92 protein-coding genes and 1 tRNA gene (1 of these 93 running past the window's edge) are annotated in these 115,343 nt (G+C 67.6%); 35 read left to right on the top strand and 58 right to left on the bottom strand.

Annotation, left to right across the window (positions count from 1 at the left end; translation table 11 throughout):
- Window positions 1-304 precede the first annotated feature (304 nt).
- The 9 genes from VFW04_15965 to VFW04_16005 form a co-directional block, all read right to left on the bottom strand.
- A complete protein-coding gene (locus VFW04_15965) occupies window positions 305-1,123 on the bottom strand; it encodes a hypothetical protein (GenBank protein ID HEX5180827.1) in 819 nt (272 codons plus the stop codon).
- A 311-nt stretch (window positions 1,124-1,434) separates the two neighbouring features.
- Complete coding sequence (locus tag VFW04_15970; GenBank protein HEX5180828.1) at window positions 1,435-1,839, bottom strand: biopolymer transporter ExbD; 405 nt, start codon at window positions 1,837-1,839, stop codon at window positions 1,435-1,437.
- 17 nt (window positions 1,840-1,856) lie between these two features.
- Window positions 1,857-2,330 carry a biopolymer transporter ExbD gene (locus VFW04_15975; GenBank protein HEX5180829.1) on the bottom strand — a complete coding sequence of 158 codons (474 nt, stop codon included), beginning with the start codon at window positions 2,328-2,330 and terminating at the stop codon, window positions 1,857-1,859.
- A gap of 29 nt (window positions 2,331-2,359) precedes the next feature.
- Window positions 2,360-3,106, bottom strand: coding sequence for a MotA/TolQ/ExbB proton channel family protein (locus VFW04_15980; protein HEX5180830.1), 747 nt, complete (start codon window positions 3,104-3,106; stop codon window positions 2,360-2,362).
- Between the two features lie 50 nt (window positions 3,107-3,156).
- Window positions 3,157-3,870: an energy transducer TonB gene (locus VFW04_15985; protein ID HEX5180831.1), complete on the bottom strand. Its 714-nt coding sequence runs from the start codon at window positions 3,868-3,870 to the stop codon at window positions 3,157-3,159.
- A 167-nt stretch (window positions 3,871-4,037) separates the two neighbouring features.
- Window positions 4,038-5,522: a HAMP domain-containing sensor histidine kinase gene (locus VFW04_15990; GenBank protein HEX5180832.1), complete on the bottom strand. Its 1,485-nt coding sequence runs from the start codon at window positions 5,520-5,522 to the stop codon at window positions 4,038-4,040.
- Between the two features lie 16 nt (window positions 5,523-5,538).
- A complete protein-coding gene (locus VFW04_15995) occupies window positions 5,539-6,207 on the bottom strand; it encodes a response regulator transcription factor (GenBank protein ID HEX5180833.1) in 669 nt (222 codons plus the stop codon).
- A gap of 16 nt (window positions 6,208-6,223) precedes the next feature.
- Window positions 6,224-7,579 carry a sigma-54 dependent transcriptional regulator gene (locus VFW04_16000; protein ID HEX5180834.1) on the bottom strand — a complete coding sequence of 452 codons (1,356 nt, stop codon included), beginning with the start codon at window positions 7,577-7,579 and terminating at the stop codon, window positions 6,224-6,226.
- A complete protein-coding gene (locus tag VFW04_16005) occupies window positions 7,576-9,063 on the bottom strand; it encodes an ATP-binding protein (protein ID HEX5180835.1) in 1,488 nt (495 codons plus the stop codon). Before VFW04_16005 ends, VFW04_16000 begins: the two co-directional genes overlap by 4 nt.
- Before the next feature lie 357 nt (window positions 9,064-9,420).
- Here VFW04_16005 and VFW04_16010 point away from each other — a divergent pair, with 357 nt between their 5' ends.
- Window positions 9,421-9,999: an Hsp20/alpha crystallin family protein gene (locus tag VFW04_16010; GenBank protein HEX5180836.1), complete on the top strand. Its 579-nt coding sequence runs from the start codon at window positions 9,421-9,423 to the stop codon at window positions 9,997-9,999.
- A gap of 37 nt (window positions 10,000-10,036) precedes the next feature.
- On the opposite strand, the gene VFW04_16015 is transcribed toward VFW04_16010, so the two are convergent.
- Entirely contained in the window at window positions 10,037-10,525 is a 489-nt protein-coding gene (locus VFW04_16015) for a redoxin domain-containing protein (GenBank protein HEX5180837.1), read from the bottom strand.
- A 75-nt stretch (window positions 10,526-10,600) separates the two neighbouring features.
- Complete coding sequence (locus VFW04_16020) at window positions 10,601-11,269, bottom strand: response regulator (protein ID HEX5180838.1); 669 nt, start codon at window positions 11,267-11,269, stop codon at window positions 10,601-10,603.
- A 102-nt stretch (window positions 11,270-11,371) separates the two neighbouring features.
- Here VFW04_16020 and VFW04_16025 point away from each other — a divergent pair, with 102 nt between their 5' ends.
- Complete coding sequence (locus VFW04_16025) at window positions 11,372-12,433, top strand: sensor histidine kinase (protein HEX5180839.1); 1,062 nt, start codon at window positions 11,372-11,374, stop codon at window positions 12,431-12,433.
- Here the strand turns inward: VFW04_16025 and VFW04_16030 are convergent.
- Window positions 12,352-13,872: a CopD family protein gene (locus VFW04_16030; protein ID HEX5180840.1), complete on the bottom strand. Its 1,521-nt coding sequence runs from the start codon at window positions 13,870-13,872 to the stop codon at window positions 12,352-12,354. The genes VFW04_16025 and VFW04_16030 overlap by 82 nt on opposite strands.
- 98 nt (window positions 13,873-13,970) lie before the next feature.
- A tRNA-Ala gene (locus VFW04_16035) sits at window positions 13,971-14,043 on the bottom strand.
- 108 nt (window positions 14,044-14,151) lie between these two features.
- Between VFW04_16035 and trxA the strand changes: the two genes are divergently transcribed.
- On the top strand, window positions 14,152-14,607 hold the full coding sequence (trxA, locus tag VFW04_16040) for a thioredoxin (protein HEX5180841.1): 456 nt from the start codon (window positions 14,152-14,154) through the stop codon (window positions 14,605-14,607).
- A 455-nt stretch (window positions 14,608-15,062) separates the two neighbouring features.
- On the opposite strand, the gene VFW04_16045 is transcribed toward trxA, so the two are convergent.
- The 12 genes from VFW04_16045 to VFW04_16100 are packed head-to-tail and all read right to left on the bottom strand — an operon-like array spanning window position 15,063 to window position 30,837.
- Window positions 15,063-16,397: a hypothetical protein gene (locus VFW04_16045; protein HEX5180842.1), complete on the bottom strand. Its 1,335-nt coding sequence runs from the start codon at window positions 16,395-16,397 to the stop codon at window positions 15,063-15,065.
- A complete protein-coding gene (locus VFW04_16050) occupies window positions 16,394-17,170 on the bottom strand; it encodes a cytochrome c (protein ID HEX5180843.1) in 777 nt (258 codons plus the stop codon). Before VFW04_16050 ends, VFW04_16045 begins: the two co-directional genes overlap by 4 nt.
- Window positions 17,160-17,660: a DUF3341 domain-containing protein gene (locus VFW04_16055; protein HEX5180844.1), complete on the bottom strand. Its 501-nt coding sequence runs from the start codon at window positions 17,658-17,660 to the stop codon at window positions 17,160-17,162. Before VFW04_16055 ends, VFW04_16050 begins: the two co-directional genes overlap by 11 nt.
- A complete protein-coding gene (gene nrfD / locus VFW04_16060; protein HEX5180845.1) occupies window positions 17,660-19,111 on the bottom strand; it encodes an NrfD/PsrC family molybdoenzyme membrane anchor subunit in 1,452 nt (483 codons plus the stop codon). The genes VFW04_16055 and nrfD overlap by 1 nt, the downstream gene beginning before the upstream one ends.
- Window positions 19,112-19,114: 3 nt before the next feature.
- Window positions 19,115-22,147, bottom strand: a complete 3,033-nt coding sequence (locus tag VFW04_16065; protein HEX5180846.1) for a 4Fe-4S dicluster domain-containing protein — start codon at window positions 22,145-22,147, stop codon at window positions 19,115-19,117.
- Window positions 22,148-22,156: 9 nt separating this feature from the next.
- Window positions 22,157-22,834: a cytochrome c3 family protein gene (locus VFW04_16070; GenBank protein ID HEX5180847.1), complete on the bottom strand. Its 678-nt coding sequence runs from the start codon at window positions 22,832-22,834 to the stop codon at window positions 22,157-22,159.
- A gap of 3 nt (window positions 22,835-22,837) precedes the next feature.
- Window positions 22,838-23,614, bottom strand: a complete 777-nt coding sequence (locus tag VFW04_16075; GenBank protein ID HEX5180848.1) for an amidohydrolase family protein — start codon at window positions 23,612-23,614, stop codon at window positions 22,838-22,840.
- Window positions 23,611-24,507, bottom strand: coding sequence for an amidohydrolase family protein (locus VFW04_16080; protein HEX5180849.1), 897 nt, complete (start codon window positions 24,505-24,507; stop codon window positions 23,611-23,613). The genes VFW04_16075 and VFW04_16080 overlap by 4 nt, the downstream gene beginning before the upstream one ends.
- Entirely contained in the window at window positions 24,500-25,729 is a 1,230-nt protein-coding gene (locus VFW04_16085) for an aminotransferase class III-fold pyridoxal phosphate-dependent enzyme (GenBank protein ID HEX5180850.1), read from the bottom strand. Before VFW04_16085 ends, VFW04_16080 begins: the two co-directional genes overlap by 8 nt.
- A gap of 32 nt (window positions 25,730-25,761) precedes the next feature.
- Window positions 25,762-26,511 (bottom strand): TrmJ/YjtD family RNA methyltransferase, encoded by a 750-nt coding sequence (locus tag VFW04_16090; protein HEX5180851.1) that lies wholly within the window; start codon window positions 26,509-26,511, stop codon window positions 25,762-25,764.
- Window positions 26,504-29,236 (bottom strand): heparinase II/III family protein, encoded by a 2,733-nt coding sequence (locus tag VFW04_16095; protein ID HEX5180852.1) that lies wholly within the window; start codon window positions 29,234-29,236, stop codon window positions 26,504-26,506. Before VFW04_16095 ends, VFW04_16090 begins: the two co-directional genes overlap by 8 nt.
- Window positions 29,233-30,837 (bottom strand): peptide ABC transporter substrate-binding protein, encoded by a 1,605-nt coding sequence (locus VFW04_16100; GenBank protein ID HEX5180853.1) that lies wholly within the window; start codon window positions 30,835-30,837, stop codon window positions 29,233-29,235. The genes VFW04_16095 and VFW04_16100 overlap by 4 nt, the downstream gene beginning before the upstream one ends.
- Before the next feature lie 6 nt (window positions 30,838-30,843).
- Here VFW04_16100 and VFW04_16105 point away from each other — a divergent pair, with 6 nt between their 5' ends.
- Window positions 30,844-31,824 carry an ABC transporter permease gene (locus VFW04_16105; protein HEX5180854.1) on the top strand — a complete coding sequence of 327 codons (981 nt, stop codon included), beginning with the start codon at window positions 30,844-30,846 and terminating at the stop codon, window positions 31,822-31,824.
- Window positions 31,821-32,654: an ABC transporter permease gene (locus tag VFW04_16110; GenBank protein ID HEX5180855.1), complete on the top strand. Its 834-nt coding sequence runs from the start codon at window positions 31,821-31,823 to the stop codon at window positions 32,652-32,654. Before VFW04_16105 ends, VFW04_16110 begins: the two co-directional genes overlap by 4 nt.
- A gap of 44 nt (window positions 32,655-32,698) precedes the next feature.
- Here the strand turns inward: VFW04_16110 and VFW04_16115 are convergent, their stop codons facing one another.
- Both VFW04_16115 and VFW04_16120 read right to left on the bottom strand, forming a co-directional pair.
- A complete protein-coding gene (locus VFW04_16115) occupies window positions 32,699-35,365 on the bottom strand; it encodes a glycosyl hydrolase-related protein (GenBank protein HEX5180856.1) in 2,667 nt (888 codons plus the stop codon).
- Window positions 35,366-35,445: 80 nt separating this feature from the next.
- Window positions 35,446-36,042 (bottom strand): DUF488 domain-containing protein, encoded by a 597-nt coding sequence (locus tag VFW04_16120; GenBank protein ID HEX5180857.1) that lies wholly within the window; start codon window positions 36,040-36,042, stop codon window positions 35,446-35,448.
- 8 nt (window positions 36,043-36,050) lie between these two features.
- On the opposite strand from VFW04_16120, the gene VFW04_16125 reads away from it, so the two are divergent.
- Both VFW04_16125 and VFW04_16130 read left to right on the top strand, forming a co-directional pair.
- A complete protein-coding gene (locus VFW04_16125; GenBank protein ID HEX5180858.1) occupies window positions 36,051-36,698 on the top strand; it encodes a VTT domain-containing protein in 648 nt (215 codons plus the stop codon).
- A 27-nt stretch (window positions 36,699-36,725) separates the two neighbouring features.
- The gene (locus VFW04_16130; GenBank protein HEX5180859.1) at window positions 36,726-37,343 is read left to right on the top strand and encodes a superoxide dismutase; all 618 of its coding nucleotides are present in this window, start codon (window positions 36,726-36,728) and stop codon (window positions 37,341-37,343) included.
- A gap of 33 nt (window positions 37,344-37,376) precedes the next feature.
- On the opposite strand, the gene speA is transcribed toward VFW04_16130, so the two are convergent.
- From speA to VFW04_16160, 6 genes are all read right to left on the bottom strand, one after another.
- Window positions 37,377-39,314, bottom strand: coding sequence for a biosynthetic arginine decarboxylase (gene speA, locus VFW04_16135; GenBank protein HEX5180860.1), 1,938 nt, complete (start codon window positions 39,312-39,314; stop codon window positions 37,377-37,379).
- A gap of 53 nt (window positions 39,315-39,367) precedes the next feature.
- The gene (gene pdxH, locus VFW04_16140) at window positions 39,368-39,988 is read right to left on the bottom strand and encodes a pyridoxamine 5'-phosphate oxidase (GenBank protein ID HEX5180861.1); all 621 of its coding nucleotides are present in this window, start codon (window positions 39,986-39,988) and stop codon (window positions 39,368-39,370) included.
- Window positions 39,985-41,943 carry a hypothetical protein gene (locus tag VFW04_16145; GenBank protein ID HEX5180862.1) on the bottom strand — a complete coding sequence of 653 codons (1,959 nt, stop codon included), beginning with the start codon at window positions 41,941-41,943 and terminating at the stop codon, window positions 39,985-39,987. The genes pdxH and VFW04_16145 overlap by 4 nt, the downstream gene beginning before the upstream one ends.
- Window positions 41,944-42,104: 161 nt before the next feature.
- Window positions 42,105-43,907 carry a tetratricopeptide repeat protein gene (locus VFW04_16150; protein ID HEX5180863.1) on the bottom strand — a complete coding sequence of 601 codons (1,803 nt, stop codon included), beginning with the start codon at window positions 43,905-43,907 and terminating at the stop codon, window positions 42,105-42,107.
- Between the two features lie 189 nt (window positions 43,908-44,096).
- Window positions 44,097-44,336: a hypothetical protein gene (locus tag VFW04_16155; protein HEX5180864.1), complete on the bottom strand. Its 240-nt coding sequence runs from the start codon at window positions 44,334-44,336 to the stop codon at window positions 44,097-44,099.
- A 72-nt stretch (window positions 44,337-44,408) separates the two neighbouring features.
- The gene (locus VFW04_16160) at window positions 44,409-47,303 is read right to left on the bottom strand and encodes a hypothetical protein (protein ID HEX5180865.1); all 2,895 of its coding nucleotides are present in this window, start codon (window positions 47,301-47,303) and stop codon (window positions 44,409-44,411) included.
- Window positions 47,304-47,405: 102 nt separating this feature from the next.
- On the opposite strand from VFW04_16160, the gene VFW04_16165 reads away from it, so the two are divergent.
- The gene (locus tag VFW04_16165; GenBank protein ID HEX5180866.1) at window positions 47,406-47,882 is read left to right on the top strand and encodes a protein tyrosine phosphatase family protein; all 477 of its coding nucleotides are present in this window, start codon (window positions 47,406-47,408) and stop codon (window positions 47,880-47,882) included.
- A 10-nt stretch (window positions 47,883-47,892) separates the two neighbouring features.
- Window positions 47,893-49,320 (top strand): rhodanese-like domain-containing protein, encoded by a 1,428-nt coding sequence (locus VFW04_16170; protein HEX5180867.1) that lies wholly within the window; start codon window positions 47,893-47,895, stop codon window positions 49,318-49,320.
- Here the strand turns inward: VFW04_16170 and VFW04_16175 are convergent.
- The 3 genes from VFW04_16175 to VFW04_16185 form a co-directional block, all read right to left on the bottom strand.
- Window positions 49,317-50,117, bottom strand: a complete 801-nt coding sequence (locus tag VFW04_16175) for a hypothetical protein (protein ID HEX5180868.1) — start codon at window positions 50,115-50,117, stop codon at window positions 49,317-49,319. The genes VFW04_16170 and VFW04_16175 overlap by 4 nt on opposite strands.
- Complete coding sequence (locus tag VFW04_16180) at window positions 50,117-51,097, bottom strand: ATP-binding cassette domain-containing protein (protein ID HEX5180869.1); 981 nt, start codon at window positions 51,095-51,097, stop codon at window positions 50,117-50,119. The genes VFW04_16175 and VFW04_16180 overlap by 1 nt, the downstream gene beginning before the upstream one ends.
- Before the next feature lie 108 nt (window positions 51,098-51,205).
- Window positions 51,206-51,994 carry an energy transducer TonB gene (locus tag VFW04_16185; GenBank protein ID HEX5180870.1) on the bottom strand — a complete coding sequence of 263 codons (789 nt, stop codon included), beginning with the start codon at window positions 51,992-51,994 and terminating at the stop codon, window positions 51,206-51,208.
- A 143-nt stretch (window positions 51,995-52,137) separates the two neighbouring features.
- Between VFW04_16185 and VFW04_16190 the strand changes: the two genes are divergently transcribed.
- Window positions 52,138-53,415, top strand: a complete 1,278-nt coding sequence (locus VFW04_16190) for a serine hydrolase (GenBank protein ID HEX5180871.1) — start codon at window positions 52,138-52,140, stop codon at window positions 53,413-53,415.
- Window positions 53,416-53,422: 7 nt separating this feature from the next.
- Here VFW04_16190 and VFW04_16195 read toward each other — a convergent pair whose 3' ends face one another.
- Window positions 53,423-53,878, bottom strand: coding sequence for a hypothetical protein (locus VFW04_16195; GenBank protein ID HEX5180872.1), 456 nt, complete (start codon window positions 53,876-53,878; stop codon window positions 53,423-53,425).
- Window positions 53,879-53,915: 37 nt separating this feature from the next.
- Window positions 53,916-55,487: a S41 family peptidase gene (locus tag VFW04_16200; protein ID HEX5180873.1), complete on the bottom strand. Its 1,572-nt coding sequence runs from the start codon at window positions 55,485-55,487 to the stop codon at window positions 53,916-53,918.
- A 195-nt stretch (window positions 55,488-55,682) separates the two neighbouring features.
- On the opposite strand from VFW04_16200, the gene thrC reads away from it, so the two are divergent.
- The 3 genes from thrC (at window position 55,683) to VFW04_16215 (ending at window position 59,598) form a co-directional block, all read left to right on the top strand.
- A complete protein-coding gene (gene thrC / locus VFW04_16205; GenBank protein HEX5180874.1) occupies window positions 55,683-56,921 on the top strand; it encodes a threonine synthase in 1,239 nt (412 codons plus the stop codon).
- A 257-nt stretch (window positions 56,922-57,178) separates the two neighbouring features.
- The gene (locus VFW04_16210; protein HEX5180875.1) at window positions 57,179-58,516 is read left to right on the top strand and encodes an aspartate aminotransferase family protein; all 1,338 of its coding nucleotides are present in this window, start codon (window positions 57,179-57,181) and stop codon (window positions 58,514-58,516) included.
- Window positions 58,513-59,598: a Gfo/Idh/MocA family oxidoreductase gene (locus VFW04_16215; protein HEX5180876.1), complete on the top strand. Its 1,086-nt coding sequence runs from the start codon at window positions 58,513-58,515 to the stop codon at window positions 59,596-59,598. Before VFW04_16210 ends, VFW04_16215 begins: the two co-directional genes overlap by 4 nt.
- A gap of 10 nt (window positions 59,599-59,608) precedes the next feature.
- On the opposite strand, the gene VFW04_16220 is transcribed toward VFW04_16215, so the two are convergent.
- The 6 genes from VFW04_16220 to VFW04_16245 form a co-directional block, all read right to left on the bottom strand.
- On the bottom strand, window positions 59,609-60,373 hold the full coding sequence (locus tag VFW04_16220) for a CPBP family intramembrane glutamic endopeptidase (GenBank protein ID HEX5180877.1): 765 nt from the start codon (window positions 60,371-60,373) through the stop codon (window positions 59,609-59,611).
- A gap of 68 nt (window positions 60,374-60,441) precedes the next feature.
- Window positions 60,442-60,663 (bottom strand): hypothetical protein, encoded by a 222-nt coding sequence (locus VFW04_16225; GenBank protein ID HEX5180878.1) that lies wholly within the window; start codon window positions 60,661-60,663, stop codon window positions 60,442-60,444.
- A 116-nt stretch (window positions 60,664-60,779) separates the two neighbouring features.
- The gene (locus VFW04_16230; protein HEX5180879.1) at window positions 60,780-61,421 is read right to left on the bottom strand and encodes a response regulator transcription factor; all 642 of its coding nucleotides are present in this window, start codon (window positions 61,419-61,421) and stop codon (window positions 60,780-60,782) included.
- Window positions 61,418-62,218: a sensor histidine kinase gene (locus VFW04_16235; GenBank protein HEX5180880.1), complete on the bottom strand. Its 801-nt coding sequence runs from the start codon at window positions 62,216-62,218 to the stop codon at window positions 61,418-61,420. Before VFW04_16235 ends, VFW04_16230 begins: the two co-directional genes overlap by 4 nt.
- Window positions 62,140-62,805: a hypothetical protein gene (locus VFW04_16240; GenBank protein HEX5180881.1), complete on the bottom strand. Its 666-nt coding sequence runs from the start codon at window positions 62,803-62,805 to the stop codon at window positions 62,140-62,142. The genes VFW04_16235 and VFW04_16240 overlap by 79 nt, the downstream gene beginning before the upstream one ends.
- Window positions 62,806-62,815: 10 nt before the next feature.
- Window positions 62,816-63,124 carry a hypothetical protein gene (locus VFW04_16245; GenBank protein HEX5180882.1) on the bottom strand — a complete coding sequence of 103 codons (309 nt, stop codon included), beginning with the start codon at window positions 63,122-63,124 and terminating at the stop codon, window positions 62,816-62,818.
- Window positions 63,125-63,349: 225 nt separating this feature from the next.
- Here VFW04_16245 and VFW04_16250 point away from each other — a divergent pair, with 225 nt between their 5' ends.
- On the top strand, window positions 63,350-63,922 hold the full coding sequence (locus tag VFW04_16250) for a hypothetical protein (protein HEX5180883.1): 573 nt from the start codon (window positions 63,350-63,352) through the stop codon (window positions 63,920-63,922).
- A gap of 133 nt (window positions 63,923-64,055) precedes the next feature.
- Here VFW04_16250 and VFW04_16255 read toward each other — a convergent pair whose 3' ends face one another.
- Window positions 64,056-65,396, bottom strand: coding sequence for a S8 family serine peptidase (locus VFW04_16255; GenBank protein HEX5180884.1), 1,341 nt, complete (start codon window positions 65,394-65,396; stop codon window positions 64,056-64,058).
- Between the two features lie 518 nt (window positions 65,397-65,914).
- On the opposite strand from VFW04_16255, the gene VFW04_16260 reads away from it, so the two are divergent.
- From VFW04_16260 to VFW04_16290, 7 genes are all read left to right on the top strand, one after another.
- A complete protein-coding gene (locus tag VFW04_16260) occupies window positions 65,915-66,550 on the top strand; it encodes an aquaporin (GenBank protein HEX5180885.1) in 636 nt (211 codons plus the stop codon).
- Window positions 66,551-66,622: 72 nt separating this feature from the next.
- Complete coding sequence (locus VFW04_16265) at window positions 66,623-67,558, top strand: universal stress protein (protein HEX5180886.1); 936 nt, start codon at window positions 66,623-66,625, stop codon at window positions 67,556-67,558.
- Entirely contained in the window at window positions 67,555-69,039 is a 1,485-nt protein-coding gene (locus VFW04_16270; protein HEX5180887.1) for an RNB domain-containing ribonuclease, read from the top strand. Before VFW04_16265 ends, VFW04_16270 begins: the two co-directional genes overlap by 4 nt.
- Window positions 69,040-69,281: 242 nt before the next feature.
- Window positions 69,282-71,378 carry a DUF6600 domain-containing protein gene (locus tag VFW04_16275; protein ID HEX5180888.1) on the top strand — a complete coding sequence of 699 codons (2,097 nt, stop codon included), beginning with the start codon at window positions 69,282-69,284 and terminating at the stop codon, window positions 71,376-71,378.
- 123 nt (window positions 71,379-71,501) lie between these two features.
- Entirely contained in the window at window positions 71,502-72,644 is a 1,143-nt protein-coding gene (locus VFW04_16280) for a glycosyltransferase family 4 protein (protein HEX5180889.1), read from the top strand.
- The gene (locus tag VFW04_16285; protein ID HEX5180890.1) at window positions 72,641-73,777 is read left to right on the top strand and encodes a glycosyltransferase family 4 protein; all 1,137 of its coding nucleotides are present in this window, start codon (window positions 72,641-72,643) and stop codon (window positions 73,775-73,777) included. The genes VFW04_16280 and VFW04_16285 overlap by 4 nt, the downstream gene beginning before the upstream one ends.
- A 199-nt stretch (window positions 73,778-73,976) precedes the next feature.
- Window positions 73,977-75,161, top strand: a complete 1,185-nt coding sequence (locus tag VFW04_16290; GenBank protein HEX5180891.1) for a hypothetical protein — start codon at window positions 73,977-73,979, stop codon at window positions 75,159-75,161.
- Window positions 75,162-75,164: 3 nt separating this feature from the next.
- On the opposite strand, the gene VFW04_16295 is transcribed toward VFW04_16290, so the two are convergent.
- Window positions 75,165-77,189 carry a M1 family metallopeptidase gene (locus VFW04_16295; GenBank protein HEX5180892.1) on the bottom strand — a complete coding sequence of 675 codons (2,025 nt, stop codon included), beginning with the start codon at window positions 77,187-77,189 and terminating at the stop codon, window positions 75,165-75,167.
- Window positions 77,190-77,384: 195 nt separating this feature from the next.
- Between VFW04_16295 and VFW04_16300 the strand changes: the two genes are divergently transcribed.
- Window positions 77,385-78,233 (top strand): DUF2231 domain-containing protein, encoded by an 849-nt coding sequence (locus tag VFW04_16300; GenBank protein ID HEX5180893.1) that lies wholly within the window; start codon window positions 77,385-77,387, stop codon window positions 78,231-78,233.
- A 52-nt stretch (window positions 78,234-78,285) separates the two neighbouring features.
- Here the strand turns inward: VFW04_16300 and VFW04_16305 are convergent, their stop codons facing one another.
- The gene (locus tag VFW04_16305) at window positions 78,286-79,149 is read right to left on the bottom strand and encodes a DoxX family protein (GenBank protein ID HEX5180894.1); all 864 of its coding nucleotides are present in this window, start codon (window positions 79,147-79,149) and stop codon (window positions 78,286-78,288) included.
- A 223-nt stretch (window positions 79,150-79,372) separates the two neighbouring features.
- On the opposite strand from VFW04_16305, the gene sthA reads away from it, so the two are divergent.
- Window positions 79,373-80,770 carry a Si-specific NAD(P)(+) transhydrogenase gene (gene sthA / locus VFW04_16310; GenBank protein ID HEX5180895.1) on the top strand — a complete coding sequence of 466 codons (1,398 nt, stop codon included), beginning with the start codon at window positions 79,373-79,375 and terminating at the stop codon, window positions 80,768-80,770.
- A 12-nt stretch (window positions 80,771-80,782) separates the two neighbouring features.
- Here the strand turns inward: sthA and VFW04_16315 are convergent, their stop codons facing one another.
- Genes VFW04_16315 through VFW04_16325 form a run of 3 tightly spaced genes read right to left on the bottom strand, consistent with a single transcriptional unit; the run spans window position 80,783 to window position 85,039 of the window.
- Window positions 80,783-81,988, bottom strand: coding sequence for a hypothetical protein (locus VFW04_16315; GenBank protein HEX5180896.1), 1,206 nt, complete (start codon window positions 81,986-81,988; stop codon window positions 80,783-80,785).
- Window positions 81,970-82,341 (bottom strand): hypothetical protein, encoded by a 372-nt coding sequence (locus VFW04_16320; GenBank protein HEX5180897.1) that lies wholly within the window; start codon window positions 82,339-82,341, stop codon window positions 81,970-81,972. Before VFW04_16320 ends, VFW04_16315 begins: the two co-directional genes overlap by 19 nt.
- 55 nt (window positions 82,342-82,396) lie before the next feature.
- Window positions 82,397-85,039, bottom strand: a complete 2,643-nt coding sequence (locus tag VFW04_16325) for a S8 family serine peptidase (protein HEX5180898.1) — start codon at window positions 85,037-85,039, stop codon at window positions 82,397-82,399.
- A gap of 101 nt (window positions 85,040-85,140) precedes the next feature.
- Here VFW04_16325 and VFW04_16330 point away from each other — a divergent pair, with 101 nt between their 5' ends.
- The 3 genes from VFW04_16330 (at window position 85,141) to VFW04_16340 (ending at window position 89,715) form a co-directional block, all read left to right on the top strand.
- Window positions 85,141-86,580: a phospholipase D-like domain-containing protein gene (locus tag VFW04_16330; protein HEX5180899.1), complete on the top strand. Its 1,440-nt coding sequence runs from the start codon at window positions 85,141-85,143 to the stop codon at window positions 86,578-86,580.
- 156 nt (window positions 86,581-86,736) lie between these two features.
- Window positions 86,737-87,228 carry a hypothetical protein gene (locus VFW04_16335; GenBank protein ID HEX5180900.1) on the top strand — a complete coding sequence of 164 codons (492 nt, stop codon included), beginning with the start codon at window positions 86,737-86,739 and terminating at the stop codon, window positions 87,226-87,228.
- 213 nt (window positions 87,229-87,441) lie between these two features.
- Window positions 87,442-89,715: a S9 family peptidase gene (locus VFW04_16340; GenBank protein HEX5180901.1), complete on the top strand. Its 2,274-nt coding sequence runs from the start codon at window positions 87,442-87,444 to the stop codon at window positions 89,713-89,715.
- A 20-nt stretch (window positions 89,716-89,735) separates the two neighbouring features.
- Here the strand turns inward: VFW04_16340 and VFW04_16345 are convergent, their stop codons facing one another.
- A complete protein-coding gene (locus tag VFW04_16345; GenBank protein ID HEX5180902.1) occupies window positions 89,736-90,485 on the bottom strand; it encodes a lipid-binding SYLF domain-containing protein in 750 nt (249 codons plus the stop codon).
- Between the two features lie 94 nt (window positions 90,486-90,579).
- On the bottom strand, window positions 90,580-91,800 hold the full coding sequence (locus VFW04_16350) for a glycosyltransferase family 87 protein (GenBank protein HEX5180903.1): 1,221 nt from the start codon (window positions 91,798-91,800) through the stop codon (window positions 90,580-90,582).
- 131 nt (window positions 91,801-91,931) lie between these two features.
- On the opposite strand from VFW04_16350, the gene VFW04_16355 reads away from it, so the two are divergent.
- Complete coding sequence (locus VFW04_16355; GenBank protein ID HEX5180904.1) at window positions 91,932-94,277, top strand: EAL domain-containing protein; 2,346 nt, start codon at window positions 91,932-91,934, stop codon at window positions 94,275-94,277.
- 69 nt (window positions 94,278-94,346) lie between these two features.
- Here the strand turns inward: VFW04_16355 and VFW04_16360 are convergent, their stop codons facing one another.
- Entirely contained in the window at window positions 94,347-96,668 is a 2,322-nt protein-coding gene (locus VFW04_16360) for a TonB-dependent receptor (protein ID HEX5180905.1), read from the bottom strand.
- A 347-nt stretch (window positions 96,669-97,015) separates the two neighbouring features.
- Here VFW04_16360 and VFW04_16365 point away from each other — a divergent pair, with 347 nt between their 5' ends.
- Window positions 97,016-97,471: a nuclear transport factor 2 family protein gene (locus VFW04_16365; GenBank protein ID HEX5180906.1), complete on the top strand. Its 456-nt coding sequence runs from the start codon at window positions 97,016-97,018 to the stop codon at window positions 97,469-97,471.
- Window positions 97,472-97,569: 98 nt separating this feature from the next.
- Here VFW04_16365 and VFW04_16370 read toward each other — a convergent pair whose 3' ends face one another.
- The gene (locus tag VFW04_16370) at window positions 97,570-98,175 is read right to left on the bottom strand and encodes a porin family protein (protein ID HEX5180907.1); all 606 of its coding nucleotides are present in this window, start codon (window positions 98,173-98,175) and stop codon (window positions 97,570-97,572) included.
- Between the two features lie 388 nt (window positions 98,176-98,563).
- Here VFW04_16370 and VFW04_16375 point away from each other — a divergent pair, with 388 nt between their 5' ends.
- The 6 genes from VFW04_16375 to VFW04_16400 all read left to right on the top strand — a co-directional run bounded on the left by VFW04_16375 (window position 98,564) and on the right by VFW04_16400 (window position 107,792).
- Entirely contained in the window at window positions 98,564-99,523 is a 960-nt protein-coding gene (locus VFW04_16375; GenBank protein ID HEX5180908.1) for a hypothetical protein, read from the top strand.
- Between the two features lie 42 nt (window positions 99,524-99,565).
- Window positions 99,566-100,615, top strand: a complete 1,050-nt coding sequence (locus VFW04_16380; protein HEX5180909.1) for a hypothetical protein — start codon at window positions 99,566-99,568, stop codon at window positions 100,613-100,615.
- Window positions 100,612-101,631, top strand: coding sequence for a hypothetical protein (locus VFW04_16385; protein ID HEX5180910.1), 1,020 nt, complete (start codon window positions 100,612-100,614; stop codon window positions 101,629-101,631). Before VFW04_16380 ends, VFW04_16385 begins: the two co-directional genes overlap by 4 nt.
- Window positions 101,632-101,719: 88 nt before the next feature.
- On the top strand, window positions 101,720-102,289 hold the full coding sequence (locus VFW04_16390) for a hypothetical protein (protein ID HEX5180911.1): 570 nt from the start codon (window positions 101,720-101,722) through the stop codon (window positions 102,287-102,289).
- A gap of 142 nt (window positions 102,290-102,431) precedes the next feature.
- Window positions 102,432-104,387, top strand: a complete 1,956-nt coding sequence (locus VFW04_16395; protein HEX5180912.1) for an Ig-like domain-containing protein — start codon at window positions 102,432-102,434, stop codon at window positions 104,385-104,387.
- A gap of 108 nt (window positions 104,388-104,495) precedes the next feature.
- Window positions 104,496-107,792 carry a S41 family peptidase gene (locus VFW04_16400; protein ID HEX5180913.1) on the top strand — a complete coding sequence of 1,099 codons (3,297 nt, stop codon included), beginning with the start codon at window positions 104,496-104,498 and terminating at the stop codon, window positions 107,790-107,792.
- Between the two features lie 79 nt (window positions 107,793-107,871).
- Here the strand turns inward: VFW04_16400 and VFW04_16405 are convergent, their stop codons facing one another.
- Both VFW04_16405 and queC read right to left on the bottom strand, forming a co-directional pair.
- Window positions 107,872-110,826, bottom strand: coding sequence for a glycosyl hydrolase (locus VFW04_16405; GenBank protein HEX5180914.1), 2,955 nt, complete (start codon window positions 110,824-110,826; stop codon window positions 107,872-107,874).
- Between the two features lie 117 nt (window positions 110,827-110,943).
- Window positions 110,944-111,654 (bottom strand): 7-cyano-7-deazaguanine synthase QueC, encoded by a 711-nt coding sequence (gene queC, locus VFW04_16410; protein ID HEX5180915.1) that lies wholly within the window; start codon window positions 111,652-111,654, stop codon window positions 110,944-110,946.
- A gap of 82 nt (window positions 111,655-111,736) precedes the next feature.
- Between queC and VFW04_16415 the strand changes: the two genes are divergently transcribed.
- Window positions 111,737-112,690 (top strand): DUF5996 family protein, encoded by a 954-nt coding sequence (locus tag VFW04_16415; protein HEX5180916.1) that lies wholly within the window; start codon window positions 111,737-111,739, stop codon window positions 112,688-112,690.
- A gap of 15 nt (window positions 112,691-112,705) precedes the next feature.
- On the opposite strand, the gene queE is transcribed toward VFW04_16415, so the two are convergent.
- Window positions 112,706-113,410: a 7-carboxy-7-deazaguanine synthase gene (gene queE / locus VFW04_16420; GenBank protein HEX5180917.1), complete on the bottom strand. Its 705-nt coding sequence runs from the start codon at window positions 113,408-113,410 to the stop codon at window positions 112,706-112,708.
- Window positions 113,411-113,579: 169 nt separating this feature from the next.
- Window positions 113,580-115,343: the 3' portion of an FUSC family protein gene (locus tag VFW04_16425; GenBank protein HEX5180918.1), read on the bottom strand. Its footprint extends 174 nt past the window's final position; 1,764 of the gene's 1,938 nt are visible here — the last part of the coding sequence; the start codon falls outside the window, past its right edge — the gene reads right to left on this strand; the stop codon is at window positions 113,580-113,582.

A 115,343-nucleotide genomic window follows, 5' to 3' on the forward strand; every position in this document is an offset into this window, starting at 1 on the left:
GGAGCCGGAAGGCGGACAACACGGACAAAGCCGGAAAGCGAACAACGCGGACGGAGCCGGAAGGCGGACAACACGGACAAAGCCGGAAAGCGAACAACGCGGACGGAGCCGGAAGGCGGACAACACGGACAAAGCCGGAAAGCGAACAACGCGGACGGAGCCGGAAGGCGGACAACACGGACAGAGCCGGAGCGGGACGGACCGATGAGGCGGACAACGCGGACCGAGCCGGAAGCCGGACAACTCCCTTCTCCGGCCGTGTCCGGATCGTCCGGCCTTGTCCGCCTTACCGGCCTTGTCCGCCTTAAAGGATGAACTCCGTAACGAACACCGAAGCCACGGGCGTTCCGTCAGTCTTGTGCGCAGGCCTGAAGTGGTATTCTGACAGCCTCGACTTGAGCTCGTGGTCGTAGCCGGAGTCACCGGTCGGATCGAACTCGAATTTCACCACACGCCCAGTTTGATCGATCGTGAATCGCAGCTGCACCGTCTTCCCGTGCAATCCTTTGGGAACAGGCAATGGCGGGATCACCGCGAAGTCGGGCGTCGCGGGATACACCGTGCCTTCACCGCCTCCGGTGCCCGGTCCGTTCCCCGAGCCGCGGCCAGGACCGTTGCCGGCGCCCACACCCCCTCCGGTGCCCGGACCGGCGCCATCAGAACCGTCAGTCCCGGCGCCGGCCGCAGGTGCGACCGCGACAACGGTCGGCGCCGTCGCCGTCGGAGTCGGCGCTTGTTCAGCCGGCGTGACGGTCGGCTGGACGACCGGCTTCTTCACGACGGGCTTGGGCTGCTTCTTGACCACCGGCGGCGTGATCGGCTGCGGCTTGGGCACCGCCGGCTTGGGCGTCGCGAGTCGCATGTACTTGACCCGCTGCTGGATCACGCGCTGGCCACCCAGGCCGAGTCGGCCACCGCCGCCACCGCCGGCGGGCCCTGATCCGCCTGCGCCGCGCGCGATCTCCGCCTTCTCGACCGTAACGATGCCGCCGATCAGCAGCAGGATGATTATCGCGTGGATCACGAGCGAGGCGAGCAACCCCCAGCGCCCCGGCCGCTCGGTTGGAACGCCGATCGGCGGCCGGTACGGCGGCATGGGCCGCGGCTCAGGTGCGCTCGTCACAGCGCGGTTCGAGTTGGCGATGGGCCACCTCCATGCACGATCCTATTCGAGCACGACCTCGAGGTTCCCTCAACATAACGGAAAAGGAGCAATCGGCGGCTTTATGATCTTCCACATAAGGCCGGCCTTTGCGTTCGAGGTGTCCTGCGACGCCGACGAGACGACCGGTGGCGTGAGCCAGTGCGGATCCTGCGACGACACGGCTTCAAAAGAAGTCGTCCGAGATCGGCGCTGCACGGCCGGCCACGCGAAACGGGCTCGCCCGGCAAACGCCGCGGCGAGCCCGTTCTCGGTTCTTCGAGCGATCCGAGTTACTTGGGCGGAATACCGATGATCTTGACTCCCGCGCCGCGCGCCACGTCCATGGCGTGAATCACATCCTGAAACGTCACGGCCGTATCGCCCTTCACGAAGATGATCTTGTCCGGGCGCCCGTCGTACACGTCGTGCAGTCTCTTGGCCAGGGCCGCCTTCGGCACATCCTCGCTGTTGAGCTTGTACGCGCCGTTCGGCAGCACCTGCAGTACGATCTGGTCCGGATTGGGCTGCGGTGTCGTCGGTGGCGGATTCGGATCGGGCAGCTGCGTATCGATCGCCTTCCGCGCCAGCGGGACGGCCACCATGAAGATCACCAGCAGCACCAGCAGCACGTCGATCATCGGCGTGACGTTGATGTCGTTGGTGAGGCCGCGCTCGTTCGCGCCTGACATAGCCATGGTCGCGGTCTCCTGTCCTACTGTTTGTTAGGCGTCGGCGACAAGATGTCGCCCGGCACCGTGGAGCGGGTTCCCGGCGTCTGGTCGGTGATGGCTGCCAGCACGCGCACCCCGTTGTGCTCGATGATGTCGATCGCGTCGAGCACCTTGGCGTACTTGATGTTCCGGTCTGCCTTGAGGTACATGATGAACTCCTGCCGGCCCGGCGCATTGAAGATGTCCCGCGTGCGCGCGGCCAGCGTCGAGTTCTCGATCTTCTTCTTGTTCAGATAGTACTGTCCGTACGCATCGATCCCGAGCACGACGTCATCGTTCTCTTCGGGATGCGCCTTGATGTTGATGCCATCGGGCGGCTGCGCCTGGAAGCCGGAATTGATGAGCGGCGTCACGATCATGAAAATGATCAACAACACGAGCATGACGTCGATCAACGGCGTGACGTTGGGCTCCGCTTTGACCGCGCCGCTCGACCCTGTGGACGACATCGCCATGACTCGACTCCTCGATCAGTGAGTGGCGACTACTGGGAAATCGGGCCGCCCTGAGAGCTCGACGCCGAGGTGGCGTTGAACTCGCGGGTGAACCGCGACCGGCCGAACTCGCCGGCCACACCCTTGATCAGGTAGTCGATCATTTCCTTCGACGTGTACGTCATCTCGACGGACAGGTTGTCGATCTTGGTCGAGAAGTAGTTGAAGAACCACACCGCCGGAATGGCGACGATGAGGCCGAAGGCCGTCGTGATGAGTGCCTCGGAAATACCGGCCGACACCGAGCCTAACCCGCCGGCGCCCGACACCGCCATGCCCTGGAAGGCGTTCACGATGCCCATGACCGTTCCGAGCAGTCCGACGAACGGCGCCGTGGCGCCGACCGTCGCCAGCACGGCCAGACCGCGCTTGAGCTCGGACACGATGATCAACATGTTGCGCTCCACCGCGCGCTCGGCCGAGTTGATGTCGGCCACGGTCACCGATCCGTCCTGGAGCAGCGGCTTCACTTCGCCTAACGCACCGCCCAACACCCGGGCCACGTGCGATTTCTTGTAGCTCTCGGCGAGCTTGATGGCCTCGTTGAGGTTGTCCTCCTCGAGGAACTGCGAAAACTCCGGCGCGAACTTGCGGGTCTCCGACTGCGCCTTCCGCAGACGGATCCACTTCCCGATCGCGATGGTGAGCGAGAAGATCGACATGATCGCGAGCACGAACACGATGCCCTTGGCGAACCACCCCATCGTGCCCCACATGGATACCAGCGACAGACTCATGGATCAGGTCCTCCGACGGTGTGCGATTGGTGAACCTACGACACCCAGCTTCACGGCTTGGGCTTCGCGAACGAAAACGGGAACTGCACGAGCTCTTTCACTTTCCGGCCGCCGGTTTCGGCAGCATAGAACCGCATGCGCGGCAGCACGTTCTTCACGGAATTCGTGAACAGGTCGTTGGAGGACTTGAGCACCTTGAACGTGCTCATGTCCGCCTTGCCCGTCGTGTCGATCACGAACTGCACGAGCACTTCGCCTTCGACGCCCGCGCTCTCCAGCATGCTCGGGTACTGCGGCTTCGGATTGTCTTCCTTGGCCAACGCCGGCTTCTCGACCTGGAACTCGAAATACGTCTGATCCGGGTTCACCGGACCCTTGCCGCCGACGACGCCTTTCGAGGTGCCGCCTTCGACGCCCTTGCCGGAGAAATCGGCTTCGTTAGTCACCGCCTTCGACAGGTCGACATCCGGAATCTTGGTCGGGATGTTGATCGGCGGCGTCAGCACCTGGAAGCCTTTGGGAGGCGGCGGCTGCACCGTCGTCTGCGGCGGCGGCGGCTTCGGCGGCTCCGGCTTCGGTGGAGGCGGTTTGGTTTGGACGAACTTGACGTCCTCTTCCCGGTGCTCTTTCTCGCTGCGCAGGCCCGCGTTCAACGTGACCGCGACGGCAAGTCCGATCAGTGCCGCGTGCACGATGACGCTTGCGATGGCACCGCCCGGATTCTTGTCCCGTTTGGGCTTGGATTCGAGCAGCGTGGTGAACATGCTCGATCACGCTCCGCTGTGAAGGGTTCCACACCAGTCCGTAACGCTTCGAGAACTTTACCGGCGGCAAATGAGCCGGTAATGCCGGCCACATTAAGAAACCGTGAAGCCGATGTTATTTTTCCCGAACGACCAACCGTGACCGCGCTGTGCGCGCCGAGCATTGCTCAGGCTGCGGCTGGGCCCTCGGCGCGGTCACGCAAGACGTGGTCCGGTTCTTCGTCAGGCACCGGGAGAGTCACGGTGAACGTGCTGCCGCGCCCGTATCGCGACCTGACGGAGATGGTGCCGCCGTGGGCTTCGGCAATCCACTGGCTGATGGCGAGTCCCAAACCGAACCCTGATCGTTCCGTGCCGCGCGAGCGCGCGCGATCCGCGCGATAGAAGCGCTCGAAAATGTGCGGCAGATCGGAGGCAGAGATCCCGATGCCGGTGTCGCGCACCGAGAACGCGGCGGTGTGCTCGTACGATGTGAGCGAGATTTCCACGCTGCCGCCGCGCGGCGTGTACTTGATCGCATTCGTGGTGAGGTTCAGGAAGAGTTGGCGCAGCCGCGCCCGGTCGCCGAGCACCGACACGCGCGCCGGCTCGGCCATGGTCACCGTTAGGCCTGCGGGCTCGGCCAGAATCGTCGCGGTCTCGTAGACTTCGCGCGCCAGCGGCTCGAGTGCCACGCGCTCGCGGTGCAGATCGAAGCGCCCTTCATCCGCCCGCGCCAGCGTGAGCAGGCTCTCCACCAGATCCGCCATCCGCGTCGTCTCGTGCAGCGCTTCCTCGAGCGCCACCATCCGTTCGGCGCGGGTCGACGCGCCGCTCATGGAGCGCTCGACGTCGGCGCGCAGCACGGCCAACGGCGTCTTGAGCTCGTGGCTCGCATCCGCGGTGAATCTGCGCAACGCCGCGAACGACTTCTCGAGGCGTTCCATCATCTCGTTGAGCGTGATGCCGAGGCGGGCCATCTCTTCGTTGGCATCGTCGATCGGCAGACGCCGGTGCAGGCTGCGCCCGTCGGTGATGGCCTGCACTTCGTTGATCATCTGCCCAACGGGACGGAACGCACGCCCGGCGATGATGTACGCCAGCCCGACCGACGCCATGAGCAGGAGCGGCGCGACCGCGAAGCTGGTGCCGATGAGCTCGCGAATCGCGATGTCGGTGGAGGTGACCGACTCCGCGGCCACGACGCGCTGAACGTTAGGCACGTCCATGTCTTCGTTCACCGCCACCAGCAGCAGGCGGTCTTTGTCGAGATCGAGCAGGACGCCCTGGCCGCCCGGCTTCACCGAGATCGCCTCGCGCTGCAGTGTCGCGCGGTCGTCTTCGGACAGGCGCAGGTAGGCGAACGAGCCGTACAGCAGCCGCCCGCTCGGGTCGAGGACGAGCACGTACCCTTCCATGCCCTCGAACAGCGTCCGCAGCGTCGGCGAGAGAATCGGTCCCGACAGCGTGTCCTTCGTCACCGTGACGGGCCCCGACTTGCTCGCCTGCTCGATGATGTTGGACGCGAGATTCGCCTGCGCCAGCACATGCTTGGACAGCTCTTCGTAGGAGCTCGCACGGCGCGCCGTCCACAGCGCCGCGGTGAAGGCCACCATCGTGCCGACCATTGCGCCCGCGTAGGCAATCGTGAGGCGGGCCCGAATGCTTCTCACCGCGATCCTCCGCGCATCACTCGCGTATCACGTAGCCCACACCGCGGACGGTGTGGATCAGTTTCACGGGCGCGTTCGCGTCGACCTTCTTGCGGAGGTGGTTGATCACCACGTCCACGATGTTCGTCCCTGGATCGAAGTGATAGCCCCACGCGTACTCGGTGATGAGCGTCCGGCTCATCACGCGCCCCGTGTGACGCATCAGGTACTCCAGCACCGTGTATTCCTTGGGCGTGAGCTCGAGGTCGCGTCCCGCGCGCCTAACGGTGCGCGTGTTCTTGTCCAGCTCGAGATCCTTCACCCGCAGCTGCGGCTCGGCGATGGCCAGCGGCCGGCGGCTCAGCGCTTCGACGCGCGCCAGAAACTCCTCGAACGCGAACGGCTTGGTGACGTAGTCGTCGGCGCCGGCGCGCAGCGCCTGCACCTTCGCGTCGACGGCGTCCTGCGCGGTGAGCACCAGCACCGGGCGCTGAAAGCCGCGCGCGCGCAGGTTGTGCAGCACTTCCATGCCCGATCGGCCGGGCAGCCGCATGTCCAGCACGATGAGATCGTACGCGTCCGAATGGGCCCGCCGTTCGCCCTCTTCGCCGTCGGGCACGAGATCGACGCCCCAGCGCTGCTCTTCGAGCCCGCGCTTGACGTACTGCCCAACGGTCGGATCATCCTCGATTACCAGAATCTTCATTGCCAGCGTCGCTCAGTCATCCGGGCGTCGGTCGGTGGAACCCGTATTCGCGAATCTTGCGATACAACGTCTTGGGCGAAATACCGAGGACCTCGGCGGCCTTGCCTTGGTGCCAGTTCACGTGCGTCAACACCGACTCGATGTGGCGCCGTTCGACGTCGTCGAGCGGGACCATCGGCTCGGCAGCCCGGCCGCCGGAGGCCGGCCCGCCTAACGGAAGGTCCGCCGCGTGGACGACCCCGTTCGTCGCCAGCAAGACCGCGCGCTCCATCACGTTGCGCAGCTCGCGCACGTTGCCCGGCCACGCGTAGTGCTGCATCGCCTCGAGCGCATCCGGCGCCAGCGTCGGCGCCGTGGGCCCGCCGAACTGCGCCAGAAAATGGGCCGCCAGCAGCGGCACGTCCACCGTCCGCTCGCGCAACGGCGGCAGCGTGATGCTGATCGTATTGATGCGATAGTAAAGATCACTGCGGAACGTTCCATCGGCTACGCGCTGCGCCAGATCCTGATTGCTCGCCGCAACCACGCGCAGATCGGTATGCACTTTCTGCGTGCCGCCCACCCGATAGAAGCTCCCCAGCTCGAGCGCGCGCAGCAGCTTGCCCTGGAGCCGTTGATCGAGGGCGCCGATTTCGTCCATGAAGATGGTGCCGCCCGACGCCAGCTCGAAGAGCCCGAGCTTCCGCGCCACCGCGCCCGGGAACGCGCCGCGCTCGTGGCCGAACAACTCGCTCTCCAGCGAGTCGTCGGGAATCGCCGCGCAGTTCAAGTCGACTAACGGACCGGCCGCGCGATGCGACAAGCGGTGGAGCGAGTGCGCGATGAGCTCCTTGCCGGTGCCGCTCTCGCCCGACACCAGCACCGCCGAATCGCTCTTCGCCACGCGCTCCACCAGGGCGAGCACCGCTTGCATCGGCGCGTACTGCGTCACCACTTCCGGCACCGCGTCGGCCCGCGCCAACCGCGACTGCAAGAGCGTGTTTTCGAGCGAGAGCTGGCGCTTTTCCCATGCGCGGCGCACGAGCACTTCGATCTCCGCCATGCGATACGGCTTGCTCAGGTAATCGTAGGCGCCGAGCTTCATCGCGCTGATGGCCGTTTCGATCGTGCCGTTGCCGGTGATGATGATCACCTCCGGCGGCGACACGTCCTCACGAACCTGCCGGAGCACTTCCAACCCATCGAGCTCCGGCATCACGATGTCGAGCAGTGCCACGTCGAACGCCTCGGCGCGCAGCGCGTCTAACGCTGCCCGCCCGTCGGTGAACGTGCGCACCTCGTGACCGCGGCCGGCGAGAAATTTCTCCAGCAGCGCGCCGAGATTCGGCTCGTCTTCCGCGATCAGAACCTTGATTCGTGCGTCGCCTCTCATGTCGTTTTCTCCTTGCCCTGGCCGTCCGTCGTCGGCTTGGCCTGCGCCGCCGGCAAGTGCACGCGAAACGTGCTGCCCACACCGAGCTGGCTCTCCACTTCGATGCGCCCTCCATGATCGGCCACGATGCCGTAGCAGATGGACAATCCGAGACCGGTGCCCCGGCCCGGCGACTTGGTCGTATAGAACGGCTCGAACAACCTGCCTAAATCGCTGCCGGCGATGCCCCGCCCCTGGTCTTCCACTTCGATCACCACGCCGGACTCCGGCGCATCGTTCCGGCTCCGGATCGCGACGCGGCCCGCGCCATCCATGGCGTCGCTCGCGTTGAGCAAGAGCGCCATGAGCACCTGCGCCAATTGCTCGCGGCTGCCGAGCACCGGCGGCTCCGCATCCGCTTCGAGCGACGCTTCGACGCGAACATGCCTGAAGCGCGGATGGTGCTTGAGCAGGAACAGCGTGTGCTCCACCACGTCGTTCGGATCCACCACCTCGCGCGTGTCGCCGCGCGGCCGGCTGAAGTCGAGCAGGCCATCGACGATGCGCTTGCTGCGATGCACTTCGTGATCGATGATGTGCGTGTACTCGGCGATCGCATCGTGCAACGGCGCCGGCACGCCGCTCTCGTTCAGCTGCAAGGCGAGGCTCTCGGCGCAGGCGGCGATCGTGGCGAGCGGATTGTTGATTTCGTGCATCACGCCGGCCGACAGCTGGCCTAACGCAGCCAGCCGCTGGGCCTCGGCCACGCGCTCGTGCGCGCGCTTCCATTCCGTGATGTCCTCGCCGATGGTGATCACGTGCGTCACCGCCGCGTCGTTGATGCGCATGGGAATCTTCGACACGCGGTACGTGCGCAGCTCTCCCGCCGCCGTCGACGTCATCTCGAACTGCGTCATCGCGCCGGTCCGAAAGACGTCATCGAATTCCTGGCGCAGCATGTCGGCGGGTTGGCGGCGCAAGATCTCGAAGATCGTGCGGCCTAACGCTTCCTCGCGCAGCACGCCCTGCAGGCCGGTCTCCCGCTTCCGGTTCCACGCGTGCACGCGGTACTCGCGATCCACCACGTACAGACCCACCGGCAGCGAATCCACGATGCGCTCGATGAACCGGCGCTGCTCGTCGATCTGCCGCGTCCGCTCGACCACCGCTTCCGCGGCGCGCCGCGCACTCTCATCCGACGCGAGCGCCGACCCGACCAGAAATCCTGCCGTGGTCAGCACCGTGCGTTCGAGCGGCGACAGCGCAGCACCCCGGATCGTCGCCAACGTGCCGCCGCTGCCATCGCGATGCGACCCGCCAAGCGGCGTCAGAACGATCACATCGGCTGCCCGCCCCGCGCGTGTCCCGTACGGCGCCGGCAGCTGATCGACGGTGAGCTCGATGGTTCCACCCGGCGCACGCGCCAACCGCTCGGCGCCCTCTTCGGTCGAGTCGGACGACACACGCCACAGCGAGCACTCATCCAGATCGAGACCGGATCGCAAGGTCTCGAGCAAATCATCCAGCGGGTCGGAAAGCGCTGAAGCCGCCGCTCCATTCGCGAGTCGCTGTGCGAGCGAAGCGATCAGAAGCAGGAGTTCACTGCACGAGCTATCGACTTGAGCATCCGACGGCGCCACACGTGATTGACGAGGCACGGATCCTCGAATTGGCAGGACTCATTAACCTAAGGCACAGACCCACCGACGGACAAGATGACCGAAGAACTCGGCGCCGCCCATCTTCCTGCGAATTCGACAGTTGCCTGTCAGCCAGGCAGCGAATCGGGCAAAATCGGCAACAAATTCCGGTACGCCGGTTGCTTTGCGGGTCGGCGCAACCCTGATCACAGGAGATTATCTATGGCGTACCGTGGAAGCTCACTCGTTCCGTTCTTCGGCAGCGAAACGCGGCCGTTGTTCGGGCTCCGCCGTGAGATCGACCGGCTGTTCGACGATATGACTGGAGGCAGCGAGCGGTCTCGTTGGACGCCCGCGGTGGACGTCCGTGAGACCGAGAAGTCGTTGGCCATCGACGTGGAGCTGCCGGGCATCAAGCCGGAAAACGTCGAAGTGAACGTCGAGAACGGTGTGCTCTCGATTACTGGAGAGAAGCGCTCCGAGCGCGCACACGACGAGAAGGACCGCTACCACATGGTCGAACGGAGCTACGGCTCGTTCTTCCGGTCGTTCCAGTTACCGGCCGGCGTCGATGAGTCGCAGATCAAAGCGTCGTTTCACGACGGTCTGTTGACGGTCGACATTCCGAAGGCTGCACTGCCGCAGCCGCGGAAGATCGAGATCGCCAAGCATGGCGAGAAGGAAGTCGCATCGCAGCCGGCGCGCGAGACGGCATCGCGCGGATCCAGCCCATCGGCATCGACCGGCGAGCGCATGGCGGCGAGCGGATCCGAGCCTGCGCCTAACGAAGCGCGCCGGTAGGCTTCCGCCCGCGCCGCCACGGGATCGCCGCCCCGGTTCACGCCGTGGCGGCGATTTGCGTCAGGATCTCGTCGTTGGTCCGCTTGTGCCCCGGCGAATCCTCGATGTGCCGCCACGCGATGCGGCCGTCGGTGCCGACGAGGAAATACGCGCGATTGGCGAAGAACCGCTCGGGGATCAACACCCCGTAGGCGCGCGACACGTCGCGCTTGAAATCACTGAGCAGGTCGACCCGCATGTTGTGCTTGGCCTTGAACTCGCGCAACGTGGGCACCGAATCGACACTGATCGGCAGAATGACGACGTCCTTGTCGAGGAACTGGTCGAAGTCGTCGCTCATGTCGCACAGCTCGGCCGTGCACGTGCTCGTGAAGGCGAGCGGGAAGAACGCGATGAGCACGCGCTTCTTTCCACGGAACGAGGAGAGCGTGACCGGCGACCCGGCGGTCGAATCAGCGGTGAAGTCGGGAGCGACGTCGCCGACGGCCGGGCTCGAGCCCGCGGTCGTTGGAGCTGGTGCGGACATCCGGGCTTATCCTCCGTTGGTCGGGTGCGCGGAAGCTAGAGCGATGCTCCGTCGCCGGCAACGATGGCCGTTGCGTCAGGGGCTTTCGCGGCGCGGTGATTCGCGGGTCGCCTCTCGCCGCGGCTCGACGCGCGGTGCGCTCGATGCAGCGCTCGACGGCGCGCGAATGAGTTCTTCGGCCGCGAGCAGGCTGCGCGACAGCTCGGCCATCGTCATGTTGCGGCTCTGACTCGTGCGCTGCAGCACCTTGTACGCCGCGCTCTCGCTGATCGAGTCGCGCTCCATGAGAATTCCCTTAGCACGCTCGATGATTTTCCGATCTTCGAGCCGCTTGCGCAGGTCGTCGGTCTCGTGGCGCTGCTTCATCCACTCTTCGTGCCGCGCTTCGGCGATGGCGATGGCGGCGCTCAGTTGGGCGGCCGTCACCGGCTTTACCAGGTAGTGAAACACCGGCAGCATTGCCGCTTGGCCCAACGTCTCGGCGTCGCTGTACGCCGTGACGATGATGATCGGGACGGGCCGGTCGATGTGGATCCGTTCCGCCGCTTCCAGGCCCGAGAGATGGGGCATGCGGACGTCGAGCAGCACGAGATCGGGGCTCAGGGTGCGCGCCATGGAGACGGCGGTCACGCCGTCGGCAGCAATGCCGATCACGCTGTGGCCGAGTGAGCGCAGATCTTGCTCGAGGCCCAGCGCGGTGACGCTCTCATCCTCGGCGATCAAGATTCGTAGCGGCGATGGCAATGGTGGCTCCGGCGTGGCATCTTGAATTGACGTACAGCCTGCAAGACACGGACCCTCGACTCCATTGAGTCCGTTCTAGCCGGTCGACCAGCGAGTTCGTACATGTCCGAAGCACGCATCGTGATCGTGGCTCCCTCGAAAGCGAATGTGCGCGCCGCGGCGACGACGCGTGCGTTGGCCCGTGCGCTCGAGCGGATGGACTTTCGCGTCGCGCACGCAACGCCCGCCGATGCCGTGGACTCGGTGGACGAGCGGGTGGAAGCCGTGATCGTCGCCGCGACTCGTCCTATTGTGCTGCCGATCGCGCGCCGCCTCAAGGCCCGCTTTCAGATGCCGCTGCTGCCGATCGTGGCGCTCACGGCGGCCCCGCGGCAGCGGCCTAACGGTGCGGCGCCAGACGTGTGGCTGCGCGCATCCACGCCGTGCGCCGAAGTGGCCGACCGCGTCGAAGAGCTGGTGCGCATCCGGCACGCCGAGCGTGAGATGGTCCGCTTGAGCACCACGCTGGCGGAGCTCGCAGCGGAGAATGGGCGGTTGTACGAGCGCGCGCGGCGCGACGCCGAGGCCACCGCGCTGCTGTTGCGCGAGCTGCAGCATCGCGTGCGAAACAATCTTGCGGCGATCCAGGCGCTGCTGGTGCTCGAGCGCCATCGCGCGCCGCCGCGCGCGCTGCCCGAAGCGCTCGACGTCGCGATCGCCCGATTGCGCAGCATGGCGGCGCTGCAGGATTCGCTCTTGCCGCACGCCAGCGAAGTGGAGCTTGCGTCGCTCGCGCGCGCGGTGGCGAACGGCGCGCTCGATGTGTTTGGCGCCGGCGATCGCGTGCGCTGCGACGTGACTGGCGGCGCCACGTTGCCGGCGCGCAGCGCGAGCGCGGTGGCCATCGTGCTCAACGAGCTGATCACCAACGCACTCAAACACGCCGATGCGCAGACGGTCGACGTCACGATCCGGCAGAATGGTCGCGCCGTCGAATTGGATGTCGCAGACGATGGACGCGGCATGCCGGCGACGAGCGCGAGCGGCAGCGGCTTGGTGATCGTGCGGGCGGTGGTGCAGAACGAGTTGGGCGGCTCGTTGTCCTACGTGCCATCGGCGTGCGGGACGCGGGCACGAATTGCGATTCCAGCCGCGGCCGGCGACGGCGCGGCAGGCGCCGACTGAGCGGCGCTCATCTGCATGTCGGCGGGCGGGCTCGAGGCGACCAGCACGGCGGTCGCCGCGAGCACGGCCGCCCCGGCCAGGAGCTCCAGGGCCGCGGAGCGGCGCAGCCGCCGCGCCGCGGCCTCGCTGCCTAACGACGGCCGCATGAGGCGCCAGTTGATGGCGCCCAGCGCCAACACGGTCGCGACCAGCGCGAGCTTGATGAGCAGCGTGCGCCCGTAGTCGCTGTCGACGAAGGCGTGCCAGCTGCCCAGGTGCAGCCAGGCGGCGATGACGCCCGTGGCCACCACTACGCCGGCCGACACCAGCGCCACCGGCGAGAACGCGTTGACGAAGTCCGCGGCCGCCGGTCCCCGCGCGCCGGGGTCCTGCCCGAGGCAGGCGGGCATGGCGACGAGCGCCACGCCTAACAACGTGCCTAACCACGCCCCGGCGGCCAGGATGTGCAGCGCGTCCGCACAGACGGCCAGTTCCCGCAACGATCCGGCGTCGGCCGCGTGTCCGCTCATCGAAAACGACAGCGCGAGGAGCACGGCGCACACCTCGGCGAACCGCCAGTGCGCGGTCCCCGCGCGCCGCGATGGGACGCCTGCGGCAAGCGCGATGATCGCTGCCGCGACCTGCAGCAGCCACGCCCAGCCCCACACCGTCGTGGTCACGACGCCGCCCACGTCCACCGGCATCGGCGGATTGCCGCGCAGGGCGGCGATTTGCGCCGCGAGACGCAGCGCGGCGTCGATGACCAGAAGCGCAGCCGCAAGACGGAGCACACCGGCGGCGCGACTGTCCACGCGCCCGGCCAGCTCGGCGCGGCCGGCGCTCGCGCGCGGCGTCACCCACCGCGCGAGCACGATGGATCCGACTAACGCAAGCATCGCGACGAAGCCGAGCCAACGCACGGCGACATACCAGAACGACTCGACGTCGAAGCCGCCGGCCGAGCTCGTGTCCATTGCGGCCATCGATGGAGGAGCGGGCGACGGCGTCATCGTGTCGGGCGGCGGCGACGCAGGGGGCGCAGCGGACGCCTGCGGCGCGACGGCCGCCGCATGAGCCGAGATCGTAAACGCGAACGAGCCGTGCACCGGGTGTCCGTCGTCGGACGTGGTCCGCCAACGAACGGTGTACCTGCCCGGCGGCAACGCGTGTATGAGCCCGACCGTCAGTGTGTGTTTCGGAACCTGCACGAGGCGCGGCGGACCGGAGTCGACGCGCGCGCCGGCAGCATTCAGCACTTCGATGTGCGTTGGCGCGAGCTGCGGATCTTCGCTGAAGGACAGGCCGACCGCGGCGGGCGCTGCGTCGAGCGTCGAGCCGGCGGGCGGCGCGCTCGACACGAGGATGAGATGCGCAAACGCCGCGCGCGGAATCGCGAGGCCGGCCAGAAGCACGGCGACGAACGACGCAATGCGCGCGCGACGCAGGCGCCGGGCGGCCAATGAATTCAGCGGCGCTCCTCCGCGTTGCGAGTGGGCGGAGACTGACTACGCAAAAGGCCCGGCGGCACTGCATCCGCCAGGCCTGGGATGATTGGCGATGGAGCGTGCGAGGTTCGAACTCGCGACCTTTCGGTTGCAAACCGAATGCTCTCCCAACTGAGCTAACGCCCCGATGCAAGACGAAAGATAAAATCGCCCGCGTCGCGCGCGCCAGAGCATGCTTCCACCGTTCGTGCGACGGGTCTACGTTTCGCGAAGTCCCTTCGGCAGGAGCAGGCGATGAGCACCCAGCCAGATACCGCGGCGTCGACGCAGCATCTCACCGTGCGCTGTCCATTTTGCCGCACGTGGAACCGTGTCGCCGCGGCGCGGGTGAGCGACCGGCCCAAGTGCGGGAACTGCGCGCGTCCCCTGCTCCTGGATCGGCCGCTGGCGGTCGACGACGAGTCGTTTCAGCGCACGATTACCGAGACGGACGTGCCCGTCCTGGTCGACTTCTACGCGGACTGGTGCGGACCCTGCAAGATGATGGCGCCGCTGCTCGATGAAGTTGCGGCGACCCATCAGGGCGCTCTGTTAGTCACGAAGCTCGACACGGATCGCGCGCCGCTGACATCGCAGCAATACAACGTGCGCGGCATTCCAACCACCATTCTCTTCCGCGACGGGCGCGAGGTCGCGCGCGAAGTGGGCGCCGTTCCGAAGGCGCGCCTCGAGGCGTTGGCGTCGAAGTAGCCTCGCTCGACCGTCTTCGCCCTCGCGATCGAACCGGAGGCCGGACGGGCAGAGTGCTACGCTCATGAAGACGCGGACACAGCACGGTCACAGCGGACACGACACGAGGCGTACTGAGCCCTGAGGCGCGAAGGCAGTGACCGCGTGGCGAGGCTCCGCCCAAACGCCACATGGAGGGATCTACGACAAAAGCTCAAAAGGATAAGAACAAGGATGCAAGAGATGGGGTCGGCGCACCTCCACGCTTAACGACGCGTCGTTGAGGTTGCATATGCACCGACCCCATCTCTTGTATCCTTGTGGTTATCCTTCACACCAGAGCGAAGAAGCTCTCCACACAGGCCTCCAGTTAGCCCTCACGTCGCTCTTCCAGCGGCCATAGTGCGCCGACGTGTACCGACCTGCTTCCCCAAAAAAAGGGCCGCCTAACGGCGGCCCTGTGACGATGGGCGCGGCTACTCGTGCGCCGGAAGCGGCTCCATCGTGTCCGGATTCACCGGCACCTGCACCTCGTCGCGATAGGGCGACGTCATGAGCGTCACCCGGACGCGCGGGAACGCATCCATGAACGCGCGGTAGCTGAGTCCCCACAGACCGAGGAAGCCGAGCGTCATGCCGATCTCCCAGATCCCGAAGAGGAAATGCGGCGCGCCCGCGTGCAGCGACGGATACACCTCGATGTAGCGCAGCAGCCAGATGCCCACCACGCTGCTCAGGGCGAAGATGAAAAACGTCGGCAGATACACCTTCGCCGCGCGCGACAACAGGCCAAAGAACGGAATCACGAACGCCAGGAAGACGATCGCGAGCGTCGCCCACTCCCAGGGCGCTTCCAGACGGCCGTGGAACCAGTGCGTCTCCTCCGGCATGTTGCCGTACCAGATCACCAGGTATTGCGCGAACGTGAGGTAGCCCCAGAACGCCGTGAACGCGAACCCCAGTTTGCCCAGGTCGTGGAAGTGGTGCTCGGTGATCAGCTCTTCGGCTGCCAGGTGTCTGCGCCACCACATCACGAGCAGCGACCACGACATGATCGCGGCCAGCCACGCCCCCATGTAGAACCACCAGCCGTACATCGTGCTCTGGAAGTACATGTCGAGCGACATCGACAGATCCCAGGAGTGCATCAGATAGAAGAAGTTGAACAGCAGGCACATGACCACGGCCAGCCAGCCCTGCATTGAGTGCGTCGAGTGGATCTCGCGGCGCTCCTCGCCGAACCCGCGTCGCATGCGGTCGCGAATGCCCCTGGCCCAGGCGGCGCCGAAGTCGTTAGGCAACACGCCCACGTCCAGCCGCACACACTTGTAGATGTACCACAGGCTGAGCACGGTGAGGATGAGGAACATCCCGATCTCGCGCGCGGCGAAGAAGCCCGGGCTCAGCCAGAACCGCTTCTCGGGAATCGGCGCTTCGCCGGAAAACCAGGGGAAGATGTGCTTGCCGCCGAGGATGATCACGATGAGCAGCAGCAACGCCACCGGCATGAACGCTACGTAGCCTTCGATCATCCGCACGATGGTGCGCGACCAACGCGCGGTCGTGATGCGCTGCACCGCGACCACGATCACGCCCGCCTGCGACACGCTGGCGAAGAACAGCCAGTTGAAGTGCATTGCCTGCCACATGCGATCCTGTCCGGTGAACGCGCCGATCAGGAATACGATGAGTCCGATGATGGCGAAGATGGCACTCCACGTCGTGACCCACGGCGGCATCGGTTTGGACGTCAGCCGGACGAGTTCCTCGCGGCTGGGCATGTCTCGATCGGTCGTCGCGTGCGAGCTCACGGGCGGCCTCCCTTGGATGCGGCGGACGGCTTGGTGGTGCTAACGCTGTCGGTCGGTGTCGCCGCCTGCGGCGGCAGCGCGGCCGTATCCTCGAGCTCCGACATCCACGCCGCGACATCCTGCGGACGGTACGGGGCCGGTCGCGTTGGGCCGGTGCGCGTGTAGCCCGGCACCTGGCGTCCGTTCTCTCCGGGGAACCCGGGGGGCGAGGTGTCGGCGGTGACACCGGGGAGTTTGCCTTGCAGCGCGCGCACGTAATTCACCACGTCCCAGCGATCCATGTCTTCGATGCGGTCGTACGTGGGCATCAACCCGCGGCCGTTGCGGATCATGCCATAGATGTAGCCGTCGGTACGGTTCTTCGTGACATCGGTGAGCAAGCTCGGCGCGGGCACGCCGTACTGCACCGCTCTGCCGTTGCCCGCGCCGGATGCACCGTGACAGACCGCGCAGTTGATCTGGAAATACTTGCGGCCGTTGTCCAACGACGCGCGGGTCGGCGCATGCGGATTCTGCAAGTTGGACATCGAGTCGATCGTGCCCGGCAGTTGCTGGTACGACACCACGTAGGCCGGTTCGGGATTTCCGGTGAGCGGCACCGAGTAGATGGGCGTGCCGCGCATCGGGGTCACCGTGTCGCCGGCATACTGCCATTGCCACGGCTTGATTTTGGGCTGCTGCTTGAAATCCGTGAACCACTCGCAGCCGGTAGCCGCGACGGTCGCGGCGAGCAGCAGCGCGACGCGCATCGTGCCTAACGCTTTACCGCTCACCGCGCACCTCCACCGCCCCGTGCTTCTTGAGCGTATCTGAAACGTCGGTCTGCCGGTCCGGCGGGCATTCCACCCACACGCCGAAATTCGCGTTGCTGAACCGCTCATCGTAGCCCACCGTCATCGTGATGCGCGGAATGCGCGATACGACGAACAAGCCGAGCACCGTCGCGAGCGAGCCGATGAGCACCATGACCTCGAAGCTGATGATCGTGTACGGCACCCACGACGGCACCACCTTGCCGCCGACGACTAACGGCCAGTAGTCCGAGATCCAGATCGGAATCCAGTAGCCGAACGTCGCGCCGAGCAGTCCGCCGATGAGCGTGTAGCGGCGGACGACGCTCGGACCCGTGTTCAGCAAGTGCTCCAGCTCGTGGCGCGGCGCGGGCGAATACACCCGGATGTCTCCGGCCTTGAGCTTCTTGACCGCTGCGACCGCATCGACCGTCGCGTCGAGCTCGCGGAATACTCCGACGATGCCTTCCATCAGTCGCGCTCCCCCGGCGTCTCCGGCTCGTACTCCAGGTGCATGCCCGCGACGTCGATGCCTTCCACCGCGTGCGCCACTCTGAGGGGCGGAGGGATGATCTCCTTGATCTCGGCGATCGCGACGACGGGGAAGTTCTTGATGAAGAGCAGGAACCACATCGCGAACCACCCGAAGCTGCCTAACAGAATCGCCCAGTCGATGTACGTGGGGGCATACCGCGTCCACTGCCACGGCTCGAATTCGTGGGACAGCGACGGATCGAAGATCACGAAGCGCTCGAACCACATGCCGAGGTTGATGAACAAGGACAGCGTGAACAGCCACGTCGTATTGCGACGCAGTTTTTGCCAGAATAGCGTGAGCGGCAGAATGGTGTTGCAGGTGAGCATGATCCACGCCGCCCACCACCATTGGCCGAACACCCGGTTGTACCAGAACGAGTGCTCGATCTCGTTGCCGCCGTACCAGCCGATGAAGAATTCGGTGATGTACGCCGTCGCCACCACGAGTGCCGTGAATAGACACAGCTTCGCCGCGGCGTCGAGGTGGTTGAGCGTGACGTAATGCTTGAGGTTGAACCAGCGCCGGATCGGGATGATGATGGTGAACACCATGCCGATGCCGGAGAAGATCGCGCCGGCCACGAAGTACGGTGCGAACAACGTCGCGTGCCAGCCCGGCGTGTTGGCCATGGCGAAGTCGAACGACACCGTGGAGTGCACCGACAGCACCAGCGGCGTCGAGAACGCGGCCAGGAACAGATACGCGCGCGCGAAGTGCCGCCACTCGAGGTCCGAGTTGCGCCATCCGAACGACAGCACCCCGTAGATCCGTTTGCGCAGGGGATCGCGCTCGCGGTCCCGGATGGCGGCGAAGTCGGGCAGGAGTCCCAGGTACAGGAACGTCGCCGAAACGGTCAGGTACGTGAGGATCGCGAACACGTCCCAGACTAACGGAGACTTGAACTGCGGCCAGATGAGCCGCCAGTTCGGGTACGGGATCAGCCAGAAGAATTTCCACGGGCGCCCGAGGTGAAGAATCGGGAACAAGCCCGCGGTCATGATCGCGAACACGGTCATCGCTTCCGCGCACCGGTAAATCGTGGTGCGGAATCCCGCGCGGAAGAGATACAAGATCGCGGAGATCAGCGTGCCCGCGTGTCCGATACCGACCCAGAACACGAACGTGACGATGTACACGCCCCACATGACGGGCGGCGAATATCCTGCCACGCCCAGGCCCATGTACACCTGCCACATCCAGGCGCCAAGCCCGATCAGCAGGCAGACGACCGCCAGCAACAAGCCGGCGAGCCACGCCTTGGTCGGATTGAGAGTGCGGCGGATCTCCTCGGTGACCTGGTCGTACGTCTCGACCGACGGAAGCTGAATGTTCGCTTCCGGTATGTTAGGCCCGGTTTGGACTCGCGGTCGTGCGACAGTGGCCATGTGCTATGCTCCAGCCGGCGCGGATCCGGGCGCCGGGTGATTGACCTTCTTCAGATACACGACGGCCGGGAACGTATTGAGCTGCTCCTGGAACACGTGATAGCCGCGCCGGTCCTGTGCGAGCTGGGCAACCGTCCACTGGTTGTCGGCGGCGTCGCCGAAGGTGATCGCCTTGGACGGACACGCCTGGGCGCACGACGACGTGAATTCGTCCGGCCTAACTTCACGGTTCTCGGCTTTCGCGCGGTGCTCCGCTTCGCGGATGCGCTGCACGCAGAACGTGCACTTCTCCATCACGCCCTTGCCGCGCACCGTCACGTCGGGATTGAGCTGCCAGTTCATCCGCTCCGGCCACGCGTATTGCGGCCGGTGCGGCTCGCCGTAGCCGAACCAGTTGAAGTAGCGAACCTTGTACGGGCAGTTATTCGAGCAGTAGCGCGTTCCGACGCAGCGGTTGTAGACCTGCACGTTCAGCCCGTCGGGCGAGTGATACGTCGCGTACACCGGACAGACCGGCTCGCACGGCGCGTTGCCGCAGTGTTGACACAACATCGGGACGAAGCGCGCCTCGAAATCGCCGCCGTCTTCTCCGCCCTCCCAGTAGCGCTCGAGACGAATCCAGTTCATCTCGCGGCCCTTGAGCACGTTGCCGCCCGGCACGCCGTGCAAGAACGCTGTGTGTACCTGCTGATACGGCGCGCCGACGATTGGAATGTTGTTCTCGGCGTAGCAGGCGGTGACGCATGCTTGGCATCCCGTGCAGCGCGCCAGGTCAATCGTCATCGCCCAACGGCGCTTCGCCATCTGGCTCCAATTCTTGGGGTCGTACATCCCCATTTCTTTGGTCTTGATCGATGACTGGATGGCGCCCTGCGCATCCGCGGCCACGGGCGACCGGAGTCCCGGGAGGTACTCGTGCGACGCGTCGCCCGGCATCTTGTCGGGCGCTTCAGGCTTTGGCGGCGCCTCGAGCTCATCCACCGTCATCGCGAGGGCGATGCCGCGGTTGTATTGCCGCGATGAGCCCTCGACCGTGACGACCTGCGTGAACTTGCCGGTCTGGGTGACTTTGACTTTGGTCGATGCCCAACGGAAGCCGCCCGAGGCGGGATCGAAGCTCGCCGGGAGCAGATCGCCGGCGTTCGAGCCGACGTTGGCCGCATAGCGGCCATAGGCGGTGTGTCCCTGGCCGAACGCGATCGCCACCGTCTCGGGCTGAATGCCCATGTAGACGTAGGCCGGCAGTTCCAGCGCTCCGTCAGGCGACTCGATGCGCAGGATGTCGCCGGAGTCGATGCCCAGCCGCTGCGCCGTCTGCTCGTTCACCTCGACCCACGTCTGCCAGAAGATCTTGGTGACCGGATCGGGGAATTCCTGGAGCCACGGCTTGTTGGCGCCGCTGCCGTCGCCTAACGACGCCGACGGGTAGACGACGAGGAAAAAGTCGCCGCTGCCCGCGGCCGCCGGCGCCGCCGCTGCGGGCGCCGCCGCACGCGCGGGCGCCGGGCGGGGCGGCAGCGCTCCCGAGCCGACGCCCTTCTGCAGCGCCGCCGTGAACGCCGCGGTGCCGCCCGGAAAATGGTCGATCAACCAGCGCATGTAGTTAGGCGCCGCGAACTGCGCCGCCGCCTTCGGATTCGACTTGCCCACCTGCAACAGCACGTCCGCGGTCTGGCGCGTGTCGTACACCGGGTCCATCCCCGGCTGCTGCAGCGTGATCACGTCCGGCACGGGCTGCGCATCGCCCCACGATTCGATCGGATGGTGATCGGGCAGCACGAGATCGCAGAGCTCGCTCGTCTCGTCCGGATAGCTCGAGAAGCTCACCTTGAACGGCACTTTAGCGAGCGCCTCGGCCACCTTCGCCGACTTGGGGCTCGTGAACACCGGATTCACGCCGCGCACCATCAGGATCGGCACGTCGCCGCTGCGCATGCGCTCGACCGCCGCCGCGACGTCCGCATCCGAGGAGATTCCCTCGACACTCGCCACCGGCTTGGCCGGCAGCACCGTCACGCCGACGTTGCCTAACGACTTGTTCCACTCGTTCACCGCGCTCACGAGCGCGCTGCCGCCGCCGTTCATCCCGCTCGCGACCAGCAGGCTGGGCTTGGCGCGCTGAATCTCCTGCTGCAGCGACTGCAGCACCGCCTGCGACGCGCCGCTCGCCTGCGCCGCATCGGCAAGTGAACCCTGGCCGCGAAGCGCGTTGACGATCGCGAGCTCCGTGCCCGGACGGCATCCGATCCACGTGTCGGCGTTGCATCCCGTGAGCGAGCGCCGCGGACCGACGTACACGAAGCGCGGCGCATTGGTGAGCTTCGCGCGCGCGTCGGCAAACTCGAGCTGCTGCGGAACGGTCACGCCCCACGTATCGAGGAAGTCCGCGCCGAACGACACGATCAACGTCGCCGCGCCGAAGGCGAGTGAGGGCCACGCCACCCCATACGACTTCTGATTCGCGTCGATCGCGCCGTTATCGGCTAACGCATCGTGACTCAGATGCGGCGGCATGCCGAACGCGGCCAACCACTGATCGAGGAACGCCGGGAAGCTGCCCGACTCGTGCCGATTGATGAAGACCGCCTTCGATGCCGAGCCCGCGCTCTGCGCCTCGGTGAGCTTGTCCGTTAGGAGCTTGATCGCATCGTCCCACTTCGCCGGCACGAGCGCGTTGCCTTTGCGAATGCGCGGCCCGCGATAGCGATCCGGATTGTACAGTCCCTGCACCGCTGCCTGTCCGCGCGCGCACAGCGCGCCGCGATTCAGCGGATGATCGGGATTGCCCTCGAGCTTGAACGTCCGGCCGTCACGCGTTTCCATCAGCACGCCGCACGACGCGGAGCATTCGCGGCACGTCGACGCGTAGTAGTTCGAGACCATCGGGACGGTCTCGTCCGGATTGTTCAGATACGGAATCAGCTTGTCCACGCGATCGGTGCTGCAGCCGATCGCCGCGGTTGCGGCGCCTGTGGCGCCGAGGATCTTCAGAAACTCGCGCCGGTGAACGCCGGCCGGCGTAGACGTCTCGGTCATCAGGCAGTCTCAGTAGTGACAGACGCTGCAGTCGTAACGCGCCTTCCAGGCAGGATTCACGTTTCCGACGTGACAATTGATGCACCAGCCCATGTTGAGCGGCGCGTATTGATAGACACGCGACATCTTCTGCACTTGTCCGTGGCAAGTCTGGCACGTGACGCCCGCGTTGATGTGCGGCATGTGCGCGAAATTCACGTAGTCGGGCACGTAGTGGATGCGCACCCACGGAATCGCCTGCTTCTTGTTCCAGTAGTCCTGGAGCTTTTGGATTTCCGCGCTCTTGCGTGCCGGCCGGCCATTCTCGGCGGGACGATTGGGACCCACAACTAAATGGCATCCCATACAAGTGCTCATCGCCGGGAAGCCGGGGTCGGGCGACTTGTTCGCGGAGAAGTGACAATAGAGACAGTTCATGCCGAGCGTTTGCACGTGCGTCGGGTGCGGAAACGCGATCGGCTGAACAGGAGCGCGACCTTGCGGCGAGGAACCCGCGCTGTAGCCCCATGGGCCGCGATCGGTGATGACAGTGTCGGGTGCACTTGCGGCGCCCGTGTAGGCGGATAACAGCACGGCGATCGTGCCCAGAGCAACGAGCCCCGGGATGACCGCCCACTTCCTCCTTGAAGTCATCGCGACCTGAAGATGTGGAGGGCGGATAGTCACCCAATTTGTGAAGATTTTCACAAATCAAGCGGAACGCGCGGGAATCTGCGCCGCGTCACCAAGTGGCGCAAGAGGCGATCGCAATTCATCCGGCAACAAGTCGAGATTTGCGCGCGGTGTTTGTGAAAGCCTGAGCGGCCAGCCTGTGCCGAAGACGAAACGCCGCGATCCGATCGTGCGCAGCAGATGTGCGAGCTCGTCTTCGGGCGGGCCCCAGATCCACGAGATGTCCCACCACACTCGCGCTCGCTCCTCGGGCGTGAGGCCCCAATGCACTTCTTCGATGAGTGCACGACCCGCGGCGGTGACGAGCAGTCGCACGCGCGCGCCGGCGCGTGCTAACGCACGAACCGTTGCCGCCGGCAAATCGCCAGCCGTGTCCATCGGGTGGCGTTGACGCAGATCTTCGAATCGCGTCGTGAGCACCAGCGGCACACCGGACTCGCCGCACGCGAGCGCGAGCTCGGCGAGCGCTGGGTGGTGCGTGCCGAATCCCCATTGCTGCGGGTACGCACGCACCGCGACCGCACCGCGCTCGATCACCGACGCGAGCGCCTGCTCCCAGCGCGGCCAGTCGGGACGGATTGCCGGCACCGGAGCGAGACGTCCCTCGTACGGCGACAGCGCATCGAACAAGGCCTCGTTGCCCGCGCCCGGATCTCGATAAAACGCCGACGGCAGATGCCCAACCCAAGCCCTGTCGATGTGCTCGCGCTCGATCACGCGGACGAGCACATCGGGATCCGGATGTGGAACGTAGCGAAATGGGTACGGACCGATGAACGTGTTGGCGTCGATCATCGTGCGTGTTCGGCGAACGCCGGTTGGGCGTCGGGCGCCGGCACACCCGGCAGCGTGCCCGCGGGGAAAATGCGCGCGGCGTTGCGCCAGCGCACATCGCTCATGCCTGCCGCATCGAGACGCGGCTCGACGAATTCGAGCGCGCGCAATTTCGCGAGACCGGTTTCCATCGTGATGTCGCTGCCCCAGAGCAATCGTCGCGCGCCGACGGCGCGCACGGCGCCATCGAGCATGCCGCGATCGACGCCGCTGCCAGAGAGATCGAGGTACACGTTCGGGATGTGCGCGACGGCGGCAAACGTGTGCCGATAGTCGCCTCCGCCGCCGATATGGGCGAGGATGAACGCGACACGCGGATGCCGGAGGGCGAGGCGGCCGAGGTCCGCGCCATCGGAGATTTCCTGGCCGGGCCACTCGCGCGTGCGATGCTGCCAGATGTGATGCAGAATCGGAAAGTGCCGGCGCTCGGCCGCGGCGGCGATCGGATCGAGCAGCGGGTCGTCGGCGCGGCGGCTCGCGGCAAGCTTCACGCCCACCGCGCCGCGTTCGGCGCACCGCGCGATTTCCTCGAGCGCGTGGGCGGTATCGTTCGGGTTCACGGTGACGTACGCGCGGACGCGCTGCGCATCCCGGTCCTGGAGGGCGAGCATCTCGTCGTTGCCTAACGTGACGTCGCGCGGCGATGGAAAGTAGACCGGCGACGTGTGGCCCCAGGTGCCGAGAATGGACGCGACGTGGACGGTGATGCCGATTCGCTCGCCGGCGCGCATCCGGGCTCGGTTAGGCAACTCCCAATCGCGGCGTCCGGCGCGCGCGTGCAGAAAGTGCGCGTGCACGTCCACGAGCGGCTCCGATCCGGCGAGCGGCGCCGTGCGCGGCGCCGGCTCAACCACGCGCTCCCTCCTCGGCCAGCGACGCAACGGCGTGTCGCGCGGCAGCCTCGATCTGCTCGATGGCGGCGTCGTCGTGTGCGACCGATGCGAAGTTGTACGCGCCCCGCTTGAACAACACGCCGTGCTCGAGCGCCAGCGCGACGAACCGCGACAGCCGGCGCTCGTCCCCGGCGTCGACCAGCCACATGGGTGGAATGCCGCGCATCCGCACGTTCGATGCGCCCGACGCGCTCATCGCGCGCCCCACCGCCCGCTGGATGGACTCACCCCGTTCCCAGAGCGCGGCGCACACATCGGTGCGCGAATGTGCGTCGAGCACCGCCCGCGCCGCGGCGAGCGCGGCCGCTTCGCCCGCCAGCGTCGACGAGATCCACGTGGTGCGCGCCGCGCGCATCACGCGCTCGCGCCCAACCACGGCCGAGAGCGGGAACCCGTTCGCCAGCGCCTTGCCGAACACGGCGATGTCGACCTCCACGCCCGCCATCTCCTGAAAGCCGCCGGTGCGCAGCCGGAACCCCGTCTTCATCTCGTCGAACACGAGCACCGCGCCTAACGCATCGCACGCGCGGCGCGCTTCGGCCAGCCACTCGCCCGACGGGAGCCGCTCGATCACCGGCTCGATGATGATCGCCGCCAGACGGTCGCCGGCGGCGCGCGCCGCGTCGGCAAGCGCATCGACGTCGTCGAACGGCACCGGGCGAAAGTCTTCGTGGGCGCCCGCGGGAACGCCGGCCGCACTGCTCCACCAGTCGAGCCACCCGAAGTAGCCGGCGCCGATCACGACCGGCCGGCCCGTGCACGCGCGCGCGATGCGAATCGCCGCGGCGACGCCTTCGGCGCCGCTCTTGAGGAATCGCACCTGCTCCGCGCATGGAATCACTTCGCACAGTCGCTCGGCAACCTCCACCTCGAGCACGTGCGAGAGCCCCGCCACGTTGCCCTGCCTCACGACGTCCGTCACGGCCTGCGTCACGCCTTCGTGTGCGTAGCCCAACGCAACCGCGCCGAGGGCCATCGTGCAATCCACGAGCTCGGTGCCGCGCGTCGTGGTGAGGCGGCATCCCGATGCGCGTACGAAGTGTGTGAGCGAGCCATCCCAGTCGGGACCGACGAGTGCGTCCGGCCGTTTGCTTCCCGTCGACGCCCCGCCCGGGATCACCGCGGCAGCGCGTGCGCGCCAGTCGGCATCCACGACGGTTGTTGACGGAGACGGCAGAGCCATGTGATGGAAAAAGTCCGGACCGCGCTCGTGCGTCAAGGGTCGGTGCGGGAGCGGTCGAGCGCTCGCAACGTTTCGAGCGCGATAGCGCGCAGCAGCTCGATCTCGCGCGCATCGGGCGCGGCGCGATACGACAGCGACCGCACGGTGCGCAGGATGAGCTCGGCGTTGCGGGTGCGAAAGAAGTCGAGGCTTGCGAGTGCGCGCTCGACGTCGGCGAAGAGGCGCTCGAATTGCGCCGATGTCGCGGGCGGTGCGTCCTTGCGCGGCGGCGCGACGCGGCGCGACGCGATCGCGGCGGTCAGGTGCAGCTCGTACAGCGCGACCAACACGGCCTGCGCGAGATTGAGGGACGCGTGCTCCGTGGTCGGGATGGTGACCACGACATGCGCCCGATCCAGCGCCTCGTTGGACAGTCCCTTGTCCTCGCGACCGAAGAGCAGCGCGACGGGATGTTCGGCGGCGTGCGTCAAGGCGTCGGCCGCCGCTTCGCGCGGCGCGGCCACCCGCCACTTGGCGCTGCGCCGGCGCGCCGTGAAGCCGGCCACGAACACGCAGTCGCCTAACGCATCGTCCAGTGTGTCGTAATGTTCGATCCGCTCGGCCACGTCCCTGGTGTCGTGTGCCACGCGTTCGATGCGCGATCGATCGTATTCGACCGGGCGCACGAGGCGCAGGATGGTCACGCCCATGTTCTTCATCGCGCGCACGGTGGCCGCGATGTTCACCGGATCCTGCGGCTCGTCCAGCACGAGCCGGACGCGCGCGAGTGCCGACTCAGCCATCGATCTCGAACCGCAACGCGCGCGATGGCGATTCGCGGTCGCCGCGAAGGTAGACGCGGTCGCCGGCGCCGCCGCTCAGCACGAGCTGGCCGCGGCGTCGTTCGCGTTCCGGACCCATGTCGTTGACCACGACTTGAATCGCGACGGTGCGATCCGGCGCATCGAGCGCGCCCAACGGAACGTCAAGGCGCATGGCGTATCCGTCGGCGGTGCGGTTCCAGGTCGCGACGAGCGGGACGTCGTCGCGCGCGCCGTCGGCGACGTGGAGGCGCACGTCGTGCGGCTCGATCTGCGGCACGGCGAGCCACGCCATCGGTCTCGACTCGGCGTCGGTCCAGATGTGCAGCTGCACGCCGTCGCTGTTGATGTCCGGGTACTCGTTGTCCAATCGCGGATCCACGGCCTCGGGCGGGCGAAAGATCACGGGCGATTTCCGCACCCGCACCGTGACGACCAACGCGGCATGCTCGATGCCCAACGAGACCTGCGCGGCGGGTGAGCCGGCATCGCGCCACGCGTCCTCCGACGCGCGGTAGGCCTGCTCGCCCAGCGTGAACGCCACGGGCGGCGCCGGCGCCGCCGGCAGCCGGGTCGGCGGCGCGGCGGGCGCCGGTGGTCGCGGCTCGGCGCGTGCCGGCGCCGAGACGCGCCCGCCTAACGCAATGCTGCTCCGGGCGCCGCGCGTTTCAAAGGCGATGGTCCACTCGTCGTGCCCGAGACGGTGCGTGTGGGTGGACCCATCGGCGAGGGTGGCAACGAGCGCGTCGCCGTCGATGCGTGCGGCGGTTACCGCGCCATCCCAGTTCCAGAGCGTCGTCACGGCGCCGGCCGCGCCGCGGCTGCGGACCAGATAAAACGCGCGTTCATCCTGTCCGGGCGCGCCGGGGCCCGTCGCGCGCCAGAGCTCGGCGGGCGCGGCCGGAATGACGAACGCTGCCGCCATACTGCGCCGATCGATGACGATGGCCGCTCCGCCTAACGCATGCGCCACTTCGGCGCCGCGAACGAACACGAATCCATCCGTGGTCGACGGCCCGCCGTCGAGCGGGTGCGGCTCGAACGTGGCGCCGCGCGCCGTGCCCTCGAGGTGCAGCGGCAGATCGATCTGCACCGGATGGCCGCAGTCCCACGACAGCCGGTCCACCGCATAGTCGGGCATGGCGACGAGCGAGCGCCGGAGCCGCGTCGCGTCCGCGCCTTCGCCTAACACGACGCCGGCATCCACCCACCCCGCGCCGCCGCGCTCGTCGTACGCGCGCAGCGTCCCATCCGCTTCCGCTTGCGAGCGACCGTCCACGAGCGGCGCGTTGTGCGCCAGCGTGCTCCGGTACCAGTGGAGCGACGGATCGACGTACGAACCGGTGCCCATGTCGTCCAGCCAGCGGTCCGCGCCGCGCGAGAGCAGCAGATTCAGGCGATCCGGATGTCCGTGGCCACCGCCGGAATGGCCGTAGTCGAGCGCGAGGTACGTCCGGCCGGCATCGCGCCGCAGCACGGCCAACCCCTGGCCGGCGAGCAACGCCGAGCGCGCGGGCACGGGAGCGAGCCGGGGCAGCGTTTCCCGCGCCAGGAGCAACGATCGCCAGCCGAGGTCGGCTCTGCCTAACGCTGTCGCCGCCTCGTTCCGCTCCGAGTCGGCCGTCGAGCGCCAGCGGCCGCTGTCGCCGCGCGGCAGGTCGCATCCCTCGTACAGCATCCAGAGCGCACCCAGCAGCCGCGGGTCGTCGCGCCGGGCCACGCCCAGTTCGCACGACTCGGCAAACCGCCACTGCCGCAGCGACACCGCGTACTGCGAATCGCGCCGCGACGGAAACGTGAAGTCGGGCAGCGCCGACGCCAGCGGCGTGGCAAATCCCTCGGCGAATCTGTCGCCTAACGACGGCGGCACGGGCACGCCGACCCGCTCCATCATCGTCACCCCGTACCAGAGTCCGCGGTGCGCGAACAGGTGATAATTCTCGCCCTCGTACCAGGTGCCGTCGGTTAGGAGCCCGCTCTCGAGCTGCGCGAGCACGCCGGTTGGACTCGCAATCGCCCGCTGCGCCAGACGCGACTCGCCCAGCAGCGTCCCGCCAGCCAGCAACGCGGCATCGTTCCACACCTGGCGATTGGAGCCGCCCTCGTCGTACGACGCGATCAGCGCCATGCTCGGCTCGATGAGGCGATCGCGGACCCGCGCGCCAAGCGAGCCGGCCGCGCCGATCGCTTCGAGCAGATCGAGGGCGATCGCGAGCTGCAGCACCCAGATCGACTCGAGGTAGGTGGAGAAAAACGGACGCGATGGCCCGAGCACGTTGTCGCGGTTCGGATACGCGAGGTAGCGCTCGCTGTATTCCTCGAGCACCTGCCGCGCGAACGACGCGAGCGACGCATCGACGCCGAGCGCGGCCAGCGTCGCCGCGTGTACGGCGCGTTCGGCCAGCCAGAGCTGGTACCACGTGATCCACCACCGGTCGTGGCGCTCGCCGCGCCAGACGGCGCCATCAACCGGGCAGCGGTGCGCGTGCGCGTCGAACGGATCGAAGGCAAGCGGAGCGCCGTGTTCCGGACAGCGGCCGCCATCGCTGGAAAGGAGCGCTTTCTCGGCAGGAATGGCCAGCGGACGCCGGGCGGCCGCGTGCGCGTCGGCGCGGAGCGATTCGCCTAACGCTGCCAGCGGCGCACCGGGAACGGCCAGGGCCGCCGCACGCGCGGCGAGCGCGTCTGCGCCGATGAGGAGGCTCACGGCCGGGCGGCCGTCCGTTCGCCCAACGACCAGTCGTGCACCGTCACGAGCTCGCCGCGCAGGTCCATCCGCACGCCCGCCAGCCGCCGCGACAGCCCCTGCACGCCCTGCGCATCGTACACCCACGCCGCCGGCGCATCGCGTTCGAGCTCGGCCTGCACCGCCAGCCACGACGCGCGCGCGCGTTGGGCACCGGTCGCCGCGCGGGCGGCCGCCAAGAGCGAGTCGAGCCGCGGCGTATGATAGCCGCCATAGTCGAGCGCGCTGCCCGCCTGGTGCGCGTCGTACATGGCCGAGAGATACGCGAGCGAGAGGTCGCCGGGGATGCCGGTGAACAACGCATCGAATGTCGCCGGCCGCGCGCGCGCCTCGACGAGAAACGACGCCAGGTCGCGCTGGCGGATGCGCATCGCGATCCCGATCGCCGCCATGTCGGACTGCAGCAGCTGCTCGACCGCATTGTCGCCGCTGCCCACCGTGAGCAGCGCGAAGCCTAACGCTACGCCGCGGCGCGCGCGCATGCCGGTTGTGCCGCGGCGCCAGCCGGCGGCATCGAGCAGCGAGTCTGCGGCCGCCGTATCGTGGACCGCCGTGTCCGGCGACGCATCGGGATGCGCCGCCGGCACCGGCCCGGCCGCCGGCGTCCCGAATCCATAGAGCGCCGCGTTCACGATGCGGGGCCGGTCGATGGCGACGCTGATCGCCCGCCGCACGCGCGCATCGTCGAACGGGGCGCGCGTCGTGTTGAAGATGAGCCCGTACGTCACGAGCGTCGGGTAGCGGAGCACGCGCAGCGACGGGTCGCGCGATGCCAGACCGGCCATCGCCGGCGAAATGCCGGCCACATCCAGCTCGCCGCTCACCAGTCCCGCGAACTTGGTCGACGGTTCGTTCACGATGGCGACCACCACCCGCCTAACGCGCGGCGGTCCGCCCAACGCTGCCGGAAACGCATCGTTCCGGGCGAACACCCAGCGCTCGCCCGGCCGCCGCTCGACGAACCGGAACGGCCCGTTGCCCACCGGCAGCGTGTCGAACGGCGCGCGCCGCATGTCGGCACGAGGAACGGCTGCCAGGAGATGCGCCGGGACGATCGGCAGCTCGCACAGCACCAGCGGGAAATCGGCCTGCGCCCGCGCGAAGTGCACGGTGATCGTGGTGTCGTTAGGCGTGTCGAGGCGCGTGATGCCGGCGAGGTCGGCGTATCGCGGATATCCGGTACGCGGGTCGCGCGCGGCGGTCAGCGTGAACGCCACGTCCCGCGACGTCGTCCTCTGCCCGTCCTGCCACGAAAGTCCCGAGACCAACGTGAACGTGAGCGCCGTGCGATCGGCCGACCAGCTCCATCGCTTCGCATAATACGAAACAGGTCGAAGCGCGCTGTCGTACCGCGCCAACGTCACGAACAACATGTAGCGCTGGATCTGCTGGGCGAGCGGATGGATGGTCACGAGCGGATTGCCCGACTCGAGGTCCGCACCCGAGGCGTAGACGACCGTATCGACCGGTGTCGCCGACGCGGCGCAACCGGCGAGCGCACCGACGGCGAGCGCAAGAAGACACGTCCCCACGGTTGACGCGCGCGTGCGGCGACGCATCATCACTCGATGCGTCTCCTCGTTCGCCGGCTGCTCGATGCCGTCGTGCTGCTCTGGCTGGTTCTCACGCTCACGTTCCTCCTCCTCCGCGCGGCGCCGGGTGATCCAACGGCGCTGCTCGTGTCTCCCGCCGCCAGCGCGGCCGATGCGGCCCGCGCCCGAGCGCGTCTCGGACTCGACCGTCCGCTGTGGGTACAATATGCGCGCTGGACAGGGGGCATTCTCAAGGGCGATCTCGGCGAGAGCTTCGCACAGCATCGTCCGGTGTCGCAGTTGCTCGCGCGCGCGCTGCCCGTCTCGCTCGGACTCGGCCTTTCGTCGCTGGCGCTGACGTTTCTGTTCGGCATTGCGCTCGGCGCCGCGCACGCCGCGCGACGCGGAACGGCGAGCGACACCGTGCTCACGATATTCACGACGTCGGTGTACGCCGCGCCAAGTTACTGGCTGGCGCTCGCGTTGGTGGCGTGTTTCACGTACGGCGCCGCGCGATGGGGATTTCCTCGAGCGCTCCGCCTGCCCGCATTCGGCGTGCGCGATCCGGCATCGACATCGAGCGGCCTTGCCGCGACGGCAGACGTGTTGCGACACGCGATCCTGCCCGTGTTCACCCTCACGGCGATCGGCGCGGCCGGCATCGCGCGGTACACGCGCACGATTGCCGCCGACTTGCTGCGCGCCGACTTCGTGCGGACGGCGCGTGCGAAGGGCGTGCGACCGGTGGTGGTCTACGCGCGCCACGTGATGACCAACGCAATGCCGCCGCTCATCGTGTTGTTCGCGCTGGCGCTCCCCGGCGTGCTGGCTGGCTCGGTGTTCGTCGAGGTCGTCTTCGCGTGGCCGGGCATGGGCCGCTTGATGGTGGATTCGATTTTCGCGCGCGACTATCCGGTGGTGATGGGCGCCGCGGCGCTCTACGCCGCGTTAGTCATCCTGGCCAACCTCGCCGGCGACCTCGCCCTGCCGCTGGTCGATCCGAGGCGCCGCTCGTGACCCGTGGCGGCCGGCGCCTCGACCGCCCCGCGCGCGCGGCGCTCGTCGTGCTCGGTGCGCTCGTCCTGGCTGCCATCATCGTGCCGCCGCTTGTGCCGACGGACCCGCGCGCGATCGGCAACGTGTTGGCCCTCCGGTTCCTGCCGCCGCTCGCCACCGATCCGTTAGGCCACTGGCATCTCCTGGGCACGGATGCCTTTGGCCGCGACCTGTTCACGCGGATGATGCTGGCCTCGCGCGTCTCGCTGCTCGTCGGGTTCGCCGGCTCATTGCTGGCCGGCGTCGCCGGAATTGCCGTCGGCGCGGTGGCCGCGTGGGCCGGCGGCGCGGTGGACCGCGTGACCATGGCCGTGAGCGACACGCTGCTGGCGATCCCCCGTCTCGTGCTGCTCCTCGTCGCCGCGGCCTTGTGGCCGCCGGGCGCAGTGATGGTGGTGCTGATACTCACCGCCACCGGATGGATGGGCGTCGCGCGCCTGGTGCGCGCCGAAGTGCTGGGCGTGCGCACGCACGCGTACGTCGAAGCGGCGCACGCACTCGGCGCCCGCTCGCGCCGGGTGCTCTGGCGTCACGTGCTGCCTAACGCACTGGGGCCGGCGATCGTGGCCATCACGCTCGGCGTCGGCAGCGCGATCCTGCTCGAGAGCGGCCTCTCGTTCCTCGGACTCGGCATCCAGCCGCCGAATCCGAGCTGGGGCAACATGATCGCCGATGGTCGAGAGGCCATCGTGATGGCGCCGTGGGCTGCGCTGGCGCCGGGCCTCGCCCTCATTGCCACGGTGACGTGCTGCACGCTGTTGGGCGACTCGCTCTCCGACGCCGGCGCCTAACGTCACATTCCCGGGCGCCGACGCGGCGCGCCGAGCCGAGCGCGTCAGCGCACGAGCACGGTGACGATCTCGCGTGGCCCCGCCACGAAGGCCAGCCGGCCGCCTGCTGTCTCGATCGAGACGGGCGACGTTTCGTCCAGGCGCGCGCGCACCGCGCGCGCGATCGGGAAGCCGCACCGCCACGCCCCGGCAACCGGCTGCTCGGTGAGATTCACGCACCGCAGTACCGTCCACTCGCCGTCCTCGCTCGCCTTGCACGCAAGGAATGCGAGGCCGGCGCCCTCGAGCTCGACGCCTGTCGTCTCGCGCAACTCGCCGATGGCCGCCCGCAGCGTTAGGCCCGCGAGCAGCAGGAGCACATCATCGGCCGTGTGCTCGATCACGTCGATCGTATCGGCGTTGCGCTCGCCGTGGGGGAAGATCGCGAACTCTGCCGTGAACGCGCCAAGACACTGCGCACCGGGTGTCGGCGTCGGCCAGCCGGCGTGTCCCGGCCGCTCCGGCAGATCGCTGCGCGACAGTTCGCCGACCGACCGCACGAGCGTGATCGCCACGCCACCGTCTTCCATACTCTCGTACTCGGCGAGTCCATCAGAGTAGATCGTCACCCCGCGGTCGCCGGCGTCGCGTGTCACGTAGCGCGCGAGCGGCGCCGTGGCCGGCGGCGTCTCGTCCGTATCGGGAGGCGCGGTGATCGCGCGGCGCTCGACAGGACCGAACGCCGCGTCTGCGATCGTGGCCGCGCCTGCGAGTCCCGTGCGCAAGACGAGCCGCAGGCGGTGGTCACGGCACGTGTTGTCGCCCGTCACCCGCAGCCGCAGAAATCGTTCGGACGCATCCAACGTCAGCGCCACGTCGATACCCATCCGATGTGTTTCCGCGAGGCGCGAGCGGCGGTCCGCGGCCAGCGCTACGGGCACCTGCAACTCGAGACGCCCCATCAGCTCGGCTCGCAGGGGACCGGCTTGCGTTAGGCGCACATCATCGAGCCGATCGGCGCACAGCGTCGGCGGTCGGGCGGAATGTGTGTACAGATCGCCGCCGTCGCCCACGTCTTCGACGGCAAGCAGCGCCTCGATCGCGATGCCCGTCGACCGCGACGTCACGCGCACTGCCCCGCTCGCATCGACCTCGACGCGCAGCCACTCGTTCTCCACCCAGCGGTCACCCGCCCGAACGGACGACGGCGCGCACGCCACACTCTCCTCGGTATGGATCGTCAGCGCGGAGGTCCCGTATCCACCCACCACCGGCATCCACGCGAGCACCGTTGCCGATTCGACGAGCGCATCATCCGGATAGTCGAGCGGCGACTCGATGCGATCGTGCCGCACCGTCCGATCGATCACTTGCATGGCGACCGGCTCCCCGCGATGCCGCAACGAAAATTCCGCCGGCAACGGCGCAGGCTCCGACTCCGGGCCGCTGCCCGGCCCAACGCGCACGTGCGCCATCGTACGCACGACGTCCAGGCACGCGAGACCGCCGCGCGGCCGGGCGGCGCGGTTGCGCACGACCACGCGCGGAGACCACTCGCTGCGCCGGCCGCGCGTCGCGGCAGCATCATGCCCAACGAGATCGGCAAGCGCATCGTCGCGCACACCGAGCGCCTGCGCCATCGCATCCTCCAGGCGCACGTCCATGGCTCTGGCGACCTGGTCGATCGAGCATCCGCACAGCGTGTCGTGCGGGTGACAGCGCAGCAGTGTCGTCCACGCCGAGGCCAGGAGATCGCGCCGGTCGCGCCCGCCAAGATGCAACGCGAGCGCCGCCCACGGTTCCGCGTCTCGCAGCAACGCGCGTTCGATGATCGCGTTCGCCCGCTTCTGGTACGCCCGCGTGCCGAACGTTCCCTGCAGCGTCCATGTGTAGCCGTATGAATTGCGCAGCTCGCCACTCACCACGCCCAACGGCGCGCCGGCGGCGCGCCGCTCGAGCTCGCGCGCGAACCCGGTGAGGGATCCGGCCTCGACGCGCGCCGGCGCAGCGGCGGCCGCGAGCGCCGCCAGCGCCCGCGGCCGCTGGCGCTGCCGCGCATGATGGTCGGCTCCGTTAGGCAGCATCACCAGGGCGAGGGATGCGCGACGGCCTAACGCAGCGCCGAGGCGCCGCCACCGCTCGCGCGCCGCCGCGTCCTCCGGCGGCAGCGACGACCCGGCCTCGTAGCCGTCCGGAGGCAGATGATACAACAATGATTCCTGCCCGTCGGGCGCGCGCCAGCGAACCGTGTCGCCAGGCGGCCACGCCGAACCGCCGTACCCGCGCCAGAGAATGATCAGGCCGCAGCCGAACCCCCGCGCCACCGACGGCATCGCCGCCGGATGCCCAAACGCGTCAGGTGAGTACAACACCGGCGGCGCGGTTGCGCCCAGCGCCGCCAGCACTCTCCGCCCCGCGAACAGATTGCGCACGAGCGATTCGCCCGATGGTATGAGCTCATCCGCGAGCACGTACCACGGGCCCGCCTCGATCGCCCCGTCGCGCAGTCGCGCCTCGAGCTCCCGCCGCCGATCGGGACGCACGGCCAGGTAGTCTTCGAGCACCACGGCCTGCCCGTCCAACAGAAAGCTGTCGCCCGCTTCGGGCGGGTCGTCGAGCACCTCGTCGATCAATGCCACCAGACGCTGCCGGAACCGGCCGAGCGGTTGGTACCACTCCCGGTCCCAGTGCGTGTGCGACACCACGTACACGATCAGCTCTGTCCCTGGCATGAGCGTTCGGAGCGGGATTTCCGGGCAAACGGCAACCTGAGGAACGATTCTCGCGGCGACGAAACGGCCCGCCGGGCCGGCTACAACTCGGTCTGTTCAGGAGGATAGTAGAGCACGCCATCCCTGACGACGGCGAACGGTGTCAGGTGATGTGGTTCGGTTCGCGCATCGAGAATGTGCTGCACGTTCACGCCGCGCGCGACCAGCGCATCCGAGATCAGCGACCGATGGCATCGCCACGGCACGGCCTCGGCGCACATGATCGCGGTGCGTTGCCGGGCGGCGAGGTCGAGCAATGCATCGAGAGCCGTCGCGAACGCCGGAGTCAGCATGTAATCGGCGTATCCGCGGAAACTGTCGTTGCGCCACGCCCCGTTGGGCGAGTCGGGACGTGTGCGCCGGCGGCCGCCCAACTCTGGATGATGCGAGTAACCAATGCCGTGCTCGGTCAATGATGCGGCTAACGCCTCGCGACCGTATTGCGGATTGCGACGCGAGCCGGGGAAGCTGCGAACATCGGCGATGTGTTGAATGTGCTCGCGCTCAAGCAGCGCGATGAACCGATCGATGTCCCGAGTCGAGTGACCGATGGTGAACACGACCGGCAATGCCGGCGGTTGACCGGGCCCCGGAACGGGTGGAACTTGCGTGACCGTCTTGTTCCGAACCATCACCATGGAACCTCATGCACCGTCTGCTCGAACTCTGGCACCAACTGTACAATCTCGAGGCGCTGATCCGATGGGGCGGCTACTTCGTGCTCACCACCGTGGTGTTCACGGAGACGGGATTGCTGGTTGGCTTTTTTCTGCCGGGCGATTCGTTGATGGTGACGGCGGGGTTGTTGGCATCGCAGGGGTTTCTCAACGTCTATCTCATGGGCGTGATCCTGTCGATCGCGGCCATTGCCGGCGACAGCGTCGGCTATGCGATCGGTAAGGCAACCGGGCCGCGCATCTTCACGCGCGAAAATTCGCTGCTGTTCAATAAGAAACATCTGCACCGTGCTCACGCGTTCTACGAGAAATATGGCGGCAAAACGATCGTGCTCGCGCGTTTCATGCCGATCATTCGAACGTTCGCGCCCGTTGTGGCTGGCGTCGGCGAAATGCGCTACCGCACGTTCGTCATGTACAATTCGCTTGGCGGCATTGGATGGGTGTGGTCAATGCTGTTCATTGGATACTTCCTGGGTCGTACGGTCCCCGGTGTGGGCAAGCACATCGATGTGATCATCCTGGCAGTGATCTTCTTGTCTATCTTGCCGGGCTTCATCAGCTGGCTGCGCGAGCGCGGCGCATCCCGGGTGCAGCCCGACAGCACCGCGCCGTAAGGCGCATGGCACTCTCGGAGGCACGACATGGCATTCGCACTTCCCCCGTTGCCCTATGACTACGCCGCTCTGGAGCCGCACATCGATGCGCGCACCATGGAAATCCATCATACCAAGCATCATCAGGCGTACGTGAACAACCTGAATGCGGCGTTGGAGAAGGCGCCCGAGTTCCAGCAGAAGAGTCTCGATGACATCGTCGCCAATCTGTCCAAGGTACCCGAGGCCGTGCGCACGGCGGTGCGCAACAACGCGGGCGGACACTGGAATCACTCGATGTTCTGGCTGATCATGAGCCCGAAAGGCGGCGGAGATCCCAGCGGCAACCTGGGCGACGCCATCGCGGAGTCGTTCGGGGACGTGTCCAAGCTCAAAGAGCAATTCAACGCCGCCGCGGCGTCGCGCTTCGGCTCGGGCTGGGCGTGGGTGGTGGCGAATGGCTCAGGCGCGCTCAAGATCGAGAGCACGCCTAACCAGGACAATCCGGCAATGGACGGACGGTACCCGATCCTCGGTCTGGATGTCTGGGAGCACGCGTATTACTTGAAGTATCAGAACCGCCGCGCCGACTACATCAACGCGTGGTGGAACGTCGTGAACTGGCCGGAGGTGGCCAAGCGGTACGAAGCGCGGCCCAAGAAGTAACTGCGATGCGATGGACGGGGCCTCCCGCCCCGTCTATTCGCCGTCGCCCTCGAGGTACGTGTAGCCTTCCAGCCCGGCCACGTACTCGGCGATGAACATGTTCGCTTCCTGGCGTGTCAGCGATTTCGCCGCGCCGACTTTGCGCCGGAAGGTGGCCAGCAGGTCCGAGGCACGGAACTGCACGTACGCCAGGACTTCCGTTACCGTGTCGCCGTGCACGAGGTCCGACACCTCATACCCGCCGTTGGACAACCGCACGTGCACCGCGTTCGTGTCGCCGAACAGGTTGTGCAGGTCGCCCAGAATCTCCTGGTAGGCGCCCGTTAGGAAAATGCCAAGCACGTAGCGCTCGCCCTCGCGGTACGGGTGCAGCTCGAGGCGCGCCTGGCCGTGCCGGCCGCCCGCGAAGCGATCGATCTTGCCGTCCGAGTCGCACGTCACGTCCTGCAGCGTGCCGCGGCGCGCGGGCTCCTCGTCAAGCCGGTGCACCGGCATGATGGGGAAGAGCTGATCGATGGCCCAACTGTCGGGCAGCGACTGGAAAATGCTGAAGTTGCAAAAGTACCGATCGACGAGCTGCGCCTCGAGGTCGTCGATGATGTCCGAGTATTCCTCACGGTCGCGTTGCGCGATGCGCGCCACGGCATTGAGCGTGGCCGTGTACAACTGCTCCGCCAGCGCCCGGCCCCGCAGCGTTAGGACGCCGGAGTTGAACAACGCCTGCGCGCGCTCCTTGGCGAAGGTCGCGTCGTGATAGACCTCGCGCACCGAGCGGTTGGATACCGTCTCGTATCCTTCCTTGAGCTCGTGCAAAATGCCGTGATCGTCGTCGCCCAACTCCGGCACCTGCACCTCCTGCTGCGACTCGACGTCGATGACATCCAACAGCAGCAGCGCGTGGTGCGCCGTGAGCGCCCGGCCCGATTCGGAGATGACGTGCGGCATCGGCAGGTTCGCTTCCCGGCACGCCTCGGCGAGCGTGTAGATCACATCGTTCGCATATTCCTGCACCGAGTAGTTCACGCTTGCCGCGACCGTGGAGCCCGATCCGTCGTAGTCCACGCCTAACCCGCCGCCGACGTCGACGTGCGTGATGTCCACACCGGCCGCGTGGAGCTCGGCGTAGAAGCGCGCCACTTCCTGCAACCCCGCCTTGATGTACCGGATGTCGGTGATCTGGGAGCCGAGGTGGAAGTGGATGAGCTTGAGCACATCGAGGCGTCCCATCGCCTGCAGCTTGTCGATCATCTTGACGAGCTCGCTCGCGTTGAGACCGAACTTCGACTTTTCGCCGCCGCTCTCCGCCCACCGGCCGAATCCTTCCGACGCCAGCTTGATGCGCACGCCGGCGGTCGGCACCACGTTCATCTGGTCGGCCACGCGGAGCAGCGTATCGAGCTCGGCCATCTGCTCGAGCACGATGAAGACCTGATGGCCTAACTTCTGGCCCATGAGGGCGAGTCGCATGAACTCCTCGTCCTTGTAGCCGTTGCACACGATCATGTGGTTGGTCGACTCGGTGAGCGCGAGCACCGCCTGCAGCTCCGGCTTGCTTCCGCACTCGAGGCCGACGCCGTGCGACGCGCCGAACTGCACGATCTCTTCGACCACGTGGCGCTGCTGGTTCACTTTGATCGGATAGACCAGCGTGTACGCGCCTTCGTACCCGAATTCACGGATCGCAGTTTGAAACCGTCCGCTCAACGTCTCGACGCGCGACCGGAGAATGTCGGAAAACCTGAGCAGGAGCGGCAGCGTCACGCCTTGCTCGGCGAGGTCCGTTGCCAGCTCGTAGAGATCCAGCTCGCGATCGGGCCGCGCCTTGTCCGGACGCACCACGACGTGGCCGCGCTCGTTGATGTCGAAGAATCCGATGCCCCAGCCTTCGACGTTGTAGAGCGTGCGCGAGTCTTCGATCGTCCACGGCGCGGCCGGCTGCGCGCCGATCGGTTCCACAACTCGGGTTGCCATGCGGGCGAAGTTTAGATGGTGCAGACGCTGCTGAATAGGTCCAGCGGGTCGCTCTAGGGAAAGAGACGACGCACGCGCCAGCCCGTGTCGTCGCGCTCGTACAGCAGACGCTCGTGGAGGCGATACGGCCGGCCGCGCCAGAACTCGATGCGCTGCGGCACGACGCGAAATCCCGACCAGTTGGGCGGCCGCGGCACCTCGCCGCCCGCAAAGCGCGCTTCCACCTCCTGCACTCGCCGCTGCAGCTCGGCGTCGCTCTCGAGCGTCGCGCTCTGCCGAGATGCCCACGCGCCGATGCGGCTCATGCGCGCGCGTGAAGCGAAGTAGGCGTCCGCTTCGGAGTCGCTCACACGCTCGACCGGACCCTCGACGCGCACCTGGCGCTCCATCGGTTGCCAGTGAAAGCACAGCGCCGCCCAGGGATGCGCGAGCAGCTCGCGTCCCTTGCGGCTCTCGTAATTGGTGTAGAACACGAACCCGCGTGCATCGACGTCCTTGAGCAGGACGATGCGCGCCGACGGATGTCCGGCGTCGTCGACGGTGGCGAGCGTCATGGCGGTGGGCTCCGGCAGGAGCGTCCGATCCACGCGGCGTGCCTCGGCGAGCAGCGCGGTGAAGTGCGCGATCGGATCGGCCGGCGGCGACTGATCGTTAGGCGGCTGCGTCGCGCTCACGGCGTGATGCCGCGCTGCTTCAACTCCTTTTTCGCATCGCTCCAGCCGGCAGCGGCCGCCTTGCGGAACCAGGCGACCGCCTGCGAATCGTCCTGCGCCACGCCGCGTCCGTTGGCGTACATGAATCCGACGTTGTACTCGGCCTGCGGGTCGCCCTGGCCGGCCGCCTGACGGAAGTACTTCATCGCCTGTGCGTCGTCGCGCGGGACGCCCTTCCCCATGCCGTACAACCATCCCAAGCGATTCTGCGCCCACGCGCTTCCCTGGTCGGCTGCCTTACGGTACCACGACAGGCTCTGATCCATGTCCACATCCACGCCGGTCCCGTTTTCGTACGCCATGCCGACTTTCACCTGGGCATCGACGTCGCCCAACGCCGCGGCCTTCTTGTACCAGGCCGTCGCCTGTGCTGCATCGCGCGGCACACCGCGGCCCGCATCATACATGACGCCGAGCTGATACGCGCCATCGCGGCTGCCCGCATCGGCCGCCTTCTTGAACCAGGAGAACGCCTGCGTCGGATCGCGCGTCACGCCGGAGCCCTGGAGATACATCACGCCGAGGTCCCGTTGGGCATTGGCATCTCCGGCCTGCGCCTCGCGCGTACAGGCGGCGATGGCGGTCGTCCAGTCTTTGGCGCCGTAGGCGCTCGCGCACGTCGCGGCGGGAGGCGGCGGCGCCGCCGCGGCGACGGCCGCCGGTGCGGTTGTCGCGGGCGTACTCGCCTTGGCCGCGCGCCGCGCCGACTCCTTGTGCGCCGGCGCGCGACTCACCGCAACCGGTCGCGCCGGGCGCTCGCGCGGCGACGGCAGCGCGGGCGACCAGAGCAGCGTCTGTCCGGGTTTGAGCGAGACCGTCTCGGTGATCGGCGCGGCGCCGGCGATTTCCGCGCCTAACGTGTAGGTGCCGGGCGGCAGCGCGATCACCGGCGGTTGCCACGGGATCCCGTTCACCGTCAGGCGGGTGCCCAGCGGCACGCGATCGCTGACCATGAGGCGCGCGGTGTCGATCGGCGGCAGCGCGAGCCGCCCCTGCGCCGACGGCGCGGCGACGCTGTCCATGCGCGTCGCATCGGGCGCCGTTAGGCGCTGGTGCACGAACATCGCCGCCGCGAGCACGACCACCAGCCCGACGACGCCCGCGCCGATCATCCACGGCGGAATCGGCTTCGCGGGGCGCGGCGGCAGCGTTTCGTCCACCGGCATCTGGTCCGCCGGGATGAGCACTTCCTGCGGCGCGAGTCGCGGGACGGACATCCGGCCCAGCGTGAGCGTGGGCGGCTGCAACGGCGCAGGCGTGGCCGGCACGGAAGCCGAGCCGTTCGCCGACGTGGCCGACGCCGCCGACGTCCCGCCGCCGATCGAGGCGACCAACGGCCGCAGCACCCGCGTCTCGCCTAACGAATACGACTCGGCCCCCGCGCTCGTGTCTCGCTCCTTGCGCAGCCGGAGCGCCACCAGCTTGCGAGAGGCCAGCTCGCGCGCGAAGTACACCACGCCGCCGCCATCGGCGTGATCCATTTCGCCGAGGATCTCGTATTGGTCCCGCGACGCCGCTTTCACGGCATCGAGCAGCTCCTCCCGCGACGCGCTGCTCGCGGCCGGCGGCGCAATGTCGGCGCCGCATTGCGAACAGAACTTCGCGCCGCGCACGAGCGCTGCGCCGCAGCGCTCGCAGCCGGACCCGACCGCTCGCCCAACCGCGGCGTCCAGTGTGCGCGCGACATCCAGCACGTACTCGCCTTCGGCGCCGTCCAGCCGCAGCGCCACCAGCGCCGCCGATTCAAGGTCCCGCGCCAGATAAATGATGTGACCGCCCGCGTCCCGGCCTAACTCGCCCAGCACTTCGTGGCTGCCGAACGCGGCGTCCTGAACGGCTCGGAGCAAATCGTCGTTCGGTTGGCCATTGCCCACCGGGACGGCGGTTACTCGACTTGGCCCATCGTGTTGCTGCATGACGTCTCCGGCGATTCGCTTCGCGGTCAACTTCCAACTCTATGCCAGGTACGACTCAAGGGAAAGATGGCTCCGTCACCCCTCGATGCGCGCGTGCCCGCAACACGGGTGTCGCGGGCACGGGCAGCCGTCGTGCGCATTGGGAGGCGTCGCGGACGGCGTTACGGCTGAGGAGGCTTGGACTTGTCGAACGTCGGCGGCTTCACCGTGATCGCGCGGCCAACGGAGTCGACGCGCTGCTTCGCCTTTTCCGTCATTCTGCTCGTGACGGCGTTCAGTTCGATGGATGGTATGGCCGCCGATGGCAGAGTCGCACTATCACCCACGCCGGTTCGCGCAGTCCGGCTTTCGCTGTGCGCTTTGGGCGCCGACGACTTGGCTTCCGCGGTCTTGGCATCGGCAGGTTTGCCATCCACCGGCTCGTGCGGCTCGACAGGATGTTGATCTGCATGCGATGACTCGGATGCCGGACCTGTGGACGGCGGAGACGCACCCGGCTCGGTGTGCGTTGCCGGTGCGTGTCTCGCCTTCGCGTGCAGCGCGACGCTGCCGGCTGTCGCCGACACCGTGCTCGGATCACTGGCCGCAGGGTGCTCCATGAAGAATGCCCAACTGGCGGCTCCGATCACGATCACCGCAGCTGCTCCCGCAAAGACCTTCACCCAGTTCCGCCGCGGCGCTGGCGTCCACTCGACGACGTCCGAGGGGTCGTCACCCGGCGCCTCGCGCTCACGCTGCTCGTGCGACTCGGATTGTTGCGGCGCGTGCTGCACCTGCTCCCACGCCGTGCTCTCGGCGCGGGGTTGAGACGCCTCGACGCGCGGCGCCATCGGCGGCGTGAAGCGAGTGACCTCGGGAGCCGCGGGCGCCGTGATCGACGCATAGGCCGGCGACGCAGGCATCGGGAGGTCGGGCGCCGGCGCGGGCGCTTGGCGACGCAAGGCCGGGGAGGTAGGCGGCTCGATCCACGGGAGCGTCGTCGACTTGGTCACCGATGAGCGCATCGGTCCGGTGCGCGGTTCCGTGCGCTCGGCGCGCGCCACGCTGCCCGACGTGCGCGCTCCGTTAGGCGCGGCCGCGGGCGCGGCCGGCGCCGGCGTCGCATCAGCCTGCGGCGACGGGCCGCTCGTGCGACCGGCCGGGGCGGCGCCGGCCGCGACGGGCCGCATCTCGACCGTGAGCGACCCGGCCGGCGACGGCGTCCCGTTAGGCACTTGGCCGCGCAGCCGCGCCGCCCGCTCGCGGAGGGGCCCCGCTTCGGCGGCGGCGCCCCGCGCCGCCAGTACGTCCGCCAACGCCTCGATGCTCGGCGCGAGCGACGGGTCGTCCGCCTGCACCGCCGCTTCTCGAGATGCGAGCGCCCGACGCGCCAACTCCTCGGCCGCGTCCAGATTGCCTTCGGCGGCGCGAACCTTCGCCAGACTCGCGACGATCGCCGCCACCTCGGGATGGTTCGGCCCGAGCGCGAACTCCTTGATCGACAGGAGCCGGAGGAGCAGCGGCGCGGCCGACGTAAAGTCGTTCTTTCGGAAGTAGAGCCGCGCGAGATTGCTCAGCGTAACCGCCACATCGGGATGCGATTCGCCTAACGTCTTCTCGCTGATCGCGAGCGCGCGCCGAAACAGCGGTTCGGCCTGCGCCAGCTCACCGCGCGTGTAGTGCAGCGCGGCCAGATTGTTGATGTTCTGAACGAGTCCGACGTGATCCCCGCCCAGCATGCGCTCGCGAATCGCCAGCGAACGCCGGAACAGCGCTTCGGCCTGCGCGAGATCTTTCTGTCGGTACTTGAGCTGCGCGAGGTTGCTCAGGCTCGTCGCCAAGCGCGCGTTGTCGGCGCCGAGCAGCGTCGCCTCGCGGATCGCTGCGATGAACGACTGCTCTGCCTGCGCGTAGTCGCCTTGTGTGAACGCACGGCGACCATTCTCGTTGTGGCCTTCCCAGCGCGTCTCGACGGTTTCGGTCATCCGGACTCCTCCCGTGTACAGACGCGGAGGAGGTGAGGCCTGTAACCGCTTGACGAATCAGCGTTCCGCACCCATCGCGGGTGCGCGGCGATCGCTCACGGGCGCTCGGTCATCATCGAACCTTTCGACCGCAACTCCGACACGTTTCGAGGCAGAACGTCCGAGCGCACACGCGCTGCTGCGCGCGAATCAGAGACCGAAATGCTTGCCGCGCGCGGCTGCAAGCAGAATCCGTGCGTAGATCACGTGGCTGAGCACGAGCGCCAGGAACAGCAGGCCGACGCTGCAGATAGCGATGAACGACTCGGTGCGATCGATGCCATATGGCAGGCTGATGAACACGACGAGCACAAAGATCGCGACGAGTGCAGACGCCGCCCCCAAGGCACCGAGTCCCGCGAGCAAGCGCAACCGTGATAACGACATCACTGCGTTCTCCATTCAGTTAGTGTGAGACCCACTCTCTGCTTTGTGCTGCATGCGCCGTGCGCGCGACGTGGTTCATGGTCGATAGCGCCACTCCAGGTAAACGCTCGTTCGGTGACGTGTCGGGCGGTCGAGCGAATACGCGATGCCGCCCAGCACGTGCACGTTCGGCACGTGGATGGCCCAGATGCCGGTTTCATCCAGCGACGCTTCGAGTCCTACATATCGGTGCCAGTCGTGCAGCTCGTTGCCGGCGCTGCCGCCCCAGAGATATGGGCTGAACAACCAGAGTGGAAGGTCGACGCGATAGGTCGCGACGCGCTCGCCGCCAGCGAGGCCGAGCGGCGCGGCCGGCATCGCGGCGCGCTGCGACGCCAGCGCATCGTCGAAGAGCGACGGGCTCGTCCCGCCGAGAACGAACTGCTCGTACGCCGGTGCGCCGCGCGCCGACTGTCCGACCATGGCCTGCGCGCCGAGCCTCCAACCGGCGCGCGACACCTCGAATGCACCCGAGACCGTGCCGCGCGTCCACGATGTGTCTGCCGTCCGGCCGGCGGCTCCGGCGATTCCGACGCGCTCGCCGAACCGCCATTCGTTAGGCGTTTGCCGGAACGCACCGCGATAGTCGGCGAATGCGACCATGCGCGTTTGGCGCGCGTATGCGTCGCCGTCCAGTTGCCCGAGTGAGATGCCGGTCCGGATAGCGTGCGCGGCGCCCGTGTACTGTCGTTCGAGCGACGCGACGGCGTCGCCGCCGGCATAGCGAGCGTCGAGAAATACCGGCGCCGCGAGGCCGCCGTGCTGGCGCGACGGATGTTCGTCCGCGTAGAAGCCTTCGGCGGCAATGGTGACGGGCCATCCGCGCCAGGCGGCGGCGAGCGATCCGCCGCGCCAGGTGCCGCGATCTCCGTACACGCCGGTCGCGATCCACGTTAGGCGCCCGACCGGATCCGTGCCCGCCACCACGGCGCCCAGCGACTTGCCCTCGGCCCCGACGCCGAGCGTCGGCAGGACGATGACGTTGCGCGGCCCGAGGCCGTAGCTGCGCGACGGCTCGAGCGCCGCGCGGGGAAACGAGTCGGCCGGCGCTCGCGGCGGTATCGTCGCCGGCTGGAGCGCCGGGGATGTCGCGAGCGTCGCCGGCAGCAGCGCCGTGTCGGCAACTGCAGCGAGGTCGAGCCCATCGGCGTGGAGGCGCAGGAAATAGACGGTGTGGCCCGCGTGACCGGGCTCCGGATCGGACGCCGCGCTGGCCAGCGCCGTCAGCGCGCGCGACGTGCCCGTCGCCAGCTCGACCACGGCGACGTTCGGAATGCCGCCGGAATCGGTGATGCAGACGACCGACGTGTCGCCCGGCAGAAACGCCGCCTCGTACCGGTTGACACCATCGTCAGGCCCAACTGGGTTAGGCACCAGCGCCGGCGCGCGCAGATCGATCGACGCCAGCCGCCACGCGCCGTCGCGCTGCACGCTCACGATCGCCCGGCCCCCGTCGCTCGAGTAGCGCGGCCGGTAGTACACGACGTGCGGAGACCCGGCGACGATGGTCCGCATGGCGCCGGTCGCCAGGTCGACGACCACCACGTCGCACACCCCGCCGACGCACCGGTCGGCAATCGCGTGCCGGCCGTCCGGCGACGGATCGGCCGTGCGGATGCCCGCGTCGTGCGTGATCCGCCGGACCGCGCCGGTGGCGATGTTCCACGCGAACAGGTCGTCGCGCTGCGCGCCGTCGCCGCGTCCGGTCCGCCGGACGAGCAGGATCTCGCGCCCGTTAGGCATGAATCGCGGTTCGCCGTACGCCGCGCCGGCGCTCGGATACAGCACCGCGAGCGGCGCCTTGGGCTTCGGCCGCCAGGCGATCGCCGGAACGTCCTCGGGATCGCGCGACAGCAGCGCCGCACGCGCCCGCGCCGCCGCCGCGTCCGGCGTATCCGTCGCCGTCTTCCATACCACCACGCGGCTCGGCGCATTGCGTTGGGCGAGCACGATCGCCATGAGCGATCCGTCCTGCGAGACCGCGGGAGCGCCCGTGCTCCACGCCAGCGCCTGCACGCTGGTGCCCCGCCCGGAGTCCGGTCGCATCGCCACCCGGCGCGCCACGTCGCGCTCCACCTCCAACGCGGCACCAGTGAGCTCGACGCTGAATCGCCCATAGAGATCGGCGGGATAGCCGCCGAACACGCCGGCGAACGCGTCGTCGAAGCTGCGATCGCGGCGCGCGCTCATGCGGCGCCAGAGATGCACCAGGCTCGAGTCGCCGCGCCGCGCCACGAGCCAGTCGAGAAACGCGCTGCCCGCCAGGTACGCCATCTCGCCGCCCTCGAAGCGCGGGTCCACGTCGAGCTGCGCATAGTTAGGCAACTTCCCTTCGAGCGCCCATTCGCGCAGCACCGCGGCACGCCAGGCGCTGTGTGGTCGCCCCGATCCGGTGAGCTTCCCCTCGATGTAGGTGGCGTAGCCCTCGTCCACCCAGCGCGGCGCTTTGATCGCGATGGGCCCCAGCCGCAGCGGCGAGAGACGGGTCAACCACCGCTCGACGGGGTTTCTCGTCGGCCGCGCAAGATGCGCGATGTGCGTGTACTCGTGCACCGAGAGCAGCTCGGCCCAACCGCGGCTGTCGCCGATGCCGCTCGTCGGGTCCGGAGGGGTCGGCCAGAAGAAGATGACCGGATCCTCGAGCAGCGGCACCGCAAAACCATTCGAGAGATTGTTCGGATCCTCGACCACCAGCGTCACGCGATGCGCCGGCGCGTTGCCGACCGCCGCGCTCACCGCATCGTGTACAGCGTCGATGCGCGACGCCATGTCGAGCGTCCACGATGCCGCGGACGCCGGATAGTGAATCACGAAGTACCTGGTCTCGATCGTGCGCCACGCGAGAGACGGAATGGTGAGCGCCTGCGCCGGCAACGGCCGATGGCTGCACAGCAGCGCGGCCGCGCACGCGAGGAAGGTCGTGAGACGCATGAGTCGATAATGATGGGCCGGCGCACACGCCCAAACAACGCGCCCCTCCACGCGCACCCGATTTGGTGTCATCTTGCGGTGCGGCCGACCAGGAGATGAGTGGTGAGCAGTACGACGCTGGACTCCGTTCTCGCGAATGTCCCGTACGGCACCTGTCCGCTTCCCGGAATCGGCGCCGCCGGCCAACCGCGCGCGAACGATTGGCAGGCGCTCGCCGATGCCGGCGTGCGCACGATCGTCGATTTGCGTCCGGAGACCGAGCCGCACGGACACGACGAGCCTGCCGCCGTGCGCGCGGCCGGGATGACGTACGTGACGCTGCCGGTCACGCAGTTCACGTTGGGCGATGCACAGTTCGATGCGCTCCGCGAGCTGTTGCGCGACCCCGCGCGCCGGCCGATCGTGGTGCACTGCGCATCATCGAATCGCGTCGGCGCATTGCTGTTGCCGTATTTCGCGTTGGACGAGGGGCGGCCGCTGGAGCAGGCGCTCGAGCTGGCGGTCGACGCGGGACTGCGGAGCCAGGATCTGGCGTCCATGGCCGTGGACTACGTGCGACGCCACGCGGCGTCCGCCTAACGGAGGCACCGTGTTTTTGCGCCGGTTCTACGAGGATCACATCGCCCAGGCCAGCTACCTGCTGGGCTCCGAGTCCACCGGCGAGGCGGTGGTGGTGGATCCGAATCGCGACGTCGAACAGTACGTGGCCGCGGCGGCTTCCGAAGGCATGCGCATCACGCACGTCACCGAAACGCACATTCATGCCGATTTCGTGTCCGGGAGCCGCGAGCTCGCCGAACGCACCGGAGCCACGCTGTTGCTCTCGTCGGCCGGCGATCCCTCGTGGCAGTATGCGTTCGCACGCCAATCCGGCGCGCGGCTGCTCGGGGACGGCGATCGCTTCGAGGTCGGCGCCGTCCGAGTCGACGCGATGCACACGCCGGGACACACGCCCGAGCATCTCACGTTTCTCATCACCGACACGGCCAGCGCCGATCGCCCGATGGCGGCGATCACCGGCGACTTCGTGTTCGTCGGCGACGTTGGACGTCCCGACCTGCTCGAGCGCGCCGCCAAGGTGGCGGGTACGATGGAATCGGGCGCGCATGAGTTGTTCCGCGCGCTGCAGCGGTTCAAGACCCTGCCCGACTATCTGCAACTCTGGCCCGGACACGGCGCCGGCTCGGCCTGCGGCAAAGCGTTAGGCGCGATGCCGCAATCCACGTTGGGCTACGAGCGGTTGTTCAACTGGGGACTGGCCGAGGAGGACGAGCTGCGCTTCGTGGCCACGGTGCTCGACGGACAACCGGAGCCGCCGGCCTACTTCGCGACGATGAAGCGCGTCAACCGGGAGGGCCCGCTCGTGTTAGGCGGGCTGCCCCACCCCGAACGCCTCGGCGCCGCGCGACTCAAGCCCGCCCTCGATGGAGGCGCGACGGTCATCGACACCCGACACGCCGCCGACTTCGCAGCCGGCCATGTGCCGGGCACGATCAACATTCCGCTCAACCGCTCGTTCGCCACCTGGGCGGGATCGCTGCTGCCGTTGGACCGGCCATGTCACGTCATCGTCGACGACGAGGACGCACCGCTGCTCGCCGCGCGGGCCGCGCGCGTGCTGGCCCTCATCGGATTCGATCACATCGGCGGGTATTTCGGCGCCGAATCGATCGACGAGTGGCATGCATCGAGCGGCGCGCTCCAAACGGTGCCGACGCTCACTGCGTCGGAGCTGCGTTCACGCCTGGCGGAGGGTGGCGTCACGGTGATCGATGTCCGCAACGACCACGAATGGCAGGCGGGCCATCTGCACGGTGCGCAGTGGATCCCGCTCGGATCGCTCGCGCAGCGCGCCGACGAGCTGCCCCGCACCGGCACGCTTGTGGTGCACTGCCAGGGCGGCGCCCGCTCGTCGATCGCCGCGAGCCTGCTGCTGGCGGCGGGGCGGCCGCACGTGGCCAATCTGGCCGGCGGGTTCTCGGAGTGGGCCGCGGGCGGCTTCCCGGTGGAGCGCTAAGTCAGCGCCCGGCGCTCGAAGCTCCGGATGCCTAACGTCCAGAAGAGCGCGATGAGCGCGATCAGCGCGCCGCAGACGGCCAACAAACTCATGTGGGGCAGCGCCGGCGTCAGCGCGCCGCGCATCCCTTCGGCGACGTAGACGAGCGGATTCACCAGCACCGCGTATTTCATCACGGGCACCGCCTGCAACCCCTGCCACGGATAATACGCGCAGCCGAAGAAAATCATCGGTGCAAGGACGACACTGAACATCAGGCCGATTTGCTGGGGATTGATGCCCGTCCCCATGAGCAATCCCAAATTCGAAAACGCGGCCGCACCGAGGATCGTGATCAGCAGCACGGACGCGATGTGCGCGCCGCCGAGCGCGGCGATCGGGCCCATGATGAGACGCGACATGGGCAGCACCACGGCCGCCGCAATGAGCCCCTGGAACACGCCCATCACGATCTTCTCGAAGGCAATCATGCGCATCGGCACCGGCGCCAACAGCCGGTCTTCGATTTCGTGCGTGTATCCGAAGTCCTGAACCATCGGCAGCGCGACCGACTGAACGCTCGACAGCGTTAGGCTGACGGCGATGATGCCCGGCAGCAGCGCCGCGCCGTAGCCATGCCCAACGAAACCCATCCGCGGCAGCAGATACCCGAACACGACGATGAACAGCAGCGGCTGGAGGGTCGTGCGCACCAGGAAGTACGGCAGCTCGCGCTTCGTGACGTGGATGTCCCGGCGCAAGAGCGCGCCGAAAATCCGCAGGGTGCTCGGCGGCGGTGGAACCAACGGGGTCGGCATCAGTCGAGTTTTCGTCCGGTGAGAGAGATGAACAGCGTTTCCAGACTTGGCGGCGACAGGTGGATGTCGCGCACTTCGCGTCCTTCGGCGCCAGCGGTTTGAATGAGGATCGGAATGATCTCGCCTCCGCGATCCGAATAAATCCGCAGCACGGCGCCGAGCGTCTCGGCGCTCGCCACGCCGGGCAGCATACGCACGCGCGCCGCGGCGGCGGTGGCATCGCCATCGAGGACGAGCTCGATCAGCGTGCCGCCCGGCGCTCGAGATTTGAGCAGCCGCGGCGTGTCGAGCGCCAACAGGCGCCCCTGGTGCATGATGGCCACGCGTTCACACAGCAGGTCGGCTTCTTCCATGTAGTGCGTGGTCATGATGATCGTGCGGCCTTCGGCGTGCAGGCCGCGCAGGATGTCCCACAGGTCGTGTCGCGCCTGGGGGTCGAGGCCCACGGTGGGCTCGTCGAGGAAGAGCACGCGTGGTTCGTGGATGAGGGCGCGCGCGATCATGAGCCGCTGCTGCTGGCCGCCCGACAGTTGATCCACCTTCGCCTCGGCCTTGTCGGCGATGCCTAACTGCGTGAGCAACTCGACGGCCCGGCGCGCCGCCACCGATCGCGCGATGCCGAAGTAGGCGGCATGGAAGACGAGATTCTCGCGCACGTTCAGGCTGCGATCCGGATTCGGCCGCTGCGGCACCACGCCGATGCGCTGGCGGACGACCACCTCGTTCGCGACGACATCGGCGCCGGCAACCGTCGCCGTGCCGCTCGTGGGCTTCACGCGTGTGGTGAGGATCCCGATCGTCGTCGTCTTGCCGGCGCCGTTCGGACCCAGCAAGCCGAAAAACTCGCCATCGCGCACGGCGAGATCGAGTCCGATGAGGGCGACGATGTCGGGTCGCACCTCGCGGCCGCGCCGCGTGCCCGGAGCAGGATACACTTTGCGCAGCGCGAGCGTGCGGATGGCGTCCGGTGTGTCGTGCATGCGGCTCTGCGCGAAGGGAACGACGCGATGCGGCGTCGAGCAACGGCGCGCGTAAGGTACACGCGCGCCGGCGCTCGACAGAAGCGCCGCAGTCAGTTGTCCGGGCGACTACGGGGCAGGATGGTTGTTCACGAAACCGAACGTGAACGTCTGCTCGGTGAGTTGGCGAATCTTGGTGCCCTGCACGCTGGCCGGCTCATACTTGAGATTCGGCAGCACGGCGCGCACGGCTTCCGTGAACGGATCGCCGGACGTCTGCAGTACCTGCACCGAATTCTCGTCCAACGTCCCATCTTCGTTCACCATGAACTGCACGCGCACGAACCCGCGCACGTCTTGCGACTGCATGTCGGGCGGATAACGCGGCTGCGGATTGTTGCCGAGCGGCCACGCCGGACACGTGGTGCGCTTCTCGAGGTACGGCTTGCTGTCGCCGTTGGCGTGACGACCGGCATACAGCGACACCACCAGCGTGTCTGCTGTGACCGCGGCTGGAATCGGGGCGATCGATCGCGTCGACGCCGCCGATGCGATCGCGTTGGTCAGCGCGCTGTCGAAATCCGCCATGCCCGATGGCGTGACCAACCGGCTCGCCGTGATGCGGCCGTCGCGATGCAGCGTGAATTGGGCGACGGCGAACCGCGGCGTGCGCCACTCGACCGGGCTGAAATAGAAAAAGACCGCGTCGTTGAGATGGCGCAGATACGTCGCCGGCAGCGCGGCGCTCTCCTGGCCACTCGCGAGCTGGGCATCGATCATCTCGATCTTGGGACTCTGGCATGCCCGGCGGTAGGACACGGGGCGTCCGGTACCGTTCTCCTGGACCAGCCCGGCTTGCGCGGGAAGTGCGCCGGCGCCGACGATCGCGGCAAGCGCGAGACAGAAGGTGAGTCGCATCGTTTCGCTCCATCACTCTGTAAGATTGGCATCGCCAGCGCCGGGGGCCCGGCACGCAATGAGGATTTGCGCCGCCCCTTGGCGCAGGGGCGTGCTCAACACTGCTGTTTTAGGCGCACGCGCGCAAGTCCCGGCGCGCGCCGTTGCCCAACGCAGTCAGCGGTCGTCGCTGGACGATGCTCCCGATCCCCGCCCCGCTCGTCGCGCTCGTCCTCTCGCTCCACGCCGGCTGTCCCGCCAACCCCGAGCGCTGCGTGCTGAAGAACGTTCCACCGGATTCGGTCGGGATGTCGGCCGATCGCTTGGCGGCGATCTCGCGCGTCGCCGATCGAGGGTTAGACGCGCACGGCTATCCCGGGCTCACGGTCATCGTTGGGCGGCACGGCGGCCTCGTGTGGGAACAGGGCTACGGCTCTGTCGATTGGAATCCGGCCAGCCCCACGGCGGACCCGTTGCACACGATGTACGATCTCGCGTCGCTCACCAAGGTGATCGCGACGACGGCGGCGATCATGGTCCTGTACGACGAGCATCGCATCCGCCTCGACGATCCGGTGTCGAAGTACCTGCGTGCCTATCGCCGCGGCGCCAAACGGCAGGTGACGATCCGCATGCTGCTCGAGCATCGCGCGGGCCTGCCGCCGGGTCGCAACGTGTACCGGCGCGGACGACCGGCGGCGGTTGCGCGGCAGATGATTCTGGCGACGCCGCTCGAGTATCCGCCCGACCAGCGCGAGGTGTATTCGGACGTCGGCGCCGACATCCTGGGCTTCGTGGTCGAGGCGGTGAGCGGGCAGCGGCTCGATGCATTCGTGCAGGCCCACGTCTTTCGCCCGTTAGGCATGCGGTCGACGATGTTCCGCCCGCCGCGCCGCCTGCGCACGCGCGTCGCGCCGACGGAGATCGCGTCCAGCCGCGGGCATCCACTTCGCGGCGAAGTGCACGACGAGACGGCTGACGCGTTAGGCGGTGTGGCGGGCAACGCCGGACTCTTCTCGACCGCCGCCGACCTTGCCGTGTTCGCCCAGATGATGCTCGACGGCGGCACCTACCGCGGGATCCGCATCGTCCGCGACTCGACCGTCGCGCTGTTCACGCGCCGCGCCGCGGGCTGGCGCGCGTTGGGATGGGAAACCTGCGCCGGCGGCGCGAGCTGCGGCCGCTACATGAGCGACCTCGCGTACGGCCACACCGGGTTCACCGGCACGTCCATCTGGATCGACCCCGAGAACGACCTGTTCGTCATCGTCCTCGCGAATCGCATGCACGAGCTGCCGGATGGACGCGCGCCGGAGTCGGCGGTGCTGGCCGACGTTCGCGCCGACATCGCCGACATCGCCGAGCTCGCGGTCGCCGACGACAGCGTCCGCCGCGACATGCCCGCCATGCGGGCCGACCTCGCGATCGGCTGGACGCCGTGATCGCTCGTTAGGCGGAGTCGGCGGCCGCGAGCGCGTGTGCCGTCTTCACCGCCCGCCGCAGCGCGCTCACCACCAGCCCGAGCTCGCGGCTGCTCACGCCGAACGGAAAGCCCGTCACGTTGCCCGTCGAAAAGAAGAAGCGATAGCTGCTCGCGCCCTTCGTGATGTGGCGCGCGAACTGAATGCCGGCTCCGGTCGACGGATCGGTCGCCACCGTCCGATAGACGCGCGTGCTGCGCGCACCGACGCGACGCGCCGCGATGCGCGCGATGGAATCCGTCAATTCCTTGGCCGCGTCTGAAGCGAGGCTCACCGTCGCGTTGCCGGCGTCGGTCGACGCGGCGACCACCACGCGCCCGGTGCTCACCGCCTCGACCCCGATGACGCCATGCTGCAGCGGAAGCGTCGCCACCTTGCGATGCACCGCCTGCGCGGATGCCGGTCCCGCCAGCGCGACGAGCATCGTGGCGGCGGCACGCCACCGCCGCCACCTGATCACCTCAGTGCGAGGCCGACGCGGTGGCGAGAAGGTCGGCTTGCGTCTGTCCCTTGCGGATGATGTCGATGGCGCGCTCCAACTGCACGTCGTCGCCCAGCTCGCGCCGCTTGGCCGTGGAATCGCCGAACGCCAGCCGCGCCACGCGATCGCCCAGCAGGCGATCCACTTCGCTCGAGGCACGGTCGTACAGCCCGCGATCCAGCGAGACGCCGGCGGCCGTAAGGCGCTTGTAGAACTCGTCCCGCCACGCCGGGCTAACGGAGAAGTCGGGGCGCACCTTGTCCTTGAGATCGAACGCGTAGTTATAGAGCGTGACATAGAACTCCTGCGACTTCGGCGTCACTGCCTTCACGAACTCCTGCTCCGTGCTGTCGAGCGTATCCGGTCGCACCACCACATCCGGCGTGATGCCGCCGCCGCCGTACACCACGCGTCCCGCATCGCTCTTGTACATCGGCCGCGCGCGGCGGGCCGAATCGCTCTCCACCGAGTCGGGTTCGTCGATCAACCGGCCATCGATGAACTTGCGCTCCTTCTGAATCGACCGGCCGCTCGGCGTGTACCACTTGGCCGTGGTCAGCTTGAGCGCCCACCCGCCGTCGAGCGGGAACAACGACTGCACGAGCCCCTTCCCGAACGACGTCGTGCCTAACAGAAGCGCGCGGTCGTGGTCCTGCAGCGCGCCGGCCACGATCTCGCTGGCGGACGCCGTGTAGCCATCCGTGAGCACCACCAACGGAATCGTCGGCGCCACGGGATCGCCCTTCGCCGTATAAACCTGCGTGTCGCCGCCGCGCGCCCGCACGCTCGCAATCTGCTGGCCGTTGCGCAAGAACAGGTTGCTGATCGCAATCGCCTGGTCGACGATCCCGCCGCCGTTGCCGCGCAGATCGATCACGATGCCCCGCGCCCCTTCTCGCGAGAGGCGACGCACCGCGTCCGCGAACTCATTGGCCGACGTCTCGTTGAACTGCTGCAGCGGAATGTAGCCGACCTTGCCGTCGAACATGATCGCGAACGGCACCGCGGGAATGCGAATCACCGCGCGCGTCAACGTGAGATCCAGCGCCGCCTGCGTGCCCGGACGCGCGAACGACACCTTCACCGTCGTCCCCGGCGTCCCTTTGAGCAGGTCCGTGACCTGCACGAGCTTCATGCCGCGCGTCGACTGCTGGTCGACCCCGACGATGCGATCGCCCTCGTGCACCCCCGCGCCTTCCGCCGGCGTATGCGGGTAGACCTTGGTCACGACGATCGTGCCTTCCTGATCTTCAACCAACATCCCGAGACCGCCATACCGGCCGCCCGTCATGCGCGTGAAATCCTGCAGCTCTTTCGGCGAATAGAGCGCGGCATACGGATCCTGCAGCTCACGCACGAGACCGCGCGCCGCCTTCTCGTAGAGCGCGGCGCTGCTCACGGTGTCCACGAAGCGGTCGGACACGAGCGACAACACTTCATCGAACAGATGTGGACCGCTGCGCTCGCGCGCAGATTCCACGATGAACGCGCTCGCGGCCAGGGGCAGCAATGCGACGCCGACGATGGCGGCTCGACGAAATGGGTGCGTCATGTGCCAGATTCCACGTGAGGAGGTGGGGCGTGCAGGGGGCTCGATACAGTGTAGCGCGACGCGTGTCCTTCGGGCAACGTCGTCATGCTCCAACGACAAGGACCACCAGGCCCGCCGACACGTTTCGAGCTAGTTTCCAGTGCAACGGAACGGAAGCCCGCCGATTCAATGCAAGACGCTGACAAACCTCTGATAATGCGGTGCTCGCGATGCGCCGCCGAAGTTTCCGCGGACTCGCATCACGTCGACTGTCCCGCATGCGGCGGCCTGCTCGAAGTCATCGCTCCGCCGCCCGATGTTCGCTTCGACGCGCTACGCCGGGTGTTCTCCGAGCGCCGCGGGGCGGTTGCGGGACGCGACGCATCCGGTGTCTGGCGGTACCGCGAATTACTGGCCGCGTGCGCCGAGGACGTCGTCACGTTCCCCGAGGGGAACACGCCGCTGGTACACGCGGGGAGCGCGTCGCGTTGGGCAGGATGTCCGGCGCTTCGGGTCAAACACGAAGGCCTCAATCCCACCGGCTCCTTCAAAGATCGCGGCATGACCGTCGGCATGTCGCACGCGCGACATGTGCGCGCGCGCGCCGTTGCCTGCGCATCAACCGGGAATACCGCTGCGTCGCTTGCCGCGTACGCGGCGCGCGCGGGAATTCCTGCGTTCGTGTTCATCCCAGCCGGCAAAGTGGCCACGGGCAAACTGGCGCAGGCGCTCGCCTATGGGGCGCAAACGCTCCTCGTGCGCGGCGACTTCGACGCGTGCCTGTCGCTTGCCCGCACCGCGGCGCACGAGCTCGGCGTCTACCTGCTCAATTCGATCAATCCGTATCGTCTCGAGGGACAGAAGACCATCGTGATCGAGATGCTCGAGCAATGCGGTTGGCAGTCGCCCGATTGGATCGCGCTGCCGGCGGGGAACCTGGGCAACACGGCCGCATTTGGTATGGCCCTGGTCGCGGCGCGGGACGCGGGATTGATCGAGCAGCTGCCGCGCCTGCTCGCCGTCCAAGCCGATGGCGCGGCGCCGTTCGCTCGCGCGTTCGCTGGCGGCTTCGCATCGCTCCAGCGCGTCACGCCTAACACAGTGGCGACGGCGATCAACATCGGGGATCCGGCGTCGTACGATCGCGCTGTCCGATCGATTCGAGAAACGAACGGTGTCGTGATCAGCGTGAGCGACGACGAGATTCTCGAGGCCAAGGCCGCGATCGACGCGGCCGGGATCGGATGCGAGCCAGCGAGCGCGGCCTCGGTCGCAGGAGTGCGCCGAATGGTCGCGGACGGTACCATCGCGCCGGGCGAAGACGTCGTCTGTGTGCTGACGGGTCACCTGCTCAAGGATCCGGAGGCAGTCGTCAGGAACCCGGCCCGGTCTAACCAGCTTCATGAGGTCGACGCGACGATCGACGCTGTGCGTCTCGTTATGGGGCTGGATTGAGGCGCCGCGGCACGACGGCCGGTGCGGGTAAAGTGTCGTCGGGCAAGGGGTAGGCAGCCGCGCAAAAAAGACTTAATATCGTCCTCGCTCGCTGGCGCAGCGACTAGCAGCCCGTCACCTTTCCACCTGCTCCAGGTGAGGAGACGGGCCCGGGTGCCGCAAGCGCACTTCCGTGTTTGCCGCGTCGCCCCTCACCCGCTTTGCGTGCTTCCGATTCACCCGCCCGCTGCTCCCTTTCACCTCCTCGGAAGGTATCTGTGACGGAAATAGCATCACCCGCGTGGCTTGCCGGTGAGAAATCCAGAGAAATTTTTGACGCGGAGCAGGAGTTTCTTGCGCCAGGTGCGCAGAGCTTCGCGTTGTTCAGCAAAATTTGCATCGACCATGGCGAAGGCGCGTTGCTGTTCGATGTCGACGGAAACCGCTACATCGACCTCATGGCGGGCATCGGCGTGGCGAGTCTCGGCTACGCGCATCCGCGGTACGTGGCCGCTCTCCAGAAACAGATCTCGCGGATCCACGTCGGCAGCTTCACGTCGGAGAATCGCTCCGTGCTCGTGCGCATGCTCGCCGAGCTCGCACCAGGCGATGTGAATCGCACGCAGTTCTATTCGAGCGGCGCCGAGGCGGTGGAGTCCGCCCTGCGACTCGCCAAGTCGTACACGGGCAAAGATGAATTCGTGGGCTTCTGGGGCGGCTTCCACGGCAAGACCGCGGGCGTGCTTCCCCTGTTGGGCAGCACCTTCAAGCACGGACTCGGCCCGCTCATGCCGGGCCGGTATTCGTCGCCCTACGCCTCGTGCTCGCGCTGCCCGTTCGAGAAAAACTTCCCGGCGTGCGATTGGGCGTGCGTCGATTTCCTGCGCAAGAAGATCGAGCTGGAAACGGCGGGCAACATTGCCGCCATCATCGTCGAGCCGATCCAGGGGACAGCCGGCAACATCGTACCGCCCATTGGATTCCTGAAGGCGTTGCGCGAGCTCGCTGACGAGTTGGATGCGCTGCTCATTGCCGACGAGATGATCACGGGCTTCGGCCGCACGGGCAAAATGTGGGGCGTCGAGCACGAAGGGATCGTCCCGGACATCATGAGCGTGGGCAAGGGATTCGGCGGCGGGTTTCCCATGAGCGGCTTGCTCATTCGCGATGAAGTCGCCTTCGCGAAGCCGTGGGCCAATCCGAGCGGCAGCTCGTCGAGTTACGGCGGCAACCCGATGGCGGCCGCGGCGGCGCGCGCCACGCTCGAAACGATCCTCGAGGAGAACCTCGTAGCCCACAGCCGCGATCTCGGCGAGAAGATGATGACCGAGATGCAGAAGTGGGAAAGCGAGATTCCGATCGTGAGCGACGTGCGCGGACGCGGGCTCATGATCGGCATGGACCTCGTGGTCCCCGGCACGCGGACGCTGCTCGACAAGAAGATCACGCGGTGGATCTTCGACACGCTGCTGTCGCGGGGCGTGCTGGCGATGATCTACAACCCCGAGGTGCGCATCAATCCGCCGTTAGTCATTCCGGAAGACCTGGCGATGGATGCGTTGGCCACCATGAAGGACGTGTTGACGGAGGCAGCGGACATGGCGGTGCGCAGTTGAGACCGACGCCGACGTCCGCGACGCGGATTGGCGAGCTCACTCCACATCCATCGGCGCCGGGACACATCCCGGCGCCGCGCGTCTATCGGGGCGCGGTCATCGGCCTGGGCGGTATCGCGCGCAACGCGCATCTGCCGGGGTTCGAGCGCGATCCGTTAGTCAGCACGCGGTTCAAGATCGTCGCGACCATGGACGGCGGTCCGGGCGTCGCACCGATGCCGAACGTTGCGCACTTCACCCGGCTCGATGCGATGCGCGACGCGGGGCACATCGATTTCGTGGACATCTGCACGCCCACGGCATCGCATCTCGAGATCACGCTGTGGGCGCTCGAGCAGGGCTATCACGTAATGTGCGAGAAGCCGGTGGCGTTGAATCGCGCCGAAGCGGCCCGCATCTCGTCGGCTGCGCGCGCAGCCGGTCGCGTCGTGATGCCGTGCCACCAGTACCGGTACAACCCCGTGTGGCTCAAAGTGCGCGAATGGCTGCACCACGGCGCCATTGGACGCTGGCATCTGGCGGAGTTCCAGGTGCATCGCATGATGGCCGACCGCGGGACGGGCGCCGCGACCGAGACGCCGTGGCGCGGCCTCGCCGAGCACAGTCGCGGCGGCGTGCTGCTCGACCACGGGACGCATCTCATCTACCAGATGCTCGATGCCGCGGGAATGCCCGAGTCGGTGCGCGCATGGACGGGACAGCTGCGCCACTCCGATTACGACGTCGAGGACAGCGCGCAACTCCTGTTCGAGTATCCGGAGCGGTTAGGCGTGATGTTCCTCACCTGGGCGGCGCGGCACCGCGAGAACCGCGTGCGGTTCGTCGGCGAGCACGGCGCGATCGAATGGGTGGGCGGCATTCTGCGCCTCGAGCGCGAGGGCGAGGTGACGTCCTACGATTATTCGGCGGAGTTGGACAAGTCGTCGTATCCCGGGTGGTTTGCCGGATTGTTCGGCGCCTTCGCCAGCGCCATGGACACGGGAGCGGCCGAGCCGCATCTCGAGGACATCCGCAATGTGGCGGCGGTGCTCGAGGCGGCGTACCGGTCCGCGGCGAGCGGCTGCCGGGTCAGCGACCTGTAGCGCTCTTCGCCTAACTGGCGAGAACCAGGAACACGTCGTAGAGGGCGTGGGTCCAGGCGTCGATGCCGAACCCGCGCCAGAGATAGATCGCGCTGAAGAACACGCCGCTGATCGCGCGGAACACGAACGACTGCAGCGTGAACTGGTCGCCGAGGGCGCCCACGTAATGGGCGGTGGAGAACAACAGCGCGCCCACGAGCGTGGCGAACACGTTGGCTGCGCCCGGCCGCCATCGAAATGCGCGTCGCGCCAGCAGTGCGAGCGCCGACACCAAAATCACCCGGAACAGCAGCTCCTCGTACAACCCGGCGCCGAGCGATACCATGATGCGCGTTGGCGTGTCGAGCGTCTGCATGGGCGCGATACTCGCCGCGCCGAACACGCCGAGCAGGCGCGCCGTGATCGTGCCGACGATCACGCCGAACACGAGCGCGAGCAGCACCGATTCCACGCTCATGCCGAGGAAAATGCGCCCGCGCATGGCGTGGAATCCGCCGTGCGACTCGAGGTCGCGGCGCACGAGCCACACGCACACCGCGATGAGCACGATCTCGAACACGAGCGGCCCGTGCCGGCCGGCGACGAGCGAGAAGACCGACTTGAGGATGACGTCCGCGCCGTTCCGGACGCCCCGCGTTTCGCGCATCGGCAGGAACGCCGCCATGCCCTCGTAGAGGAGCAATAGCGGGAGCGCGAAGATGAGGCTGTATCTCGACTGGCGCGTCGCGCGCCAGTAGCTGGACGCGCCTCGCGAGGGAACGGCAGGAGCGGGCATGGGGAGCAGCGACGCGAGGCCGCCGCGGCTAGAGGATCACGGTGCGGCGCCGGCTCGCCCGCTCACGCCTAACGAGCCGGATGCTCGAGCTCCGGCGCCTCGTACACCGTCACGCCGTGGCGCGAGTTGGCGATGTTCTTGCCTTTAATCACCGCGCCCCCGATCAGCAGTATGCCGATGATGAAAAGCACGAGACCGGACGTGAATTTGCGCAAGCCGACGGCGTACGCGAACGCGAAGACGATCACGCACGCACCGAGAGCGTAGAACAGGACCAGGGGCCAGAGCACGGCGCCTCCGAAAGGATCAGATCGAGCCGGGCGCGGTTCGTCCGCGCGACCGTCCGGAAACTGTGCGCACGACGGCAGAAAGGAAAGGGGGCACGCGCGGGCTCGCACCCGCTCCGCTACACGATGTTGTGCGCGACGGCGTAGCGCATCAGCGCGGCGTTGCTGCTCAGGCCGAGTGTCTTCTTGATGCGCGTCTTGTGAAACTCCACCGCTTTCTCGCTCACGCCCAACTCTTGTGCCACCTCGAACGTCGTGAGCCCCCGCCCGACCAGCTGCAACACCTCGAGCTGACGCGCCGTGAGCGGCGGCCCGTCCGTCGCCAGCGAGGTTGCGGCATCGGCCGACGTCGACGCACCGGCCGCACTCGCGAGGAGCGGCGTGACGTACGTCCGGCCGGCCAGCACTTCGCTCACCGCAAACCTGAGCTCCGCGCCCGACGCGAGCTTGAGGAGAAACGCGCGGGCGCCCGCGCGCAGCGCTTCGTCGGCGTAGAGGCGTTCGGCGTGCATGGTGAGAATGATGATGCGCTGGTCGGGACGCACGGCCCGCAGCTCGCGGGTCAACGTTAGGCCGTCTTTCCCGGGCAGCGAGATGTCCAGCATCACGAGGTCGGGATCGAGGCGCTCCACGGTTTCGACCACATCGCGTCCATCGTGGACGACGCCGACCACGTCGTTGTCGGGTTCGAGCAGCCCGCGCAGACCCTCGCAGAGCAGGCTGTGGTCGTCGGCGAGCAACAGGCGCGGTCGGGCGGTCATGCCGGCTGGTCGCCTAACGGAATCCACGCCACCACCCGCGTCCCCGCTCCCGGCCGCGACTGCACCGCCACGCGGCCGCCGAACTGGCGCGCGCGCTCCGTGATGCTCGTGAGGCCGATCCCCCCGGCGCCGTTTCCGGCGGCTCCCGGCGGCGCTCCGGTGTCGAAGCCGACGCCGTTGTCTTCGATCACGAGCTGCACGCCGCCATCCGACCGCGCCAGGCGCACGATCGCGCTCGACGCCCCGGCGTGCTTCACGACGTTGCGCAGCGACTCCTGCGCAATCCGGTAGAGTCCTGCGGCGATCGCGGGCGGGACGTCCACCGGACTGCGGTCGAGATCCAGCCCTACGCGCAGACGCGAGGCAGTCCACATCTCTCCGGCCAGCGTGGACAGTGCCGCCGGGAGGCCGAGATGATCGAGCACCGGCGGATGCATGCGGTGCGCGAGCGCGCGAATCTCATCGGCGAAGTCCACGAGCTCGGCGCGCAGGCCGCGCACGCGCCGCTCGAATTGCCGGTCGCCATCGTGCGAGAACGCCGCCAGGTCGTCTAACGACTGGCCGAGCAGCGCGACGCGCTGAATCACGTCATCGTGCAGCTCGCGCGCGATCCGCGCGCGTTCTTCTTCCTGCGCGGCGAGCAGCTTGCCGCTGAAAGACCGCGTCGCCGTCAGGTATCGCCGCTGCTGGATGATGATCGACGCGACGATGGCCGCGGTCAGGATTCCAGCTGCCAGGGCGGCACCGACGAAGACCCACCAGAGCTCGGGTGACGCCGTTCGCACAAGATTCCCCACGTCGACAGCGAATAGGAGAGAATACTCACCACGCCGAAGGCCTGGAAGATCAGGTCGCTTCGCTCGTGCGTCGCGATCAGGATGTTGGCGATCGGGTTGAGCGCCACCTGGCTCCCCATGTCGATGATCATGCCGGCCGAAATCCAGAACCACGGCTGCCGCCAACCTGGCTCGGACGTTCGCGCTGATTTCGACACGAGCGTGAATGCCGCGACCGCCAGTACGAGCAGATAGCTCATCGGTCCCGCATACTGGCTCAGGCGGTCGAGTCGTTCAACGAATAATTGCAGCACCAGCCACACCACGGCGTAGATCGGAATGACGAGCACGATGGCCCGACGCGCCATCTCGCTGTCCTGCCAGAGCGAAAACGCCCAGAGCAGGAGCGCGGCCTCGAACGGCATGGTGAGATGCAACAGCCAGTTGTTGTTGTGGTGCAGGTGGATCAGCAGCACTTGCGCGAGATCCTCGCAGAACCACAAGACGAACAGGGCGACCACCAGGCGTGATGGACGCGACAAGCTCCGTCCAACCATCACGCCCGCGACGACCGGCAGCAGCTCGGCGAGGATGGCCAGCTTGTCCACCAGCCCCGCCTCAGCCGCCTAACGTCGTGCCGCTGCAGTTCGGCGGACACGGCAGGTGATTCTCGATGACCGGTCCGTCGAGCATGTCTACGTGCTCTCCGGTCACGCCGATGAAGACCAGCGTCGCCTTCCCGCTCGCGTCGCGACCGTGATAAAAGCGAAGGCCCGCGCATCCGGGCTGCGCCAGTATCTCGTCGAACGCCTCGCGAGCGAAATAGCCGCACCGCTCGCTGCCCGCCGGCGCCGTGCGGTGATGGTTCTGCACGAGCTGCTTCGCGACGTCGAGGGAAATGCCGTGGTCGTGCTTGCGCGGGGACATAACTCCTCCTGCGAGGGAGACGGCCGATACGCGCCGCGTCGTGCGCTCGACCGGAATCGAAACGATGCACGAGTACTCCTAACGACAAACAGCGATCGGAGCAACTAGGGTTTTCCCTAGTTCTTCGCGCTAGGCAATTTGGCAGCTTGCGCGCATCTCCCGGCCGTTGCTTCGTGTGGCCGCGCAGAACGGTGGCGACGACGCAGGAGCAACGGAGACGTCCCGATGACCATGCTGGCAGAGCAGTTTCAGATCTCGAGCGCCCATCCCGTGGACCCCGATGTGGTGAGTCCAACGCTGGGACACAGGCGCCAGAGCCCAACGACATCCATGTGGCCCGATCCTCGCGACGACCAGCGGCGTCCCGCGCTCACGCTCGATCACGAGGCGGCCGGCGCGGCCTCGCCGGCGCGGGCCCTGACCCAGTTCGACGTCGAGCTGCACGAGCTGACCGAGCCGCAGCGGCGCGTGTTGCGCCTGATGCTGACCGGCGCGCGGATCGCGCTGGTGGCGGGCGCCGCGGGCGAAGGACGGCGCGCCGTGTCCCGATGGTTAGGCGCCGAGCGCGTCTATCTCCCGGCGCTGCGGGCCATCCAGCGGGACATCGATCCGGCGTCGCGCGCCCGGCTGCACGGCTACGTGACGCGCGAGCTGGTGTGGGAGAACGACGAGTCGCTCGACGCCGAGGCCTGGGCGACGCTGGCCGTGATTCGCGCGTTAGGCCGACTGGATGCGGAAACGAATCTCCTCGAGCCATCCGTGTTGCGCGCCACGTTCTGGAGCACGACCAAACCGTAGCGGCGCACCGCCGCGGCCCCAGCCGCTTCGGGAGGGGGCCGCGGGGTGTGTGTAGGACCCACGGGGCATGCGGCTCTCGCCACGGAGAGCCCATGTCCCGTGGTTGCGTTCGTGCTGCGTTAGGCAGCCGCCGTCAATTCTTGCACGCCGCGGCCGTCAGCACGTCGATCCGGCCATGCCCGTAGAGCGGATCGACCACTTTGCCGGTCGGGTGATCCGCCGAGGATTCGATGCAGGCCGTGAGATGCCCAACGCTTTCACCCTTCGCGAAATCCGACACCACCACCGCCGCTTCGCCCGCGACGTGCGGCGAGGCGAAACTGGTTCCGGCGGCGAAGACGTACGAGATCTCGCCCGCGCACTGCGGCACCGCCGTCGCTGCGCACGCCGAAATGATGAGATCCTGAAGCACACTGCCCTGCACCTCGTCGCCGCCCGGCGCAAACACATCGACGCCCGGGAATCCCAGGTTCGAGTACGAGGCGATCCGATCGAAGTCCTGCTGAGCCACCGGCGCCGTGGCGCCTGCCGAAATCACCCCGGGAATCTCGGCGGGAATCTCCATCACGTGGGGACCCGCCGTCGACAGATTGACGGCATTGTTGCCCGATGCCGCCACCGGCACCGTTCCATTCTTGATCGCGAAATTGATGGCGCGCGTGACCGCATCCACCAGGTGCACGTCGTCCGGTCCCTTGATCGTTTCCAGCGCACCGAGGCTCATGTTGATTACGTTCGCGCCGTGAGTGGCCGCGTAGACGATCCCGGCGATGACACTGCTGAAGGATCCCATCCCGTTCTTGTCGAGCACCTTGACCATGCACAGCTTCGCATCGGGCGCGACCGACGCGATGCCGAGTCCGTTCGACGAAATCAGCGCCGATACGAACGTGCCGTGGAAATTGTGGTCGATAATGTCGGGCTCGCTGGGGACGAACGACGTGCTGATGCCGAGATCGACTTTCCCCTGGAGATCGAGGTGGTTGGGATCGATGCCGCTGTCGAGCACGCACACGAGCGTGCCGTTGCCCTGGTTCGAGGCGAGATACGCCTGGTCGGCTTTGATCTGCCGGATGTTCCACTGGAACGCCTGGAAGAAGAAGGCGCCGGTTTGATCCGACTGTGCCTGGGTCGGCGTTCCGAGGATCTGCTCCCGCGGCGGAATCATCGCGACCTCGGGATCGGCCTGGAGGCCGTCGACGTCGCTGCGATTCGCGATGACGGCCGCGGCGGCATCGCTCAACCCGCTCACCGTGACGACGTTGATCTCGGGCACCGCGCGCACGAGGTGCCCGCCTAACGATTGCACCTGCGCCACCAGGCCGGCCATCGAGGTGGCACCCTGCTTCATGACGATCAGGCGCTGCGGCGGCGCCCCGGCGCCGAGATCCGCGCGGACGCTTTCGCCTAACGATGGCGCCGTGGGCAGGTCGCTGCACGCGGCCGCGCCGGCGGCGGCGAGCAGAACGGTCACGGCGCGCAAATTTCGCGGAATGAATCGCATACAGAACCCTCCGCAACGATGAGTGGTGGCCGGCCGGACGCGGCGGAGAGGCCCGCACGCGATTGCGCGGTGGTTGCTGATATGCGCGATCCAGAAGGCCTGTCAAGTCAGGACCAATGCCGGCGACGCGCCGCACGCGACGACCCTCCATCCGCTGTCCTAACGGTGCGCCGCCGGCGGAACTGACGCACGCAACCGCCCTCGGCGGTCCGTAGTTCACCGCCCGATACCCGGCGTTCGCCAAGCCCCGACCGGCACGAGCGGTCCGAGTCCGGCCGCCACTACCCTCGCCGGCGCCGCAGCAGGCCTGCATTGAAAGATGGCGGACACAAGAGTATCGTGGCGAGCGCGGCGGAACCGTCCCGCGACGCGGCGCGAGCGGCGTACCCGCGCTATGTTAGGTGCGCTGCACCAAATCGCCGAGGCACGCGTCCCGGCCCACCCCCGCTCTTTCGTCTTTAACCACGGCGCCAACGAGGAGACCCACCATGCGCGAGTATATCACGGAGTGCATCGGTACCTTCTTTCTCGTATTCACCGTATGCCTGACCGTGCTGAACGGTACGCCGGGAGCGCCGCTCGCCATCGGCGTGTCGCTGATGATCATGGTGTACATGGGCGGCCACATCTCGGGCGGCCATTACAATCCGGCGGTCACGCTCGCGGTCTGGATGCGCGGAAAACTGAGCGGCTCGCAGGTGGTACCGTACTGGATCGCCCAGCTCATCGGCGCCATTATCGCGGGACTCATCTCGTATTTCATCATGGGGAAGTCGTTTGTCGTGGCGCCCGCGCCGTCGGCGACCACGCTGCAGGTGCTGGTGATCGAGTTCCTGTTCACGTTCGCGCTCTGTCTCGTCGTGCTGCAGACGGCGACGAATCCGAAAACCTCGGGCAATTCGTACTACGGACTTGCCATTGGCCTAACGATTACCGCCGGCGTGTACGCGGGCGGCGGCGTCTCGGGCGGCGCGTTCAATCCAGCGGTCGGCACGGGTCCGGCGATCGCGAGCATGATCACGGGCGGCGGTACGATGTCGCACGTGTGGCTCTACATCGTCGGCGGATTGCTCGGCGGCGCGGCCGCGGCGGCGGTCTACAAGGTGCAGAGTCCGGAAACCTGACACATCCGAGCGGCGCCTCGCCGGCATCGGCGAGCGCGCTGCGCTGCGTGACGTTCTTCTTCGAGGCAGTCGATGGTCGTGCGACGCGTCGTGGTGGGAGTCGATTTCAGCGCCGAGTCGGTGGCGGCCGTGCGTTGGGCCGCACGGGAACTCGCTGCCGATGCGGAGCTCGTGCTCGTGCACGCGGTGGACGTACCGGAGGCGCCGCATTTTCTGCGCGGCCGCTTTCCGCCGCGTGAGACGCTCGCCGGCACGGCGCATCAGGGCGCCGACCGCCAGCTCCGCGAGCTCAGCGCATCGCTCGGCGTGCAACGCATCTGGCTCGAAGTCCGCGATGGACGCGCCGACGAAGTCGTCGGTGCGGTGGCCGCGGAGTACGGCGCCGATCTGGTCGTGACCGGCGCGCACGGCAAGCGAAGCGGCGTGCTCAAGCGGTTAGGCAGCACGGCCGAGCGCGTCGCGCGCGCGGCGCCGGCGCCGGTGATGCTGGCGCGCGAACCGCTGCCCGTCACACCATCGACCGTGCTCGTGGCGATGGATGAGGCGGGCCTCACGCCCGGCTTGCAACGGTGGACCGCGTTCCTCGCCGCGCGCTTCGACGCCGCGGTCACCGGCTTTCACGTGGTGAGCGAGAGTGTGCTCGGCACGCTGGTCTCGCTCGCCGCCATCGTGACGGGATCGCCGGAGCCGGAGATTCCGTCGTTAGGCGTCGGCGCGCTGGAAGATGCGCACGTCTGGATGCAGGAGCTCGTCCAGCACGGCTTCGACCGCACGCGCACCCGCGGCGAGGTCGCTTACGGCGACCCGGCCGATGAGATCGTGGCGGCCGCGACCCGTCTCTCCGCCCGGGTGATCGTGATGGGCCGCCACCGCGCGGGCGGCGTGCGCCAGACCCTGTTAGGCAGCGTGGCCGACCGCGTGCTGCGCGCGGCGCCGTGCTCCGTGCTCGTCGTTACCGAGCCGGGGGTCGACAGCGCGGTGTCCGGCGCCGAGCGGCCCGCCGCATGACCGCCGGAGCGAGAACCCGCCGCGCGGCATTCGACCTCCAGGCGGCCGCGCGGCGCGACATGACCGAGGCCGGCTTCACGCCCGACCTTCCAGCGGATGCGTCCAGACAACTGGCGGACATCGTCGCGCACCCGGCGCCTAACGATACCCCGGGCGTGCGGGACATGCGGAGCCTCCTGTGGTCGTCCATCGACAACGACGACACGCGCGACCTCGATCAGCTCGAGATCGCCGAGCCGCTCGACGGCGATGTCGTGCGCCTGCGCGTCGCCATCGCCGATGTGGACGCGCTCGTCGCCGCCGGCTCGCCGCTCGACCGCGCCGCCGGCGCCAACGCGACGTCCGTCTACCTGGGCGTGCACACGTTCACGATGCTGCCCGAAGCGCTATCGTACGACCTCACATCCCTGCGCGCGGACACGGACCGCCGCGCCATCATCGTCGAGGTCGACGTCGCGGGCGACGGAACCCTCGCCCGGTGCGACGCCTATGCCGCTCTCGTGCGCAACCATGCGCAGCTCGCCTATCCGAGCGTCGGCGACTGGCTCGAGGGACGGGGCCCGGCGCCTGCGCAGGTGGCAGCGAACCGCGCGCTCGCCGACCAGCTGCAGCTCCAGCACACGCTCGCCCAGCGCCTTCGCCGGCAGCGCGAATCGCACGGCGCGCTCGAGCTCGAGACGATCGAGGCCACCCCGGTCTTGTCTAACGGAACGGTCACCGACCTCGCGGTGGTGCGCATCAACGCCGCGCGCCTCGTGATCGAAGACTTCATGATCGCCGCCAACATGGCCATGGGGCGCTTCCTGCTCGCCCACCACCGGCCGGCCCTGCTCCGGCTCGTGCGATCGCCGGAACGATGGCCGCGCATCGTCCAGCTGGCGCATTCCCTGGGCGATACGCTGCCCGACACCGCGGACAGCGTCGCGCTGGCGGGATTTCTGGCGCGCCGCCGCGCGGCGGACCCGGACCACTTCCCCGATCTCTCGCTCACCATCGTCAAATTGCTCGGCCCCGGATCGTACGCGGTCACGTCGCCGGACGGCGCCGGGGGCGAGCACTTCGGACTCGCGGTCTACAACTACACGCACTCCACGGCGCCTAACCGACGCTACGCCGATCTCGTCATGCAGCGGTTGGTCAAGACCGCGTTGGCCGGCACGCCGGCGCCGTACGACGACGCGGCGCTGGAGCAGGTCGCCCAACACTGCACCGAACGCGAGGACGCCGCACGGAAGGTCGAGCGCCTGGCGCGCAAGCAAGCCGCAGCGGTGATGCTGCACGACCGCGTTGGCGAGACTTTCGACGGGATCGTGACCGGCGCCACACCGAAGGGCACGTTCGTCCGACTCCTGCGTCCGCCGGCCGAAGGCATGGTCATCAACCCGCCGCCGCACCTCGACGTCGGCGACCGCGTGCGCGCCAAACTCGTGGCGACGCGCCCGGAGCCCGGGTACGTCGATTTTCGCGTCGTCGATCACTGACGTCGGCGCGGCCCGAGCGACCGTCCCTCACATGGGACATCGCTCGACCCCCCTGAACGACAAATTGCGTTAGGCGAGGCGGCAGGCGCTCGCGGCGGCCCGATTCCATCTCGTTGTGGCGACGCAAGATGGCGCGCTGGCACGCCCCAGAAGGCGCGTATGCGCATCCGGGAATGGTCGTTGCCCGAGTGAATGCGTGGCAGTGGTCTTGTGCCATGCAGCACCTGAAACCGGAGAATGTTATGCGCTACCTTGCGTCGACGTTCGGCGCGCTCGCTCTTGCCGTCACGGCCGCGATTCCGTTGCACGCGGATCCGCCGGCCCGCGTTGCGCGCGTGAGTTACATCGAAGGCTCCGTGTCGCTCCGCCCGTCATCGGCGGATGACTGGACACAGGCGTCTCTCAACTATCCCATGACATCGGGCGACAACATCTGGACGGACCAGAGCTCGCGCGCCGAGCTGCAAGTCGGCTCGACCGCCATGCAGCTCGGGCCGCAAACCGCGCTCGGCGTCACCGACCTGGACGACACCCACTTCCAGCTCCGCGTGGACCAGGGTGAAGTCGAAATCCACGTCCGCCAGCTGTACGACAACGACGTGCTGGAGCTGGACACGCCTAACGAGACGGTCTCGCTGTCGCAGCCCGGCGACTATCGGGTCGATGTCTCGGCCGACGGCCAGACGAGCATCGTGACGGTGCGCGGCGGCCTGGCGAGCGTCGCCACGACGACGCAGTCGTTCACCGTGCAGGCCGAACAGAGTGCATCGATCACCGGCACCGACAACGCCACGTACGATCTCGCGGCCGCGCCGGCGTACGATGATCTCGACACGTGGAGTCAGGCGCGCGATCGCAGCGAGGACGATGCGGTCTCGCGTCAGTACGTATCCACCGAAATGACCGGTGCCGAAGATCTCGACGCGTACGGCACGTGGCGCTCCACGCCGCTCTATGGCGAAGTGTGGGTCCCGGCCAGCGTTCGCGCGGGCTGGGCGCCCTATCGCTACGGCCGCTGGGCGTTCGTGCAGCCATGGGGCTGGACCTGGGTCGATGACGCCCCGTGGGGCTTCGCGCCTTTCCACTATGGTCGTTGGGCGTACTACAGCGGCCAGTGGGTCTGGGTGCCGGGTGCCATCGTCGCCCGCCCGGTCTATGCGCCTGCGTTAGTCGCGTTCGTCGGCGGCTCGCACTTCGCGGCCGCGATCAGCTTCGGCGGCGAAGGCGGCGTGGCGTGGTTCCCGCTCGCGCCGGGTGAGGCGTACGTGCCCTCGTACCGGGTGAGCGATCGCTACGTGCACGACGTGAACGTGACCAACGTGCACGTCACCAACATCAAGGTGCGCAATATCAACGTGACCAACATCCACTACGTCAACGAGCGCGTGGATGGCGGCGTCACCGCGGTCCCGCGCCGCGCGTTCGAGAACGCCCAGCCGATCGCGCGCGTGGCCACCATCGTGCACCCGCGGGACGCGCTCGCCGGCACGGTCATCTCGCATACGGCGCCCATCGCGCCCACGCCGGCCAGTCGGTTAGGCCGCGCGCCCGGCGATGCACGCCTCGCGGTCCGGCCGCCCGCCACCACGTTCACCCGCCGCGTCGTCACGCACACCGCGGATCCGAAGGTCGTCGCGCGCACACCAGTGCCCGTCGTGCGACCCGAGCCGGCGCGCGCCCCGGTCGCCGTCACGCGGCCCACGAGTCCGTCTAACGGAAACCACGAGCTGCACGCGGCGCCCGTGAAAACGGTGCCGGCCGCCCGCGCCGCAAGGCCGGTCATCGCGCAGCCCGCACGGCCAACGCCGGTGGTTGCGCAGCCGGCACGGCCCGCGCCGGTGGCGGACCGTCCGGTTCAGCCCGAACCCGCGGTCTCGCGCCCGGGCATCATCGCCCTGACGCCGAAGCAGCAGAGTCAGGCGGATACACGCGTCCGTGCCGAGCCGGCGACCGCGATCGGCACACCCGCGCGGCCGGAACTCGCTCGACCCGTGGCGACGCCAGTGCGGTCGGAACCCAACCGGCCAACGGGCACGCCCGCCCGGCCGGAACTGAGTCGACCGGTTGCACCGACTCCTCCGCGCGAGGTCGCGCAGCCTCGCATCACTCGGGCGCCCGCTCGGATGACACGGCCCGAGCCCATGACGGCAGGACGCGTGGTTGCGCAGCCCGCGGTGCAGCATGAAGCGCAGCCGCGTGTGGCGCAGGAGCCGCGCCAGATGCAGCCGCGTGTAATGCAGCAACCGAACGAAACGCAGTCGCACGACGTACAACCGCGCGAGCACGCGCCCGCGCCCAAACAAGATCGTGGCAAGGACATGCGGCACCCGTCGCACTGATCGACGCAGCTACCGCGGCGCGCTCGCCGCGCACGAGACTGGAATTGCAGTTGAGGCTTCGGTATGATGCCACGTGCATCTACCGAAGCCTCGCTGCATCGCGACCGGTCACTCGCGCCGTCCGTGACCGATACCGCTTCTCCGGCAGCCACGCTCGGCGCCAATCGCCGACCGCTCACCGTCATGTACGTCGATCTCAACACGCAGTGGCGTGGCGGACAGCGCCAGATCCTCTGGATGGCCGAAGGATTGCGGCGGCACGGAGGTCGCCCGCTGCTCGCGCTTCGACCGCACGCCATCCTCGCCCAACGCGCGCGCGCCGCGGGTCTCGAGATCGTGCCGATCGATCCGCTCATCGCCGAGTGGGGACCGATGACCGTGATGCGCCTCAGGCGCACCGTGGCCGCGGAGGGCGTGGACATTCTGCATCCGCAATGCGGCCACAGCATGGCGCTGTCGGCCTTGGCTGCGTTGGGCACGCGGACCCGCGTCGTTTTTGCCCGGCGCGTCACGTCTCCGCTCCGGCGCGGTGCCGCCACTCGACTCAAGTATGGACGTGCCGACCACTTCATCGCCGTCTGCCGCGCCGCGGTGCCGGCCCTGCTCGAGGCCGGCATCGACGCCGGCCACGTCGATGTGGTGTACAGCGGCGTGGATCTCACGCGCTCGATCGAGCCCGCGAGCCGCACCACGCTGGCCGAGCTCGGCGTGCCTAACGGACCGCTGGTGGTGATGGTCGGCGCCCTCACGCAGATGAAGGACCCGCTCACGTTCGTGCGCGCGGTGGACGTCGCGCGGCGCTCCGTCCCGACCATGCACGCCCTGCTCGTGGGCGACGGTCCGCTCCGGCCGCACGTCGAAGCGCTCATCCGCGAGTTGGACCTCGAGCACACGCTGCGCCTCGCGGGCTTCCGCTCGGATGCCGATGCGCTCATGTGCGCCGGCCAGGTGGTCGTGCTCAGCTCCGATGCGAGCGCCGAAGGCATCGGCGGTGTCGTGATCGACGCCATTTCATTCGGGCGTCCGGTCGCCGCAACCGCCGCCGGCGGCGTGCCGGAAGTGATCGAGAACGAACGCACCGGCTTGCTCGTACCGGTGGGCGATGCACAGGCGCTTGGCCACGCCATCGTGCGCCTTCTCACCGAGCCCGAGCTCGCGGCGCGCCTCGTCGCGGCGGGACTCGAACGATCGCGCGACTTCTCGATCGACAACACAGTGAACGGCACGATAGCGGTCTACAAGAAGCTGCTCGAGACAAACGCGTGACAGCGGAGACCGCAGAGCCGCGCCGCCTCACGATCCTTGAGCTCGATACCGAGCGCGGCTGGCGGGGCGGCGAGCGTCAGCTGCTCTGGCATGCGCATGTCCTTTCGCGCCTCGGACACCGCGCGCTCATTGCGGCACGTCCCGGCGAGTCGCTCGCCCAACGGGCGCAGACGCTCGGCATCCCCGTCATCCCAGTCGCGCCAGTCATGGAGCTCGACCCGCGGGCCGCGTGGACCCTGCGGCGAGTGATTCGACGCGAACATGTAGACATCGTGCACTCGCACACCGCGCACGGTGTGGCGTTGGGCGCGCTCTCGTGCGTCGGCACCAACGCCAAGCTCGTGATTACCCGCCACTCGGATTTCCGCCCGCGCTCGAATGCAGGCTCCCGGTGGAAATACGGGCGCGTCGATGCCCTGCTCGCCATTTCGAGCGCCGCCAGGAACGCCATGGTCGCAAGCGGAATGTCGCCTGCATCGATCACCATCGTGCGCGGCGGGTCCGACCAATCGACGCCAATCGCGCCCGCACCCGAGTCGACCCTGCAATCGCTCGGCGCGACGCCCGGTTCGCCACTCGTCGTCCAGGTGTCACAGCTGGTTCAGCACAAGGACCCGCTGACCTTTGTCGGAGCCATCGACACGGCGCGGGTACAGGTCCCGAACCTGCGCGCCATTCTCGTGGGAGACGGGCCCCTGCGCCCCAGCGTCGAGCGCGCGGTCGCCCAACGCGGCCTGGGCGAGCACCTTCGCGTGGCCGGGTACCGTACGGATGCCGACGCGCTTCTCGCCGCCGCCAACGTCGTGACGCTGAGCTCCGAGGAGGACGCGCTGCCGAGCGTTCTGTTCGACGCGCTGTTTTGTGGAAAACCCATCTGCGCCACGAGTGCGGGCGGAGTACCCGAAATCATTGAGCACGGGGTGTCCGGACTTCTGTCACCCGTCGGCGACGCGCCGGCGTTGGGCGCCTCGATTGCCAGTGTGCTAACGGATCCGAGTCTCGCAAGGGCGCTTGCCGTGGGGGCTCGCGCCCGAGCAAGCGAGTTCTCGATCGAGCGAAGCGTTGGGCGCACGATCGCGGTGTACGAGCGCCTTCTGGGAGCTCCGATCGTCGGCGCCATACATGACACTTAACGTTACATATGATAGATTAACAGTTCTCGTAGCAATGACTTAAGAAGTTGTAAACAATCGCATCAGCAGCACGCTATTTGTGGTTGCCGGGGTGACACGCGGCGCGCGGTTTTCGTCCCTCTGACGAGGGGCTGCCCGTGCGAATCGCGCGCGGGACGGCGCCCTGCTTCGGGTCGCAAGCGCAGCCGTCGAGCGTGTCATGCAACAGCTTTCCGTTAGAAGGTCTTCCGGCTCCGCCGGGCCGCGATCGAGCAAGCTCATCTGGACAGCGTTGCTGCTCTTTCTCTCGCCGTCGCCAGCCGTTGCCGCACAGCAAAGCGACCTCGAGGTAGGCACCGTAGTCGCCGCCGGGAACGTGATCTGGGTGCGCGCGACCAGGTCCGGCGCGGTCGAATTTTTCATGTCGCAGGGCTACCGCGACGCGCTGGCGCGGCCCTACGTGGTTGACGCAAATCGCCTCGCGCAATTCACCGACAGCGCAAAGGCGTTGCGAGCTCCGGCGACCGGTGTGGCCGACGCCAGAGCGGCGTCTGACACTGGGCTTGCCTTCGAGCGGTGGGTGGGCGCCGACAGCAGCGGACTCGAAATCCTGCGCGACGGGTCGACGATTCTTCGCGTATCCGAAACGCCGGCGCGCGAGCTGGTGGACCTGCTGTCGCGCGGTGCCGAGCTGGCCCGTCAGGTCTCGACGCCGGCGCGACCCGTGGCGTCCGTAGCCACGGTGCAGTCGACGGAGCGCGTCGCCAAGGCCACAGTGGAGCCGCTGTCGACTCTGGCTCCCGCTCCGGCGGCGGCGATCACTGTGAGACCGGAACCGGTGGCGCCCGAGGCACCCCCCGCGATTGCCCCTGAGCGCCCTGTGCTCTCCCCTGCGCTCATCCCTGTGCTCACGCCGTCCGTCGACGCCAATATCCTGCGCAGTGCGTCGCCAAGGGACGAGACGGGCACAAAGAGCGCGGGGGTCATCGTCGCGAACGTGGCAGCCGCCCCGCCGCCTCTCCTCATGCCAGTCGACAAGCACGTCGACACGCCGCTCGGTCCGTTCGTCGTCCCGGCCGCAAAGCTCGTCGACCACGACACGCAGATCAACTACTGCTACACCGAGTTAGGCCTGCGCTACGACCGGCGTCTCACCGGTACGGTGACGGTCCGCGTGAGCCTGAATGACGCCGGCGCTCCCGACACGGTCGAGGTGACCAAGCGCACCTGGGACGGGGTCGCGGCGGCTGAAGTCGAGTCGTGCATGCGGGCGCTCATCGAGGACTGGTCGTTCGAGGATCGACTGCCGCCGGACTCGCGCACCGTCGAGCTGCACTTCACGCTCACGCCTGCCATGCACACCGCCACGACTGACGGTGCGCCGACGCCTGCCCAGCCGCATTGACGGCTACGGTTTAGGCGTCGCCACGGGCGGCGCGCTCGCCGTCCAGACGTTGTTCGAGCGGTCGTCATCGATGACCAGATGATCGGGATCGATTTCGATCTTGCTCACCGTCTTTCCGACGAAGTCGTATCGCCGCACGTACAGCACCGAATTCATGCTCCACACGTCGGCGGGATACTTGTAGTTCACCTTGGATCCGTCGGACATCGTGAACCGCACGAGCAGCGGCAAAACGCCGCGCGACTTGTTGCCGTAGCCTACGAGGACGATCGTCGAATCGCCGCGCGTCCGCGTGAGCACGGTGTCGACGTCCTGGTCGAAGTGGTCGTCTTCGACGAACCATTCGCGCCAGAACCAGTCGAGCCGCTGGCCCGACACATCGTCCATCGTGCGGTAAAAGTCCGCGGGTGTGGGGTGCTTGTATGCCCAACGGCGGATGTATTCCTTGAACCCCGCATCGAAGGCGGCCGGCCCAATGATCTCCTGGCGCAGGAGCTGGAGGCCAACGGACGTCTTGTCGTACTCGGTGAAGCCGAGCTTGTCGGGGTCCATGCGATCGGCAGGCATCTCGATCGGCACGTCGATGTCCCGTTGCTGCGTCTCTTCGATTTCATTCCGTTGGTCGGCGGCGCGCTGCATCTGGTCGCCCTTTTCCGGATAGCGACGCGCCTCCGAGAACGTGTTGATGAAGGTGTTGAAGCCTTCGTCCTGCCAGAAGTGGATGCGCTCGTTGCTGCCCACGAGCATCGGGAACCAGTCGTGCCCGATCTCGTGCGTGATGACGTTGTACAGGTCGTACTTGTCGTTGCTCTTTGCTTCCATGGCGAGCATGGGGTATTCCATTCCGCTCACCGGACCTTCGACGACGGTGATCTGCGGCCATGGATACGGGTACCACCGTTCCGAGTACTCCATGATCGACATGCGCGCCTGATCCGCCGCGTCACTCCACGGATCGATCGCGCTCGGCCGGTAATACGAGTAGGCCATGATGCCATTCCAGCTCGACGCGTCCCACATGTAGTCGGGCGACGCGGCCCAGGCCACGTCGCGCACATTCTTGGCGCTGAACTTCCAGGTGAGGTTCCCTGTGGTGCGCGGCCGCGCCGAGTGGTTCTGCAACTCTTCTTGCGTGACGATGTGGATCGGCGTCGCCGACTTGGACGCTTGTGCGAGCCGCGCCATTTCTGTTTGCGTTAGGACATCGCGCGGGTTGTCCAGCACGCCGGTGCCGCCGACGATGTATCCGGCCGGCACGGTGACGGCGTAGGTGAAGTCGCCGTACTCGAGGTAGAACTCGCCCTGCCCTTCGTACGGGTCGGTATTCCAGCCGCGCACATCGTCGAAGACGGCGACGCGCGGGTACCACTGCGCGATCTCGTAGAGCGAGCCCTCGCGTCCCATGCGATCGGCGCCGTGCTCCGGAACGCGAAAGTGCCAAGCGACATCGAACGTGGCCGACTTGCCCGGCGCCAGCGGTGCGGCGAGCTCGACGTACAGCATCGTGTCCCAATTGCGTGTGGCGAGCTTGACGCGGCGTGGCGACTTCGACGCGCGATCGCTCATCACTTCGTCGAAGCGATCGATGCGGTCGCCGCCCTCGAATCCGCGCGCTCCGAACCGGGATTGCTGTGGGAACACGTAGGCGTTGAGCGAGCTGTCGGTGAACGCATCCTGCTCGACCTGCATCCAGATGTGGTCGAGCGAGACCGGCGAGTTGTTGGTGTAGTGGAGCGTGAGCTCGCCCGTCAGCGTTTGCGTGGTGGTATCGAGGGTCGCGCGGATGTCGTAGTCGGCGCGATTCTGCCAGTAGCGCGGTCCGGGCTCGCCATCGGCCAGGCGGAACTCGTTAGGCGCGGGCAGACGCAGGGCCGCGAAAATGGACGTGTCGGCCACGCCCGGCCGGTCCACCGACTCGGTCGATTGTTGCGAAGCCGCCGGCACTGCCGCGACACAGAGCGCGACAGCAGCGAGGGCGCACACGAGGTGAGCGCGCGTGTGCGGTGGATTGAGTGTCGGCGTGTGCATAAGCTCGGTGTTGATGGACACGGCAAACTTCGATCGATTCGAACGTTAACGCGGGGGCGGCGCACGCGGTACGAGTCTGCGTCGCGCCGGCGCGCCTCTGGCACCCGGCCGTGCAGCCGTTGACGGCGCATGACGCGCAGGGCTACCGTGTAGGCGCAGGTTGGGCTGACGCCTCACCCGTTCTTGGAGTCCATCGTGCCTGACATCGGCAGTCTTCATCCCCAGGTCGTCCATTTCGTCATCGCACTCCTCATCATCGGCGTGCTGGCGCGCATCCTAACGCTTTTTCCGCTCGGCCCGCGCTGGTCGTTTCTCAACGGCATGGCCGTGGTGTTGATTTTGTTAGGCACTGGCGCGAGCGTCGTCGCCGTGCAGAGCGGGCTCGACGCGCACGAAAAGGTCGAATCGATACCCGGCGTTCGCCAGGCGGTGAACGTACACCAGGACTATGGCGAGGACACGCGCGACATCTTCCTCGTCGTGTCGGCGATTGAAATCGTGATGCTGTTTCTCCTCACGCGCAAACCCGGCCTGACCACGGGGCTGCGGGCGTTGTCGGCGGCGGTCGGCATCGTCGGTGGCGTTTACTTGTACGAAGCGGGCGATCACGGCGGCGATCTCGTCTACGAGTATGGCGGCGGCGTCGGCGTGCGCAGCGGCGACACCGCCGATGTGCGACGAGTGTTGGTGGCGGGCCTCTACGACAATCTCCAGGTTGCGCGTCGAACGGGGAACCGCGAGCAAGCAGCGCGGCTGACGGACCAGTTGCAGAGCATGCTGCCCAACGACACATCGGTGCGCATGCTGCACGTCCAGTCCCTGGTTCGCGACCGCAGCGACGCGCGGGGCGCACTGGCAGCGCTCGACTCGATCACCGTGCCGCCGGCCAATCTGCGCCTCCGCTACCAAAAAGCGCTGCTCCGGGCCGAGGCGTTCGACTCGGCGGGGATGCGGGACTCGGCGCGCGCCGTGCTCACGCAGCTCAAGAAGGACGTCCCGCAGGCCGCCGCCCGCGCCGATGCGATGCTCCGCCAGATGCAGTGACCGGCGCGCGCCGCCGGACCGGCCGCGCCGGCGGCCTCGTTAGGCAAAAACCTCAGGTGTCCAGCGCGTGCGCGAACTGCTCCCTGAGCACGGGCCGCGCGCGCCAGAGATACCAGCACATGGCGACGGCCGCGATGATGTTGCCGATCAACACCTGGTACCACGCCAGGGCGCCTAACGGCGTCGAGTGCTGGAGAATCGCGACGAACGCATAGAAGCCGATCTCGAACGCCACGAAAATCAGGACGGCGAGCAGCACCACCGACGGCTCCTCGCCGGCCATGTCCACCACACTGGCGGCGATGATGCCGGCGACGATGAACGCAGCGTAATGGAACACCGTGTACGCCGCGATGAACGCGCCGCGCTCGTGCATCGCGACCGGACCGGTCACGCTGAACAACGCGTGGCCGAGCGTGTCGGGCGTGAACAACGGGTGTCCGGCGATGACATCGACGATGAAAAACCACACCGCGACCGCGGTAGCGCCGATCAGCCCCGCGATGACGCCGTCGCGGAGCACCGCGTGCGGGCGCTCGAAGTACCCGGCCACCGTGTGAATGAGCTCCGGACTGCGCAGCCACACCACGCAGTAGAGCAGAATGAACACGATGACGGGAACCCAGAACCCGCCCTGTCCACTCATGTGCTGCGTCGCGGCGGCCGGGAACATGAGGATGGCGAGGGTCACGGCGCCGAACACAGCCGCGCGCGGGATGAGCAGCGCAATCGCTCCGCCAATTTCCACCAGCCCAACGACGATGCGGATCCACGCCGGGAAGCCGGTCATCGTGGCGGCCTGGATGTAGAACGTGGAAGCCCCGGTGAGTTTCGCGATGCCTGTCGCCAAAAACACGATCGCGAGCACGATGCTCAGGATCCACGTGACGGAACGTGCCGACCGTCCTCGATCCATGATGCCCCTCCGCGCGAGACAGCGCCTATTGTGCAGTCTAGAGGCAACGCAGGCGGCGTCAAGCGACTGAGAAGCGAGCGCCTGTGCTGTTGCGTTGCCGAGGATCGCTTGCCGCGCTACGCCGTGACGATGGATATTGTGACGGCCGGCACCAACCGGGACGGCCGCCCAACCGCCTTCGTACCGCACGCATCGCGCCACGCATCTCTCGGAGCGGCTCTTCGTGACCGACACATACGACTACGACTTGGTGTGCATCGGCAGTGGACCCGCGGGGCAGCGCGCCGCGGTCCAAGCTGCGAAACTCGGCCGGCGCGCGGCGGTGGTCGAGCGCCGCGGCTCGTTGGGCGGCGTCTGTCTGGACACCGGCACCATTCCGAGCAAGACGTTTCGCGAAGCCGTGCTGTGGACCGTGACCTCGGCGGCGCGAGCGGACGGCGCGCTCGACGGGCAGGCGTCACGCCCAACGGCAGAGGCGTTGCTCGCTCGTGTGCAGGACGTGGTGTCGCGCGAAGCGGCAGTGATCGCGAACCAGCTCCGGCGCAACGGCGTCGATGTGCTGCGCGGCGAGGCATCGTTCGTCGACCCGCACCGCGTGCTCGTTCACGCCGGTGAGACCTGGCGCGACATCACCGCGGCGAACGTGTTGATCGCGGTGGGCACGATCGCGGCTGCCGCGCCGGGCGCCGACGCCGATGGCGCGACGATACTGACCAGCGACGACATCTGCCGCCTGACGCGGATTCCGCGGTCGCTGGCGGTGGTCGGCGCGGGCGTCATCGGGATGGAATACGCGTCGATGTTCGCCGCGTTAGGCGTCGAGGTGACCGTCGTCGACAAGCGCGAGCGGCCGCTCGAATTCCTCGACAGCGAAATCGTGGACGAGCTGATCCACCAGATGCGGAAGCGCAACGTCTACTTCCGCGGCGGCGAAGCCGTGGCGCGGCTCGGCACCAGCGACGGGCCCCCGGCGCGCGCCGTGCTCGAGCTCGAGTCGGGCAAGCGCATCGTGAGCGACATGGTGCTGTTTTCCGTTGGACGCCAGGGCGCGACCGCGTCGCTCGGCCTGGAGAAGGCGGGACTCTGCGCCGACGAGCGCGGCCGCATCGTCGTGAACGCGGAGTTTCGCACGTCGGTGCCGCACATCTTCGCCGCCGGCGACGTGATCGGCTATCCGAGCCTCGCCGCGACGTCGAGCGAGCAGGGACGGCTGGCCGCGTGCCACGCGTTAGGCGTGCCGGCGCGCGCCATGGCATCGCACTTCCCCATCGGGATCTACGCCATTCCCGAGGTGTCGATGGTCGGCGCCGCCGAGCACGAGCTCACCACGGCGAAAGTGCCGTACGAAGTGGGCATCGCCCGCTACAGCGAAATCGCGCGCGGCCAGATCCTCGGCGACGACAGCGGCTTCTTCAAGATGCTGTTCCACCGCGAGACCCGGCGCCTGTTAGGCGTGCACATCATCGGCACCGGCGCCACCGAGCTGCTCCATATCGGCCAGGCGGTGTTGGGCTTGGGGGGCGGCCTCGACTACTTCCTCGAGACCGTGTTCAACTACCCCACGCTGGCCGAGTGCTACAAGGTGGCCGCGCTCAACGCCGCCAACAAGCTCGCCACCTGACGACGAGTGCGCTCACTCGAGCGGCGAGAGCCACGAGCGGAGCGAAATCCCCCACCGCACGCTCGCCAGCACGGCCACCACGTCGGGCGTCGCGGTTCGACGGAACCGCTCGCCGAGCCCCGCCGAAATCCACAGCGACTCGGCGGCGCGCAGCTCGAGACCGGCCGACCACGCCGTGGCGTGCCCGGGAACGCCTAACGGCGTCGTGAGCCGCGACTGCCCGAGCAGCTCCAGGAACCCGTTCACCGCTTCGCTCCCCAGGTTCACCCGCGCCCCATAGCTCAGCGCGTCGAACGCCGCCGGGGCTGCATCGCCGCGGTCGTGCGTCCAGTCGGCGTACAGCATCGTCTGCGCCGACGCGCCGAGTCGGACCGCGCCCGTCGCCCACACGCGGTCGCCGCCGTGCCGGCGGCGCGAGAATGATCCGCGATCCAGCGTCTCGCCGCCGGCATACGCCACGAACACGCTCGACGCGTTCCAGTGCGCGCGCGCATACCGCCGCGCCAGCTTGCGCGTATGCGAATCCATGCAGCGAACGTCCCGGTCATGCCGCTCGGCGAGCAGGTCGCGCAGCAGTGGATCGAGCGAGGTCGGCGTGTCGGCGCGGGGGATGCCGGGAATCGGCATCCGCGGCCGGCAGCGCGCGATCGAGTCGCCCAACGCCTCGAGGAAAGCCGGGTCGCGCATCGGATCTCCGCGATCGAACAGCGTCAGGCGAACGCCGTAGGCGAGCACCGTGGGCGCGGAGTCGCCGGCCGCACGGGCTGCGCCTAACGAAATGAGCAGATTGGCGAACAGGTAGCGCGGGTTCACGCCCGGTGCGCGGTAGTGCTCGAGCGAGACGCCGAAGCCCGGCACGATGGCCGCCGGCGACGCCTCGAGCGCAAAGCCTTGTCGCGCATCACCGTGTTCGTCGACGCCGCTCGCCAATCCGATCAGAAAATCGCGCGCCGTGGCCGGGCGCGTGATCGTCGCCGGGGTGGTGCCGAGGAACGACGCGGCAGGCATGTCGGGCACGGCGTAGCTCGCGACGACGCTCGCCGCCGCTCGCCGCACCAGGTCGGCCGAATCGCCGTCGATGTCGTCGATGCTCGCGGTGTCCTCATCGATCTGGGTCGTGTCGTCGTCCTGGGCGGCGAGCGGCGCCGCGGCGGCGACCAGCATCGCCACGACGAACATCCAGGCGCGCATCGGCGGCGTTAGACGAAGTCGAGCCATTGTTCCACCGAGTCGTTGCCCGCCGCGTTCGTGGTGCCCCGCAGGTCGATGGCGCCGTGCGGAATCTCCGTATCGCGTTGGGTCAGTGTGAGTCGAGCATGATAGGCCGCGTGCGGGTGCGCGGGGTTCGAGACCGCGACCCAGTAATAGACCTGCGCGTGCGGCTGCGTCTGGATCGTGGCTTCGTACGTCTCGCCCGCGCCGTCGCCCGTGCGTCCCTCCGAAATCTTCGTCCATGCATCCGTGCCGGGAGGTCGATGCCAGAGTGCAAACGCAACGGCATGGGCGGACGTACACTCGATCTGGATGCGTACCGGCGCGCTGGAGTCGATCGGGCCAACGTGTGCGATCATGGTGGTTCCTCGTGACGGCCGCGGGCGCCCCGCGGCGGAGCGCGCCGGTCGCTGCCTAACTTCCGGATCTGACCTGGATGCGATAACTGCCGGGATTCGGCGCCGGCGTCGCGCTCCAGCCCACGGCGATGATGTACGCGCCCGGCTGCAGTGTCGCGGTGATCCTCGAGCAGTAGTTGCCCGGGAACGTCATCGCCGGGTCGCTGAAGTACGAGTCGTTGTCGTTCGTGGCGACGGTGGCGCCGCTGTTGTCTGTCAGCGTGAGGACGGTATTGAGCTCGAGCGCCAGGCCGCAGGCGCCGAGCACGCCGGACGTCTCGACCGTGTACTGCCCCGCCGTCGGAATGAGCACACGATAGTAGTCGGTTTGGGCGGACGCACCGATGGACCCGGCGATCCAGCTGTCGACGAAGATCTGCTGCGCGTGCGCCCGGTCTCCGTTAGGCGAATGCTCCACCGGCGCGCCGATCGTGACCGCCGCGCTGGCCATGTGCGCGCTGTCGACGGCAATCGCTTCGGGCTCAGCGCCGCCCGCCCAACCGAACCGGCGGCCCGGGAACCCGATCACGCCATCGCCGTTTTCATCCTGGCCCGCAACCACGTAGTACGACCCGGCCGGCAGGCGCGTGAGCGCGAACGACCCGTCGGGCGCCGCCTGCGCCGACGCATCCACCGCGCCGGTGTTGACGTCGATCGCGCGCACCGACGTCGCGGTCGCCGGCTGGTGTCCCGTGACCGCCGCGTAGGCATCGATCAGCCCCATGCCGTAGCGATCGTCGGGGCCCACGGGCCCGAGATCCACCGCGCTGCCGAGCAGCCGTGCGCGTAAGGCACTGCCCGACATGCCGGGGTTGGCGGCGAGCACGAGCGCGGCCACGCCCGACACGTGCGCGGCAGCCATCGACGTGCCGGTATAGAACGTGTAGCTCGGCGCGCCGCTCGTGAAGTCCCAGGTGGTGGACAACACGCCGCTGGTGCCGCCCGTGTACGGGTTGGCGAGGTCGTCGAAGCGAAAATCGCCGCCGGGCGCGACGAGCGACACGTCGCCGCCGCTCGCGGTGTAGCTGGCCAGATTGGCGTCCGGACCTAACGCAGCAACCGCGATGACGCCCGGGTACGCCGCCGGATACGACGGCTCGGTGTTGGGCGCGTTGCCCGCGGCGGCGACGACGATCGAGCCGGCGGCAATCGCGGCGGCAATCGCACGCGCGAGGCCGCTGTCGGCGGTGAGGCCGCCCAGGCTCATGTTGATGATCGGTGCGCGGTGCGGCGCGCGCACCACCGCGCCGTTGGCGCCGGCGGCGGGCAATCCGGCGGCATAGAGCACCGCCTGCGCGATGTCGAAGAAGTAGCCGCTGCCGTCGATGCCTAACGCACGCACCGGGCGGATGGTCACCTGCCACGCCACCCCGCTCACCACCCCGAACGGGTTGCCGCCCGCGCCGATGGTGCCGGCGACGTGCAAGCCGTGGTTCGCGCCGTTGTCGACGCGCCAGCAACCCGAGCCGTCGTCGAAGCTCACCGACCGGGGCATCGTCGCATCCGGATCCGGCCCGCGGTCGCCATCGTCATCGAAGTTCGAGAACGTGCCGCCGCCGCACAGCGGCTGCGGTCCGACGTTGGCCGAGTCGTTCTGCACGAAGTCGTAGCCGCCGGCCATGTCGAGGTTCGCGGCGATATCCGGGTGCTGATTGATGCCGTCGTCGATCACCGCGACCACGACAGACGACTGGCCCGTCTCCTCGTGCCATGCGCGCGGCGCATCGATGAGGCTGTAGTTCCAGAGTTGGGCATCCATGCCCTGCGTGGCCGGGAACGCGAGCGAGCCGGCACCCGGCGCTTGCAGCGCGCGCGCTCGTCCATGGCCGCGCGGCGGCGTGAAGGCCGCTTTGGCGATCGGACCGCGGCTCAACAGTCCGTCGATGGCCACCGAGGCGACCGCCGGATCGGCACGGAGCGCGCGCATCACCGAATCGCGATCGGACGCCGCGTGCACGCGGATCCGGGCAATGGCGATGGCCGGCGACACCGCCATCACGTCGAATCGCGCCGCCGCCGGCATGGCCGTTAGGCGAGAGCGAATCGATGCCGCGATGACTCTCGCGCGGTCGAGACCGAGCGCCGCGATCGCGCCGGCCGCCGGCGCACCGACGGCGGACGCTCGGTAGGCGACGTCGACTTGCCGTCCCCGGGTGGGGCGCGGTGTCTCCGATGGCAATATCAGCGGAGGTGGGAGCGCGCGGCGCGCCAGCGCCGGGAATCGCGCGCTGCCCGCTGCGATCGCCACCTGCCCAACGATGGTCGGACCGGTGCTCACCACGAACACGGCCGCGGCGCCGGCGACGCTGGCGCTCGTCGCACTCACGGTCGTCACGCCGGGCGACCGGCCCATGGTGAACGTCGTCGAAGCATTCCCCGATGCATCCGTGCTAACGGTGGCCGGCGCGAGCGCGCCGGCGCCGGAGGTGACCGCGAACGTCACCGGCACGCCGGACGCAGGCGTGCCGCTGCTCGTCGCAACGTGTGCAACCAATGGCTGCGCGAGGGGCTGTCCCAGATCCGCCGTCTGGCCTCCGCCCGACGCCGCGACGATCTTGACCGGAGTCGACGTACTCGGCGCCTCCGTTCCACCACATGCGCAGAGTGCGAACAGCGCGTACACGCGTGTCCCGTCGCGGAGCAGCCGATGCATCGACATGTGCAGCACCAAAGGTGGCAAGACCGCTGGTTGGGCACGCTGTGGTGCCGGGCCCGTACCGGGCCGTACATTGGGGCCGACACGGCTCCGGAGGCAAGGGTTTGACGCCGCAGGTGTGGGGGTTTCTCGCCGGCGCACTGCATATCGGGCTCGCGCTGGCCGTGTCGGCGCACATCGTCCTCTACAAGACCGACGTCCGATCGGCGATCGGATGGATCGGACTCGTGTGGCTGACGCCCATCGTGGGCTCCGGCCTGTACGTGTTGTTCGGCATCAATCGCATTCGCCGGCGCGCCGGCCGGGTGCGCGGGCGGCGGTCCACCTACACCGAGGAGCTGCGCGCCGAAGCGCCCGAGCCGGTGTCGCCGCCGGCCGACGTCCCGGCCTCGTTAGGCGCGCTGGCGACGCTCGTGCGGCGGGTCACCCGGTGGCCGCTCACCGGCGGCAACACCATCGACGCGCTGTGCAACGGCGACGAAGGCTATCCGGCGATGCTCGAAGCAATCGACGGCGCCACGCGGAGCGTCGCACTCGCCACGTACATCTTCGATCGCGGCCGCGCCGGCGCCGAGTTCGTCGCCGCGCTCGAGCGCGCAGTGACGCGGGGCTGCCAGGTGCGCGTGCTCATCGACGGTGTCGGCGCACGCTACAGCCATCCGCCCATCGTCGATGAACTACGCCATCGCCGCGTGCCCGTGGCGCGCTTCGTCCCCTCGCGCGTGCCGTTTCCACATCCTTACATGAACCTGCGCAATCACCGCAAGCTGTTGATCGTCGATGGCATCATCGGCTTCTGCGGTGGCCTCAACATTCGCGATGCATGCGTGCTCGCGTACGGCTTGCCCGACGCGACGCGCGACGTGCACTTCAAACTGCGCGGCCCGGTCGTGCAACAGATGACAGCAGCCTTCGCCTTCGATTGGGAGTTCACCACGCGCGAGCGGCTCGGCGGCGACACCTGGTATCCGCCCGGCGCGAAGGCGCAAGTGGGCGAGCTCGTCGCGCGCGGCGTGCCCGACGGACCCGACGAAGACTTCGAAGCGCTGCTCATGACGATCCTCGGCGCCATCGGCCAGGCTGCGCATTCCGTGCGCGTCGTCACACCATATTTTCTGCCCGACCCGCCTCTCGTGGATGCGCTGCGCGTTGCGGCCATGCGCGGCGTGCAAGTCGATCTGGTGCTGCCGGCGCGCGGCAACTTGCGATTGGTGCAATGGGCGGCGACGGCGAAGCTCGGCGCACTCATCGAAGGCGGATGTCGCGTGCATCTTTCCAAGCCGCCATTCGATCACAGCAAACTGCTCGTGATCGACCGCGCATGGACGCTCATCGGATCCGCCAATTGGGATCCACGCAGCCTGCGACTCAACTTCGAATACAACGTGGAGTGTTATTCGCGCTCGCTAGCCGCACGTGTGGATGCGCTCATCGACGAAAAGATGCGTGCGAGCACGCTGCTCACGTTGGAGGGTTTGCGCGACCGTCCGTTGGCGAGCAAACTTCGGGACGGCGTGGCCTGGCTGGCGCAACCGTATTTGTAGGCGGCTCGAGGAAACAGCGTCTCCAGGCGGTGTGTGGGTAGCATCCGGGCGTAATGTCGTATCATTTTTAATGGCTCAGCGCGCCATTGCGCACGAGTTCTGCAGCCTGCAGTCGGCGTTTCGGCAGCGAATCTTCCCACCCGAGAGGAGGAGTCGATGTTCGCACGACACATAGCTCTGGTGACGGCGCTTGGAGCGCTCGTCGCGGCCGGCACGGCAGTCACGCATCGCAGCGTTCAAGCGAAGCCGGTCGCCGCGCGCGCGCCCAACGCGGCGGACAGCGGATGGACCGCGACGCTGAGCGCTCCGTCGACGTACGCAGGCGACGAGCACGTCTTCGGCAGCGCGACAGTGAAGCCGGACAAGAATGGCAAAGGCTTCACCGCGGAAGTGAACATCGCGGGCGCGACGCCGAAATCGACGCATCCGTGGCACGTACACAAGGGAACGTGTGGCAACGATCAGGGTGTGGTAGGCGGCGGCAGCTCGTACTCCCCGATCAAGGTCGGCGATGACGGCAAGGGCAAGTCGACGGCGACGGTGTCGGCACCGTTGGACCCGAACGGTTCGTACATGGTGAACATCCACGCGTCGCCCACAGACATGAAGACCATCGTGGCCTGCGGTCCGCTGACCAAAGGTCAATAGCGGGTGGTGGGCGTCGTCGACGGGCAGAGTGCTACGCTCATGAAGACGCGGACAGAGCAGGACACAACGGACAAAGCACCGATAAGAGATCAACGCGTTGGTATTGCTCGCGTCGTGTCCGCTGTGTCCGTGCTGTGTCCGCGTCTTCATGAGCGTAGCACTCTGCCCGTGCGGCGGCGTCCCGTCGCCTAACTTCAACCGACAGGAATGGTCATGCGCGTCCATCGTTTCTCGCGTGGAAGCGTCGCGCTCGGCTGTGTGTTCGCGATGGCGGCGGCGCTCCCGCTTGCCATCGCCGCGCAGGAGACGACGCAGCCCAAGTCGTTCGAGGACTGGCTGCGCGCGGGACAGGTGCTGCGCGGCGAGCCCGGTCCCGAAGACGTGAACTGGATCGAGAACGGCACGCGCTACTCCTACATCGTGCGCGACCCGCAGACGGGCGAAGAGACGATCCGTGCGACGGATGCGCGCACCGGACGCGACACGCTGCTCTTCAGTGCACAGCGCATGACGTTTCCGGGCAGCAGCGAGCCCTTCTCGTACGATTCGTTTCAATGGGCGAAGGACTCTCGCCACCTGGTGTTCCAGACGCACTTCAAGCCGATCTACCGGAATTCCGGAACGGCCGACTACTACGTCTACACGCTCGCCGACCATTCGTTGCAGCTCGCGGCGAGCGGCGCGCGGACGGCCGAGCTTTCGCCTAACGGACTGATGCTGGGGTACGAGCGCGGCGGCGACATGTACGTCGAAAACCTCGCGCAGAAGCGGCAGACACGCCTCACCTCGGACGCCACGGCGCACGTCTACAACGGCCACTTCGACTGGGTGTACGAGGAGGAGTTTGGCCTCGTCCAGGCGTGGAACTGGTCGCCCGACAGCCGTTACATCGCCTATTGGCAGGTTGACGAGAGCAAGGAACCCATCATCCAACTGAGCAACTACGCGGGTCGCCACCAGGTGTGGGACAGCATTCGCATTCCCCAGCCGGGCGACACGAACCCCACGGTGAAAATCGGCGTCGTGAACGTGAGCTCCGGATCGAAAGTCTGGCTGGATCCCGGCCTCACCGGCGACTACTACGTGCCGCGGATCTATTGGACGAGCCGCGCCGACACGCTGGCGATGGTGACGCTGGACCGCCGCCAGCAGGTGATGACCCTCTTCTTCTTCGACGTGCGTACGGGCGGGAAGCGGATGGTGATGCGGGATTCATCGCGCACGTGGATCGATGTGTCGGATTTCTACGCGGCCGTGCAGGACTTCATGACGTTCCCCGAAGGTCTAACGCAGTTCTTCTGGCTGTCCGACCGCGACGGCTTCCAACACATCTATCGCTACGATTACTCGGGTAAGCTCATCGACCAGGTGACGCACGGCAAATGGATGGTCACGCAGGTGCGCGGCATCGACCCCACGCAGCACGTCATCTACTACAGCAGCACGGAGGCATCGCCGCTCCAGCGACAGTTGTACGCGATCGACTTCGATGGTACACATGAGCGCCGGCTCACCACCGGCGACGGCGTGCAGGAAATCGACATGTCGCCTAACACAGAGTACTATCTCCGAACGTACAGCTCGATCGCCGATCCGGGCGGCGTCGACGTGTGGACCACGGCCGGCAAGAAGCTGCGCACGCTCGTCGACAATCACGCGCTCCGCCAGTGGCTGTCGACGCACACGTATGCGCGGCCGCAGTTGTTCTCGGTCACCACATCGGATGGCGTCAAGCTCGATGCCTCCATGGTGACACCCCCGGCGTTCGATTCGACGCGAAAATACCCGGTGATCTTTGCGATCTATGGCGGACCCGGATCCCAGGGCGTGTTCGACTCGTTCGATGGCAGCCCGATCACACAGTGGCTGGCGCAACAGGGGTTCATCATCGTGAACGTGAACAACCGCGGCAACAACAACTACGGCAGCAGCTTCATGAAAGTGGTCTACGGCGACCTCGGAAAATGGGAAAGCCACGATTTCGCCGAGACCGCGAAGTATCTGGCCAAGAAGCCGTACGTCGACGCGCATCACATCGGCATCATGGGCACGAGCTATGGCGGATACTCCACGGTCTTCACCATGGAAGCGTATCCGAATCTGTTCACGGCGGGTGTCGCCAATTCGCCGGTCACCGACTGGCGGCTGTACGACTCGATTTACACCGAGCGCTACATGGGTCTGTTAGGCGAGAACCTCGCCGGCTACGACTCGAGCTCGGCCGTGCTGCACGCCGGCGAGCTGGGCGGCCACCTGCTGGTGATTCACTCGATGATGGATGACAACGTCCATCCGGCAAACACCATGCAGCTGCTCACCGCGATGACCGCGGCTGGCAAGGACGTGGCGCTCCGGATCTACCCGCCCGGACGGCACGGCGCCGCCTACGACTTCGAAAGCTTCTCCCTCATCGAGAAGGAAACGGCGCGCTGGCTGAACCACTGGCTCAAGACGGACAGCACGTCCTCGTCGGAAGCGTCCCAATAGCCCGCGCGCAGCCGGCGCCGTCAGTGGGTCGACGCCGCCGGGACGTTTTTGCGCAAGCTCGCGATGAACGGCTGCACGATCGACGGCGCCTGCCCCCCGTCGGTTGACAACTCCTTGGCGACACTCGTGTGCGTCCCGCCGTCTAACGCAGCACCCGCCGATGCGTACGCCTTCTTGTTCGCCGAGTAGTCGATCTCCCACTTCGTGCCGGCGATCTTGATGCCGGCAAAGAGTCCCTTGCTCTTGGAGTACGAGTAGATCTCCGCCTGGGCCTTGTAGTCCGTGGCCGCCGAGAGATCGCGTCCCATCGGCCCCGCAGCAACCGAAACTTCTCCACCCAGATCGAACGACGAGCCCGCGATCGTCTTGGGTGCGTTCTGATTCATGAAGATCAGCACGACGTCCGCGGACTGCGCCCCGATCTGTAATCCGAAACTGCCCCCTTTGAGCCCAACGAATGTCGGCCAGCTCCAGTCGCCGCCCGCGCGGCAGCTCACCAGGCCGTAGCCGGCGCGTCCGCCAACGCCGAATCCCGCTTGCACGACACCAGGCACGACCGCGACACATACCGCCTCGCGCATGAGCGCTGTGGGCGGAGACCGATCGGGCACCGACACGAGCTCCGACAGCACCTGGGCGGCGCGCTTCGCGCGATCGGCAAGTTGGTCGTCCTGCGCGCGCAGACCGGCGGCGAACGCAGTCACGCACGTGCACACGATCACAGCGCCCGCGCAAAATTGCCGGCGCCAACGCGCATCTCCGATCGTCATGGGTTGTTCCTTGTTATCGGTTATGGCAAGTGTATCCAACGCGCACACGCCAAGCGACACAGCGCAAAGCAGATGCCATGAGCGGACGCAGCGGTCATGAAGACGCGATACTTTCGCTCACGGTTCGCGCGTTCCAGAGCGCCGACAGCGCAGGCAGCGATGGGCGCGACGGTCGCCACCCCCACAACTCGGCTTGCATGATGAGCCAGGCGAACACGCACGGCAGCGTCTTGAGCCTGTAGTGCATCACGACACCCACTCGTACCGCGTTCGGCACCGCACTCGATGCACCAATGGACACGATACCGACGGTCGCGACGATCACCGAAATCGTGAGCGCATCCGGCGACGAAACTGCGAACCAGATCGCGATCCCGACCATCGCGATCACGAACGACGGCGACTCCGATCGGTGGTTGAAGATCACGAGGAACACCAGCAGCGAACACAAGAACCGCAGGCGAAAATCGGGATCCGCCCAACGCCGGACTCGGGCGATGAGCGGCAGCACGAGCAGCACGGCACCCGCGGCTTCCACAATGAAGGGCGATACGCTCGACCCGAACCAGAGGTGGAGCTCTTCCGGCACGCCGCCGGTGTGCATCCCCCGCCCCGCGATCGTATCGGCAACGGCGTCGCGCGGCAGGAGCGACATCCACGAGGCGTACTGCGCCTTCACCTCGTGCGGCGACACGACGAGCAACGGCAGCGCCAGCACCGCCACCAGTACCACGGTAAAGACGATGGCGAACCGAATTCGCCGCGGCCGCGGCAGCGCCATGGCCACGCCGGCGAGCGGAAAAATCTTGACCGCCGTGCCGATCGCGAGCGCGAGTGCGGCGCCGACCTGGCGATCGCGTTCCAGCGCGAGAAACGCCAGAATGACTAACGCTGCCAGCAAGCTGTTCGACTGCGAGTGCTGCATCGAGCCGAACATCTCGAGGAACACCAGCGCCAGCACGGCGTCGCCGCGCCGGTCGGGGAGCAGCCTCACGATCGCCAGCGCCAACAGCATCGTGTTGATCGCATCCCAGACCACGAGGCCGAGCGTGGCCGGCAGGACGGAGATCGGTGCGAACAGCGCCGCAAAGGCGGGACTGTACTTGAAGAGGTCGATGTACTGATCCGGGTGCGGAGCGTACAGGTCACGTCCGGCGCGAAGGTTTCTGAATGCCGCGTCGAAAATGAGGAAATTGTTGTCGGAATGGTGCAGGCCCTTCGGAATCGCGACCACGAGCACGCTCAACGCGTACACACCGAGCAGCCACGGCCGGAAGTTCGTCCGCCGCGCCCATTCCCACGTCTCTCTGAGCATGGGCTATTCTCCCCTGCGGACGGGTCTCGGGCAAGGATGCTGGCGTAGGAAACTCGTGACGCAGCATGCCGACCGGACGTCCTCCTTTCGCCACCGCCGCTCTCCATCCGCATACGGTGCGCGAGGATACCGTGTCGGCACCAGCCCGAACCGAGACGACTTTCGAGGGACCGACCGCCGCCGCGCTGCTCGCGGCGGAGCGCGCCAACGCCGAACGCCACCTGAACGGCGTGCGGGCGGTGGTGCTGATCCTGTTAGGCGTGAGCGCCGTGGTGTACGCGCCGAAACTGACGCGCGGCTTGACGCTGATCAACGCGTCGGTGCTGGTGCCCATGCTGCTGTGGACGCTCTGGCAGCAGGTCAGGTTCCACCGCCGGCGCCTCGAGCGGCCGTGGCTCGCCGCGGCCAACGCCATTGCCGATGCGACCGCGGTGACGTGCCTGCTCGTCGAATACGGCCTGGCGGTGACCCCGAGCCTCGTCGTGAAGTCGCCGATCTGGCTCACGTATTTCGTGATCCTCGCCGCCCGTCCATTCACCAGCTCGGCGCGCCGCGCCGTGCTCGTGTCGGCGCTCGTCGTTGCCGAATACGCCGGCGTGCTGACCTACTTCCTGTTCGTGGGGCACCTGCACTTCGAGCGCGACCCGATCCTGGCGATGACCACGAGCGGCGTGTCGCTGTTGGACGAAGGTGCCAAAGTTCTCCTGTTAGGCCTGGCCGCGTGGGTGGCCACGTACGCCACGGCGTGGAACGAGCGCACGCTGCGCCGCGCGCAGAACGCCCTGCGGGCCAGCGAAGCCGAGCTCCACGCGCTGGTCGGTGCGATGTCGGACGTCATCGTCGCGCTCGACGGGACCGGCCGCTACGTCAAGATTGCGGCGAGCGCGGCCGACGCCCGTCACCGCGCTCCCGTGGAATGGTTAGGCCGAACGGTGCGCGAAGTGCTGCCGCCATCGGCCGCCGAGATGGTGCACACCGGCGTGACCCGCGCGCTCGAGTCGGGGAAGCCGGTCGACGTCGAATACAGCCTCGAGATCGATGGCGCGGCGTCATGGTTCGCCGGCACGGTGTCGCCGATGGACGAGAACGCGGTGGTCTGGGTGTCGCGCGACATCACGTCGCGCAAGCAACTGGAGTCGCAGCTCGCGTACCAGGCGCTGCACGATCCCCTCACCGGGCTCGCCAACCGTGCCCTGTTCCACGACCGCGTCGAGCACGCGCTGGCCAGCATCGAGCGGGTCGGCGGACGGCTCGCCGTGTTGTTCCTGGATCTCGACGACTTCAAGACGGTGAACGACAGTCTGGGCCACACCGAGGGCGACCGGCTCCTGGCCGCCGTGGCGGCGCGGCTCCTCAACGCCACCCGCGGGTGCGACACGGTCGCTCGGTTAGGCGGCGACGAATTCGCGGTGCTCCTCGAGAGCGTCGCCACGGACTCCGACGTCATCACCGTCGCCGAGCGCATCGCGACGAGCCTCCGCGCGCCGATCACGCTGGACGACAAAGCCGTGATGGTGAGCGCCAGCATGGGCATCGCGCGGGCCAACGACGCCGAAGGCGTCGACGAGCTGCTGCGCAATGCCGACGTCGCCATGTACACGGCCAAGAGCGCCGGCAAGGGCCGCTACGCGATCTTCGCGCCCGAGATGCACAAATCGCTGGTCGATCGAATGGCGCTCGAGGCAGACCTGCGCGAGGGCATCACGCGCGACGAGCTCCGCCTCATGTTCCAGCCGATCGTGGACCTCGGCACCGGACGCCTCGCCGCGGCCGAGGCGCTCGTCCGATGGCAGCACCCGTCGCGCGGCCTGCTGGCGCCGAACCTCTTCATCCCGGTGGCCGAGGAAACCGGCCTCATCGTTCCGTTAGGCCGGTGGGTGATCGGCGAAGCGTGCCGCCATGCCGCGACGTGGCAGGCGCCCTCGCCGCTCGACGAGCCGCCGACGGTGACCGTGAACCTGTCCGGCCGCCAGTTCCAGCACGCGGAGCTCGTGCGCGACGTGGCGTCCGCGCTCGCCGAGTCCGGCCTCGAGCCGAACCGGCTGGTGCTCGAGATCACGGAGACGGTGATCATGCGCGACGTCGACGCGACGCTCGCGCGCCTGCTCGAGCTCAAGGCGCTGGGTGTCCGCCTGGCGATCGACGATTTCGGCACGGGCTACTCGTCCCTCGGCAGCCTGCGCCGGTTCCCGATCGACGTGCTCAAGATCGACAAGGCATTCGTCGACGGCATTACGTTAGGCGGCAACGACGCGGCGCTCGCGCGCACGATCATCGCGTTGGGCGACATGCTGTCCCTGCGCACGGTGGCCGAGGGGATCGAGGACTCGCACCAGTTCCGCGCGCTGCGCGAGCTGGGCTGCGAGCTCGGACAGGGCTATCTCTTCGCCAAACCGCAGATGCCCGACGCGTTCACCGCCCTGCTTGCCGCATCGCGCGCCGGCGTGCCGGCCGCGCAGCCCGCCCTGAGCCGCTGAGGCGCCGCGCGCGGCGCAACCGAGGCGTCCGGCGCAGGCGCTCCGCGTGGAATAAACCGCGATGTTCCGTTAGAACGTCCACTGCACGCCGAGCGTCGGAATGCGCGGCAGTTGCAGCTTCGACCGCTGATTCACGACTACCTCGGCGGCGTTCCAGTCGGCGACCGTGTAGCCGAGTCCGCGCGGATTGTTGCGGCCGTAGACGTTGAACACATCGAGGTACACCGACAGCTTGCCGGGCCCCAGGCGGCGATCGTTAGACACTCGCAAGTCCAGCCGGTGGTACGGTCCGATGCGCGTCGAGTTGAACAGACCGTACTCCGCCCGCACGTGGTGTGTGCCGTCGACCAGCGTGTCCAGGCCGAACGTGATCGGCGTCGCCGGCCAGCCGGAATGGAACTCCCACGCCGCGGTCACCCGCCACCCCGGGTGCGGCGAGGCGCTCGCGTCGACGTGGATCGAGTGGCGCTGGTCGTACGGAGACGGCACCCACAGGCCGTCCACCTTGTCGCGCGACGACGCGAGCGCATAACTCGCGAGCCACTGCACCGGACCGCGCGTCGAGGACGCGGAAATCTCGAGCCCCCTCGCGTACCCGCTCACCGGATCGATGAGCACGCGATCGTTCCCCGCCTCGGGGAACACGTCGAACGAGCTCTCGAGATTCACGTACTCCGGATCCAGGCGCAGGAGCTGGCGGTCGTACGCGTCCACCTTGAGCGTCACGCCGCTGAAGCGATGATCGACGCCGAATTCGCGCTGTTCGTCGCGCTCGGCGCGGGAGAACCGGGTGACCCCGTCTTGCACCTGCAGCTCGTAGAGGGCCTGCGGCTGCGCATAGAGGCCCCATGCCGCGTGCAGCGTGGTTCGGCTGCCGAGCGCGTACGAGGCGGCGACCCGGGGGCTGCTCATGTGCTCGCCGGTGTAGCTCTGGCGGTCATAGCGCACGCCCGCCTCCACGCCTAACGACGGCGTGAGCTGCGCGAATTGCGTGGCGTACGCGCCCATCGTGGTGCCCTGCGCCGAAAAGCGGGTGCCGAGGTCGTTGGAGTCCGTCACCCACGCACCCGCCTCGACGACCGGCAGCGCCTGCTGTCGTGCGTATGTGTACTGCGCCTCGAGCGAACGGTACTGGGCGCCGACTTCGGTTCTCAAGCGCGGCGATTCATCGACCGTCACCGACTGCTGGACGGACTGCGCCTGGAAGCCGCGCCGGTCACCCACCTCGAGTGCCAGCCCCGTGTTCGACGTCTCGCCGCCCGTGCGGTCCCACGTCAGCTCGGCGTCGGACACCATGGTGCGCGTGGTGAGCCACGTCGTCGGCATCGACGTCCACGTCGCCCAGACGTACTGGCTGCCGTACTCGCTGGCGAGCGAGGGCTCGTCCGACGCGTAGAAGAACAACCCGTCGTTGGAGCGCAGGGCGCTGATCGCCAACTGGTTCGTTGCGTTAGGCCTGATGCGGATGCGCGCATAGCTGTCGTCGTAGCGGGGCGCGAGGGTACCCCCATCGCCTGCCAGGTCGAGGGCCGCCGCGAGCAGGCCTTTGCGGGCCGACACCATGATGTCGGCGTGGGAGCCGTCGACTGGCGCTGCCATCTCCGCGCTTACACCGCTCACGCTTGCGTTGAGCGAGCCGTGCGCGCCGGTGACTGCATCGTCGCGCGATTGCAGCGCGAACACACCCGTCAGGTGATCGCCGTAGCGGGCGCCGAACCCACCCGTACTGATGGTCGCGTTGCCAAGGATCCCCGGATCGATGATCGAGATCGCGCCGTCGAGATCTTTGAGGTGGAACGGCTCGTAGAGCTCCATTCCGTCCAGCGACAGCAGCACTTCGCGGTTGGCGCCGCCGCGCACACGAAATCCCGCCGAGAGATCGCTCGCCGAAACGCCAGGCACGCGTGTCACCGCGCGAAATGCGTCGTCGGCGATCTGCGGGGTGCGCGCGATGTCGTCACGAGTGAGCTCGACCGATGGGACCGCACCCGTGGCTGCGATGTTCGTCGCAACGGAAGGCACGGCGACCGTGTCGAGCTTCGTCGTGAGATGGACGAGCTCCGCTATGACCGGCGTCGTGGACGCCGGTGGTACGGTCACGCTCGTGAGTGTATCGGGTTGAAAGCCGATGCGGCGTACGATGACGACGTGCTCACCAGCGGCGACTGGCGCCACGATGAAACGTCCATCGCGTCCCGAGCGGGCCGTCTGCGTGACGCCCGACACGGTGACTATCGCATCTGGAACCGGTGCGGCCGAAGCGGCCGCGCGAACGACCCCGCTTATGCTACCCTGAGACCAACCTGGAGCAGAAACCGCTGCACATAACAGCACTGATAACGGCACCGCAGTTCGTTGCGGTAACCAGCTTGCGTGGCGACGTCGCCACATGAGGCGCCTCCCCTGCCTGTACTTCTCGCGCCTCAAATGTAAGCGCGTCGTGCGTTATGCACACCTCCCCTTCGAAATTCGGAGACGCATTTCGCCGCAGCGGCGTCACTCCGCGCGCCGGCGCGAGGATGGGATCGACCCTGGGGAGCCCGGCGCCCACAATAGCGAGCCCAAGCATCACCGCGGCAAGTCGAGCGCGATTGCGGCGAGCGCGTGCGCAGGTATCGCCGCATCCGGCAGGATCGGGTGTCAGACCTTCGTCAGAAGACGCCGATGAGGACAGCCCGTTCGCCACCCACCGCGTTGTGTAGGAAAGTCAGTGTCAGTTCCAGCCCCAGGGAGGCCAAATGCCTAACGGAATGTGCGCGCTCGTCGCCGCCGCCGTGCTCATCGGCACGAGCCTGCGTGCGGATCCATCGTATGCGCAGGCAACCGGCGCGCGAGCGGACAGCGACTCGGTGATCGCTCTCGAGCACGCATGGTTGGATCACGAGGATTCCACGACCTTGCAACGGATCCTGGCGCCCGATTTCGTGCACGCCTTGCCCAGCGGAGAGATCATCGACAAAGCCGAGCACGTCGATTACGTGGCCAAGCATCCGCGTCCCGCGTCGGTGCATTCGCGGTTCGAGCGGCTCGACGTCAGGGTCTATGGGTGGGCCGCGATTGCGACGGGCATTGTCGATGCGACGCGCGATGGACAGCCGGGGGTGCGGCGCACGGTGTTCACCGATGTGTTCGTGAAGCGCGACGGCCGCTGGCGGGCTGTGAGGGCGCAGGAGACCAACGTCGTCAAGCACTGACGGCGTTGCGCGTTCCGTGGCGACAGCGCTCGATGCGAGCGGGCCCGCCCCGGCATCTGCGCCGGAGCGGGCCCGCTCCATTCGTGTCGCGCCTTCCGTTAGAACGTCAGGCCGACGAGCATCGAGAAGTAGCGGTTCTTGATGTTGCTGCCCTCGAAGGTGTCGCTGAAGCCGTACGAGTAGCGCGCGCCAACCGACATCTGCGTCGCGCCGACGTTGAAGCCGAGACCCGCACCGGCGACGCCGAGCATGTCGAACGACTTTTTCTGGGCGCCCGCGTCGTCGCAGCTCGCGCTCTCGCCCGACTGTGAGAAGTCGCAACCGACCTGGTAGGCCGCGGCCGGACCCGCAATGAAGAACGGGTGCACGGGGTTCTTGGCCATCACGTCCCAGCGGAGCAGCACGGGCACCTGAATGTAGTTCATCTTCACCGTCATGCCGTCAGAGCTCGCGCCCTCTTGCGTGTACAGCGCTTCGGGCTCGATCGACCACGCGCTGTTCATGTGCAGCGTGAGGAAGAGACCAGCCTGGAAGCCGGTGCGGTTGCTCACGCCGGAGATGTCGCTCCCACCCAGGGTGGAGAGGTTCAGCCCACCGAGTACACCGATGGCCGGCTTGGGCGTCGCGAGCTGAGCCGTCGCGGTGTGGGAGGCAGCGGCCAGAGCAAGTGCGGCCGCGGAAACCATGACGAATCGCTTGTGCATGTGGATCTCCGAAGAAGTCCAGTCGACCGGTCAAGGAGGCGGGGCAATCGCGACAGGGAGGAGTCGCTGGTGCCGCCGCTGACGCGCCAGACCTGGCTAACTGCGTTGGGGCGCGTGACCTGCTAGAAGACGGTCGACCGGTCAAAACGTGACATTCCCCGCGGTGAAACATGCGTTGGCACAAGCCACACCGTCACTTCGACGACTTTGCTTTCGCGTTAGTCGTACCTGTCAGAATGCCAGTTCGGATGCGCACGGCCTGGCCATGGCGCCCTGGATGTCTTGAAGACGCACGACGATACGAGCCGCGCGTCGATCCGGCAGAGTGAGGGACAACGTGCCCGAAGCCCGCTTTACATCGCGGCGTTCTTGCGCAATCACTTCATGCATGACCAACGCTGCGTTGTCGAACCGGTGGCTCGCCACGTCGCGTGCCCGCGTGCGGATATTCGGCCTGCTCGTCGTTGCCGCCATGGGACTCTCGTGCTCCTTTGGCCCGGCGCAGAAGCAGGAGCTGTTCGCATATACCCATAACCGCGGCACGCTGGCTACCGTGACGCTTACGCTCTTGCCGTCGCGCGGGCGCTACCAAGTGCATCGCGTCGGCTTGACGAGCACGACCGGCCTCCGCGCGCAGGGCATTGTGATGGAACCCGTGCCCGACACCGGCCATCTGCCGGCCGTCCTGTTGGAGGATGGGCGCGACGAAAACAGCAGCGCGCTCGAGCACCTGCCGCACGAGTTCGGCGATGTCGTGGTCCTGTCGCTGGACTACCCGCGGTCGCTTCCTACGAGCATTTCGCTGTCCGATGCGCTCTTTCATTCGGGCGCGTTGCGGACGACCGCGCAGCACATCCCGCAGATGTTCTCGTTAGGCGCGTCGTACCTCGCGTCGCGGCGCGATGTCGACCCGACGCGCATCGCCATCGCGGCCACATCGTTCGCGGTGCCGTTCGCGACGATTGCGGCGGCGGCCGACACGAGATTCCGGAACGTGGCGTTGATTTACGGCGCGGGCGACCTCTCGAAGGTGGTGGCCGCGAATCTGGACACGCACCCGGCGTGGCTGCGGTCGCCGCTGGCGTGGCTGGCGACGCGCCCATTTCGCAGTCTGTCGCCCGAACGGTTCATCGGCGCGATCGCTCCCCGTCCCGTGATCATGGTGAACGGAATCGACGACCCGCAGATGCCGGCCGACGCGGCACGGCAGCTCTATGACGCCGCGCGCCAGCCGAAGACGCAGATCTGGCTCGAGACCGGCCATCTGATGCCGACCGACAGCGCGCTCATTCGCGCGCTCGTCGACACGGCGTTGTCGCGCATGCCGGTGCTGCAGCGACCGCGATAAGGCGCTTGCGCCCTCGCGCTGGTCCACCGAAGTTCTCTCGCCATGCCGGTGCGAAAACGAGCCGGGCGCGCGCGCCGTCTGTCGTGGGACCGGTTGCCGCGCCCCGAGCTGATGCAGGTGCGGTTGCGCGACCTCGGCGTGTCGGTCGAGGGCTCATGGCTCGAGCCGCAAGTCGAGCAGCTGCGGCGCGAGCTGCTCGACCGGGCGCTGGTGTTCCAGCCGCACATCTGGCTCTCCAATGAGTGGTTCTCTCCGTTGGGCATTCCCGGGTTCGCTGTGCCGTTCTATCTGGCCCATCCGCGCCTCATGCGGCTGGAGCGCTCGCAGATGCTGGACGTGGAAGGCGGCACCCACGGCGAATGCATGCGCATTCTTCGGCACGAGACGGGACACGCCATCCAACACGCCTATCGCCTGCACCACCGCCGCCGGTGGCGCTATCTCTTCGGGAGCTCTGCCCAACCGTACCCGGATCAGTATCGGCCGAACCCGGCGAGCAAGCAGCACGTGCAGCATCTGCGGCTCTGGTATGGACAGAGCCATCCCGATGAGGATTTCGCCGAGACGTTCGCCGTGTGGATGCGTCCCCGCCGCCGGTGGCGCGCGCGCTACGCTGCCTGGCCGGTGGCGCTGCGCAAGCTCGAGTACGTGGACGAAGTGATGGCCGAGGTGGGCGGACAGCCGCCGTTAGTCACCTCGCGCGCGGTCGTCGAGCCGCTGCGCAGCATTTCTACCACGCTGGGCGAGTACTACGAAGCGCGGCGACGCCGGTACGTGGTCGAGGTGCCGAACACGTACGATCGAGATCTGCTGCGCCTCTTTTCTCGCGACCCGGCGCATCGCTCGCACCCGACGGCCGCCGCCTTCCTCAGGCGCCACCGGGCCGCGATTCGCCAGCTCGTCGCTCGCTGGAGCGGGGAGTATCAGATCACGTTGGACTCAGTCCTCTCCGACATGATCGTGCGCTGCCGCGAGCTCGGGCTGCGCGCGGTGGGACGCGAGCGCCCGCTCGTCACGAACTTTGCGGTGCTGCTCGCGGTGACCATCACGCGCGTGCTCTACAGCCGCCGGCGCGAATGGATCGTGTTGTGAAACGGCTCCGCGTGCTGGCGCTCGTGTACCCCGACCACGTCCCGCCCGACTCCTTGGACGGCTTCGACGAGCAGGAGATTCTGTCGTGGCGCGCCGAGTACGACGTGATCACGTGTCTGCGAAAGGCGAGGCACGAGGTGCTCGCGCTCGGGGTCCAGGAGGAATTGCAGCCGATCCGCGATGCGGTCGGGTCGATGAAGCCGCACGTCGTGTTCAATCTGCTCGAAGAGTTTCACCACAACGCGCTCTACGATCACAACATCGTGAGCTTTCTCGAGTTGATGCGCGTGCCGTACACCGGCTGCAATCCGCGCGGCCTGGTGATCTCGCGGGACAAGGCGTTGGGCAAGAAGCTCCTCGCGTACCACCGCATCCGCACGCCGGCGTTTGCGGTGTTTCCGTTGGGCCGGCGGCCGCGGCGGCCGCCGAAGCTCGGGTTCCCGCTGATCATCAAGAGCCTCACCGAGCACGCATCGTTAGGCATCGCCAAGGCATCGCTGGTGCACGACGACGCCGAGCTCGAGGACCGCGTGCGGTTCATCCACCAGAATCTCGACACGGACGCGATCGCCGAGCAATTCATCGAGGGCCGCGAGCTCTACGTCAGCGTGCTGGGCAATGCGCGCGTGTGGTCGCTGCCGGCGTGGGAGCTGGTGATCGAGCACAGCGCGCCGAACGAACCGCTGATCGCGACGGCAAAGGTGAAACACGATCTCGAATACCAGGAACGGCGCGGCGTGCAGCTGCAGGCGGCCAATCTCGACGAGCCGTTGGCATCGCACATCGGGCGGCTCAGCCGCCGCATCTATCACATCCTCGAGATGTCCGGCTATGCGCGCATCGACTATCGTCTCGATGCACAGGGAATCCTGTGGTTTCTGGATGCGAATCCCAACCCGGACATCAGCGCGAGCGAGGAGCTGGCGTCGGCCGCCAAACGTGCAGGCATGAGCTACACGAAGCTCCTGCATCGCATCATGTCGCTCGGCCGTTCGGCACACGGGCATCGTCCGTAGGGATCGCGGCGCACTCTTCCGCCCGCAATCCGATCTGCGCTAATTGGTGGCAGAGCCGGCCTATCCACCCCACCATCGGAGCTCCCGCATGAACACCATGGTCTCCCTCGGTCAACTGTGGCTGCCGATCATCCTCTCCGCCGTCATCGTGTTCGTCGCGAGCTCGATCCTGCACATGGCGCTGAGATATCATCGCGCAGACTACGGAGGGTTGTCCAACGAAGAAGCCGTGCGTGCCGCAGTGAATGCGGGACGGCCTGCGCCCGGGCAGTATTCGATTCCCTACTGCGCCGACCCGAAGGAGCTCGGCTCGCCCGAGAAGGTGCAGCTGTTCACCGAGGGGCCGGTCGGCATTCTCATCCTGCGGCCGACAGGCCCCACGAAGATGGGATCGTTCCTTGGCGCGTGGTTCATCTTTCTGCTGGTGATGTCGTACTTCACCGCCTACGTCGTGTCGCGCACGGTTCCGTTAGGCGCACCCTATCTGGCCGTGTTTCGGATCGCCGGCACCGTTGCCTGGATGGGATACGCCGGCGCGGAGATCACGAATGCCGTCTGGCGGTCGCAGCCGTGGAGCGTGACGTGGAAGAACGTGCTCGACGCGCTGATCTACGGACTGCTCACCGCCGGCGTCTTCGGCTGGCTCTGGCCGCGGTAGCTCATCGAGCGGCGCGCGGCTGATGGGTCGCGCGCCGTAACAAAGGATGCGTCGGCGAGGGACAGATTTCCCATGCGCGGCCGCGCGTCGTAACGGACTTCGCCTGCGTTCGAGGTGGCGCATTACAACGCCCTGATCGAGCGTGACCGTGTTCGAGGAGGCCGAGTCAGGTGTCGGTATGGCGTCCTCACAGCGACTCACCGCCGGCGCACCGCGCGGTCCCTGGTTCTCGCATGCGCGCACGATCGCAGCCATTGCATCGGCCGGCGCGGCGGTCGTCTCGCTCGTATCCGCGCTCTACACGTACGGCGTGATCGGACGGGCCGACGCGCACGAGACCATCGGCAACATCGGAGCGGCGTGGGTCGGCGTTAGGCCGACGGCCGACACGGCATGCTCGGTGGGCGACACCCTGCACCTCGCGGCGACGATTACCGATCGCAGCGGCAGCGTGCTCGTTGGCGCGCACCCGATCTGGACCACGGACGATCCGCGTGTCGCCACGGTGCTCGGCGATGGCTCCGTCGTGACGCGCGGGCAGGGGTCGACGACGATCGATGTCATCGTCGGCGGACTGGTCGCGCGCGCGCGGATCGTGGTTGCCCAGCGCGTTGCGGCGGTCTCGGTGGAAGCGGCGGCGCTCGACAGCACGGTGACGGTCTCCGAGGATGGACGGATCGGGCTGACCATTGTCGCGCGCGACGCACGCGGGTATACGATCGCGGGCGTGATCCCGCGATGGCACATCGACGACTCGACGGTGGCGACGGTCGATTCATCGGGGCTTCTCGTTGGGCGAAGCGCCGGACGCTCGATCGTCACGGCAGCGGTGGGCGCGATCGCCGGGCGGGCAGCGGTCACGGTCGTGGCGACGCCGGCCGCCATCACCGCGGTGTCGGGAACGTCGCAGCGCGCGCTCGCCGGCCGGACCCTCGCGCAAGCCATCGTCGTGCGCGTGACGAGCCGGCACGGCCGGCCGATCGAGAATCAGCTCGTCATGTTCGCTCCGGCGGGTGGCCAGGGCATGGCGTCTCCCGATACGTCGCGCACCGACGCCGACGGACGCGCCCGCACGACGTGGACGTTGGGCGGTCTGCCGGGGCGGCAGCTGCTGCTCGCATCGGTGGACCATCTCGATACGGCAGTGCGCGTGGCGGCGGAAGCGGATCCGGCGGCACGCAACACGCGCGTCGCTGCGCTCGCAACCGGGCTCGCCGCCGAGGCCGGCACTGCGCTGGGCGACTCGGTCGGCGTGCGCGTGACGGATTCGACGGGTCGTGCGCTGAGCGGCGTGCCGGTCGTGTGGACGGCGCTGGACGGTTCCGTTAGGCCATTGGATGCGCGGACGGACTCGCTCGGGCAGGCGCAGGTCCGATGGACGCTGGGCGACGCGCCCGGCACGCAGCGCCTCCGCGTCCAGGTGGGCGAGGCGGAAAGCGCCGATCCCGTCGCACCGATCACCCTCAGCGCCGCGGCGCGCGCCGGGAAACCCGCGGGCATTGCGATACTCGCCGGCGATGATCAGAGCGGCGCGGTCGGCAAGACGCTCGCGGCGTCGGTCGCGGTCCGCGTGGTGGACGCGCACGGCAACCGCGTGGCGGGCGTGCCGGTGGTGCTGTCGCCGTCCGGCGGCACGGTGCCCGATACGGCGCTCCGGACCGATTCGTTAGGCGTGGCCCGGACGCGGTGGACGATGGGCCGCACCGCCGGCCGCCTAACGCTCGCGGTGCACGTCGACGGCATCACCAGGCTGGTCGCGGTGCATGCGCACGCGACGCCGGCCGCGCCGGCAAACCTCGCGTTCGATGACGCGCAGACCGCGCGCAGCGCCCGCGGCGTTCGGCGTCTCGTCGCGCTGGTGACGGATGCCTACGGCAATCCCGTCGCCGGCGTGCCGGTGCGATTCGCAACGCAGAGTGGATCGGTCTCGCCGGCGCGCGCGGTGACCGACGCGGAAGGACGAGTGGCGCTCGCATGGACCGTGGGCGGCCGCACCGGCGAGTTGACCGTGTCGGGCATCGCGAAGGGGCGCGACGTGAAGGGCACGTACACGGCGCACGTCGCCTCAATCCACGCGGCAGCGCATACCCGGCGCTGATCGTCCGAGCGTTCGCCCCGTTGGGCTTGCTACATCAAGTTCCTTGCTGTAAGGTCGTGCCGATCGATCCCACCTGTTGGATCTCCGTCCATCTCCCTCGGCACACGTATGCTCAGAGCTCTCGGTGTGTTCGCGGCCGGCACGGTCGCTGTGGCAGTCGTCGTGAGCGCTTCGGCCAGCCAATCGCCGTCCGCGACACCACTCGGCTACTACCGGTATCCAGCCATCCACGACACGACCATCGTGTTCACCGCCGAAGGCGATCTGTGGACAATCGGGTTGGGCGGCGGCGTCGCGCGGCGGCTCACGAGTGGCCGCGGCGAAGAGGGCGACGCGTCGATTTCGCCGGATGGCGCGACGATCGCGTTCACCGGACAATACGAAGGACCCGCGGAAGTCTACACGATGCCGATTGCCGGCGGCCTTCCCGAACGGCGCACCTGGGACGGCGCACGTGACGTCGTGGTCGGGTGGACGCCCGACGGCCGCGTGCTGTATTCGACACGGCAATTTGCGACGCTGCCCATCGACCAGCTCGTGACGCTCGACACGGCGACCGGCGTTCGCACGCGCGTGCCGCTCGAGCAGGCCTCCGATGGCGCGTACGATGGCGGGACGCTGTTCTTCACCCGCTTCGGCTTTCAGGGCAGTCACACGCGCCGCTACAAGGGAGGCACGGCCCAGCAGCTCTGGAAGTGGAGCAGCGCGATGCCCGAAGCGGTGCCGCTCACGGGCGACTACGCGGGCACCAGCAAGACGCCGATGCCGTGGAAGGGCCGCATTTATTTCGCGAGCGACCGCGACGGGACGATGAGCATCTGGTCGGTCGATGAGAACGGCCGCGATCCGCGACAGCACACGCATCACACGGATTTCGATCTGCAATCGCCGTCGCTGTCGGATGGGCGCATCGTATACCAGTTGGGCGCGGACTTGTGGGTGCTGGACCTGTCCACGGGACAGGACCGTGCGATTCCTATTCGCCTGGCGTCGGACTTCGATCAGATGCGAGAGGAATGGGTGGACACGGCGATGAAGTGGGTGAGCGCGGCGCACCTTTCGCCTAACGGCGACCGCGTCGTGTTGACGGCCCGCGGGCAGTTGTTCGTGGCGCCGGTGAAATCGGACCAGGGCCGGTTGGTCGAGGCGGCTCGGCATCCCGGCGTGCGGTACCGCGACGGACGCTTCATGCCCACCAGCGACTCGCTGCTGGCGCTCTCGGATGAAAGCGGCGAAGTCGAGCTGTGGACCATGCCGGCCAACGGTGTGGGTGCGCCGCACCAGCTCACGCGCGACGGGACGGTGCTGCGCTGGGAGGCAGTGCCATCGCCTAACGGGAAGCTCATCGCGCACACGGACAAGGACCGCCGGCTGTGGATCTATGACGCGGCAACCGGCGCATCGAAGCGCATCGGGACGTCGGACTACGGCGACTTCTCGGGCCTCGCCTGGTCGCCCGACTCGCGATGGCTGGCTTACCAGGTGTCGGGGTCGAACGGCCTGAGCCGCATCGACGTCTACGATGCGCGCGGCGGCACGACCACGGCGGTAACGAGCGATCGATACGATTCCCATACGCCGGCGTGGAGCCCGGACGGCGCGTGGCTCTGGTTCCTCTCCGACCGGCATTTCCGTTCGACGGTGGGTGCGCCATGGGGATCGCGGGCACCGGAACCATACTTCGATCAGCAGACCGAAATTTTTGCGTTAGCACTCCGCGCGGGCGAACGGTTTCCGTTTGCGCATGCGGATGAGCTGCACCCCGACACGGTCGCGGTACCGAAGAAGCCGGAGTCGCGCGTGCCGGGCGCTCCCAAGGCACCCGTTGCCGTCGCGCTGGACTCGACTCCCCGCGTGACGATCGACACTGCCGGCATCATGGACCGATTGTATCGCGTTCCGGTCGACCCGGGGAATTATGCCGGATTGAGCACAGATGGCGCGCGGCTCTACTTCCTGTCCATGGACCGTGCCAAGCCGCGGCAGGCGATGCTGCACGTGCTGACCATCACGCGCGTCGATCCGAAGATGCAGACGCTGGTCGACAAGGTGACCGGGTACGAGCTCTCGGCGAATCGGAAGAAGCTGTTGGTGCGGCGCGGCGACGATCTGTTCGTGATCGACGCAGGTCCCCGTCCACCCGAGAAGCTGAGCGACACGCAGGTCGACCTGTCGGGATGGAAACTGCACATCGTGCCGCGCGAAGAATGGCAGCAGATGTATCGCGAGGCCTGGCGTCTGGAGCGCGACTACTTTTACGACCGCAACATGAACGGCATCGACTGGAAGGCGATGCGGACGAAGTATGCGCCGCTGGCCGCTCGTGTGACGGATCGCAACGAGCTGTCCGATGTGTTCGGCCAGATGATCAGCGAGCTCTCGGCGCTCCACATGTTCGTGTACGGCGGCGACATGCAGACGGCGACGGAGCAGATTGCAACCGGGGCGTTAGGCGCGGAGCTGGCGCGCGACGCCAGGGCCGGCGGCTACCGTGTCGTCCACGTATATCGAAATGATCCGGACGATCCGGACGATTTGTCGCCGCTGGCGCGGCCCGGTGTGGACGTGCGGGATGGCGAGACCATCGTCGACGTGAACGGGACGCCCGCGTTGTCTGGTCCGTCGCTCGGCGCCCTGTTGCGGAACACGGCCGGCACGCAGGTGCGGCTGCGAGTCAAGGGCGCGGGCGAGTCCGCGCGCGACGTGATCGTCGAGCCCATTACCGCGCGGGCAGCGGCCAATCTTCGGTACGACGAATGGGAATACACACGCCGCCGGCTGGTCGACAGCCTGAGCCACGGGCGCATCGGGTACGTGCATCTGCGCGCGATGACCAGCAACGACATCGCCCAGTGGGAGCGCGACTTCTATCCGGTGTTCAACCGCGATGCGCTGATCGTCGACGTGCGCAACAACGGCGGCGGCAACATCGACTCATGGATTCTCGAGAAGCTGATGCGGCACGCATGGATGTTCTGGCAGCCGCGCATCGGCGCTCCGTACTGGAACATGCAGGAGGCGTTTCGCGGCCCGATGACGGTGCTGGTGAACGAGCACACCGCGTCGGACGGCGAAGCGTTCGCGTACGGATTCCGCGCGCTCGGGTTAGGCAAGCTCATCGGCACGCGGACCTGGGGCGGCGAGATCTGGCTGTCCTCGTCCAACATTCTCGCCGACCGCGGCATCGCGACCGCCGCCGAGATGGGCGTGTACGGGCCGAACAGCGAGTGGCTGATCGAGGGCCACGGCGTGGATCCCGACATCGTCGTGGACGACACGCCGCACGAGACGTTCCTCGGCCGCGACGCGCAATTGGAGACGGCGGTGCAAACGCTCATGGATCAGTTGGCAAAGCAGCCGCCGAGCGTGCCCAAGCCTCCCACGTATCCGCACAAGGGTCCTTGACGACGTGGCGCGCGCCGCATCGCGGCGCGCAACACGGGCCACACGTCGCGCCGCTGGTGCCTAACGAGGTGATGCCGGGTCAGACGTTGTCGTTGCCGTCGTCTTCGTCCTCGGCGCCGGGCAGGCCGCGCGGATCGGGCTTGACCGTGAACGGCTGGGTGTAGCTCTTGCCGTCCACGGTTAGGCGTGCGGTGAATGCGCCCAGCAGCGGGATGCGGCGCCGGCCGAATCCGCCGCCGCCGCCCGCGCCGCCGCGCGGCATCTCCTTGACCGGGATCCACACCACGCGGTGCATGCCGGCGGACGTCGCAAACGGCACTGGAGCCGGCCGCCACAGCGCCGTGGTGTTCGGAATCCCGGGCCGGCGGCGCGCCGCTCCCCCGGCACCCTCAGCCTCCGCGGGGGCTCCGCTCGAGAAGGTATGCACCACCCGTCCGCCGGCGTCGAGGATCTCCAGCGTCACGGCGCCCGAGGCCGCGCTCTTCAGGTAGTAGTCGATCGCCGCTCCGTTAGGCGGGTTCTCCGCTTGCGGCTCGTCTTTCTGCAGCGGTGTGCCGTCGTCGCCGCCCTGATTGTAGTAAATGGCGTCGGAGGGCTTGAACAATACGGCGCCGGTCGCGAGCTGTGCGGCGTCGAGCTGCCGCAGCGGCGCGATGTCGTCGATCACCCAGAAGCCGCGACCGTGCGTGGCGACGATGAGGTCGTTTTCGTAGACCTCGAAATCGCGCACCGATGTCGTCGGCAGGTTGAGCTGCAGCGGCAGCCACGAGTCGCCATCGTCGAACGACACGTAGGCGCCGCGTTCGGTCCCGGCGAACAACAGGCCGCGGCGCTTCGGATCCTCCTTGACGACGTGCACGTACACACCGGCCGGCAACCCCTTCGTGATACGCTGCCACGTCTTGCCGAGGTCGCGCGTACGGTAGATGTACGGTTCGAAATCCTGAAGTTGATGGCGATCGACGCTCGCGTAGGCGGTGTTGAAGTCGAAGTGCGAGGCGTCAATCATCGTCACCCGGCTCCACGGCGTGAGCGCCGGCGGCGTCACATTCTGCCAATGGCCGCCGATGTCCATGGTCACCTGGATGTTCCCATCGTCGGTCCCGACCCAGACCATCGGCACCAGAATCGGAGACGGCGCGATCGTGTACACCACTCCGCGCTGTCCGTTAGTCCCGGTGTCGGCGGCGGCGGCGGCATCCAATCCCGACGGCACACCAGGCTGCGCACGCGTCAGGTCCGGACTCACGCGCGTCCAGGTCTGCGCGCAGTCGGTGGACAGGAACACGTACTGATTGCCGTAATAGAGCGACCGCGGATCGGCGCGTGACACGACGAGTGGCTGCGTCCAGTCCGCACGCGCGGTCTCGCCTTTCGGCACGTCCGGCGCGCTCGTGCCGGCTATCGGCACGTTGAGTGCGAGATCGAAGCGCTGGCCCGTCCCGCCGAACACGATGCCGGGATGGAGCGGATCGCCGGCCGTATAGCCGCTCTCGCCGCCGGCGCCAATCGGCTCCCAATCGCGCATCGAGATCTCGCCGAACTTTCCACGCGAGCGCACCGCGACCGCGCCGCTGTCCTGTTGGGCGCCGGTCACCCAGTACGGGAAGCGGAAATCGACGGAGACATGATAGATCTGCGCCGTCGGTTGGTTGAGCCACGAGCTCCACGACACGTCGCGGGGATCTTCACTCTTCGCATTGCGCGTGATGACTGTGCCTTGGTCGCTGGCGACGATCAACGTGTTCGGATCATCGGGCGAGACCCATGGCTGATGGTAGTCGTCGCCGCCCGGTGAACCGCGCACGGGCACCCACGTGTGGCCGCCATCCATCGAGCGGGAGACCGACACGTTGCTGACGTAGACGACATCCGCGTTCTTCGGGTCGACGGCGACGTGCTCGAAGTACCAGCCGCGTCCCCACAGAGCGGAATCGTTGGACAGGCGCGTCCACGACGCACCCGCATCGTCGGAGCGGAAGAAGCCGCCTAACCCGGGAATGCCGACGCCGAACCGGCGCGCGGCGACGGCCGCCTGCGACGTGTCGACGGGAATGCTGGGATCCTGGACGAGGTCATCGATCACCGCATAGAGACGCTGCGGATTGCTCGGGCACACGGCGATGCCGCTCTTGCCGATGCCTTCTTTCGGCAATCCGTTGGTCAATTCGGTCCACGAGTCGCCGCCGTCGGTCGATTTGTAAATGCCGCCGCCGGGACCATTCGTGGGTGCGTACACGAACCACGGTGGACGGCGCGTGTTCCAAAGTCCGGCGTAAATGACTTTCGGGTTGGTCGGATCGATCACGACCTCGATCGCGCCGACGTTTTCGTTCTTGAACAACACTTTCTTCCAACTGTGTCCGCCGTCGGTCGAGCGATAGATGCCGCGCTCGGCGCTGGGTCCGTAGAAATTTCCGATTGCGGCAACGAACACGGTGTTCGGGTCGGTCGGATGCACGGCGACCTTGCCGATGTGCTGCGTCGCGTCGAGGCCGAGGTGCGTCCATGTCTTGCCGGCATCGGTTGACTTGTACACGCCGTTGCCGAAGCCCGTCGAGTCGCGCAGCGTGCACTCGCCGCTGCCGACGTACACGGTGTCGGGCTGGGAGGGCGCCACGGCAACCGCACCGATCGACGCGACGGGATTGGCATCGAACACGGCCTCCCAGACGCGGCCGGCATCGATGGTTTTCCAGAGACCGCCATTGACCGAACCCGAATAGAATTCGTTAGGCCGGCCCGGCACGCCCGTCACGGCGTCGGTGCGTCCGCCGCGAAAGGGGCCGAGCAGTCGCCACTGCAATCCGGAAAAGAGCGGTGAGAGATCGGCGGCCGGCGCCGCGAGCGCGGACGGCGCATCGGCGAGCGCGTGCGGTGGACGTCGCACGACATCGCGAACCATCGAAGGGGCGCGGGAAAACAACGTGAGCGCGCCACCGTAGAGTCCGGCGCGCACGAGGAAGTCGCGCCGGGTCACATCGACGACGGGGCGGTCAGATTCGGGGTCCGGAAGTTTGTCGTGTTTCTCCACAGTCGGTCTCTCGCGGTGCGGGGATGCGCGCGAGCATCGAGTCGTGTTGGTCGCACGCGTCGCGCTGTCAAATAGGACGCGGTACAGCGCGTGTCAAGCGAGGCGAATGGATGCGACTCAGCGGCGGGCGGCCGCGTAGGCAATGGGGTCGCGAGCGCCGGCGGCCGCGAAGCCGCGCAGGCGGAGGAGGCACGCGTCGCAGCGGCCACAAGCTTCCCCGGTGGGCAGCGGGTCGTAGCAGCTGCACGTCCCGGCATAGTCCACGCCTAACGAAAGCCCGAGGGCGATGATCTCGGATTTCGCGAGATGGAGCAGCGGCGCGTGGATGCGAAACCGGCTCGCGCCATCGACGCCTGCTTTCGTCGCCAGATTGGCAAGGCGCTCGAACGCCTCGATGAATGCCGGTCGGCAGTCCGGGTAGCCTGAATAGTCCAGCGCGTTGACGCCGATGAAGATGTCGGCGGCATCGAGCGTCTCGGCGAACGCCAGGGCGAGCGCGAGAAAGATGGTATTGCGCGCCGGCACGTAGGTGATCGGAATGCCGCTGCCGATCTTCTGCTCGTCGCGATCTTTGGGCACGGGGATGTCGGCGGTGAGCGCGGATCCGCCGAATGCGCGCAGGTCGAGCGAAATGATCTCGTGGCGCGCGACGCGCATCCGGTGGGCGATGCGCGACGCCGCATCGAGCTCGGCGGCGTGGCGCTGACCATAGCGCACGGTGAGCGCGGCAACGTCGAATCCATCGCGCTGCGCAACGGCGAGCACGGTGGTCGAGTCGAGTCCGCCACTCAAGAGAACGACAGCGCGCGGCCGTGAGGTTTCGCTCATGCCGTAGAAGGTACGCGTCGATCGCGGAGATGGAGAGAGCCGGGTTTCTTGAGACGCGGTCCGGCCGCGCGTATGTTGCGACATGACCGACCTTCGACACGCCGAGTCTGCGCCGGCGCGTTGGCCCGTGTTGCCGCTGGACTCATGGGCGGACACGCTCGCCACGCTGCACATGTGGACGCAAATCGTCGGCAAGACGCGACTGTCGCACGCCCCGATGGTGAACCATTGGTGGCAAGTGGCGCTGTATGTGACGCCGCGCGGACTCACCACATCGGCGATGCCGGCCGGGGACGGGGTGCGGACATTTTCCGTCGACTTCGATTTCATCGATCATCGGTTGGACGTGCGCTCGAGCGATGGACGCACTGCGAGCGTCCCGCTCACTGCGCAAACCGTATCGGCGTTCTACGCGGCCTATCTCGAGGCGCTCGAGTCGCTCGGCCTCGAGGCACGGATTCGACCGGTGCCGGTGGAGACGGCGGTTGCGATTCCGTTCGCCGACGATCGTGAGCATGCCTCGTACGACCCGCGTGCCGCGCACACCTGGTGGGTGATTCTGAGCGAGGCGCATCGGGTGCTGGAGCGATTTCGCGGACGCTTCCTGGGCAAGAGCAGCCCGACCCACTTTTTCTGGGGCAGCTTCGATCTGGCGCAGACGCGATTTTCGGGTCGCCGCGCGCCGAAACACGGCGGCGGAGCGCCTAACTGTCCCGACTACGTGATGGTCGAGGCGTATTCGCACGAGTGCGCCAGCGTGGGTCTCTGGGCGGGGAGCCCGGGCATGCCGGGACCGGCGTTCTACGCCTACGCCTATCCCGAGCCCGCTGGCTACTCGGCGCGTTCCGTTAGGCCTGAAGGCGCCGCCTACGATGGCGCGATGCGCGAGATGATTCTGCCGTACGACGTAGCGCGGCGCGCCGCATCGCCGGACGACCTGATTCTCGAATTCGCGCAGTCCGCCTACGACGCGGCGGCTGAGTTAGGCAAGTGGGACCGCGCCGCGCTCGACCGGCCGCAGCACGAATGGCCGTGACCGCGGGCCACACGGTCAGGGAATGCCGATGAACTTGTGGGTCTGCAGGGAGAGACGCCAGCGCGGGTGCTCGAGACAATAGGCCAGCGCGCGCTGTGTGTTCTGCTCGCGCTCGGGACCATCCATGGGCTGGAGAAAGAAGTGTTGGAACGCGAGCGACTCGAACCGTTCGGGCTGCGCTTCCGGCTCGCGCTGCGGAAAGACGAGCTTGAGCTCGTTGCCCGACGTAAGGCGCAGGGGCGCCCGCGCTTTGGGACTCACGCAGATCCAGTCGATACCCTGCGGCGCCGGTTGCGTCCCATTCGTCTCGATGGCGACGTGGAAGCCGGCCTGGTGGAACGCATCGATGAGCGGCGCATCGAGTTGGAGCAACGGTTCGCCACCGGTGCACACCACCAGCGGAGTGCCGGACGGGCTTCGATTCTGGTTCCAGGTTTCGAGCGCGGCCCGCGCGAGCGCGGCGGGCGAGTCGAAGCGGCCGCCGCCCGGTCCGTCGGTGCCGATGAAGTCGGTATCACAGAAGGTGCACACTGCCGTCGCGCGATCGCGCTCGAGGCCGGTCCACAGGTTGCAGCCGGCAAAGCGGCAGAACACGGCGGCGCGTCCGGTCTGCGCTCCTTCGCCCTGGAGCGTGTAGTAGAGCTCCTTGACGGCGTACGTCCGTGGCATGATGACCGCGGTCTCCGTTAGGCGTGGGCGTGCGTGCGCGGCGAGGCGCACGGCCTGGTCCCGTATCGCGCTCGCCGCGCGTGGCAGGTCGCCTCGCTCATGATTGAAAGGATAACAGTCATCCGTCAATCATGAGCGAGGAGGCCTGCCGGCGCCACGACCCCGGTGGGCCGGCACGGTTTCCTCCCTGTCGCGAGCGCACCGCTCACGACGGATGCGATCATTGTCTCGGAACTCTTCCATTGGCGTCGACGGTCGCAGCGATGGCCTGCTGCGCGGCATTGATGCGGGTGAGCCACTCGGACTCCGGCGCGGCATCGGCGGCTGCCGCATCGCTGGCCGGCGGACCTGATCGGGCAACCAGCTGCCGGAGCGCATATGCGAGGTCCATGGCCGCATGCACCGAGTCCATGTAGCGCGGCACGTGCAGCGGCAGGTTGATCTCCCACACCGGCCGCGTAGCCAGGCGGAAGCGCTGCGCCGTGCGATCGACGCGACGCGCCCAACGGAGCCGGGCGCGGGGCGGCAGCGATGGCGCATCGGGCGCCGTGAGGGCGGCCACCGCGTGCGCGGCTTCGCGGAGCAGATCGCCCGCCCGGCGTTCGACCGACGCGCGCGCGGGCGTCGGGAGCACGAGGCTGGCCACGACGGCGCCGATCGCCGCTCCGAGGAGCGTCTCCTCGAGCCGCAGCGACAGCAGCGCCGACGAGTAGTTGCCTAACGTGTCGTAGAGCAGCGCGAGCGCCGTGGTGACGAACACGATCATCCAGGCGTACGAGAGCGGCGCGAGGTAGAACGCGCCGAACACGCTGAGAAACAGCAGCACGAGCGCCAGGTGCTCGTTCCGGCCGACGGCCTGGGCGACGATCACGCCTAACACGACGCCGCCCACCGTGCCGAGTACCCGCTGCCAGGCCCGCGAGAGGCTCTCGGCGCGGTTCGTGGCGCGAATGAAGACGACGAACGCGCCGATCACGGCCCAGTACCAGCGCGCCGACGACACCGGATTCCCGGCGAGCATGGCGAGGCCGGTCGCGATCGCCGCCTGGATCGCGAGGCGCAACGACGGTCGCATGGCCTCGCGAGAAGGCGCGGCGACGTCCGGGTTGAGGCCGAGTGCCGTCGCGCCGCCGGCGGCGGTGACGGATTCGCCGATCACCGCATCGGCCGGCGCGGGCGCCGTCCACGGATGCGTCTTTGCGATGATGTCGCCGGCAAACCGCAGTTTGCGTTGGAGCGAACCCGGAAGCGCCCCGGCCGCCCTTGGCGCAGGCCCGAGCACGTCGTACCCGCGAAGGCGCGCGCCTAACGCAACAACGTCGCGCGCCACCTGCGGGCGCGCCCCGGCGGGCTGGGCGCGCACGGCGGAGACGACGTCGGCCACGGTCTCGATGGCCAGCTCCATGTCGAACACGTCGAGCGCCCATTGATCCGCGGCGGCACTCCGGCGATGCCGCGCCTCGGCCTCGTCTTCCAGCGCGAGCGCCGCATCGTTGAGCCGCGCGATCGATATGCGCGAACGGTGCACACGCCACGGCGCATCCGTCGCGGCCTCCGCCCTGCGCGCGAGCGCGTCGAGCAGCGCGGCGGCGCGGGCGCGAAACGCGACGAGCATCTCATCGAGCAGGCGGTCGGGCCGGTCTCGCACGACCGCGAATCGCGCGATGTAGGCGATCGCCACGCCGACGAGCACCGAGATCGACGCGAGGCGAAGATCCCCGGCGCCCGTGCGGGCGAACAGCGAGAAAAAGTAGCCCATGAACGCCAACAACCCGAGCACGGAGCCGCGGGGGCCGTAGCGGCGCGCGAACGTGGCGCAGAATACCACGACGCAGAAAAACAACTGGTCGAGCCACAAGTGGTGCGCAGCGAGCGAGCCGAGCGCGATCGGCGCGATCGCGGCCGGAGCTGCGAGAAGCATCGTGAGGCGCTGTGCCCGAGGCGTGTCGTCGAAGACGCGCGCGGCAGCCATGATGCTCACGAC

The sequence above is a fragment of the Gemmatimonadaceae bacterium genome (assembly GCA_036273715.1).
In the GTDB taxonomy this organism is placed as follows: Bacteria; Gemmatimonadota; Gemmatimonadetes; order Gemmatimonadales; family Gemmatimonadaceae; genus JADGGM01.

Bases quoted from the DNA above. Each gene is read 5' to 3' on its own strand.
- VFW04_16115 (HEX5180856.1), bottom strand. From the start codon at position 35,365: ATGCCAGGGACAGAGCTGATCGTGTACGTGGTGTCGCACACGCACTGG.
- VFW04_16150 (HEX5180863.1), bottom strand. From the start codon at position 43,907: ATGACCGAAACCGTCGAGACGCGCTGGGAAGGCCACAACGAGAATGGT.
- VFW04_16250 (HEX5180883.1), top strand. From the start codon at position 63,350: ATGACCATGCTGGCAGAGCAGTTTCAGATCTCGAGCGCCCATCCCGTG.
- VFW04_16400 (HEX5180913.1), top strand. From the start codon at position 104,496: ATGCTCAGAGCTCTCGGTGTGTTCGCGGCCGGCACGGTCGCTGTGGCA.
- VFW04_16065 (HEX5180846.1), bottom strand. From the start codon at position 22,147: ATGACCGAGACGTCTACGCCGGCCGGCGTTCACCGGCGCGAGTTTCTG.
- VFW04_16415 (HEX5180916.1), top strand. From the start codon at position 111,737: ATGACCGACCTTCGACACGCCGAGTCTGCGCCGGCGCGTTGGCCCGTG.
- VFW04_16025 (HEX5180839.1), top strand. From the start codon at position 11,372: ATGTCCGAAGCACGCATCGTGATCGTGGCTCCCTCGAAAGCGAATGTG.
- VFW04_16200 (HEX5180873.1), bottom strand. From the start codon at position 55,487: ATGACGCACCCATTTCGTCGAGCCGCCATCGTCGGCGTCGCATTGCTG.
- VFW04_16185 (HEX5180870.1), bottom strand. From the start codon at position 51,994: ATGCGACTCACCTTCTGTCTCGCGCTTGCCGCGATCGTCGGCGCCGGC.
- VFW04_16085 (HEX5180850.1), bottom strand. From the start codon at position 25,729: ATGGCTCTGCCGTCTCCGTCAACAACCGTCGTGGATGCCGACTGGCGC.
- VFW04_16390 (HEX5180911.1), top strand. From the start codon at position 101,720: ATGAACACCATGGTCTCCCTCGGTCAACTGTGGCTGCCGATCATCCTC.
- VFW04_16305 (HEX5180894.1), bottom strand. From the start codon at position 79,149: ATGGATCGAGGACGGTCGGCACGTTCCGTCACGTGGATCCTGAGCATC.
- VFW04_16270 (HEX5180887.1), top strand. From the start codon at position 67,555: ATGACCGCCGGAGCGAGAACCCGCCGCGCGGCATTCGACCTCCAGGCG.
- VFW04_16370 (HEX5180907.1), bottom strand. From the start codon at position 98,175: ATGCACAAGCGATTCGTCATGGTTTCCGCGGCCGCACTTGCTCTGGCC.
- VFW04_16125 (HEX5180858.1), top strand. From the start codon at position 36,051: ATGCACCGTCTGCTCGAACTCTGGCACCAACTGTACAATCTCGAGGCG.
- VFW04_16195 (HEX5180872.1), bottom strand. From the start codon at position 53,878: ATGCTCGTCGCGCTGGCGGGACCGGCATCCGCGCAGGCGGTGCATCGC.
- VFW04_16335 (HEX5180900.1), top strand. From the start codon at position 86,737: ATGTTCGCACGACACATAGCTCTGGTGACGGCGCTTGGAGCGCTCGTC.
- VFW04_15975 (HEX5180829.1), bottom strand. From the start codon at position 2,330: ATGGCGATGTCGTCCACAGGGTCGAGCGGCGCGGTCAAAGCGGAGCCC.
- VFW04_16100 (HEX5180853.1), bottom strand. From the start codon at position 30,837: ATGATGCGTCGCCGCACGCGCGCGTCAACCGTGGGGACGTGTCTTCTT.
- VFW04_16180 (HEX5180869.1), bottom strand. From the start codon at position 51,097: ATGCACGACACACCGGACGCCATCCGCACGCTCGCGCTGCGCAAAGTG.
- VFW04_16345 (HEX5180902.1), bottom strand. From the start codon at position 90,485: ATGACGATCGGAGATGCGCGTTGGCGCCGGCAATTTTGCGCGGGCGCT.
- VFW04_16120 (HEX5180857.1), bottom strand. From the start codon at position 36,042: ATGGTGATGGTTCGGAACAAGACGGTCACGCAAGTTCCACCCGTTCCG.
- VFW04_15995 (HEX5180833.1), bottom strand. From the start codon at position 6,207: ATGAAGATTCTGGTAATCGAGGATGATCCGACCGTTGGGCAGTACGTC.
- VFW04_16220 (HEX5180877.1), bottom strand. From the start codon at position 60,373: ATGCCCGCTCCTGCCGTTCCCTCGCGAGGCGCGTCCAGCTACTGGCGC.
- VFW04_16230 (HEX5180879.1), bottom strand. From the start codon at position 61,421: ATGACCGCCCGACCGCGCCTGTTGCTCGCCGACGACCACAGCCTGCTC.
- VFW04_16325 (HEX5180898.1), bottom strand. From the start codon at position 85,039: ATGTCGATGCATCGGCTGCTCCGCGACGGGACACGCGTGTACGCGCTG.
- VFW04_15980 (HEX5180830.1), bottom strand. From the start codon at position 3,106: ATGAGTCTGTCGCTGGTATCCATGTGGGGCACGATGGGGTGGTTCGCC.
- VFW04_16145 (HEX5180862.1), bottom strand. From the start codon at position 41,943: ATGCAGCAACACGATGGGCCAAGTCGAGTAACCGCCGTCCCGGTGGGC.
- trxA (HEX5180841.1), top strand. From the start codon at position 14,152: ATGAGCACCCAGCCAGATACCGCGGCGTCGACGCAGCATCTCACCGTG.
- VFW04_16075 (HEX5180848.1), bottom strand. From the start codon at position 23,614: ATGATCGACGCCAACACGTTCATCGGTCCGTACCCATTTCGCTACGTT.
- VFW04_16265 (HEX5180886.1), top strand. From the start codon at position 66,623: ATGGTCGTGCGACGCGTCGTGGTGGGAGTCGATTTCAGCGCCGAGTCG.
- VFW04_16350 (HEX5180903.1), bottom strand. From the start codon at position 91,800: ATGCTCAGAGAGACGTGGGAATGGGCGCGGCGGACGAACTTCCGGCCG.
- VFW04_16275 (HEX5180888.1), top strand. From the start codon at position 69,282: ATGCGCTACCTTGCGTCGACGTTCGGCGCGCTCGCTCTTGCCGTCACG.
- thrC (HEX5180874.1), top strand. From the start codon at position 55,683: ATGCGGTGCTCGCGATGCGCCGCCGAAGTTTCCGCGGACTCGCATCAC.
- VFW04_16245 (HEX5180882.1), bottom strand. From the start codon at position 63,124: ATGTCCCCGCGCAAGCACGACCACGGCATTTCCCTCGACGTCGCGAAG.
- queC (HEX5180915.1), bottom strand. From the start codon at position 111,654: ATGAGCGAAACCTCACGGCCGCGCGCTGTCGTTCTCTTGAGTGGCGGA.
- VFW04_16015 (HEX5180837.1), bottom strand. From the start codon at position 10,525: ATGTCCGCACCAGCTCCAACGACCGCGGGCTCGAGCCCGGCCGTCGGC.
- VFW04_16360 (HEX5180905.1), bottom strand. From the start codon at position 96,668: ATGTGGCGACGTCGCCACGCAAGCTGGTTACCGCAACGAACTGCGGTG.
- VFW04_16130 (HEX5180859.1), top strand. From the start codon at position 36,726: ATGGCATTCGCACTTCCCCCGTTGCCCTATGACTACGCCGCTCTGGAG.
- VFW04_16010 (HEX5180836.1), top strand. From the start codon at position 9,421: ATGGCGTACCGTGGAAGCTCACTCGTTCCGTTCTTCGGCAGCGAAACG.
- speA (HEX5180860.1), bottom strand. From the start codon at position 39,314: ATGGCAACCCGAGTTGTGGAACCGATCGGCGCGCAGCCGGCCGCGCCG.
- VFW04_16315 (HEX5180896.1), bottom strand. From the start codon at position 81,988: ATGGCTCGACTTCGTCTAACGCCGCCGATGCGCGCCTGGATGTTCGTC.
- VFW04_16290 (HEX5180891.1), top strand. From the start codon at position 73,977: ATGCAACAGCTTTCCGTTAGAAGGTCTTCCGGCTCCGCCGGGCCGCGA.
- VFW04_16000 (HEX5180834.1), bottom strand. From the start codon at position 7,579: ATGAGAGGCGACGCACGAATCAAGGTTCTGATCGCGGAAGACGAGCCG.
- VFW04_16380 (HEX5180909.1), top strand. From the start codon at position 99,566: ATGCCGGTGCGAAAACGAGCCGGGCGCGCGCGCCGTCTGTCGTGGGAC.
- nrfD (HEX5180845.1), bottom strand. From the start codon at position 19,111: ATGGCCACTGTCGCACGACCGCGAGTCCAAACCGGGCCTAACATACCG.
- VFW04_15985 (HEX5180831.1), bottom strand. From the start codon at position 3,870: ATGTTCACCACGCTGCTCGAATCCAAGCCCAAACGGGACAAGAATCCG.
- VFW04_16295 (HEX5180892.1), bottom strand. From the start codon at position 77,189: ATGCACACGCCGACACTCAATCCACCGCACACGCGCGCTCACCTCGTG.
- VFW04_16055 (HEX5180844.1), bottom strand. From the start codon at position 17,660: ATGGAAGGCATCGTCGGAGTATTCCGCGAGCTCGACGCGACGGTCGAT.
- VFW04_16340 (HEX5180901.1), top strand. From the start codon at position 87,442: ATGCGCGTCCATCGTTTCTCGCGTGGAAGCGTCGCGCTCGGCTGTGTG.
- VFW04_16260 (HEX5180885.1), top strand. From the start codon at position 65,915: ATGCGCGAGTATATCACGGAGTGCATCGGTACCTTCTTTCTCGTATTC.
- VFW04_16175 (HEX5180868.1), bottom strand. From the start codon at position 50,117: ATGCCGACCCCGTTGGTTCCACCGCCGCCGAGCACCCTGCGGATTTTC.
- VFW04_16160 (HEX5180865.1), bottom strand. From the start codon at position 47,303: ATGCGTCTCACGACCTTCCTCGCGTGCGCGGCCGCGCTGCTGTGCAGC.
- VFW04_16375 (HEX5180908.1), top strand. From the start codon at position 98,564: ATGACCAACGCTGCGTTGTCGAACCGGTGGCTCGCCACGTCGCGTGCC.
- VFW04_16090 (HEX5180851.1), bottom strand. From the start codon at position 26,511: ATGGCTGAGTCGGCACTCGCGCGCGTCCGGCTCGTGCTGGACGAGCCG.
- VFW04_16105 (HEX5180854.1), top strand. From the start codon at position 30,844: ATGCGTCTCCTCGTTCGCCGGCTGCTCGATGCCGTCGTGCTGCTCTGG.
- VFW04_16320 (HEX5180897.1), bottom strand. From the start codon at position 82,341: ATGATCGCACACGTTGGCCCGATCGACTCCAGCGCGCCGGTACGCATC.
- VFW04_16365 (HEX5180906.1), top strand. From the start codon at position 97,016: ATGCCTAACGGAATGTGCGCGCTCGTCGCCGCCGCCGTGCTCATCGGC.
- VFW04_15970 (HEX5180828.1), bottom strand. From the start codon at position 1,839: ATGGCTATGTCAGGCGCGAACGAGCGCGGCCTCACCAACGACATCAAC.